The organism is Tabrizicola thermarum (genome assembly GCF_003574395.1).
Classification (GTDB): Bacteria; Pseudomonadota; Alphaproteobacteria; order Rhodobacterales; family Rhodobacteraceae; genus Tabrizicola; species Tabrizicola thermarum.
The window spans coordinates 165,575-278,942 of sequence record NZ_QMJY01000013.1; the positions used below are offsets into that span (position 1 = coordinate 165,575).

Consider the following 113,368-nt stretch of genomic DNA (forward strand, 5'->3'; position numbering starts at 1 on the left):
AGGCCACCGGGAAGATCAGGGTGACCGGGGCTCCCGCTGCGAAGGCGACGGACCAGAGCGGCAGGACCACGACGAAGGGTGCTGCGAAGAGAGCGCGGATCACGGCCATGATCCCGTCGCGCAGATCGGGGGGATACCGGGTGGCGGCAAGACGGGCAAGGGCAAAGACCTGGCCGAAGGTCACGCTGCTGATCGGGATCAGAAATGCGGCGGTCAGGGCGAAAGTCCATCGGGTCGGATGGACCGTCATCAACAGGCAGCCCGTAAGCAGCGCCAGGATGGCGGTCAGCGTGATCCGCTTGCGCCGTGCGGTCTGGTCGGCCCGGATGCCGCCGTAGACCGAGGCCGAGACCGCGACCAGCGAGGCAAGCGCCAGAATGATCGCATAGCCCCGGTCTCCGAAACCGAAGCTGTTGACCGCCAGCGTCGAGACATAGGGGTTGAACGAACAGGCGACTGCGCCTTGCAGGGCAAGAATCAGCCCGGCGGCGCGCAGCACAGGGTCGCTCAGGCAGATGCGGATGGCGGACATTGCGCCTGCCTATCCCGGGGGCGAAAGGGCCGCAAGATCAGGGGATGACCTTGCCGGGGTTCATGATCCCCTGCGGGTCGAGCGCCTGTTTCAGCGTCCGCATGACGTCGAGGGCCACCGGGTCCTTGCGGCGCCGCATCGAGGGAAGTTTGGACAACCCGACCCCGTGCTCCGCCGAAAAGCTGCCGCCCAGTTCCGCCACCACATCCTCGATGGTTTCGAGGACCCTGTCCTTCAGGTCCTCGTCGTCGCGGGTCGGGTAGGCGGTGAAGTGAAGGTTGCCGTCACCAAGATGCGCCACGGTGATGGTCCGCGCGCCGGGGTCGAGGGTCTCAACGCGCTGGATGGCGGTGGTCAGGAAAGTGTCAACCTTGTCGAGGGGCAGGCAGACATCGGTGTCCACCTCGGGGTGGAGACCGACGCCAATCTCGGCGGCGGCCTCGCGCCGGGCCCACATCGCGCGCCGTTGCTTTTCGCTGCGGGCGAGGATGGCGTCGGTGATGAGACCGGCCTGCATCATGTCTGCAAGGATGCCCTCCAGGGTCGCGATGAGGGGTATGTCACCGTTCGCGTCCGGGGTGGCCTCATGCGGGACGGTGGTGGCGGCCTCGATCAGGATGGTGACTTCGGGGATGTGATCGAAGGGCAGGCCAAGGTCGGGCCGGGCTTCGCGCAGGCGTTCGGAGTAGGTGCGGGGCATGAACTCGAAAGCTTCGACCTTGCCGCCGGTGGCTTCCTGCATGCGGTTGAGCAGGGTGAGCGCGTCGGCAACCGAACGGACGGCAAGGGTGGCCGTGGCATGGGCCTTCGGTGCGGGGACCAGTTTCATCACGGCGGCGGTGATGATGCCCAGGGTGCCCTCGGCACCTATGAAAAGATTTTTCAGGTCATAGCCGGAGTTGTCCTTGTGCAGTTCGGACATGAGATTCAGGATGCGGCCGTCGGGCAGGACGACCTCCAGCCCAAGACAGAGGCCGCGGGTGGAGCCATAGCGCAGGACGTTGGAGCCGCCCGCATTGGTGGACAGGACCCCGCCCAGCATGGCCGACCCCCGTGCACCGAACCAGAGCGGGAAATAAAGGCCCTCTGCCTCGGCGGCCTCGTGCAGGCGGGAGAGGATGACCCCGGCCTCGGCGATGACCAGCCGGGCGTCGCGCTTGACCTGACGGATGCGGTTCATCCGTTCGAGAGAGAGGAGGAGGCCGCCCCGCGTCATGGTCCCGCCGACCAGGCCGGTGTTGCCAGAGATGGGCACGACCGGCACGGAATGCTGCGCAGCAATCCTGACGCAGGCCGCGACCTCGGCGCTCGATCCAGGGCGGACGACGGCGACGGGCTGGCCGTGGTAGCGGCCCATCCAGTCGCGGGCATGGCGCGCCGTGTCGGGGCCGGTCAGAACGTTGGCGGGGCCGACGGCGGCGGCAAGGTCGGTCAGCATCTCAGCCCTGCGGATAGGCGATCACCGAGAGATAGCGGGCCGGCAGCTTGACCAGCGTTTCGGGCCCATGTGGCGCATCGGCATCGAAGAACAGGCTGTCGCCGGGTTTCAACGGGTAGACCGCATCGCCGTGGCGGTAATCGACTTCGCCCTCCAGCATGTAGAGAAGTTCCAGCCCGTCGTGCTGGAAGGCGGGGAACGTGTCGGATTCAGTGGTGAGGGTGATGATGTAGGGCTCCACCACGACGCCCGAATTGTTCGACCCGATATGGCCAAGCAGGTGATACTGATGCCCGGCGCGGGTGCCGCGGCGCTCGATCTCGACATGTTCACCCGCCTTCACATGCTGCGCCTCGCGGCGTTCCTCATAGCTGCGGAAGAAGGCGGTGACGGGGACCGAGAAGGCATGGCTGAGGACCTGGAGCGTCGTCAGCGACGGCGAGGTGTTGCCGTTCTCGATCTTCGACAGCATCCCGATCGACAGGCCGGTGACATTGGCCAGATCGGCCACGGTCATCCCCTGCTGACGGCGGAAATTGCGCACCTCGCGGCCGATGGCGGCTTCGAGGTTGCGCTCGCTGATCTCGCGGACGCGGTGGGGGTCCTGGTCAAAGGCCGGTTTGCCGCGCGGAAGGGCTGTGTTGGCGGTGCCATCGGACATGGGGTACTATCCCGGAATGAAACTATTGGGAATGGTTTCATTACAGGAAAAAATCTGTCAAGCAAATGCTACCAGACGGAGTGTGCTGCCGTCTCGATGGCGTGAAGCAGGCTTTCGGCGCTGGAGCGCGGACCGTAGATCCTTGCGGATCCGCGGCCGTGCTTGATGAGGTAGACGCCCAGGTGGTCCATCACCGTGCGGGTGGCGTAACCTTCCGGCTGTGCGGCATAATCCACATTGCAGAGCCGTTCGAGGAGGGGGGCAAGGTCCGGGGCTGTCAGGTCGAAGGCAACCCAGGCGTCGGTCTGTTCGGTGATGCTGGCGGCGTCTCCGAGCGCATGTTTCAGCAGATCGGCGATCAGCTCATGGCTGGCATAGGGGGCCTCGACGAACCACATTTCGGGCGTGATCCAGAAGGCGCTGTAGGGGGTGCCGGGCTGGTGGGTGGCGGGGCCGGGCAGCGGAATGTCTGCCTTTTCTGCGGCCTTGGCGAGGTCCGTGCCGCGACCCTTGCGGACGGCGACTGACGCGAGCGCGACGTCACTGCGTTCGGTGATCGACAGCGGGCCTTGGGTGACGGTGGTCGCCTCGCGGCGGCCGAGGGCGGTGAGGGGTTGCAGGCTAACCACGGAGACGCTCTCCTTCCGGGTCGAACATGTGGGGCGAGACGATCTCGACTTCGGTATCGAGGCCCGAGAGCAGGTTCACGATCCGCATCCTCTGGCCGATCTTCTTGTCGCCTGCCTTCAGATAGCCCAGCGCGATGTCATGGCCGAGGTGCGGCGAGTAGACCTTCGACGTGAGCCAGCCGCCATCGTTCGCCGCAACGGGGGCCGCGCCTTTCTCAAGGAAATGGCTGCCTGCGGTGAGTTTGCCGTTGGGGTCCACGGGCTTGACGCCCACCAGGCGGTAGCCGTTTTCGTCGGTGAGGCCTTCGCGTTGCGACAGGACCATGCCGATGGAGTCCTTCTTCTTCGACACCATCCTGCCCAGTCCCATGTTCAGCGCGGTGGACTGGCCGTTCAACTCGCCCCCGGCGACATGGCCCTTCTCGACGCGCATCACGCCCAGGGCTTCGGTGCCATAGACAACGGGGTCGTATTCCGCCCCCCTCGCCAGCATCTCGCGCAACAGGGCGTCGCCATAGCGGGTGGGCACCGCGATCTCATAGGCCAGTTCGCCCGAGAAGCTGATGCGGAACAGCCGCGCCCGCAGGCCGCCGCAGACGGTGATGTTGCCCGCGCCCATGTAGGGGAAGGCGGCGTCGGAAATGTCCTGATCGACGATTTTCTCCAGTAGTTTGCGCGCGTTGGGCCCGGCGACCGAAAACTGAGCCCAGGCTTCGGTGGTGGAGATGAGCTGGACGTCCATCTCGGGCCAAAGACATTGGCGGCAGAATTCAAGGTGGCGGAACACGGTCACGGCATTGGCCGTGGTGGTGGTCATGACGTATTCATGCTCGCCCATCCGTGCGGTGGTGCCGTCGTCGAAGACGATGCCATCCTCGCGCAGCATCAACCCGTATCGGCACTTGCCGACAGGAAGTGTGGAGAAGGTGTTGGCATAGACGCGGTCGAGAAAAGCGCCCGCGTCGGTGCCCTGGATGTCGATCTTGCCAAGGGTCGTGACGTCGCAGATGCCGACGGACTTGCGGGTGGCGAGGACCTCCCGGTCGACGGACTGGCGCCATTCGGTCTCGCCCGGTTTCGGGATCCATTGGGTGCGCAGCCAGTTTCCGACCTCGACGAAGACCGCACCCTGTTCCCTGGCCCAGTGGTGGCTGGGGGTCAACCTGAAGGGCCTGAATTCGCGGCCCCGCGACCGGCCTGCCAGCGCGCCGAGAGCGACGGGTGTATAGGGCGGGCGGTAGATCGTGGTGCCTGTTTCCGGGATTGACCGCCCTGTGAGTTCGGCCATCACGGCAAGGCCGATCACGTTGCCGGTCTTGCCCTGATCGGTCGCCATGCCAAGGGTGGTGTAACGCTTCAGATGCTCGACGCTGGTGAAGTTCTCCTGATGCGCAAGCTTGACGTCCTTGACGGTGACGTCGTTCTGCTGGTCGATCCAGGCGCGGCCCTTGCCGTGGGCGACGTGCCACAGCGGGGTGATCCGGATGGGCATGTCCTCGGCCTCTGGCAGGTCGGGACTGCGGGAGAGTTCGAGGGCCGCGACGGCAGCGTCCCGCCCGGTCTTCAGCGCGGCATGAGTGGACATCTGGCCAGCCGCTGCCCCGGCGACAAGCAGGCCGGGGGGGCCGTCCGAACCGGGAATGAAGGCGGCAATGCCGGGGTCGTACACGGGACGGGAGCGGTGATGAGAGTGGATGTTCACATTCGGGTTCCAGCCACCCGAGACACCCAGAGCGTCGATGGCGATGTTTTCCGAACGACCGTTCGCTTGGCGGACAGCGATCGAGGCAAGACCCAGCTTGCCTGAGGTGTCGATAACCTCCGCCCCTTGCAGATGGCGGATACCGGGGAGCAGACTTCCGCCTTGACGGCTGTCGATGACCGCCACCACGTCCACTCCCTTGGCCTGCAGATCAAGGGCCGACCGCAACCCGTCATCGTTGTTGGTGAAGATGGCGACCCGCTCACCCACCTTGACGCCCCACCGGTTGGCATAGGCCCGCAGGGCTCCGGCCAGCAGGATCCCGGGGCGGTCGTTGTTCTCGAACGCGATGGGGCGTTCGGTGGCCCCTGCTGCCAGGATCGCGCGGCCCGAGTAGATGCGCCAGAGGCTCTGGCGCGGCTTGCCCTTGGCGGGGGTAGGCAGGTGGTCGGCCACCCTTTCGACGGCACCGTAGATCCCGTGGTCGAAGGCGCCCATGACGGTCGTTCGGGTCATCAGGCGGACGTTGGGCATCGTCGCCAGTTCGGCCACCGAGGCGGCAGCCCAGTCGGCTCCCGGCACATCGCCAACTGCATAGGTCTCGGCATTCAGCCGCCCACCCATGCGGAAATCCTCGTCCGCCAGGATCACGCGTTTTCCCGCCCGACCCGCGGTCAGCGCCGCCATCAGTCCAGCTGGACCGGCCCCGATCACCAGAAGGTCACAATGCAGGAAGCCCTTGTCGTATTCGTCCGGGTCCTCTTCCCGCGTGACAGACCCAAGGCCCGCCGCACGGCGGATGATCGGCTCGTAAAGCTTTTCCCAGAAAGACTTGGGCCACATGAAGGTCTTGTAGTAGAACCCGGCCGCAAAGAAGGCAGACAGCTTGTCGTTGATCCCCATCGCGTCAAAGCGGAGCGACGGCCACCGGTTCTGGCTGTTGGCGGTCAGGCCGTCGAAAAGCTCGACAACGGTCGCACGCGTGTTCGGCTCTTGCCGCGCGCCCGTGCGAAGCTCGACCAAGGCGTTCGGCTCCTCGGATCCCGCCGAGAGCGGCCCGCGCGGGCGGTGATACTTGAAGCTGCGTCCCATCAACCGGACGCCGTTCGCCAACAGAGCGGAGGCCAGCGTGTCGCCGGGATGGCCCTGGTAGGGCAGGCCGTCGAAGGTGAAACGCAGCGTCTTCGTGCGGTCGATCTGGCCCCCACCAAGCTTGGCGTCAATGCGATGCGACTGGGTCATTTCGTGCGCCCCCGTGCCCGTGCGACCTCGCGGGCGAGTTCAACCTTCGTGATCTCGTGCGTCACTGTGTTGCGTGTCACCACCAGCCAGGACCGGTCGCCTTGTTCATGGTACCAAAGCTCCTGATGTTCGCCCGCCGGGTTGGTCCGCTGATAGAGATAGTCGTGGAAAGCCTCCACGCCTGCGGTCATGCCGTCGGGGCGGTCAATCAGCGAGGCATCGCCGAGATAGACGAACTCTTGCGCATCGCGGGGGCCGAGGATCGGATGGTGAATAATCATACGGTTACGCCCTCAGTGCAGGTTCGGGGTCGCGCCTTGCCCCTTTTCGTCGATCATCAGCCCCTTGAGGAACCGGTCGAAGCGGTAGGCCCTGGCGGTAATATGTGACTCATCCTTCGCCAAGAGATGCGCAAAGCACCAGCCACTTGCCGGGGTCGCCTTGAACCCGCCGTAACACCAGCCGCCGTTGAAGTAGAGGCCTTCGATGTGGGTCTTGTCGATGATGGGCGAGCCATCCATCGACATGTCCATGATCCCGCCCCAGGTCCGCAACAGGCGCACGCGTCCGATGGCGGGCATGAGCGCCATGCCTCCCTCGGCCACATCCTCGATCACCGGCAGGTTGCCGCGTTGGGCGTAGGAGTTGTAGCCGTCGATGTCGCCGCCGAAGACGAGGCCGCCCTTGTCGGACTGGCTGACGTAGAAATGCCCGGCGCCGAAGGTCATCACACCGTCGATGAGGGGTTTCAGGCCCTCGGAGACGAAGGCTTGCAGGACGTGGGATTCGATGGGCAGGCGCATCCCGGCATGGGCCATGACCTTCGACGACGACCCGGCCACCGCAACGCCGACCTTCTTAGCGCCGATGTAGCCTCGGGTCGTTTCCACGCCCTTGATGCGGCCGTTTTCGATCCGCATGCCGGTGACTTCGCAGTTCTGGATCAGGTCAACGCCGCGGCTGTCTGCCCCCCGCGCATACCCCCAGGCCACCGCGTCATGCCGCACCGTGCCGCCGCGCGGCTGCATGAGCGCGCCCTTGATCGGAAAGCGGGCGTTGTCGAAGTTGAGCCAGGGATACATCTGGCGGACCTCGTCACGCGACAGCAGCCGCGCGTCCGCACCGTGCAGGATCATCGCATTGCCGCGCCTTGTGGCCGCATCCCTTTGCGCATCGGTGTGGATCAGGTTGATGATCCCGCGCTGGCTGACCATGGCGTTGTAGTTGAAGTCCTGCTCCAGCCCCTCCCAGAGTTTCAGGCTGAACTCATAGAAGGGCTCATTGCCATCAAGCAGGTAGTTCGACCGGATGATCGTGGTGTTCCGGCCCACATTCCCGCCGCCGAGATAGCCTTTCTCAAGCACCGCGATCCGCGCCTGACCGAATTCCTTAGCAAGGTAATAGGCCGTGGCAAGCCCGTGGCCGCCGCCGCCGATGATGATGTAATCGTAGTCGGGCTTGGGGTCGGGGTCGCGCCAGACGGGTTTCCAGCCCTTGTGGCCGGTAAGTGCCTCGGCAATGACCCGAAATCCGGAATAGCGCACGACGGTTCTCCTGCTTTCGGGCTGGTTGTAGGCCCGTTCGGGTGCAGGAAGCCGTTGGTTTTCGCCATGCACACCGCGGTTTTCGCCACGGCGCGAGGAAGTGAGCTCAGTGCCGGAAGGCGGCCTCGATGGCCGCAAATGGCGACCAGGGCGGGGGCATGTTGGCGACTTCTTCCTGCGCCCAGGCGAAGAGGACGAGGATGGTGGTGGCGGAGAGGAGCATCTGCATGTTCAGGCCCTGGATACGGTTTGTTCCCGTACCGTTCTGCCCGATTCTGGTTGCCAAGCGGTTAACCATGCGCCCGCAGCTCATGCGACCAGCGCCTCGGCCTTCTTCAGGTCCACCGAGACCAGCTGGCTGACGCCCTGTTCCTGCATCGTCACGCCGAACAGACGGTCCATCCGGGCCATCGTCACCGCATGGTGGGTGATGATGAGAAAGCGGGTGTCGGTGCGGCGGGTCATCTCGTCCAGCAGGTCGCAGAAGCGGGTGACGTTGGCGTCGTCCAGCGGTGCGTCAACCTCGTCCAGCACGCAGATCGGGGCGGGGTTGGCCAGAAAGACGCCGAAGATGAGAGCAAGCGCGGTCAGGGTCTGTTCGCCGCCCGACAGCAGGCTGAGCGTCGCCAGCTTCTTCCCCGGCGGCTGGCAAAGGATTTCCAGCCCCGCCTCCAGCGGATCGTCGGATTCGACCAGCACAAGGCGCGCCTCGCCGCCGCCGAAGAGGTGGGTGAAGAGGGTCGAGAAGTTCGCGTTGACCTGCTCGAAGGCGGTCAGCAGACGTTCGCGACCTTCCTTGTTCAGGCCCGCGATCCCGGCGCGCAGCTTCTTGATGGCTTCCTCAAGGTCGGCCTTTTCGGTCGCCAGCGCGTCATATTCGGCTTCAACAGCCTTCGCATCCTCTTCGGCGCGCAGGTTGACGGCGCCCAGGGCCTCGCGCTGGCGTTTCAGGCGGCTGACATCGTGGTCCAGCGTCTCGGCGTCGGGCATCTTGTCGGGGTCGGTGCGGAGCGAGGTCAGAAGTTCGTCCGGTGTCCGGTCGTCCTCCTCGGCGATCCGCTCGGCGGCCAGAGCCACGCCTTCGCGGGCGGCATCCAGACGGGCTTCTGCCCGGGCGCGGGCCTCGCGGGCCTCGCCGGCCAGGCGTTCCGCCTCCCGTTCGGCAATCCCCGCTTCGCGCAAGGCGCCCTCTGCCTCGGCCAGGGCATCGGCGGCACGCTTGCGACGCTCCTCCGCCTCGGCGATCGCCTCGACCAGCTCGTCGCGCTTGGCTGCGATCTCCTCCGGCGCCAGCATCGCCTCGGCCAGTTCCTCCTCGGTCTCCGCCTTGCGTTCCGCCAGTTCCTCGGTGCGCTTCGCGGCGGTCTCCAGCCGGTGCTTCCACCCCGACAGCTCCTTCACGGCCTCCTGACGCCGCCGGACCCGGGCTTCGCCCTCGCGGCGCACCTCGTCCTGGGCAGAGCGGCGGGTCATCATGGTGATCCGCGCAGCCTCGACGGTGATCCTGGCGGCCTCCACGGCGCCCCGTGCGGCTTCCAGGTCGCCGAGTTCGGCCACCGCAGCCTCGGCCTCTTTCAGCCGGGCACGAGCGGCCATCGCTTCGTCCTCGAACCGGCTGACGGCAAGCCTCGCGGCTTCCAGCTTGCCCCCGGCGATCGATCGGTCGGCCTCGGCCCGGGCCAGCGCGCGGTTCGCTTCGGCCAGCCGGGCATCGGCGGCCCGGCGCGCGTCGCGGGCGCGTTGATCTGCCGATGCCAGTTCCGCCAGCCGCGCCTGCAACGCCTCATGCGCCTGCCGCGCGCCGTCGGCCCGGGCCGCCACATCCTCCAGGTCGCGCTTCAGTTGCACCAGTCGGTTCAGCTGTTGCAGGCGCAGCGCCGCCGCCGAAGGCGCATCCTCGGCAGCCGCACGGAACCCGTCCCAGCGCCACAGATCGCCCTCGACGCTGACAAGCCGTTGGCCGGGCCGAAGGGCGGGTTGCAGTTGAAAACCCTTTTCACGAGTGACAAGCCCGATCTGGGACAAGCGCCGCGCCAGCACCGCCGGGGCCTTGACCCGGTTGCCCAGCGGCTCGGCGCCCGCAGGCAGGGCCTGGGCATCGTCATATGGCGCAAGCACCGCCCAGCCCGACCGCGCCTGCCCCTCCACCTCGGGCGCGCGCAGGTCATCGGCCAAGGCCGCACCCAGCGCCTTCTCATAGCCCGGCTCCACCTCCAGCCGGTCCAGCAACTGATGCCCGGCCTGCGCCTCGCGGTCCACCAGGCGCGCCAGCGCCGCCACTTCGGCCCGCAGCGCCGACGCTTCGCCCTCTGCCGAGGAACGCGCCGCCCGTGCCTCGGCCTCCTTCCCCTGCGTTTCGGCCCGCGCGGCCTCGGCAGCTTCAAGCGCCGCCTCGGTCGCCTCGCATTCGGCCAGCGCTGCCTCCTGCGCCTCTTCTGCCGCAGCGAAGGCCTCTGCCGCCGCCTCAAGCGCGCCGGAGGCCGAGGCGACCGCCTCGCGGGCAGCAGAGGCCTGCGCCTCCGCCCGCTCCAGCACCGACCGCGTATCTGCCAGCATCCGCTGGGTCGACTGGTGCCGGGCCGCCAGCCGCGCTGCGTCCTCGGTCAGTTCCGCCAGCGCCGCCTCGCGTTCGGCCAGCACCGCCCCGGCCTCGCGCGCGGCCTCGACCGCCTCGGCCAGCTTTTCCTCATGCCCGTCGTGGGCGCGGGCGAGCTGCTCGATCTCCCACTCCAGCCGCTCGATCACCTCTCCCGCGTCGCGGTTCAGACCCGCCTCGCGGTCCATGTCGCGCGAAAGCTGCTCGATCCGGCCCTTCAGCGCGTCGATCTGCGCCAGGGCGCGGGCCTCCTGATCCCCCAGGGCGTCGCGCTGCAAGACCAGCCGTTGCAGGATGGCGCTGGCGATCGCCTCTTCCTCGCGCTTCGGCGGCAGGGCGTCCTCGGCGGCCTCGCGCGCCTTGCCTGCGGCACGCGCCGCCGCCTCGGCCTGATGCTGCGCGATCAGCCGTTCGCGCAGGGCGGCTTCGGCCTGGGATCGCGCCTCGTCCGCCTCGCGCCAGCGCCGCCAGAGAAGCATCCCTTCCGACTTGCGCAGTTCTTCGGAAATCTCGCGGTAGCGCGCCGCCTGCTTGGCCTGCCGGGTCAGGACCGACAGCTGCTGAGCAAGGCTTTCCAGCACGTCATCGACGCGCAACAGGTTCTGCTCGGCCCCCGACAGCTTCAGTTCTGCCTCGTGGCGCCGCGCATAAAGCCCGCTGATCCCGGCGGCTTCCTCCAGCACCCGGCGGCGGGCCTTGGGCTTGGCGTTGATGAGTTCCGAAATCTGCCCCTGCCGCACCAGCGCCGGAGAATGCGACCCGGTCGAAGCGTCGGCAAACAGCATCTGCACGTCGCGCGCGCGAACGTCCTTGGAGTTGCACCGGTAGGCGGAGCCGGCGTCGCGGGTGATCCGGCGGACGATCTCGATCTGGTCGGCGTCGTTGAAACCTGCGGGGGCAAGGCGGTCGGTGTTGTCGATGACCAGCGCCACTTCGGCAAAGTGCCGCGCGCCCCGGGTCGCCGCGCCATTGAAGATCACGTCCTCCATCCCGCCGCCGCGCATGGCCGAGGGGCGGTTTTCGCCCATGACCCAACGCAGCGCCTCCAGCAGGTTGGATTTGCCACAGCCGTTGGGGCCGACCACGCCGGTCAGCCCCTCATGGATCACCAGATCCGTGGGGTCGACAAAGCTCTTGAAGCCGTTGAGGCGCAGGCGGGTCAGGCGCAAGGGGTCACTTCCGAGTCAGGGCTGTGCGATGTTCCCGCCGGGGCACGAAGGAGTCAACCGGGCACCCCGCATCTGGGCGGCTGGCCCCGCCTTATCCCCAAGATGTTGCGGCAGGGCTGCTCAGTCCGCGTTCCTTGGTCGTCCGGTCAAGGGGTTCAACAGCGTCTCGGCTTGAAATTCGGGCGGGATCCGGTTCCGGTCATCCAAAATCAGATCCGCCATGACCTCGGCCACCTTTGGGGCCATGCCGAAGCCGATCTTGAACCCGCCATTGGCGATGAAATGCCCGGGGCGTCCGGGCCATGCGCCCAAGAGCGGCGCGCGGGTTGCGGCGCGGGGGCGGACCCCGGCCCAGCGGGCGACTACCTCGGCCCCGCGCAGCGCGGGAAGGGCCGCAAGCGCCCTGGCGAGAAGCCCGTCCAGCTGCGCATCGGGGCCGTCGACGGTCCAGCTGTTTTCCGAGGTCGAGCCAATGGCGACGGTGCCGTCGGCATGCGGCACGATGTGCAGGCCGTCGACAAACAGCTGCGGTGCCGCACGGGCGTCAAAGCGCAGCGCCAGCGCCTGCCCCTTGACGCCGGACCCGACCTTGACCCCCAGCGCCCGTGTCAGCTCGGCCAGGCCCGCGATGCCGGTCGCGTGCACGACGATCCCCGCTTCGATCCCTTCGCCCATGACGATCTCGGCGCCGCCTGCCCGCAGCGCCTGCATCAGAGCCTCCAGCGCCAGTCGAGGCGAAAGACGGGCCGAGAGCGTGTCCTTCACCAGCCAGCCCGAGGGCGAAATCGGTTCCCAAGCTGTGCCTGTCGCCGGGATCACCCGCCAGTCGGCCTGCCCGCGCCAGAAGGTCTGCGCCTCATCCGCCCGGCGGCGGGCGGCGGCGATGGCTGCCGCATCCGCCAGCGGCTGCAAGCGGCCAAGCCGGGCATAGCCGGGGCTGAGGCCAGAGGCCGCCTCGACCCGCGCCCACCAGTCTTCGGCCATCAGCAGGCTGTCCAGCTGGAAGGCCTTCTTCGGGTTCCAGGCCTCGGGCACATGCGGCGACAGGGCCCCGACCAGACCGCCCGAGGACCCGGCTCCGGGATGGGCGATCTCGATCAGCCGGACCTTCGCGCCCCGTCGCAGGCAGGCCCAGGCGACCGACAGACCGAAGATCCCTGCTCCGCGTACCGTGACGTCGATGCTTGCCATTCCCCCGCCTCAAGCCCATGAACAGGGCAAAGGACTACCCCCGATGACCGCCGCCGAACAGCCCCCCGAAACCGGTCCCGACCTCGACTGGCGTGACGCGCTGATCCCCGTCTCGCGTCGGTTCGACGATCCGTATTTCTCGCTGGCCGGCGGGCTGGACGAAACGCGGCATGTGTTTCTGGCCGGGAACGGGCTGCCCGAACGGTTCCGCGACGGGTTCCATGTCGCCGAACTCGGCTTCGGCACCGGGCTGAACCTGCTGGCGGTGCTGATCGCCCATCGCGGGCCGGGCCATGTCCACTACACCAGTTTCGAGGCCTTCCCGATGTCGGCCGCGGACATGGCGCGGGCGGTCTCGGCCTTCCCTGACCTTGCAGAAATCGCAGGCCCCATGTTGCGGCAATGGGAAACCGGGGCGCGGATCCTGCACTTTCCGAACCTCACGGCCCGGATCATCCTCGGCGATGCACGCAAGACGCTGCCTGCCTGGGACGGTCGCGCCGATGCGTGGTTCCTTGACGGATTCGCTCCGGCCAGGAACCCCGAACTGTGGTCTGCCGAACTGCTGCTCGAGGTCGCGCGCCACACAACGCCCGGCGGGACCTTTGCGACCTATACCGCCGCCGGTCATGTCCGCCGCGCGCTGGCCGAGGCCGGGTTCGTGGTCAGCCGCGTGCCGGGTTATGGCCGCAAGCGCCACATGACGGTCGGGCACTTGCCGGGATCAGAGGCCCAGAGCCGTTAGCCGCGCATCCAGCGCCGACCAGTCGGCGACATGCAGCCGCACGACCAGCGTCAGGACGCGCGACCTCCACGCAGCGGGCAGGCGAGCCGCGTCCTTTTCGGTAGTGACCAGCTGCGCCCCGACTGCCTTGGCCTCGGCCTCCAGCCGCCGCAACAGAGTGTCGGACAGCGTCTGGTGATCGCCCAGCGCCTCGCCCCGGATCAGCTCGGCACCCTCGGCCCGCAGCGTGGCGAAGAACCGCGACGGGTCGGCGATCCCCGCAAAGGCCAGCACCCGTTCCCCTGTCCAGTCCATGCCCATGGCAAGGGGCCGCAACTCTCCGCGCAGAAGGGGCGCAGAGACGGCAGCACGCCAGACCGCGTCGAACTGCGCCTGCGCTGCCCCGTCGCCGATGGCCAGCACCAGATCGGCGCGGGCAAGGCCGGTGACGACGGGTTCACGCAGTGGACCGGCGGGAATGCAGCGGCCATTGCCGAAGCCACGACCCGCATCCACCACGACGAGGCTCATTGAAGACTTGACCGCCGGGCTTTGAAACCCGTCGTCAAGCAGGATGACCTGCGCCCCCGCCGCCTCGGCTGCGCGGACGCCTGCGGCACGGTCCTTCGCTACCCAGACCGGCGCGAAGGCGGACAGGACCAGCGGCTCGTCCCCGACATCCGCCGCCCCGTGTCGCGCCGCGTCGACGCGGACCGGACCGGCCAGATGCCCGCCATAGCCCCGGCTGACCACCTGAACCTCATGCCCCCGCGCCACCAGCCGTTCGACCAGGGCGATCACCGTGGGCGTCTTGCCCGCCCCGCCCGCAGTCAGGTTGCCGACACAGATCACCGGGACACCCGGATGGTAGCCCGGGCGCCGCAACCGCCGCGCCGTGCCTGCCGCATAAAGCCGGCCCAGCGGGGCCAGAAGGCGCGGCAGAAGGCCCGGTCGGTCCGGCGGTCTGAACCAGAAACCGGGGGCGCGCATCACGCCTCGCCGTCCATGATCGCGCGGATGCGCTGCAATACGGCATCGGTGACCTCGGCACCGTCGCTGGCCACGGTCCAGGCGGCCTGTGCCAGGCGGGCGGCACGGTCGGGGGACAGAAGGTCGCCCAGCGCCTCGCCCAGATCCTGGGCCGAGGCGACCGCCCGCGTCGCTCGCGCCGCGCCCAGCCGTCCGAAGACCTGCCCTGACGGCCCCGTCTTCGGGCCATGCATGATCGCCGATCCCAGAACCGCCGCCTCCATCGGGCTGCGCGTCGGGCCTTTGCCCGACAGGGTGCCGCCCAGGAAGGTCACCGGCGCCAGCCGGTACCACAGCCCGTACTCCGCAGGATTGTCGGCGATCAGGATCTCGACCTCGGCTTCGGGCTCCTCATCCGCCGCCCGTTCGGCGACGATCCAGTCCCCGGCCTCGGCCAGCGCCTTGGCCAGCGGCGCAGCGCGCGAGGGCTGCTCGGGCATCAGGATCAGAAGCAGCCGGTGGGAATGCTGCAAGGCCTTGCGATGCGCCTGCAAAACGGCCGCCTCTTCGCTTTCGACCACCCCGGCGGCGAACCAGACCGGCCGCGCCGCCAGAAGCCGCGACAAGGCCGCCCGTTCGGATTCAAGCACGGGCAGAACCGTGGTTTCCTCTTCCATCCGCCCGGTCACCGCAACGGCGGAGAGGCCCGCACCGCCCTTGCGGAAGGCGCGCGCCGCGGCTTCGTCCACCGCCATGATCCCGCGGAACCGGCCAAGGATCTGCCGCATCAGGCCGGGATACCAGGCATCGCGTTCGCGCAGGAAGACGGGGGCCTTGCCGTTCACCATCAGCATCGGGATCTTGCGCTCGGCGGCCTCGTGCATCACCGCAGGGCGCAGCTGGCCACCGGCAAATATCGCGATCTCGGGGCGCCAGTGGTCCAGAAAGGCCCGGGCGTCGGCGGGATTGTCGGGTGGCGGCGCTTGCAACACCACCCCGTCCAGCGCGCCCGCCGGGTCGGGCGCGGTGAGAAGAACCGGCAGCCCGTCCTCTTCGACCAGCCGACGGGCCAGCGCCCGGATCGGGCTGACCAGCGCCTCGCCCGGCGCATGCAGCCAGACCAGGCGTCCGACAGGACGGGCCGGCCGCGCCGATGTCTCGGCCTGGTCGCGCCGCTGACCAAGATTGTACAGCGTCAGACCAAGCGAGGTCGCCATGACTCAGGTGCCCAGTTCCTCGGTTGCCGAGGCCGCAGCGGATTCGTCGCGCAGACGGTGAATATGGGCGATGAAATAGCGCATGTGCGCGTTGTCGACCGTCCGCTGCGCTTCGCCCTTCCAGGCCCGGTAGGCGCTGTCGTAGTCCGGGAACATGCCGACGATATGGATCTGGCTGACATCGCGGAAAACGTTCTTCTGCGGGTCCACCAGCTCGCCACCAAAGACAAGATGCAGGCGTTGGGTCATGATCGGCTCCGTTCCGGTTCAGGCGCGGCGAGACTATCCGCTTCGGGCGGCAGGGGGAAGTGAGGCTCGGGTCTTGCGCAGGGCGTGATCCGGGGTCACATTCCGTCAGCGCCTTTGGCGCGAAGTTGGACCGGAGGATTTGACGTGGACCTTGACTTCCTGATTGGCTGGCCCGGCGTGTATCTGGCCATAGCGCTGTTCATCATCCTGTGCATCTTCCTTGGCGTGCGGATCGTGCCGCAGTCGGAAAAGCATGTCGTGGAACGCTTCGGTCGGCTGCGGGCGGTGCTGGGGCCGGGGATCAACTTCGTGGTGCCGTTCCTCGACCGCATCGCGCACAAGGTATCCGTGCTGGAACGCCAGCTGCCGAACGCCTCGCAGGACGCCATCACGGCGGACAACGTGCTGGTGAAGGTCGAAACCTCGGTCTTCTACCGCGTGACCGAGCCGGAAAAGACTGTGTACCGGATCCGGGACGTGGACGGGGCGATTGCGACGACGGTAGCGGGGATCGTGCGCAGCGAGATCGGCAAGCTGGAGCTGGACCAGGTCCAGTCCAACCGCGCCCAGCTGATCGAGCGCGTGCGCGAGCAGGTCACCGCGATGGTCGATGACTGGGGGGTCGAGGTGACGCGGGCGGAAATCCTGGACGTGAACCTGGATGAGGCGACGCGGGCCGCCATGTTGCAGCAGCTGAACGCCGAACGCGCGCGGCGGGCGCAGGTGATGGAGGCCGAGGGCAAGAAGCGGTCGGTCGAGCTTGCCGCCGACGCCGATCTCTACGCCGCCGAGCAGGCCGCCAAGGCCCGTCGCGTGACAGCCGATGCCGAGGCCTATGCGACGGGGGTGATTGCCGCTGCGATCAAGGAGAACGGGCTGGAGGCCGCGCAGTTCCAGGTCGCGCTGAAACAGGTCGAAGCCTTGCAGGCGGTGGCCGTGGGTCAGGGCAAGCAGACGATCCTGGTGCCCGCCAACGCGCTTGAGGCCTTTGGGGACGCGTTCAAGATGCTGAAAGGGCGGTCGTGATGGCAGCGATCATGGCGACCTGGTGGGCCTGGGTGATCCTCGGCTTCGCTCTGGGCGTGCTGGAGGTCCTTGCGCCCGGGTTCATCTTTCTCGGCTTCGCCATCGGCGCGGTGGTGACCGGGGTGCTGGTCGGGATCGGCATCCCGGCCGGACCTGCGGCTCTGATCCTGATCTTCGCCGTCGTCTCGGTCCTTGCCTGGCTGATCCTGCGCCGGGTGGTGGGGGTCCGCGAAGGGCAGGTCAAGATCTGGGACCGCGATATCAACGACCAGCGCTGAGCATGGACTTCACCGGGGCCAAGGCCGCGCTGTTCTGCGGGTCTTCGGTCCTGACCTGCCTGCGCGACGACCGGCCGGACCTGCGCTGGCCGGGGCTTTGGGACCTGCCGGGCGGCGGGCGCGAGGGGGCGGAAACAGCCGAGGCCTGCCTGCTGCGCGAGCTGCGGGAGGAGTTCGGGCTGACCTTGCCGCCTGACCGGCTGATCTGGCGGCGGGTGTTTCCCTCGATGGTCGAGGCGGGGCGGATGTCGGTCTTCTTCGGCGGCTGGCTGACCCGGGCCGAGGTGGCGGCGATCCGGTTCGGAGACGAGGGCCAGGGCTGGGAGCTGATGCCGGTCGCGGGGTTCCTGGTGCATCGGAAAGCGGTGCCGGAGATGCAGCGGCGGGCGGGGATCGTCTGGGAGGAGCTTGGGGCTGCCCGCGCGTGGCCACTTTTTCCGAGTGAATGAAATCAGTCACTTGGCCGTGGGCGTTTACCTTCGGTTAACCTTTCGGAGACGGATGATGCGCTGTAGCACACCCTGCGACGTGGGCGTGAAGGCCGTCGCGAGGCGCTGCGTCCAGTCTGCGTCCAGTGCGCCCCGCGCGACCAGCAGGCCTGCCAGCCGCAGGGTCGCGCCAAGCGCCGGATAGCAGAGGGAAAGGATGAGGAAGAGTCGTGTCGGGTCCTCATCCGGCAGGGCCATCCACCCGGCAAAATCCCGCAGAGAGATCGCGTCGGCGTCGATCGAGTGGTCGATGTCCTGACGCCTGGCGACGAAATCAGATCATCCGGCTTGCCGGGGAAGGGAAAGCGGCCGCCCGAGGAGAAGCCGTGGAAGCGCAAACCCAAGGCTTGCAAGGCCGCGTCCTGGCCGGCGGGGCCGAGCCGCCGACGTCGACGGCCTCAATCGGGTCCATGGGCGGCAGGACGCGGATCAGGTCACGATCAGATCAGCGGGAAGCGTCACGCCGCAACCCTGGTGCTAGCGCCGGATCGTGTCGCCGGGTTCCAGCGTCGGGAAAAGCTCGATCTTCTCGCCCGGCGTGGCCTTTCCGGCGATGATCTCGGCGGCCTTGCGGCCGATCTCCAGCCGACAGGCGTCCATTGTCGCCAGCTTGCGGGGGAGGCCGTCCAGAAGCTCGACCCCGTTGAACCCGGCAAGGCCGATGCGGCCGGGCACGTCCAGGCCCTGCGCCAGGCAGTAAAGAAGGCCGCCGGCCCCGATCATGTCGTTGGAATAATACAGGAAATCGACGTCCGGCGTCCGGTTCAGCACGGCCGCCGTCATCTCGCGCCCCTTCAGAAGCGCCGAGCCGCCGGAATAGTATTCCCGGTCCACCAGGGACAGCCCGGCCTTGGCCAGCGCCTCTTCAAAGCCTTCCAGCCGCTTCTTGGCGCGGAAGTCGTTCGGCATCTGGGTGCCCAGAAAGGCGATCCTGCGGTAACCGGCGGCGATGATCGCCTCGGCCATCTGCCGCCCGGCGCGGCGGTGCGAGATGCCGACGGCGTGGTCCACCGGATCGCCGTCGATGTCCATGATCTCGACGATGGGAATACCCGCCCGGGCCAGCATGGCGCGGGAGGCGGCGGAATGTTCAAGGCCCGCGACAATCATCCCCGAGGGCCGCCAGGACAGCATCTCGTAGATGACCGATTCCTCGCGGTCGGACAGGTAATTGGTGACGCCGACCACGGGTTGCAGGCCGGTGCCGTCCAGCACTTCGGAAATGCCGGTCATCACTTCCGGAAAGACCATGTTCGAGAGGCTGGGGATCACCACACCCACGAGGTTGACGCGCTGGCTGGCAAGCGCCCCGGCGATCTTGTTCGGGACATAGCCAAGCGCGCGGGCGGCTTCGAGCACCTTTTCGCGCGTGGGCGCCGAGACATCGCCCCGGTTGCGAAGGACCCGGCTGACGGTCATCTCGGAAACGCCCGAGGCTTCGGACACGTCGCGGAGGGTCAGAGTGTGGCGCGGGTCGGGGGAGGGCTTGGTCAAGGCATTGGTCCGAAGGGTAGCAATACCCCTTGTTACCGCCAAAGCCGGGGCTTGTCCAAGGCGCAATCGTCTGCTATTGTTACCGCTAACAGCCACTCGGTCGATCCTGGGGCTGGCGATATCTGGCGCGTCCTGCAAGCTCTCACACTGGACACGACGGACCAAAGGGGGGGTAGTGGGCCAAAACTTGCCTCCCCTTTTCATTTCCGGTGGTTGCTTTTGTTCGGCTTTCGACGCAATGAGGGCGGGCGTGGCCCCGTAGCTCAGGGGATAGAGCGGCCGCCTCCTAAGCGGCAGGTCGATGGTTCGAATCCATCCGGGGTCACCAGTTTCTTCCCTGTTTGAAATCAGTCGGACAGGCTTTCCCCCGGGGGTCCGGCGGAAGGCGGGTGCAGCGGATAGCGGTTCTGGACATCGGCAAGACCAACGCGAAGGTGCTGGTCGTGGACCTGGCCCCGGGGGCCGAGGAGGTGCTGGCGCGGGTGCCCAATGCTGTGGTCCGGGACGGGCCCTATCCGCATCACGATCCGGAGATGCCGTGGGGCTTTGCGCTGTCCGGGCTTAAGCTGGCGGCAGAGCGCGGGGGGGCTGCGGAGGGGTTGCGGAGGGGTTGCTGCCCTCGGTGCTGCCGGGGGAGGTGCCGGCCTGTGCGGTGACGGATTACAACTTCGGTTGGGTCGAACTGTTGGCAGGCTGCGCCACGCATCCGGGGGTTGCAGAGCCGGAGACGGTCTGGCAGCGGCACTGGGGCGTGCTGACGCGGATGCTGGAGCGGATGGCGTCGTTCCGGGGGGCGGACGGCGGATTGGGCAGAGCAGGCGGCGCACCTGGCCACCGCGCTGCGGGGTCACAAGGCAGCGGATGGCTGGAGGGAAAGCCCGGGGGAAGAGGGGGCGAGCCAATTGGCGCTGGCCCTGCTGATCCTGACCGCGATGGTCAAGGGGGACGAAGCCGCGGCGCTGGCCGACCGGATCGTCGCCCGTTCACTGGACCTGCGGGACGGGCCGCTGCCGGGGCAGCCGATGCTCGCCAGCCCCTTCATGCACCACTATCTTTTCCTTGGACTGCAACAGCTTGGCCGTCGCAGGGACATCCACGCCGTCATCGCCGCGCGCTGGGGACGCCGGGTGCGGGAAGGCAGGCCGACGACACCAGAGAACTGGTCGATCGACTTCCCCGACGGATCCGCCTGCCACGGATTTTCGGCACACCCGTTGGGGTGGCTTTAGAAATCCAGATTCTCGACGCTGAGGGCGTTCTGCTGGATGAACTCGCGCCGGGGTTCCACCACATCGCCCATCAGCTTGGAGAAGATGTCGTCCGCCTCGGCCAGATCGTCGACCTTGACCTGCAACAGCGTCCGCGCCTCGGGGTCCAGGGTCGTCTCCCAAAGCTGGTCGGGGTTCATCTCGCCCAGACCCTTGTAGCGTTGCAGGGTCAGGCCCTTTTCGCCCTCGGACAGGATGGATTTCAACAGGTCGATGGGGCCGTGGATCGCCTGTTCGCGGTCCTTGCGCACCAGACGCGCGGGGTCGCGGTAGATGTCGCGGTAGTGGCCCGCAATCTGGGACAACCGGCGCGCCTCGCCGGACCGCAGGACAGCGCCGTCCAGCGTGCGCAGCTCCTCCACCCCCCGCAGGATGCGGCTCAGACGGATGCCGTGATCCTGAGTGATGCGGCCCTGCCAGCCGCGCTCGAACTCGGGCGCGATCAGGTTCAGGCGCCTTGCCACCGTGTCGGCCACGGCCTGAAGGTCGGCATCGGCGCTGCCCGGGTCGAAGGCCCCGGCAAGGGCGGCCTGTTCAAGGATGGGGCGCGGGTAATGCGTCGGGAAGGCGTCGAGCACCCGGCGGAACTGGCGCGCGCCTTCGATCACGCGGGTCAGGTCGTTGCCCGCGATTTCCTGCCCGTCGGTCAGCCGAAGGACCGCGCCCTCGGTGCCCATCTCGATCAGGTAGTCCTCAAGCGCGGCCTGGTCCTTGAGGTAGACCTCGGACTTGCCGCGCGCGACCTTGTACAGCGGCGGCTGGGCGATGTAGAGGTGGCCGCCTTCGATCAGCGCGGGCATCTGGCGGAAGAAGAAGGTCAGAAGCAGCGTGCGGATATGCGCGCCGTCCACGTCGGCGTCGGTCATGATGATGACCTTGTGATAGCGCAGCTTGCCGATGTCGAACTCGTCACGGCCGATCCCGGTGCCAAGGGCGGTGATCAGCGTGCCGATCTCCTGGCTGGACAGCATCCGGTCGAACCGCGCGCGTTCGACGTTCAGGATCTTGCCACGCAGGGGCAGGACGGCCTGGTTGGCGCGGCTGCGGCCCTGCTTTGCGGACCCGCCCGCCGAGTCGCCCTCGACGAGGAACAGTTCCGACTTGGCGGGATCGCGTTCCTGGCAATCGGCCAGCTTTCCGGGCAGCGACGCCACATCCAGCGCCGTCTTGCGGCGGGTCAGCTCTCGCGCCTTGCGGGCGGCCTCGCGCGCCAGCGCGGCTTCGATGATCTTGCCGACGATGATCTTCGCCGGGCCGGGGTTTTCCTCGAACCACTCGGAAAGCTTTTCGTTGACCAGGTTCTCGACCGCCGGGCGGACTTCGGACGAGACCAGCTTGTCCTTGGTCTGGCTGGAGAATTTCGGGTCCGGCACCTTGACCGACAGCACGCAGGTCAGCCCCTCGCGCGCGTCGTCGCCGGTGAAATCCACCTTCTCGCGCCTGGCGATGCCCGAGGACTGCGCATAGGCGGTGATCGTGCGGGTCAGCGCACCCCGGAAACCGGCGAGGTGGGTGCCGCCATCGCGCTGCGGAATGTTGTTTGTGAACGGCAGTACGGTTTCGTGGTAACTGTCGTTCCACCACATCGCAATCTCGACGCCGATGCCGTTCCGTTCGCCGACCATGTAGATCGGCTCGGCCATCACGCTGGATTTGGAACGGTCGATGTACTTGACGAATTCCCGCACGCCACCTTCGTAGAACAGCTCCACCCGCTGCGGTTCGGCGTGGCGTTCATCCTCCAGCACGATGCGCACGCCCGAGTTCAGGAAGGCAAGCTCGCGCAGGCGGTGTTCCAGCGTCTTGAAGCTGTAGTCGAGGTTCGAAAACGTCCCGTCCGGCCGGTTGGTCTTGGCGCTGGCCAGAAAGCGGACCATCGTGCCTTTCATGCCGGGCGCAGGGCCGACCTCATGCACATGGACAGTGCAGTCGCCATCCTCGAACCGGGCACGGTATTCGGTATCGTTGCGCCAGACGGTCAGTTCCAGCCATTCCGACAGGGCGTTGACGACCGACACGCCCACGCCGTGCAACCCGCCCGAGACCTTGTAGGCGTTCCCGCCCTCGTCCGTGTTGTTGAATTTCCCGCCTGCATGCAGCTGGGTCATGATGACCTCGGCCGCCGAGACGCCCTCTTCGGGGTGGATGTCGACAGGGATGCCGCGGCCGTTGTCGCGGACGGAAACGCTGTCGTCGGCGTGGATCTTCACCACGACTTCGGTCGCGTGCCCGGCCAGCGCCTCGTCGATGCCGTTGTCGACGACCTCATAGACCATGTGGTGCAGGCCCGAGCCGTCATCGGTGTCGCCGATATACATGCCAGGGCGTTTGCGAACCGCCTCCAACCCCTTGAGAACCTTGATGGAATCAGCACCGTATGCGGCGGTGTTCTTGGGCTGGTCAGCCATGCGCGGGGAACCCTTGTCGTTGCCCGCGATTTATAGCGGCTTGGTGCGGCAATGTCACCCCTTGGCCACAAGATTTGGTGGTCAGAGGAAGGGGATGACCAGCCCGACGCCGATCAGCAGGATGCCCGAAGTGACGTTCAGCCGCCGCACGCTTTCCGGGCTCGACAACACCTGCCGCGCCCGGTCGAGGAACAGGGCCAGGCCAAGGTTTCCGACCATCGGGATGACCGCCGAGATTGCGATGATCGCGGCCATGTCGAGGGCGGTCAGGCGGTCGAGAGAGAAGAACCCCGGCAGCGCGCCCATGTAGAACAGGATCGCCTTCGGGTTGCCGATGACCGCCGCGACGCCGACCGAAAAGCCCGCCCACATGCCGGGACGGGTCAGGCGGCTTTCGGCATTCAGCCTGGCGGCGGGCTTGCGGATCAGCATCACGCCCATGACCAGGAAGATCACCGCCGCGACCCAGCGCAGGACCTGCAGGAAATCGCCATAGGTGCTTTCGATCCAGGTCAGGCCCAGGATCGCGGCCAGGGGCCAGATCAGGTCTCCCAGCGCGACGCCCACGGCTAGAGGCCAGGCAGAGGCGAAGCCGCCTGACAGCGCGCGGGTGGTCAGCGCGACCCAGACCGGACCGGGCACCGCCCAGAGGCCAGCCATGCCCAGCGCATAAAGAAAAAGCTGTTGGACAGAAACGCTCATCCGGCAGGCTTAGAACAGCCCGCCAAGAAGGTCGAGGGGCCTGGTTCCGTCCCATGGCTTTCCCGTCAAGGCAAGCACTTGCAGGTGATCGCTTGCCTCGGAGACGCACAGCGCCCGCGTGCGCGCTCCGGTCAGGTCAAGATAGGTCAGCGGATTGGCGGCCGGGCGAAAACCGGCTGCGGCGTAAAGTTTCGCGGTCCCGAACAGCAGCGCGAAACCTGCCGGGGAGGTCCGGGTGACAGAAAGGGCCGCTTGCAGAAGCGCGGCGGCGTGACCCTGCCCCCGGTGCGCGGGGTCGGTGGCCACGTCGGCAATTCCGGCAATGGTCAGCAGGTCGTCTCCCAGCCGGACGGCGCGCAGCTGAACCGCAAGATGGGCGACAATCGCGTCGTCGTGCCGGACGACATGGCGCCAGGAATGACGGGTCTGGAAAAAGCTGCGGCCACCGAAATCGGTGCGGAAGCAGCGTGCCAGAAGATCCGCGATCGCCCGACCCTCGGCATTTGTGAGCAGATGTTCGGGAATAAGGTCAGCGGTCATCCTGCCACCTGCGAGGTGCCGTCCCGTTCGGTGATCTTCACAGTCCGGCCCCGGTCGCCCAGGGCGATGAACAGATCGGCCTCGGTGCCGGTCATAAGAGCCTGGGCATCCAGCGCGCAGAGTTCGTCGTAAAGCGCCGCGCGACGGTGTTCGTCAAGATGCGCGGCAACCTCGTCAAGAAGAAGGATCGGCGCGCGGCCGAGGTCCTGTCGCAGCGCACGGGCATTGGCAAGGATCAGACTGATGAGGAGCGCCTTCTGTTCGCCGGTGGAACATTGGTCGGCGGGTATGTCCTTGGCCGCATAGCGGGCCGAGAGATCGGCGCGATGCGGGCCGACCAGGGTGCGCCCGGCAGCGATGTCGCGGCGGCGGCCCTCGGCCAGGGCCAGGGCAAGGTCCTGCGGCTCGTCGGTCCCCTCCGGGCCGGTCAGCGTGAGGTCGGCCGAGGGGAAGGCGCTGGCGGGATCGGCAGCGGCGGCAATGCGCGCGATGGCGGCGCGGCGGTTGCGGGTGACATGCCCGCCGGCCTCGGCCATCTGCGATTCCAGCGCAGCGTACCAATGCGCATCGGTCACCTGATCCTTGATAAGCCGGTTCCGGTCCCGCATCGCCTTGTCGTATATGAGCGTTTGTTCGGCATGGTCGGGGAAGAATGACAAAGTCATCCGATCCAGGAACCTGCGGCGGCCTTCGGCGGCTTCGATCCACAGCCGGTCCATTGCGGGCACCAACCAGAGTACGCGCAGGATACGTCCCAGACTCGCCTGCGTGGCGGCCTTGCCGTCGATGCGCACCTGCCGAGGCTCTCCGGGTTCGGCCCAGGTCTCGACGTCATGCGCTGCGGAAAGGCCGTGGACCGTTGCGGCAATCTTCCAGCCCAGGCCGTCAGGTTTGCGGGCCAGATCCTCGGCGGCGGCGCGACGCAGGCCCCGACCGGGGGACAAGAGCGAGACGGCTTCCAGGATGTTCGTCTTGCCGGCCCCATTGGGACCGACGATGGCGACCGGGCGCCCGTCAAAGGCCAGCCGCGTGGCCCGGTGGCTGCGGAAATGCGCGAGCGTCAGGGTTTCGATCGCCAGACCGCCCACCGGATTTCCCTTTCAGTGCAAAGGGATGTCAGACCCGCATCGGCATGACGACATAGACCGCGGACGTGTCGTTGCCTTCGCGCATCAGGGTCGGATCGGCGGCAGAATTGAACAGGAAGACGGCGTTCTCACGGTCGACCTGGCTGGCGATCTCCAGCAGGTATTTCGCGTTGAAGCCGATCTCCAGCCGGTCGTCGCCGTAGGCCACGGCCAGTTCCTCCTCGGCGGCACCAGAATCGGGCGAGTTGACGGACAGGATCAGCCGGTCTTCCTCAAGCGACAGCTTCACCGCGCGCGAGCGTTCCGAGGACACGGTGGCCACGCGGTCGACCGCCTTGGCGAATTCGCTCGCATCGACCTCCAGCTTGCGGGTGTTGCCGGTGGGGATGACGCGGGTGTAGTCGGGGAAGGTCCCGTCGATGACCTTCGACGTCAGGGTGATGGCCGGGGTCGCAAAGCGAACCTTCGTTTCGGAAACCGAGACGGCGATGGTGGCATCGTCGTCATCCAGCAGTTTGCGCAGCTCTCCCACCGTCTTGCGCGGCACGATCACGCCAGGCATCCCCTCGGCGCCTTCGGGCAGGGGCGCGTCGATGCGGGCCAGACGATGGCCGTCGGTCGCCACACAGCGCAGCACCCGGCCGCCCTCGCCCTGCGCCACGTGCATGTAGACGCCGTTCAGGTAATAGCGCGTCTCTTCGGTGGAGATCGCGAATTTCGCCTTGTCGAACAGCCGCCGCAGCACCGGCGCGGGGGCCGAGAAATTCGACGAATATTCCGACGAGGCCATCACCGGAAAGTCCTCTTTCGGCAGCGTCGCCAGGCTGAAGGTCGACCGGCCCGCAGTGATGGTCAGGCGGCCCGCAGCGGCGTCCTCGGACAGGTTGACCAGCGCGCCATCAGGCAGCTTGCGCACGATCTCGTGCAGCATCACCGCCGAGACGGTCGTGGCCCCGGCGCGTTCGACCATGGCGGGGGCGCGGTCCACAACCTCGATGTCCAGATCGGTCGCGCGGAAGGAAACCTGCGACCCTTCGGCCTCGATCAGCACGTTGGCAAGGATCGGGATCGTGTTGCGGCGTTCGACCACCGACTGCGCCTGCGCCAGCGCCTTCAGAAGCGTCGCGCGTTCGATCGAGAGTTTCATCTGGCTTCCCCCTGCCGACCCGTTGAAGGGACGACGAATTTATCCGGTTTCCACCGGCTCGCAAGTGTTGATGGGACTGTGCGGAGGTTTCCGGGGGCCGTCAAGGCCGCCCGGAGGTCAACCCTGAAGCAAGCGGCGCAGAAGCTGCAGATCGTCGGCCAGCTGGCTGTCGGTCAGCATCAGTTCCTCGATCTTGCGCACGCCGTGCATGATCGTCGTGTGGTCGCGCCCCCCGAAACGGCGGCCGATTTCCGGCAGGGAGCGCGGGGTCAGCTGCTTGGCCAGATACATCGCCACCTGCCGAGGCCGGGCGATGGTGCGCAGCCGTTTCGGGCCGATCATGTCGGACAGGCGGATGTTGTAATGTTCCGCCACCTTGCGCTGGATTTCCTCGATGGTCAGCTTGCGGTCGGACGAACGCAGGATGTCGGCCAGGCAGTCCTGTGCCAGGTCCAGCGTGATCTCGCGCCCGACCAGCGAGGCAAAGGCGAACAGCCGCGTCAGCGCGCCTTCCAGCACACGGACGTTGGTCGTGATGCGATGGGCCAGGAATTCCAGCACGCCATCGGCCAGCACCAGCCCGCGATACTGGCTACGGTAGAATTCGACCTTCTGTTGCAGGATACCCAGCCGCAGTTCGTAATCGGTCGGATGCAGGTCGACGACCAGCCCGCATTGCAGACGCGACTTGATGCGGTCTTCCAGATCCTTGATCTCGCCGGGGGCGCGGTCGGCGGAAATCACGATCTGCTTGTTTGCATCCACCAGGGCGTTGAAGGTGTGGAAGAATTCCTCCTGCGTCGAATCCTTGCCGGCGATGAACTGGACGTCATCGACCATCAGCACGTCGACAGAGCGGAAAAGCTCCTTGAAATCCATCACCTGCCGGTCGCGCAGGGCCTGCACGAAGCGGTACATGAACTGTTCGGCCGACAGATACAGCACGCGCAATTCCGGGCGGCGGGCCTGCAGGTCATGGGCGATGGCATGCATCAGGTGCGTCTTGCCGAGGCCGACGCCGCCATAGAGGAACAGCGGGTTGAAGGTGACCGGCCCGCCCTCGGCCACCCGGCGGGCGGCGGCATGGGCCAGCTCGTTCGGCTTGCCGACCACGAAGGTATCGAAGGTAAAGCGCGCATCCAGCGGCGCGCCGGGCAGCTCTTCCTCGGACACCCGGGCACGGACCGGACGTGCGGCAGATTTCGCCGTCTGCGGAAGCGCCGCGACGGGGGCGGCGGAGCCAACGGCGAATTCGAGGCGGTCGACCGGCTCTCCGGCGCTGGACAGCTGGGTGCGGATATGGTCGCCGTAATTGCGTTGGACCCAGTCGCCGAAGAAGGTCGTCGGCACTTCGAACCTGGCCACGCCGTTTTTCAGCTGCGACAGCTTCAGCGGCTCGATCCAGGTGGCATAGTTGTGCCGACCAACCCGCTTGATCAACTCCTCCCGCACCTGCCCCCAGGTTTCATTCGTCATTCGCAAACCTGCCACTTCCATGAACCCCGAGCCAAAGGCCCCGATCCTGCCCCGTTTCTTTTGAGCGAGTCAGTCCGACCAAGCCGCCAGCAAGCCCCGGACGGGCCGCAGCACAACGGTTTGACAGGGGGACGGAACAACGCAGGCAGCCTGCCGGATGTTCGGCGGCCACAGCGCAAGCAATGGGATGGCTTGAATGCCATCTCCAATCCATTGATCACAAACGAAAAACTCGGATTTCAGCGCATAGGCGCGCCTTGTCCGTGCAGCAGCTTTTCGTTTGCGACCCGTTCATGTCCCCCAAGACGAAGTGAATCGCAGGGTCACGCTAGCAAGCCCGTCGCGGGCTCTGCAACCGAACAACGCGCTTGACAGGGATTCCCCAAAACCGAATCCGAAGGCTCTGGCAAATCGGCAACGGAGCGTCGGAAAGCCCGGTTCGGACGCTGCCAAAGACAAAGGGGCGCGCCCGTTCAGGCACGCCCCTGGTGTTTCGAAGTGTTCCGGAATCGGCCCGGCAGCGCAGCGGGACCGGGGTCGATCAAGCCTTGGTGGTGGCGACGGCCTTCACGCGCGCGGCGAGGCGCGACATCTTGCGGGCCACGGTGTTCTTGTGCAGCACGCCCTTGGTCACGCCGCGGGCGAGTTCCGGCTGGGCGGCCTTCAGCGCGGCCTGGGCGGCGTCGGGATTGCCCGAGGCGATGGCTTCCTCGACCTTGCGCAGGAAGGTGCGGATGCGCGAGCGGCGTGCCTTGTTGATGGCGTAGCGGGCCTCGGACTGGCGGGCGCGTTTCTTGGACTGTTCAGTGTTTGCCATGCTTGGCTTCCTTGCGGTCTGTCGGTTTCATTTCTGTCGCACGAAAGACCAGAAGGCACCGTCCCGAAGGGATGGATCTGATTCTTGCCTAAGCGGGCCCACGCGCATGTGGGGCGGCGTATAGGCGAAGTCGAGGGGAATGGAAAGCCCCCGCTCGTCGATGACGTCGTCACTCCTCGCTGGCGCACCGACGAGAAGCCGGGGGCGGCCCGGTCTAGCGGTCGCGGAACTGCGGCTGGCGTTTTTCCAGGAAGGCGGCCATGCCTTCCTTCTGGTCTTCGGTCGCGAACATCGCGTGGAACATGCGGCGTTCGAACAAGAGGCCCTCGGCCAGCGGCGTCTCTTGCGCGCGGTTCACGCATTCCTTGACCACCATCGCCGTCACCGCCGATTTCTCGACGATCTTCTGCGCGGCCTTCATCGCCTCTTCGATCAGGGATTTCGCGGGCACGACCCGGCTGACCAGACCGCAACGCTCGGCCTCGGCGGCATCCATGAAGCGGCCGGTGAGGTGCATGTCCATCGACTTCGACTTGCCCACCGCGCGGGTCAGGCGCTGGGTGCCGCCCATCCCGGCCACGATGCCGAGGTTGATCTCGGGCTGGCCGAACTTGGCGGTGTCGGCGGCGATGATGAAATCGGCCAGCATCGCCAGCTCGCAGCCGCCGCCCAGGCAATAGCCGCCCACCGCCGCGATGATCGGCTTGCGGGCCTTGGCGATGATCGCCGCCTCGGGCCCGAACAGATCATCGAAATAGACGTCGATGAAGCTTTTCTCGGCCATCTCCTTCACGTCGGCCCCTGCGGCAAAGGCCTTGTCCGACCCGGTGATGACGATGCAGCGCACGCGGTCGTTGGCTTCCGCCGCCGTCACCGCCGCCGCAAGCTCGCGCATCAGCGTCAGGTTCAGGGCATTCATGGCATCGGGGCGGTTCAGCCGGATCAGCGAGACATAGTCCTCGGTCTCGACGATCAGTGTTTCATAGGCCATCGCGGCCTCCTTCATGGCAGACTGGAGGGGACTCCTAGCACCAAACGGCGCATTGGCAAGTCAACTCTGACAGGCGGGGCACCAGAAGGACGACCGGCCCGACTGCACCGTGCGGGTGATCCGGCCGCCGCAGCCTGAGGTCTCGCAAGGCTCGCCTTCGCGGTCATAAACCTGAAAATGCTTGGAAAAATAGCCAAGCTCGCCATTGGTCTGCCGGAAGTCGCGCAGACTGGATCCGCCCGCCTCGATCGCCTCGGCCAGGACCTCGCGGATCACGGGGACAAGACCATGCACCTGCGCTTCCGCAAGGTCACCGGCCAGCCGCAGGGGGCTGATCCGCGCGCGATACAGCGTTTCGGCCACATAGATGTTGCCCAGCCCCGCCACGATCCGCTGGTCCAGAAGCGCGGCCTTGATCGTGGTCCGCCGCCCGCGCAGCCGCCCGGCAAGATAGGGTGCGTTGAAGTCGTTGCCGAAGGGTTCCGGCCCCAGGTCGCGCAGCAGCATGTGCTCTGCGGCGCGGTCCGTCTGCATCAGGTCCATCGCCCCGAAGCGGCGCGCATCGTTGAACGTCACCCGCGCCCCGCCAGCCATATGCAGCACCACATGGTCATGTTTCTGCGGCGCCGGGTGGTCGTGGTAGAACGCCCCCAGCTGCGCGCCAGACACCAGCATCCGCCCGGACATGCCCAGATGCACCAGAAGCGTCTCGCCACTGTCGAGATCGGCGAGCAGGTATTTCGACCGCCGCCGCAGGGCCGTCACCCTCTGCCCGGTCAGCCTTTCCGCCATCCGCGCCGGCAAGGGCCAGCGCAGATCGGGACGGTTGACCTCGGCGCGCGCGATGACTGCGCCCTCCATCACGGGCAGCAGGCCGCGGCGGACGGTTTCGACTTCGGGCAGTTCCGGCATTTCGGCTTTCGGACAGTTGGGCGCATTGCGGGCGCGCGGTGGCGCACTATAAGGAGGGGCTGGACCCAAGGATCGCAAGCCCGATGAGCGAAGAAAAGACCACCCATTTCGGCTTTCAGGACGTGCCCGAGGCCGAAAAGGCCGGGCTGGTGCATGGCGTCTTTTCGCGGGTGGCGTCGAAATACGACATCATGAACGACGCGATGTCGCTGGGCATCCATCGGCTGTGGAAGGACGCGATGATGGACTGGCTGGCGCCCCGGCCCGGCCAGAGGCTCCTGGACGTGGCGGGCGGCACCGGCGACGTGGCCTTCCGCTTCCTGAAGCGCGCGCCGGGGGCCAGCGCGGTCGTCTGCGACATGACCGAGCCGATGCTGATCGAGGGGCGCAAGCGGGCCGAGGCGGAACGCCTGGCCGCCAGCCTCGACTGGGTGGTGGGCGACGCGATGGCCCTGCCCTTCGCCGACAGCAGTTTCGACGTCTACACCATTTCGTTCGGCATCCGGAACGTGACCCGCATCCCGGACGCGCTGTCCGAGGCGTACCGGGTCCTGAAACCCGGCGGGCGGCTGATGGTGCTGGAGTTCAGCCAGATCCCGAACGACCTGATGCAGAAGGTCTATGACCTGTATTCCTTCAACGTGATCCCGGTCATGGGCCAGGTGATCGCGGGAGACCGGGCCTCTTACCAGTATCTCGTCGAATCGATCCGCCGCTTTCCGGATCAGGAGCGTTTCGCCGCCATGATCCGCGATGCGGGGTTCGAGCAGGTGAAATACCGCAACCTGACGATGGGCATCGCCGCGCTGCATTCGGGCTGGAAACTGTGAAAGGCCCCCACAACATCATCCGTCTGATCCGCACTGGCGCCACGCTGGAACGCACCGGGGCGATGGACGTGGTGCTGGAGGCCTTCCGCGCGCCCCCGCGCCTGCGCTTTGCCGCGCGGATGCTGGGCTGGCCGTTCAAGTGGCTGGGCTTGCAGGGCGACCTTTCGTTGCCCCCGGCGACCCGCGCGCTGACTGCTCTGGGCCCCGCCTACATCAAGTTCGGCCAGGTCCTGTCCACCCGCCCGGATGTGGTGGGCGAGGAACTGGCGCAGCAGCTGAAGTATCTTCAGGACAAGCTGCCGCCCTTCCCGGTCGAAACCGCCAAGAAGATGATCGAGGCCGAGCTGGAACAGCCCGTCGCCACCCTGTTCAGCGAATTCTCCGACCCCGTCGCCGCCGCCTCCATCGCCCAGGTTCACCGCGCCCGGCTGGCCGAGACGGGCGAGGAGGTCGCGGTCAAGGTCCTGCGCCCCGGCATCGAACGCGCCTTCCGCAAGGACATCGACGCCTTCTATCTGGCCGCGCGCTGGATCGAACGCCTTGCGCCCTTCTCGCGTCGCCTCCGCCCCGTCGAAGTCATCCGGCACTTCGAAGGCGTGGTGATGGGAGAGCTGGACCTGCGGCTGGAAAGCTCGAACGCGGCGGAGTTCGCCGCGAACACCGCGCAGGATGAAGGGTTCCAGGTGCCGAAGCCGCACTGGTTCCTGTCCAGCCGCAATGTGATGACGCTGGGCTGGGCCGAAGGCATCGGGCTGAACGACATCGCGCTGATCGACGCGGCGGGTTTCGATCGGCGGGTGCTGGGCGCGCGGGTATTGCAGCTGTTCCTGAACCACGCTCTGCGCGACGGGTTCTTTCACGCCGACATGCATCAGGGCAACCTGAAGATCGCGGCGAACGGCGACATCATCGCCTATGACTTCGGCATCATGGGCCGGATCGACGAATACACCCGCCGCGTCTATGCCGAGATCCTGATGGGCTTCATCCGCAAGGATTACCGCCGCGTCGCCGAGGTGCATTTCGAGGCAGGCTATGTGCCGCCCGACCGCGACATCGACGAATTCGCCCGGGCGCTGCGGGCAGTGGGCGAGCCGATCTTCGGCATGGACGCAAGCCGCATCTCGATGGCGCGTCTGCTGGCCTATCTCTTCGAGGTGACCGAACGCTTCGGGATGGAGACGCGGACCGAACTGATCCTTCTGCAACGCACGATGGTCGTTGTCGAAGGCGTGGCGCGCAGCCTCGACCCGCACATCAACATCTGGCAGGTCGCCGGTCCCATTGTCGAACGCTACATCCGCGAGAACGTGGGACCAAAGGCCGTGCTGCGCGATCTGGTCAAGACCGCGCGGGTGCTTGGCCGTTTCGGCCCGAAGCTGCCCGCCCTGGTCGAGGCGCAACTGATCCGCGCCGGAAACCCCGCGACTCAGCCGCCGCGCCCGGAACGGTCGCTTGGCACTTTCCTCTGGCCCGCGCTGGCCGCCCTTGGCTTCGCGGCGGGATGGCTGGCGCGCGCTTACCTGTAGAAACGCCCGGACGACGGGATCACGACACCTGTTGCCAGCGCCCCTCGCGGCTGGACTGGTGGATCGTCTCGACCAGCCGCCGGATGCGCAGTTCCTTGCGGAAGCCGATGGGCTCCGCCCCCTGGCAGAGGATGGTCTGTCCGCCGCCTCAGTAGCCGCCCGGTTCCGCCGTGCCAGCCGTCCCGCCGGTCAGCTTGCGGAAGCCGGCGACAGCGGCCCCGGCGGCGCTGGCCAGGAACTTGGTGTCGCCGCCCACCGTCGTCATGTCGAACCCCCAGCCGATGGCGCGGGCGGCATAGTCGGGCGACCCGCAATGCAAGCCCGCGCGCAGGCCGTTGCGCTTGCAGGCGGCGAGGATCGTCTGCAAGGCGGCCAGGATCTCGGGCTCTTCCCGGTCCATGCCGGGGGCCAGCCTGCCCCCCGAAAGCGAGATCGACAGGTCCGCCGGGCCGACATAGATCCCGTCCAGCCCCGGCGTGGCGGTGATGGCGTCGAGGTTCGCCATGCCCTCGGCGGTCTCGATCATCGCAAAGGCCAGGATATTGGCATTGGCCTGCGCGGCATAATCCCCCCCGGCGGCAAAGGCCGCCCGGGTCGGGCCGAAACTGCGCACGCCCAGCGGCGGATAGCGCAGGTAGCTGACGAAGCGCGCGGCGTCCTCGGCGCTGTTCACCATCGGGCAGATGATGCCCTGCGCGCCCGCATCCAGCGCCTTCATGATGATCCCCGGCTCCAGCCAGGGCACGCGCGCCAGAAGCACCGCGCCCGAGGCGCGCATCGCCTGAAGCATGGGCAAAAGGTCGCTGTAGTCCAGCGCGCCGTGCTGCATGTCCACGGTCAGCGAATCGAAGCCCTGCGCCGCCATGATCTCGGCGGCGAAGGGGCTGGCGATGGACAACCAGCCGTTGATCGCGGGCCGCCCCTCGGCCCAGAGCGCCTTCAGACGGTTGGGAAACATGCGCCCTCCTCAGCCGCCCTTCAGGCGCTGCAACAGATAGACCTCGCTGTCGGGCTTGACCGGAGCCGCGCGGTTGTTGGCGATGACCTCGCCATCCACCGCCACCGACAGCCCCGCCTTGATCGCAGGCGCCAGACCCGGATGCGCCCGTTCCAGCGCATCCAGCATCTGGCCCACGGTCGCGGCCTCGACCTCCACCACCTCCTGCCCGTCGGCAAAGCGCCGCAGGCTGGCCCAGAGATGGACGCGCGCCACGCCTCAGCCCTTCTTCAGCGCCTTGATCGCCGCCAGCACCTTGGGCGGCGAACAGGGCAGGCTGCGGATCCGCGCCCCCGTGGCCCCGGCGATGGCCGAGGCAATCGCAGGCAGGGGCGGAGTGATCCCCGTCTCGCCCACACCGCGCACGCCGTAGGGGTGGCCGGGGTTCGGGACCTCGACGATCACCGTGTCGATCATCGGCAGGTCGGAGGCCACCGGGATCCGGTAGTCGAGGAACACCGGGTTCTGCAACCGACCGTCGGGGCCGTAGACATATTCCTCGTTCAAGGCCCAGCCGATGCCCTGCGCGGCACCGCCCTGATACTGGCCCTCGACATAGGCCGGATGGATCGCGGTGCCCGCGTCCTGCACCACCAGATAGCGCAGGACCGTGGTCCGCCCCGTCTCCGGGTCCACCTCGACATCGACGACATGGGTGCCGAAGCTCGCGCCATAGCCGCCCGCCGTCACCTCGTGGTGGCCAGAGATCGGCCCGCCGGTGGACCCCATCTTCGCCCCGATCTCGCCGATGGACATGGGCGGGAACTTGCCCGCGTTCGGCCCGGCGGGGTGCGCCGCGCCATCGCGCCATTCGACCGCCTCGGCGTCGATGCCCCACTCCGCCGCCGCACGCTTGCACATCTCGCGGATCGCGGCCTCGGCGGCGATCACCGCGGCCTTGCCGCTGGCAAAGGTCGCCCGGCTGCCATGGGTCGGCTCGTTCACCCCAAGCGCCCCGGTTTCGACCACGTTCACCCGCACGTCCTCGTAGGGGATGCCCAGCGTTTCCGCGACCATGAGGCCGATCGAGGCGCGGCTGCCGCCGATGTCGGGCGTGCCGATCGACACGGTGGCCGTCCCGTCCTCGCCGATGGCCAAGCTGACCGAGGTCTCGCCGCCGTGGTTGAACCAGAAGCCCGAGGCCACGCCCCGGCCCTGGTTCGGCCCCAGCGGGATGCTGTAGTTGGGATGCGCCTTCGCCGCCTCCAGCGTTTCCTGAAGGCCGATCACGTCATAGACCGGACCATAGGACGATTTCGACCCGTTCCGCGCCCCGTTCTTCAGCCGCACCTCGATGGGGTCGAGCCCCAGTTCCCGGCACAGCTCGTCGATCATGCTTTCCACCGCGAAGGCCGCCATGGGCGACCCCGGCGCGCGGTAGGCTGCGGCCTTCGGGCGGTTGGTGATGATCTCGATCCCCTCATGCTTCAGCGCGGGGATGTCATAGCAGGCAAAGGCGCAGGGCAGCGCCTCGCCGATGGGCGACATGCCGGGGAAGGCGCCGCCCTGCATGCGGAAATAGACCTGGCCGGCGGTGATCGTGCCGTCCTTCTTCATGCCGATCTTCACGTCCATCGAGGCGCTGGCCGTCGGCCCCGTCGCCCGCAGCACCTCCGACCGGCTCATCACCAGCTTGACCGGGCGCCCGCCCGCCTTCTTCGACAGGGCCAGCGTCAGCGGCTCCATGAAGATCGTGGTCTTGCCCCCGAAGCCGCCGCCGATTTCCGAAGGCGTCACGCGCAGGTTTGCCGCCTCGATGCCAAGGACGGCAGAGCACATCCGGCGGATGTACCAGTGCCCTTGCGTGCAGACCCACATCTCGCCGCGCCCGTCCTCGCCCAGCTGGCCCACGGCGGCATGGGGCTCGATATAGCCCTGATGCGTCGCCTCGGTGCGGTAGGTGTGTTCGCGCACCACATCGGCGGCGGCGAAGCCCGCCTCGACATCGCCATGCCCGAACTCCATGTAGCGCGCGACGTTGCCGTGCATCCCCTCGGGCACCGAGTAATCCGCCACGCCGGGCCGGATCACCGGGGCATCCGGCGCAATGGCCGCATCGACATCGGTCACATGCGGCAGGACCTCATACTCCACCTCGATCAGCCGCGCCGCGTCCTGCGCCAGCAACGGAGTGGTCGCCGCGACCGCCGCCACCGCGTGGCCGTCATACAGAGCCCGATCCCCGGCCAGCGTGTTGTCCTGAAGGTTCAGGTCCTCTCCCGTCAGCCCCGTAGGCAGGTCGGCGCGCGTGACCACGGCCTTCACCCCCTCCAGCGCCAGGGCCTTGGACGCATCGATCCTCACGATCCGCGCGTGGGCATGGGGGCTGCGCACCACGGCGGCATGCAGCATCCCCGGCAGCGAGAAATCCGCGCCATACCGGGCGCGCCCCGTCACCTTGTCCAGCCCATCCGGGCGGTTGGGCCGGGTGCCGACGTACTTGTATCCGGTCTTCACATCATCCCGTGCCATCACGCAGCCCCCCTGTGGTCCTGACGCATTTCCGCCGCCGCGTCCTGCACCGCGCGGACGATCTTGTCGTATCCCGTGCAGCGGCAGAGGTTCCCGGCAAGCCAATAGCGGATCTCGGTCTCGCTCGGGTCCGGGTTCCGCTCCAGAAGGGCCTTCGCCGCGACCAGAATGCCCGGAGTGCAGAAGCCGCACTGCAAGGCCGCATGTTCGATGAACTTGCGCTGCAAGGGGTGCAACCCGTCCCTGGCCATGCCCTCGATGGTTTCCACCCGCTTGCCGTTGGCTTCCGCCGCCAGCATCAGGCAGGAACAGACCAGCGTGCCGTCCACAGTGACCGAACAGGCCCCGCAGTCGCCGGTGCCGCAGCCTTCCTTGGTGCCGGTCAGGTCCAGATGGTTCCGCAGCGCGTCCAGAAGCGTCTCGCGCGGGTCCGCCAGGAACTCCACCGGGTCGCCGTTGACGGTGGCGGTGACGTGAATCTTGCTCATGCTTTCATCCCTTTCGCCCGGTCATAGGCGATCTTCGCCGCCCGGCGAGCCAGCACGCCCGCCACTTCGATGCGGAACTCCTTCGTCCCGCGCTTGTCCGAAATCGGCTTCGCCTCGCCCTCTGCCGCCTTGGCCAGCGCAATCAGCGCCGCATCGTCCAGCGTGGTGCCGATGATCGCCCTTGCACAGGCATCGGACAACAGGACCGTCGGAGCGACCGCCCCCAGCGCGACGCGCGCCTCCACCACCTTGTCCCCGTCCAGCCGCAGGTTCACCGCACAACCCACGACCGCAATGTCCATCTCGGTCCGGGGGATGAAGCGCAGATAGGCGTCGCCCCCATTCTTTCCGCGCGGCGGCAGGGTGATCGCCGAGATCAACTCGCCCCTGGCCAGATTGGTCTTCCCCGGCCCCGCAGGCACCGCCTCGACCGGGATCTCGCGCGATCCGTTCGGCCCCGTCACCGTGACCGTCGCACCCGCAGCGATCAGGCCCGGCACCGAATCGGCGGCAGGCGAGCCATTGCACAGATTCCCCGCCAGGGTTGCCCGGCCCTGCACCTGCGTTGACCCCACAAGGTTCATCCCCTCGACGACCCCCGGCCAGTCCCGCATCAGCTCTGCATGGCCGCCCAGCACGATCCCCGGCACCGCGATGCCGATCTTCCAGCCGCCTTCCGCTGTGCGTTCGATCCTGTCCACGCCCGGAATGTGCTTGAGGTCGATCAGATCGTCCGGCTGCACCATCCCGGCGCGCATCTGCACCAGCACATCGGTCCCCCCCGCCAGAAAGCGCAAGGTCCCGGAAGATGCCGCCGCAATGGCGGCTGCGTCGCTGAAGCTTGTTGGGGTGTGGTATCGCATAGCGCCTCCCTACCATCTGCGGGCGATCGCCTGTCGCCGTTCGCCGCCGACTTTGCGGCACCCGAAGCGCGGCTGCAATGGCAGTCTGCGACGGCTTGGGTCTGTCGCCGACCTTTCGACGCGCAAATGCGGCAACCCGCCAGCGATGCGGGCCTCGCATCGGCAGGTCGGCACGGCGACCCGGCCGGCGACATGAAAAACCCGCGCCGTCCGGCGGACGACGCGGGCCTCTTTCCCGACTGCCGAAGGCTCAGACCTTGTAGTCCGGCAAAGCCTCAAGCTCTTCCTTGGTCATGTCGACCCAGACGCGCACCGCGCCGCCTTCGGTCCTGGCCACCGTCAGACGATCCATCGGCAGAGCCACGGTCTTGACGCCCATCCCGAGAAAACCGCCGACGTCCAGAACCACGCCCGTCACCCGGCCTTCGGGCGAAAGCACCAGATCGGCGACCTCGGCAATCGACGCATCGGTCGCATCGCGGACATCCGCACCGGTCAGGGTCTCGGCGGTCAGGGCGTCAAGGCCAATCGCGGTGTAGCCTTCGGGCAGCGTCATCGTGCCCTTGGCCGGGGCTGCTGCCATGCCGGTCCCGTCCGGGGCAACCATCGCCTCCGGAACAGTCTCCATGCCATTCCTGTCGGCGTCCGAGACGGCAGCGCGATCGCCCATCGCGGGTCGCAGATATGCCGGGGCGGCTTCCAGAGTGGCACGGTCAGTCTGCAACACCAGGAACCAGTCGTCGGCGTCGGTCGCATCGTCCTGCACGAACTTCAGCGCCGCCATGTCGACGGCAACCTGGCGCTCGCCGATCCCGAGGAACCCGCCGATGTCGACCAGCACTGCGTCAACCGTGCCGTCGCGGCCCAGAAGCACGTCGTTCACTTCACCGATGTCGTCCCAGCCCTGCTGAACGCCGGCATAGGCATCCGCGTCCAGAGCGGCTTCGCTGACATAGACGCGCGCGCCGATGATGTCGGACGCATAGGCCGAAGGGCCGACAGGCTCGGCCTGGAACGGCGACATGGGGGCGTCCTGGGCGATGGCAGGCAGCACGAAACCGGCCGCCAGAGCGGTGGAAAGAAGCAGAGCTTTCATGGAAATTCTCCTGATTTGTCTTGCGGTTATGGCGACATCTCCATGACGTCGCCTATGCCGGGACAACGTTCCATGCCGCGGCGGGTTCCGACTTTTTTCGCGGTCAGGTTGCAGGTCCGGCACACTGGCGGAGTCTTGCCGGTCGCAAGGTGCCAGACCGTCTTGTCGGCAACGGACGGGAAGGCGCGGGCGAGGCCATCGCCCGCGGCCAGAACATTCTGCGCCCTGCGCCACAGGTCCGACGGCCAGGCGTTCATCAGCCGACCCGTTGGCGCCGACGATCAGGTCAGCGGTGCAACGTGTCGGTCGAAGAGAAGAACATCGCCTGGCTGACAGCCGAACGGACCTGTTCCTCGGTATAGGGCTTGTTGATCAGGAAGGCCGGTTCCGGTCGCGCGCCGGTCAGCAGTCGTTCGGGGAAGGCGGTGATGAAGATGACCGGGATGTCGCCGAACTGGCCGAGGATGTCTTTCACCGCGTCGATGCCCGAAGAATTGTCCGCCAGCTGGATGTCGGCCAGGATCAGGTCCGGCCGCTCCGATGTCGCCATCCGCACCGCCTCGCGGTGGGTGCGCGCGGTCGCGGTCACGCGATGCCCCATGCCTTCGACGATCGCCGTGATGTCCATCGCGATGATCGCCTCGTCCTCGATCACCAGGACCGACCCGCGCACCGACTGTTCCATCTCGCGCACGGCAATGTCGATCAGCCCGGCTGTCTCGTCGCCGGAAATCCCCATGATCGCCGCCACGTCCGCGGCCCCGAAGCCTTCGATCGTGGTCAGAAGCAACGCCTCGCGCGAATTGGGCGTCAGGGCGGCCAGATGCGCCTGCGCCTTGCCCGACAGATCGTCCTCCGCCTCGGCCACCGGCGCGCCCGAGGTCGTCCAGATCGAATGGAACACCGCAAACAGCGAAACCCGCGGGTCGCCATGCGCCGTCAGCAGGGCCGGATCGGCAACGACGGCCTCCAGCACGGCCAGCGCATACTGGTCGCCGCTGGTCTGGTTTCCGGTCAGCGCCCGCGCATAGCGACGCAGATAGGGCAGCTGGCGCGCTACCGCCGCCGAGTGGTCGACCGCTTCCTGTGCGAGCATGACGACAGTCTCCATGTTTGGTCTGCAGTTTTTGTGTTTGATATCGGGAACCAAACGCCAGGCCCCACGTTCGGTTCCCGACGCGATCTGAAAAAATCGCAAGGGGTGAAAATGTTCGGAACCAGAGGCGCCCAGGGGCGTTGGGGGCCGAAAGAAGCGGGAAGCCAGCAATGACGAAAGACAAGAACGAGGATGGTGTCGACCGCCGGGCCATCCGGGCGCAGATCGACGAAAACCTCAGGCTGGTCTACCGCGAGGCCCTGAGCGAGGAGTTGCCCGACCGCTTTCGCGATCTTCTTGCCCAGCTCAAGGCGAAGGACGGCAGCGGCAAGGGCGGCACGGAATGAGCGGCGGCGGCGTTCCCCCGGCACCCGCCGACCCGCGCGACCGCCTGGCCGGGGCCATTCCCAGGCTGCGCGCCTTCGCAATCAGCCTCACGCGGGATGTGTCGCGGGCCGATGACCTGGTGCAGGAAACCATCCTGAAGGCCTGGACCAACATCGACAAGTTCGACCCGGCGACCAATCTGGACGCCTGGCTGTTCACGATCCTGCGCAACACCTTCTATTCCGGCCTGCGCAAGACCCGGCGCGAGGTGCAGGACAGCGATGGCGTCCACGCGGCCACGCTTTCGGTCAAGCCCGATCACGATGGCCGGTTGGCGCTGAAGGAATTCCAGCGCGCCTTCGACCAGCTTAGCCCCGAGCACCGCGAAGTGCTGATCCTGGTCGGCGCTTCGGGTTTTTCCTGCGAAGAGGCGGCGGCAATGATGGGCGTGGCGGTCGGCACCGTCAAAAGCCGCGCCAGCCGGGCCCGCAGCCGTCTGGCCGAGATGCTGCATCTCAAGGCGGGCGAATCCCTGTTCTCGGGTAGTGATGGGGCGACACAGGCGGTCGTGCTGCGCTCGGCAGCGGCCGGATCTTGATCGGACGCTGGAAATCCTTCCTGTCCAACAGCAGCCTTGGCGTCCGCCTCGGCTCGACCATCATCATCGCGCTCTTGCCGCTGGGAGCCCTGTCGATCCTCCAGACCCGCGATGCGCTGGATCAGATCGACCAGTCGACCCTGAAAGGGGTCGGCGGCGCTGCCCTGCAATCCGTCCGTGAGCAGATCGAGGTCATCAAGGAAGCGCAGGTTTCGGCGCGCGTCCTGGCATCGGTGCTGGCGCGGCCCTCGATCGGCGGCGGCCCATCCTGCATGGATCAGGTCACCGCCATTGCGCGCGACATTCCGCAGGCCACGCTTGTCGCCTATGTGCCGAAAAGCGGCCTTCTGACCTGTTCCTCCGACGGCCGGGTCCATGACCTGTCCGCCGATCCCGCGTTCCGGCAGATGATCTCGCTGCCGGTGCCGGGCCTCGTCTACGACCCGCACAGCAGCATTTCGAACCGTGCGATCCTTGGTGTGCGGCACCCGGTCTTCGACGCGGACGGCGTGCTGACAGGGTTCGTCGTCATCTCGCTGGCCTACAGCACCATCTCGCCGTCCGCCTACGGAGACGGCGATTCGGTCGCCGAGTGGAACCCCGAATACCTTGCAACCCTGACGTCCGGCGGCGAGGTCCTGGTGTCCTCCGCCCCCGATGTCCGGCTGCAACAGGCCGTTCCCGGCATCGGCGAAGCGCCGGAGTTCAAGGGCATGACGGACACCGCGCGCTTTGTCGAGACGCCCGACGGTCGCCGCATCGTCTCGGTCGTGCCGATCGCCCGCGACCTGTTCCTCCTGTCCGTCTGGAAACAGGACAGCGCCAGCTTCTGGACGAACGCCGCCATTCCCTACACCATCCCCGCCCTGACCTGGATGGCAGCTCTCGCCGCCGCCGCCTTCGCCTCCAGCCGTCTCGTGGTTCGGCATGTCCGCGCCCTTGCCCGGTCGATGTCCGACTATGTCACGTCCCGCAAGCGGGTGCTCATTCCCGACATCAGCGGCGCGCCGCACGAGATTCAGCGACTGTACCATGCCTACGAAAGCCTGATCCGGACCATCGAACAGGAAGAGGCCGAACTGCAGAACCTCTTGCTCGACAAGGACACCCTCCTGCGCGAGATCGACCATCGCAGCGGCAACAGCCTGCAGATCATGGCCTCGGTGATGCGGATGTACCGGCGCGAGACGACGGACCCCGAATTGCGCCGGGTGCTGGACGGCCTCATCAACCGGGTGATCGCGCTGTCGTCCACCCATACCAGCCTTTACGCGATGGCGGGCCGGCAGGACATCGCGGTGGACATGGTGCTGAGCAACGTGGTCAAGCGGCTGAAGGAGATCCACGGCGTCGGACTCGGGGTTGCGAACAAGCAGTTCCAGCCGGTGCGGATGGATGCCCAATCCGCCGTGCCGCTTGCGCTTGCCCTGGCCGAGACGGTGGGCTGCTACTTCTCGCGGCCGGGGCTGACGGAACAGGCGGTTCTCGTGTCGCTGTCCGAAGCCGACGGCAAGGTGCATCTGCGCGTCGAAGGGCCGGTGGTGCCAGAGCTTCTGCCCGGCACGACCTCGGGCCTGTCGGCGCTGCCGCAACGGATGCTGCGCCAGTTCGCGGCGCAACTGGGCGGGACGGTGTCCCTGCGGCGGGATGGCGAGGTCATCACCGTCGAACTTGCCTTCCCGCGACAGCCGACCTGACCCCGCAAGGGCTGCCCGGCCCCCCGTGGGCAGCCGGGCAGGACGTCAGTGCGGGCGCGTCGGACGCTCGTCATCGCGGGACGCGGTGAAAAGGCCCGCCGCGCGGCTCAGGTCGCTCTGGAACGCCCGGCTCAGGCTGCGTGCCAGATCGCTGGCCTGCATCACCTCTTGCCGGGCCATCCGGGTCACGTCATCGGCCAGCCGATCCCGCGCCTTGCCGAAGAGGCGGTTCTCGGTTCGGGTCGGCGGCAGCAGGCATGCGACCAGCGCGCCCGCTGCCGCCACGACCGCCCCGACCATCAGCGGCCGCCCCTCGACCGCCTCGCGGCTCTTTTCTGCCACGCCGAACCGCACAGCATGGATCCGCTCGCGGGCCGCGATGGCCTCTGTCCGCGCGGCGTCGTCCAGACTGTCCAGCCCCTTGGCCAAAGCGGCGCGCATGTCGGCGGCAAGGGCTGCCAGAATCTCGGCGCGGTGCCGTGCCAGATCGGCGGCCGGCGCCAGCCCGCGCCGCGCCGCATCGTCGATCCGCGCCAGAAGTGCCTGAGCCCTCGCGCGAAGGCCCGTGGCTTCGACCATCCAGTCCTCGTCGGGCTCCACCGTCTCGGGCGCCGGAGGGCCGCCCTCGTCTTCCCAGCGGGTCAGCGCCTCGAACCTCGTCCCGGCCAGAGCCGGGGCCTCGGGCGCGGGGTCCGCCTCACGGGATGCCGTGCGGCGCCCCACCACAAGGGCCGCGACAGCCAGGCTGGCCACGGCCACCGCCACGGGACGGCTGCGCAGGCTCCGGTCCAGGTCCGCCACAAGCGGCGATGCCTTCGCCTTCACCGCCGCCTTGCCCTCCGAGATGAGGTTGGCCGGCCGCAACCGCTCTCTCAGGGCGGCAACCGATTGCGCCAGGGCCAGCCGGTCGCGTTCCAGCGACCGTTCGATGTCCTGGATGGATTGGCTAGACATCCGGGCTTCCTTCCTGTCTGAAACCGGCCCGCACCGCCTGCGCATCGCGCCGAAGGCCATCGAGGAACCGGCGCGGTTTCCGCCCGCGCAGCTGCACTTCCGACCGCCCCGCCAGCCCCAGCAAAAGCGCGACCAGCGCAAGGACCAACCCGACCGCAAGCGCCGCGCCGACGGCGCCAAGGCCCGCCTCCACCAGCGCCGCGACCGCTGCCCCGGCAAGAAGGTTCAGCGCGACCAGCGCGATCACCCCTGCCGCCGCAAGCTTCGCCAGCCCCGCACCGACCGAGCGCAGGCTGTCGGCCGCCTCGGCCCGGGCAAGCCGAAGCTCGCCCTGCACCAGACGCCCGACAGCCGCCAGGACCTCCGAGAACAGCCCGGCGACGCCCGTGTCGCTTTCAGGCGACTGATCGCGCATCAGAGACCGGGTCCCCGACCCGCTTCCTGCGACGACACACGGCGCGCACGCGCAGCAGACGACCGCACGAAACGCGCGGCGGCAAAGCCCACGACGGCGGCGGCCGCCATGAAGGCACCCGGATGCCGCCTGGCCAGCGTCCTGATGTCGGCGGCCAGATCGCTTACCGACCTGTCGCGCAGCGCATCCGACGCGCTGGTCAGACCCTGTGCCACCGAGGACAGCACCCGCGACCGCAGCGCATCGCCCTCCGCTTCGGCCGAGGCGCGCTCCAGCGTGGCCGCCAGCCGTTCGCCCGCATCCGACAGGCTTTCGCGCGCCGCATCGGCCTTTTCGACGGCCACGTCCTTCACGGTCTCGAAGGTCGACCCCGCGCCTGAAACGATGGCCGCCTTGGCGTCCGCCACCTTGCGCCTGATCGTATCGACACCGGACTCGACCGCATCGGTCGCCGTGTCGGTCATCTCGCGCGCGGTGTCGCCCGCAGTGTCAAGCGCGCGCATCACCTTGTCTTCCGAAGTCTGCTTGTAGATCTGGGTCATGGCCCTTGTCTCCTGATTTCCGCACGGGGATTTGCCTGCGCCCTCACGGCGCGTTCACTGACCTGACAACCCCGCGCAGGCGATCCGGTTCCCGAACCGCTCCAGACGGCGCGGATTAAGCCCGCGATCCCGACGCCGCATCCGCCGGGAACCAAAGCCCGTCGGCCGAGTTGTCGACCAGATACGCAATCCGGCTCCTGACGAGCCACCCCTGACCAAAGGAGACCTCACATGCTCGGCTGGGCTGTTACCTTCCTCATCATCGCGATCATCGCCGGTGTCCTCGGCTTCGGCGGCATCGCCGGCACCTCTGCGGGCATCGCGCAGATCCTCTTCGTCGTGTTCCTCATCCTGTTCGTCATCTCGCTCGTGCGCGGCGCGATGACGCGCTGACACTCTGTCCCCAGGGAAGCGGTCCATCCCTCCCGTCTTCCTGTCCCCTGGGCCGCGACACTGTCGCGGCCCTTTTTCATGCGCGGCCCGCAAGCCGGGCCACTGTCGGACGATCCGTCAGGTCAGTTGGCAACGGCGGTCAAGACCACCAGCCTCACGTCGATGTTCTGGCGGTCCATCGTCGGCTGCATCCGGCGCAGGAACTGACGCAGCGCGCCGACCGAGGCGCCGGGCCGAACGGCAAGGTGGATGCTGCCGCCCGGCGCGCTGCGCAGCGCTGGCACGAAGGCCACGATCACCCGCATCAGCGCAAAGATCGCCGCACTGTCGGCACCGTCCCCTGCAAGCACCAGCCGGTCAAGCCGTCCCATCGCGCGCAGCTTGTCCTCCAGCATGGCCAGCGCCGCGCTTTGACCCGGATCGGCGCAGACCAGCTCGGCCTCGGGAAAGGCTACCTCGGCCAGCGCCATGCGCAGGGGCGAGGTCCCGACAACGACCAGCCGGGTTGCGTCCGGCACCAGGTCCTGCCGGGACAGCAGCGACAGGGCCGCATCATTCGCCAGGGTCAAGGTCGGCGTCACGGTCGGCGTTCCTGTCGGGGTCTTGCCTCTGTCGGCCATGCGTCCTCTCCGGCGGCACCCCACGCGGCGCCTGCAATCCAACGCCTCTGCCGGGCCGCCGGTTCCCGCCCGGGGACAGGGGTCGCCGGTCAGGGAACCGGACCCACCCGCCGTGCGTTGGGCCTTCAGACCAGGGGCCGGGGGACACCATGACCGAGACAGATGCAACCGCCGTTCCCGGGCGGGACCGCTTTGCCGATACGACGGAAAGCGGACATGCCATCGTCTCGCTGACCACCCTGGCCACCATCACCGTCGTCGTCGGCATCCTGTATGTCGCCAAGGACCTGTTCCTGCCGCTGATCCTCGGGATGCTGTTCGCCTTCATCCTGAACCCGGTCGTGAACGCCCTGCGCAAGCGCGGCCTGCGCGACCTGCCTGCGGTCGTTCTGACGGTGATGACCGCCGCAGCGATGATGGCGGCCTTCGTCCTGATCCTGGCCTACCAGGTCAGCGTGATCGGCGCGAACCTGCCCCAGTATCAGGGCAATGTGCTGACCAAGGTCGACACGATCCTCGACGCCGGCACCGACAACAGGATCATCTCGCACCTGCGCGGCATGGTCTCGGACATCTCCGAACGGGTGGCCACCCAGTCCGATTCCCCCGAGACCCGGACAATGAAGGTCGAGGTCGTCGAGGTTGCCGGGCTCAAGGGCTGGCTGAACGACGTGATCCTGCCCGCCCTTGCCCCGGTGGGCATCTTCGGGCTGATCTTCGTCGTCGTCGTCTTCGCGCTGCTGGAACGCGCCACGCTGCGCGACCGGCTGGTCCAGCTGATCGGCGGCTCGAACATCCTCGCCACCTCGCGCCTTCTGGCCGAAGCCGGTTCGCGCGTCTCCACCTACCTGCTGGCCCAGCTGGTGGTGAACATCATCTATGCCGTGCCGATCTGGCTGGGCCTCTGGCTGATCGGCGTGCCGAACGCGCTGTTCTTCGGCCTTGTCACGCTGGTCCTGCGCTTTGTCCCCTATATCGGCTCGGCGATCTCGGCGATCCTGCCGCTCCTCATGGCCTTCGCCGTCTCGCCCGGCTGGTCGCTGGTGCTGTGGACCGCCGCGCTGTTCCTGGTCGTGGAACTTGTCACCTCGAACGTGATCGAGCCCTGGTTCTACGGCCAGCGCACCGGGGTCTCGCCGCTGGCCGTGATCGTCTCGGCCATGTTCTGGACCTGGCTCTGGGGGCCGATGGGGCTCATCATCGCCACGCCGCTGACCGTCTGTCTGGTGGTGATCGGCCATCACGTCCCCAGCCTGCGCCTGTTCCCGATCCTGTTCGGCGACAAGCCCGTCCTGGCCGACTCGGCGCGGCTTTACGACCGTCTGCTCACCGGCCGGTCGTTCGAGTTCACCGAGGCAGCCACCTCCTCGACCGCCAAGAACTATCTTGCCGATTACTACGACAGGACCGCCCTGCCCGCGCTGGCGCTGGCCCAGTCCGACAGCGCGGCGGGGCTTCTGTCCGACCATCAGGTCAACCGCATCGCCAATGCCGCATGGACCCTGACCGAAGAGCTGGAAACCGTCGTCGAGGATGAACTGGCGCTCGCCGCCGCCGGGCCCGATGAAACCGCCGGGCCGGGGGCCGACGCCAGCCTCGTGTCGAACGGCATCCTGGACGGCATCGACCGCCGGATCGTCGTGATCGGGGCGCAGACCCGGCTGGACGAGGCCGCCGCACGGATGGTCGCACAGGCCATGCGTGCCGAAGGGGCCGAAGCGGTGGCCCTGCCGCCCCGCGCCCCTCTGCCCCGCGCCATCGGAGACTTTCAGCCGGAAACCGTGATCGTGGTCACCCTCGACGCGACCGAAGGCACCGCGACCGATCTGTCGATCCGCCAGATCCGCCGCCGCCTGCCCGGTGTCCGCATCGGCAAGGCGACCTGGCATGGCAAGGGAACCGGAGCCCCGGCACCGCGCGGCAAGGCGCTTGCCGATTTCGAGACCGATTCGATGGAGACACTGTTCCGGAACGCCTTCACCCCACCGCCCCGGTCCGCTTCCGCGCGGGCCGGGGAAGGATGATCCACAGGCACTCCAATGCCGGATCGCAGCGCGGTCGTCAGGTAAGGTCGCGGGGCACCACCCGCACACCCTGCAACCGCCGGGCCGTCAGCCGGATGAACAGCGCCCGCACGGGCGGGATCAACAACAGGATGCCTAGCGTATCGGTAAAGAAGCCCGGCAGGATCAACAGGATCGCCGCCACCGCGACCAGCCCCTGCTGCACGATTGGCGACAGCGGGTCCTCGACCATCCGGCCACGGAACCCTTCGACAAGATCGCCTTGCGCCGTGCCCATCCCCGACGCTGCCAGCGACCGCAGGATCAGAACCCCGCCGAAGGCCGTCAAAAGCACCCAGGCCAGGGTCAGCCACAGGCCCAGCCGCGCCCCGAGCGTCACGAAAAGCGCAATCTCCACAAGCGGAAGCGCCAATATGCCAAGGATGATCCACATCGCCGTCCTCCATCCGTCCGTTCTTCCGCCCGCATGGTAGACTTCGGCAGGCCCCCACCCTACATAACGACAAACCGTGTTCAATCCAACGGAACACCCAAGGCTCAGAGGTCACATATGAACGGCTCCTTGATCCAGCTCCTGGTCCTTGCCGGGATCGCGATCTTCCTCATCCTCAAGCTGCGTTCCGTTCTGGGCACCCGCGACGGCTTCGAGAAACCGCCGATTCCGCTGGACGAGGTGCGCCCGCGCCTGCGCCGCGACTTCGAGGTGATCGAGGGAGGGCCCGACCGCGACATTATCGACCATGTCCCCGAAGGCTCCGACGCCGCCCGGGCCCTGGCCGAGATGAAGAAGGCCGAACCCGGCTTTTCCGTCGGCACCTTCCTGCAAGGCGCGCGCGGCGCCTACGAGATGATCCTGACCGCCTTCGAGAAGGGCGAACTTGACCGCATCCGTCCCTTCCTGTCCGATGAAGTCGAAGCCAGCTTTGCCGAGGCGATCAACCGGCGCGAGGCGGACGGCCTGACCATCGAGGCCAATTTCCTGGGTATCAAGGAACTGGCCCTGCACGACGCGACCTACTCCCCGGAAACCCGCTTTGGCGAAATCGCCGTGCGCTTCGTCGCCGACCAGACCTATGTCGTGCGCAACAAGGCGGGCGAGATCGTCGAAGGCTCTCCGCGCGAAGTCAGGAAAACCCGCGACATCTGGACCTTCGCCCGCCAGATGGGGTCGGACGACCCGAACTGGCAGCTGGTCGCCACCGGCGACTGATCCCTTGGGATGCGCGCCTCGCTTGTCCTCCTCTCGGTTGCGGCGGCGCTGATGACCGCAGCGCCCTCCCGCGCCGAGGTGCTGGACTTCGAGGCGCTCGACGGCTGGCTAAAGGACGATCATCTGGCCGCCCTCACCTCGTTCCTGCGGACCTGCGACCTGATCGACCAGCCCGACTGGAAACCGATCTGTGCCCTGGCCGCCGATGTCCCGAAGGACGACGCCTCGGCCCGCAGCTTCTTCGAGCTGTTCTTCAAGCCGGTCGTCGTCGGTAAGCCTCCGGCCCTCTTCACCGGCTATTTCGAGCCAGAGCTTGAAGGCTCGCCGGTCCGCACCTCTCGCTTCAGGTATCCGATCTACCGCCGCCCGCCCGAATTGACCGACGGCGTCGCCTACCACACCCGCGCCGCGATCGAAGGGGGCGCGATTGCGGGCCGCGGGCTGGAGCTTGCCTGGCTGGACGATCCGGTGGATGTCTATTTCCTGCATGTTCAAGGCTCGGGCCGGATCCGGATGACCGACGGCTCGGTGATCCGCGTCGGCTATGCCGGAAAGAACGGCCACAGCTATCGGTCGGTCGGGCAGGAAATGGTCCGGCGTGGCACCCATACGCTGGATCAGGTCTCGGCGCCCGAGATCGCCAACTATGTCCGCAGCAATCCCGGCACCGGGCGCGCGCTTCTGGACACCAACCCCTCCTACGTCTTCTTCCGCAAGATCGGCACCCTCAGGCCCGAGGACGGCCCCATCGGCGCGATGGGCCGGTCGATCACTGCCCTGCGGTCCGTTGCCATCGACCCCAGGTTCACGCCGCTGGGTGCCCCGGTCTGGATCGAAAAGGACGGCCGCCGCCCGATCCGCAGCCTGATGGTCGCTCAGGATACCGGCGGGGCGATCAAGGGGATGCAGCGCGCCGACATCTTCTACGGCACCGGCAAGGACGCGGGCGATGCCGCGGGCAGCGTCAAGGACCCGGGCCGGATGGTCCTCCTGCTGCCCATCGACCGCGCCTTCGCGATGCTGGACGACGAATAGCCGCCATGGCCCGCCGCCGTCACCTCTCGCCCGAGGAAGCCGACCTCTGGCGGTCTGTCGCCCGGACCGCGCGGCCGCTGCACAACCAGCCCCTGCACCTGCCCGACCCGCCCGCAGCACCCGAACCGCCGCCGCTCGCCCATGCCAGGCCCCGCCTGTCGCCGTTCACCCTGGGCGAAAAGCACCGCGCGCCCGAACGCCGCGACCTGGCACCCACGCTGCCGCAGCTTCTGGACCAGGCCCCCCTGCGGATGGATGCCGGCACCCATGCCAGGATGACCCGCGGCAAGCTGCAACCCGAGGCGCGGATCGACCTGCACGGGATGACCCTGGCCGAGGCGCATCCCGAACTGATCCGCTTCATCCTGAACGCCCATTCCGCCGGGTTGCGGCTGGTGCTGGTCATCACCGGCAAGGGCAAGCGGCGCGAGGATACCGGCCCGATCCCGCAGCGCGTCGGCGCACTACGCCACCAGGTGCCGCACTGGCTGCACCTGCCGCCCCTCGGGCCTGTTGTGCTTCAGGTCTCCGAGGCGCATCTGAAACACGGCGGCAGCGGCGCCTACTACGTCTATCTCAGACGCCGCTAGACCCTCCGCCCCCGATCCCGTCTTGCCCTTTTCGAAATACTCCACAGGGGGTCCGGGGGATGTGAAATCCCCCGGGGGTGCGGCTGGGAACGACCTGTCAGGGCGCAGCGCGCCCTTCGGCAATCGCCCCGACGGGCGCCAGCACGATCTCGGTCGCATTGCGCACCGTCAGCACCAGCCCGGGGAGAAGACCCACCCGGCCCCGCGCATCCGCCGTGAACGCATCCGCGATCCCCACCAGCCCGCCGAACAGCTTCAGCAGCGCAGGGTTCTCGCCCAGGTTCAGATGTCCCGTCCCCGTCGTATAGGCTGCCGTGTCCAGATAGATCACGTTCAGGTCGGCGATCTGCGCCACGCTGCCCATGCTGCCCAGCCGCTCACCCGTGCCCGACAGCCTGGCCGAGATGTTCAGGATCCGGTCCTTCGAGCTGCCGAAGATCACGAAGGGCTCCGGCAGCTTGCCGATGTCCTTCGCCTGCGACCGGAACACGTCGAGGTCGAGGTCGGGCGAGATCAGCACCACGCCCTTGATATGGTCCAGCGCCTTCGGCCCGTCCTTCAGCACCATTTGCCGCAGGCCCTCCATCGTCAGGAACGCCCCCATCGAATGCGCGACGATGACGATGTCCTTCGCGCCCGCGTCCTCGACCTCGTCCAGAAGCGTCACAAGTCCCGACCGGGCGAACAGCGCGGAATCGCGGTCATAGACATAGCCCAGCGCCGACCCGCGCGAGGGCCAGGCGTAATGCACCGCCACCCCTGGCACCTGAAGGTCATGGTGCATCTGCGCCACCCGATAGACGCCTTCGGCCATGGTGTTGTTGAAGCCGTGGACATAGACCACCGCATCGGTCTGCCCACGCAGCTTCAGCGCCGCGCGCAGGGCCGCGCTGAAGGCGTCCGCCGAGCCGAAGTCGCGCTGATCCAGCGTCAGGAAATCGCGCCTTCCGTCCGGCTTCCGCGTTCTGGGTGGCCAGTTCACCTTGCCCGGCTCGCGGTCGGGCGGGATGGCGATGTCATAGCGCAGAAAGGACGGCTCGCCCGACCGGCCGAAGCCGTAGGCCTCGCCGTCCTTCATCCGGGTCGTGCCGACGAAGATCGTCTCGGGCGTGCCCCCCGACAATCCGGCGGGCGCCATGGTGAAATCCCCGCGCGCCGCACAGCCCGCCAAAGCCAGAACGATCAGCAACTTGCGCACGCGCATCTCCCTTTTCCCGCACCGTCGCCTGCCCTTTCGGCATCGTCAACACGACCTGCCCGGTGGACAGCGGAGCCCCGCCACCGCTACCCTGCGCCGGTCACGAAAGGAGCCCGGAATGAAACTTGTCGGCAAGACCGCCCTCGTCACCGGCGGCAACCGCGGCATCGGCCTTGCAACCGTCCGCGCTCTGGCCGCAGCGGGGGCGGAGGTCCACTTCACCGCCCGCAGCGCCGCAAACCTTGCCGCCGCCCGGCGCGCGCTTGGCGATATCCAGGCCACCGGCCACCTTGCGAACATGACCGACCGCATCGCCATGGCAACCGTGCTGGACCACGGCTTCGACATCCTGGTGAACAACGCCGCCGTGATCGGCCCCATCGGGCGCATCCTCGACGTCCCGGTCGAAGACTGGGCCCTCAGCATCGACATCAACCTCACCTCGGCATTCCACGCAACCCAACGCGCACTGGCCGGAATGGTTGCAAGGGGCGGCGGCACGATCGTCAACATCTCCTCCGGTGCGGCCCATCGGCCACAGGAGGGTTGGTCGGCCTATTGCGCGGGGAAAGCGGGCCTCGCCATGCTGACCCGTTCGGTGCACCTGGAATATGCCGATCAGGGCATCCGCATCTTCGGCTTCGCGCCGGGGGTCGTTGACACCGACATGCAGGGCGCGATCCGCGCCTCGGGCATCAACCCGGTGTCGAAACTGCCCCGCGAAAGCCTGGCCCCCGCCGAACACCCGGCCCGCGCCATCGCCTGGCTCTGCACCCCGGATGCCGACGCACTGACGGGGCAAGAGCTTGACATCCGCGCCCCCGACCTCCGCGCCGCCGTGGGCCTGCCGCCGCTGGGCTAGTGCGACAGCGCCTGCGCGCCCCACAACTCCCGCACCCGCGCATCCCGCCCGCAGGCCTTGCGGTAGAAGGCATAGGCGTTCGACTGCTTCTTCGGACCCGCGCGGGTCAGGATGATGTCGGTGCCCTTGTAGTAATCCTGATGATAGTCCTCGGCGATCCAGAACCGCCCGGCGTCCAGAACCGGAGTCACGATCTTCCGGCCCAGCACCGCCTCCGCCTCGGCCACCGCCGCCTCGGCCGCCTTCCGCTGCGCCTTGTCCTTCACGAAGATCGCCGTCCGGTAGGCATCGCCCCGGTCGCAGAACTGCCCACCCGCGTCCAGCACGTCGACCGAGCGCAGGAACTTGGCGATCAGCTCGCCATAGCTGATGACGGCAGGATCGAAGGTGATCTCCACCGCCTCGTAGTGGCCCGCGTGGTTCTTGTAGGTCGGGTCCTTCATGTCGCCGCCGGTATAGCCCGAGACGACCTCGCTGACCCCCTTCACCTTCTCGAAATCCGATTCCACGCACCAGAAGCAGCCCCCGGCGACAATCGCCGTCTCGGCCTGCGCTGCCCCCGCAAGGCCCGCCATCAGCGCCAGCACCAGTCTCAGCATGTCCGCCTCCCATGTCCGTGTCGCGATCCGTATCTCGGGCAGGCTTGGCCCTGCACCCGCCTCGGGTCCAATCACCGATCCGTGCATCACCGCATGGTGAAGCGCCTGTAACCGCCTGCGCCCCCTTGGCCAAAGCACGCTGCCGCACTAGCCTGCACCCGCCACCGGCCGCGACCTGCCGCCGAATCCCTGCGCCGACGGAAAGGCCCTCATGCGTCACGCCGTTCTTGCCCTGGGCCTGCTTGCCGGACCCGCCCTCGCCGATGTGTCGCTGCAAGACGCGGTCTCCGGCCTTGACCTCTTTCCCTGCGATGTCAGCAACCTGTCCTGCACTTCGCTGACGGTGCCGCTGGACCACCGCGCCAACGATCCGTCCCGGACCATCGAGATCACCTTCGCCCTCTCCTTCGCCAGCAAGGAAAGCCGGGGAATCCTGTTCTACTTCGTCGGAGGTCCCGGCGGCTCGGGCATCGCCTCGGCGGATTCCTACCTCTCCGCCTTCGACCCCAGCCTGGTCGAGAACATGGACATCGTCTTCGTCGACCAGCGCGGCATCGGCTCGGCGCATGGCCTCTCCTGCCCGGCGGCGCAGGCCCGGTTCGACACCGCCCCGGCCTCGCTGGACGACCCCGACGCGATCATCGCCACCGCCCGGACCTATGTCACGGCCTGCACCGAAGAGCTTGACGCCGACGCCCTGCTGCCTGTGGTGACCACCGATCAGGCAATCCGCGATTCCGAGCTTTTCCGCCAGGCCATCGGCGCGCCCAAGGTCTGGCTTTACGGCGAAAGCTACGGCACGCAACTGGTGCAGGCCTATGCCACCCGGTTTCCGCAGGCGGTGCGCGGGGTGATCCTTGACGGCGTGGTCGACCTGACCCTGTCGGCCGAAGGCTTCTACCGCCGCTACACCCTCGCCGCCGAGGCGCTGCTGGCGGAAACCTTCACGCTCTGCGACGCGATGCCTGCCTGCGCGCAGGACTTCCCCGGCGGCGCGGCGGCGGCCTACGACGACCTCGCCGCCCGCGTGGCCCAGGCGCCGGTGCCCGTCGCCTATCCGCTGGCCGACGGGACCACGGTCACCCGCCTCCTGACCTCGGGCCTGCTGGAGACGAACGCCTTCTATGCGCTCTACTCGCCCGAGGGCCGGGCCGCGTTCCTGCGCACCCTCGCCGCTGCACGGCAGGGCAATCTCGTGCCGATCCTGCAACTGGGCTATGTGAACGCCTACATCGACCCGGAAACCGAGGTCGGCATCGAAGACCCCGGCTGGTTCGGCGCGGCCTATTACGCGATCACCTGCACCGATTACGACAGCGGAGAGGGCACACCCGACGAACGGGCAAGGCGGATCATCGACGAAGCCCGCGCCTTCGCGCCCCAGGCACCGCGGCTCCTCCGGGCCTATTACCTCGAACGCGTCGCCTGCGCGCTCTGGCCGCAACAGGGCGAACATGAACGTCCGGCGCCCTATGCCGGGGGGCCCTGGCCGACCCTGGTGCTGAACGGCGACCACGATCCGATCACGCCGATCTCGATGGCCTATTCCGTCCTGGACAATGCCGCCAACGCCTACGGCGTGTTCATGCGCGGCGGACCGCATGTGATCTGGGGGCGCGGTCTTGCCTGCCCCGACACCATCGTGCAGGCGCTGCTTTACGACGGCACCCTGCCTGCGGCCCGCGAACAGCTGTGCGAACAGGACCCGATCGCCCCTTACCAGCCGCTGACCCTCACCGATCCTGTCCAGGCGACCGATCCCCTGACTGTCGCCCGCGCGGTGGAAACCGAACTGTCCAACCACATCCCGCTGACCGGCTGGGACGGCCAGCACCCGACGACCTATGGCTGCCCCTTCGGCGGCACGCTGTCGGCCTCGCCGGGGGACGAGGGCACCGATTACCAGTTCGCCGCCTGCGCCTTCTGGCCCGCGCTCCGGGTCGATGGCAGCGGGGCCGATGTCGCAACCGAGGATGGGCCGGACCGGCTGACGCTGGACATCACCGTCTCGGGCAGCCAGAGCGGGCAGCTGAACTACCGCCACAGCCGCGCTGACGAGGCGTTCAGCCTGACCGGCACCTGGAACGGCCAGCCCGCCCACCTGCCGCGCAGCGCACTATAGGCGCCGGACCCAGTCGACGGGGGACACCTCCTCGTGCGCCTTCGGCTTCTCGTCGGTGGGGCCGAAGCGAGGCGTGACGAAGTCCTAGACGAGCGGTTTTTCGCACTGCGCCAAAAGTAAAGGGCGCGTAAATACGCGCCCTCAACCCCTTGATTTTGCGTGGTCCGAAGAACCCGCCGCGCGCGGCGCCCTATTTCGCCACCCGCGCATTCCGGGCCGCGATCAGCCGCAGCCGCAGCGCGTTCAGCCGGATGAAGCCCTCGGCGTCCTTCTGGTCGTAGGCCCCGGCATCCTCCTCGAAGGTGACATGCTTTTCCGAATACAGGCTGTGATCCGACCACCGCGCCACCGTCCGGGCCGACCCCTTGTACAGCTTGACCCGCACCGTCCCGGTGACATGCTCCTGCGTCTTGTCGATCAGCGCCTGCAACGCCTCCCGCTCGGGGCTGAACCAGAAGCCGTTGTAGATCAGTTCGGCATAGCGCGGCATGATACTGTCCTTCAGATGCCCGGCGCCCGCGTCCAGCGTGATCTGCTCGATCCCCCGGTGCGCCTCCAGAAGGATCGTCCCGCCCGGAGTCTCATAGACCCCGCGGCTCTTCATCCCCACGAACCGGTTCTCCACCAGGTCCAGCACGCCCACCCCATGCTTGCCCCCCAGCTCGTTCAGCCGGGTCAGGATCGTCGCCGGGCTCATCGCCTCGCCATTGATGGCAACCGCATCGCCCTTCTCGAAGGTGATCTCCACCATCTCCGCCTGGTCGGGCGCCTGCTCCACCGGCACCACCCGCTGCAGGACATATTCCGGGAACTCCTCCGCCGGGTTTTCCAGCACGCGGCCCTCCGACGAGGTGTGCAGCAGGTTCGCATCGACCGAGAACGGCGCTTCTCCGCGCTTGTCCTTGGCAATCGGGATCTGGTTCGCCTCGGCGAATTCCAGCAGCCTGGTCCGCGACGTCAGGTCCCACAGCCGCCACGGCGCGATCACCTTGATCGCGGGATCCAGCGCCGCAGCCGACAGCTCGAACCGCACCTGGTCGTTGCCCTTGCCCGTCGCGCCATGCGCCACCGCATCCGCGCCGGTCTCATGCGCGATCCGCACCAGATGCTGCGAGATCAGCGGCCTGGCGATGGAGGTGCCCAGCAGATACAGCCCCTCATACAGCGCATTTGCCCGGAACATCGGGAACACGAAGTCACGGACGAATTCCTCGCGCACATCGACGATGTGGATGTTCTCGGGCTTGATCCCCATCAGAAGGGCCTTCTGCCGAGCCGGTTCCAGCTCTTCGCCCTGGCCCAGATCGGCGGTGAAGGTCACCACTTCACAGCCATATTCCGTCTGCAGCCACTTCAGGATGATCGAGGTATCGAGGCCGCCCGAATAGGCAAGGACGACTTTCTTGGGCTTCAGCATAGGTCAGGCTCCCCAGCGGTTTTGCTGGCGCTTAGAACGAAAACTCCCCAAGGGCAAGGACAGCCCCTGTGCGGGGCACAATTCGGCATGCGAAGGCATTCCTTGCCATGGGCCCGCCCTTCCGGCATGTGAAGCGGATGACCGACTTTCCCGCCCTTGCCCGCGCCGCCACGACCGCCCTTCGGGACCTGTTCCCCGAAACGCCCTTGCAGCGCAACGACTTCCTGTCCGCCCGCCATGACGCCGAGATCTGGCTCAAGCGCGAGGATCTGACCCCGGTCCGCAGCTACAAGCTGCGCGGCGCCTTCAACGCGATGCGCAAGATCCGTGCCAAGAACCCCGACCAGCACCAGTTCGTCTGCGCCAGTGCCGGGAACCACGCACAGGGTGTTGCCTTCGCCTGCCGCCATTTCGGCGTGCGGGGGGTGATCTTCATGCCCGTCACCACGCCGCAGCAGAAGATCGACAAGACCCGCGTCTTCGGCGGGGACTGCATCGAGATCGTGCTGACGGGCGACTATTTCGACCAGACCCTCGCCGCCGCCCAGGCCTATTGCGCCGAACGGCAGGCGCATTTCCTGTCGCCCTTCGACGATCCCGACGTGATCGAGGGTCAGGCCTCGGTCGCCGTCGAGCTTCTGGAACAGCTGGGCCGCGCGCCTGATCTTGTCGTCCTGCCGGTGGGCGGAGGAGGACTGGCCTCGGGCGTCACGGGCTATCTGCGCGAGGTCGCGCCGCAGACCGACTACCGCTTTGTCGAACCCCTGGGCGGGGCCAGCCTTGCCGCCGCGCTGCAGGAAGGCGCGCCGACAAAGCTCAAGCAGATCAACAGCTTTGTCGACGGGGCCGCCGTGGCGCGTCTGGGCGACATCACATTCCGGATGCTGTCCTGGATCGACCGCAACGATGTGCTGCTGGCGCCCGAGGACCGGATCTGCGTCACCATGCTCGAAATGCTGAACCACGAAGGCATCGTGCTGGAACCCGCAGGCGCCCTTTCCATCGACGTCCTGCCCGAACTGGCCGAAGAGATTCGCGGCAAGACCGTGGTCTGCGTCACCTCGGGCGGGAACTTCGATTTCGAACGCCTGCCCGAAGTCAAGGAACGCGCCCAGCGCCATGCAGGTCTGAAAAAGTATTTCATCCTGCGCATGCCGCAGCGCCCCGGCGCCCTGCGCGAATTTCTGAACCTGCTTGGGCCGGATGACGACATCACCCGGTTCGAATACCTGAAGAAATCGGCCCGCAACTTCGGCTCGGTGCTGATCGGGATCGAAACCCGGTCCGCCGAGGGTTTTCCGGGCCTCACCGCCCGCATGGACGCCGCCGGCCTGGCCTTCCGCGACATCACCGCAGACGAGGCGCTGTCCGAGTTCCTGATCTGATCAGGTCTGCTGCGGCGCGACCGCGCCCGGGTCTGCCCCGCCCCAGGTCTGCCCCGCGCCCGGGTCTGCCCCGCCCCAGGCCTGCCCGCGTCAGGCCGCGCCGGCCCTGTCCGTGGCCAACCCGCCCAGAAGGCTTGCACGCGAGGCCCGCCAGACCGAGGCGACCAGCGTCACATCGACCAGCGCGCCCTCGCCCGCTGCGGCCATCCGTTCGCCGTCCTGGCAGATCGCCGCCAGTTCCGACAGGCCAAGGTTCAGCGCGCTGCCCTTCAGAAAGTGCAATTGTCCTTCCACCTCTTCCGCCGGAATCCCGCGCAGAAGCGCCTTCACGGCCCCTTCCGCCTCATCCAGGAACATGTCGGCCACCTCGGCAAAACCGTCGGCCCCGATCTCGTCCCTCAATTCGTCAACCCGTTTCCAGTCGATCATCGCACACCACCCGCAGGCAAGTCCCACCGGCCGAGTGTCGCGCGCAGAATGTTAACAAATGGTCGCCAGGTCCCTTTGAAATCCCGCGCATTTTAGCATTCACCGGGCGTTAAGGGCCGTCGCGCAGGGTGCCGTGCAAAGCGGGAAAGGTGCCCATTGTTTGCCGGTGCGATAAAGGTAGAGACAGCGATGCAGGCGGGGGAAGAACCGCGGCATGTGCTGGTTGTCGATGACAGCCGGGCACAGCGCCAACTGGTTTCGATGCAGCTCAAACGCTGGGGCTATCGGGTCAGCGAATGCGATTCGGGTCAGGCGGCGCTGGATCTCTGCCGGGCGCAGAACTTTGACATCATCCTCAGCGACTGGATGATGCCCGGCATGACGGGGCTGGATTTCTGTCGGGAATTCCGGGCCTTGGGGCGTGAGGCCTATGGATATTTCATCCTGCTCACCTCCAAGTCCGAAAAGACCGAGATCGCCGACGGGCTGGAGGCCGGGGCCGATGACTTCCTGACCAAGCCGGTCGCCTCGAACGAACTGCGTGCCCGGTTGCGGGCCGGGGAACGCATGCTCGCCATGCAGGCCGAGGTGCTGGCCAAGAACAAGGTCATCGTGGCGACCCTGGTCGAATTGCAGAAACTTTACGATTCGCTCGACCGCGACCTGATCGAGGCGCGAAAGCTGCAGCAGACGCTGGTGCGCGACCGGGTGCGCGATTGCGGCTGGGCCAGGGTGTCGCTGCTCTTGCGCAACTCGGGCCGCGTGGGCGGCGATCTGGTCGGCAGCTTCCGCGTCGACGAAGACCGCTTTGTCGCTTATTCGATCGACGTCTCGGGTCACGGCGTCGCCTCGGCGATGATGACCGCGCGGCTTGCGGGGTTCCTGACCGGATCGGCGCCCGAACAGAATCTGGCCTTCGGCAAGGGACCGGACGGCAGCCATGTCCTTCTGCCGCCCGAAGTCGTCGTCGAACGCTTCAACCGGCTCATGCTGGATGAAATCCAGGCCGAACAATACTTTACCATGGCCTTCGCGGTGGTTGACCGGGTGCGGGGCCGTCTGTGGCTGGTCCAGGCCGGGCATCCTCACCCGATCCTCATCCGCGCCGATGGCCGGATCGAACAGCTGGGGCAGGGCGGGCTGCCTGTCGGCCTCTTGCCCGAAGCCACCTTCGAACGGCAGGAATTCGCCATCGGCCCGGGCGACCGGCTCCTGCTCTTCTCGGACGGTTTCACCGAATGTCCCCTGCCCTCGGGTCAGGATTTCGGTCAGGAGGGGTTGATCGAAAGCCTGCGCCGGTCTGCGCATCTCTCGGGTGCCGACCTCTTGGAGGCGCTGGTCTGGGATCTGGCCCGGCAGGCGGGCAGCGATTCGTTTCCCGATGACGTCTCGGGCGTGGTCATCGACCTTCTACCGCAAGAGGCTGGCCAGCATCCCCCGGTCCCCCTCGTTGCCCAGAAGGCTCAGCCCTTCCTCGACGGGTAGCCACGCCGCAGTGTGCCCCGCCTCGCTCGGCGGACCCAGCCGCCGCACCGGGCGCGCGAGGTAGACCGAGCAGACCTTCTCGGCCCAGAGGTCGTATTCCGGCATGTAGGTGAACCGCCTGAAGGCCCCCAGCCGCCGGATCACCGCGATCTTCCAGCCCGTTTCCTCGAACACCTCGCGGTGGAGCGCGGCAATCGGCTGCTCGCCCTTGTCGATTCCGCCGCCGGGCAGCTGGAACTCGGGGGTGGGCGCGGCCTGGTGGGTGACAAGGATATGGTCGCCCTGCAACAGCACCGCATAAACCCCTGCGCGACGGGTGTATCGTTGCCCCCGCTTCACCGGCTCGCCATAGCGTCGGATCATCTTGCCCCCTTGGACCTGCGGTTGCCCTGCCTATATAGGCGCGGTATGCCAGCACTGGCACCATCGGGAAACCCCCCAGGAACTTCCACATGACCACCGGTTCGCAAATCGCCTGGGACGATACCGTCCTGCCGTTTCAACTTGACGCCTCGGGCATCCGCGGCCGCGTCGCACGTCTTGACGGCGTCCTGGATCAGGTGCTGAAGCAGCACGCCTACCCGTCCGTGATCGAGGCGCTGGTGGCCGAGACCGCGCTTCTCACCGCGCTGATCGGCCAGGCGATCAAGCTGCGCTGGAAGCTGTCGCTTCAGGTCCGCGGCAAGGGCCCCGCCCGGCTGATCGCAACCGACTACTACGGTCCGACGGCCGAGGGCGAACCCGCCCGCATCCGCGCCTATGCCAGCTATGACGCCGAAAGGCTGGACCTGAACGCCGACCCCTTCAGCCAGATCGGCGAGGGGTATTTCGCCGTGATGATCGACCAGGGCGAAGGCATGCTGCCCTACCAGGGCTTCACCCCCATCGCCGGGAAAAGCCTGTCCGACTGCGCGCAGACCTACTTCGCCCAGTCCGAACAGATCCCTACCCGCTTTCAGCTGGCTTACGGCGAAAGCACCGAACCCGGCCGCCCGCTGCACTGGCGCGCGGGGGGCATCATGCTGCAACACATGCCGACCTCGGGCGGGGTCGCCGCCGAGCAGGGCTCGGGCGAGGGCGGGCTTCTGACCCATGCCGACATCCTTGGCGGGGCGGAATCGGAAAACTGGAACCGCGCCAACCTTCTTCTCGACACTGTCGAGACGCTGGAGATGATCGGCCCTTCGGTCCCCCCGACCGACCTTCTCGTCCGCCTCTTCCACGAGGAAGGCCCCCGCGTGTTCGACGCCCAGCCCGTGCGCTTCGGCTGTTCCTGCTCCGAGGAAAAGGTGCGCAACACCATGTCGATCTACAGTCAGAAGGACATCGCGCGGATGACCACCGAAGCCGGGGTCGTCACCGCCGACTGCCAGTTCTGCGGCGCGCATTACGAGCTGGACCCAAAGACCCTCGGCTTCGAAGCGGTCAAGCCGGAATGATGGATGCCGAGACGGCCCTGCGCGCGGCGCTTGCCCGCCCCGCCGGGCCGTCCTCGGATTTCGACCTCAACCCCGGCCTCCGCCCGCCCGCCGACAAGCCCCTGCGCCCGGCCGCCGTGCTGGTCCCCGTCTGGCTGCGCGAGGATGGCCCGCGTCTGATCCTGACCAAACGCTCCTCGCACCTGAAGCACCACCCCGGCCAGATCGCCTTCCCGGGGGGCAAGGTCGATGCCACCGACGCCAGCGCGCAGGCCGCCGCGCTGCGCGAGACGCGCGAGGAAATCGGCCTTCCCGAAACCCGCGTGGAAATCCTCGGCACGCTGCCCCTCCACGAAACCGTCACCGGCTTCGCCATCACCCCCTTCGTCGGCCTGATCCGCGGCGCCTTCGCGCCCGTCCCCGAGGCGGGCGAGGTGGAAGAGATTTTCACCGTCCCGCTCTCCCATGTCCTGTCCCCCGCCCGCTTTGCCATCGAACGGCGGCGCTGGATGGGCGTCTGGCGCCGCTACTACGCCGTCCCCTACGGCCCCTATTACATCTGGGGCGCCACCGCGCGTATCCTGCGGGGGTTGGCGGACCGGGTGGGGCAATGAACGTGGCAGGCGACTGGCTGGACCATCCGGGCACCCAGGCCCTGATGCAGGCGCTGGAGGCCGCCGGCCATCAGGCCCTGCTGGTCGGCGGCTGTGTCCGAAATGCGCTCTTGCGCGAACCCGTCAGCGACATCGACCTTGCCACCGACGCGACGCCGCAAACGGTGTCGGACCTCGCCGAGGCCGCAGGCTTCAAGGTGGTCCCCACCGGCATCGACCACGGCACCGTCACCGTGATTGCCCGGGGCAAGCCGCACGAAGTCACAACCTTCCGCCGCGACGTTGAAACCGACGGTCGCCGTGCCGTGGTGGCCTATTCCACTGACATCGCCGAGGACGCCCGACGCCGCGACTTCACGATGAACGCGCTTTACGCCGACCGCCACGGAACCGTCATCGACCCGCTGGGCGGCCTGCCCGACCTGCAAGCCCGCCGCGTCCGCTTTGTCGGCGACCCCGAGACCCGCATCCGCGAGGACTACCTCCGCATCCTGCGCTTCTTCCGCTTTCACGCCGCCTATGGCGACCCGGAGCAGGGCATCGACCCCGACGGCCTCGCCGCCTGCGCCGCTCTGGCCGAAGGCCTCGACGGCATCTCCCGCGAACGGATCCATGCCGAACTCCGCAAGCTCCTTTCCGCCCGTGACCCCGCCCCCGCCGTCGCCGCCATGTCCCGGGCGGGTGTGCTTGCGCGCGTCCTGCCCGGCGCCGACCCGTGCGCCCTTGCCCCGCTCGTCCATCTCGAAGGGGCGCACCTCGACGCCGGCCACCCTCCCCGCTGGCTCCGCCGCCTTGCCGTCCTCGGCGGCGACACGTCCGACCTCCGCCTGTCCAGGGCCGAGGCGCGGGACCTCGCCGCCCTCCACGCCGCCATCGGTTCCACCGATACCCCCGCCGCGCTTGGCTGGCGGCTGGGTGAAGACCTCGCCACCGACGCCATCCTGGCCCGCGCCGCCAGCTTTGGCACACCACCCCCGCAGGACTGGCGGGCCGAGGCCCGTCGCGGCGCAACCGCCCGCTTCCCCGTGACCGCCGCCGACCTGATGCCCGGGCTGCAAGGCGAGATCCTGGGCGCGCGGCTGCAAGCACTCGAAGCACGCTGGCTCGCCTCCGACCTCACCCTCTCGCGCGAGGCGCTCTTGAAAGGGGCGTGACAATCCGCCGCGACTCGGCTACGAACGGCGCACCCAAGAAGGAGACCAGCATGGAAAACGGGATCTCGTTTCGACTCGCCTGAGTTGACCGGTCCCGTCGTGGCGGTCGCTTGCAGGCACCGCTTCACCCCATCGCTGCACTTCTTTCGGGCCTTCCCATCATGTTCCGTTTCCTCGAAAACCTCGTCGATCCCTATCAGCCCTATGCTGAACAGGACGCCCCGCCCCGCAGGCTCTGGCCCTTCCTGAAGGATTACATCCGCCCGTTCCGCGCGGTCTTTGCAGTCACGGCCGTCTTCTCGGTCGGCAACGCGGTGCTGGATGTCGGCATGATCTGGTATCTCAGCCGCCTGGTCGATCTGATGACCGGCCAGACGCCGCAGGCCTTTCTGGAAAACCACTGGACCGAGATCATGATCGCCGCCCTGGTGATCCTGATCGTCCGGCCTCTGGTCGCCGGGGGGGCCGTGGGCCTTCTGCACAACACGATCCTCACGAACTTCGGCACGATGATGCGGTGGCGGGCGCACCGCCATGTCCTGCGCCAGCCCGTCGGCTGGTTCGAAAGCGATTTCGCGGGCCGGATCGCGAACCGCATCATGCAGGCCCCGCCCGCCGCCGGCGACGCGGTGTTCCAGGTCTTCGACATGGCCGCCTTCGCCGCCGCCACCTTCCTTGGCGCACTGCTGATGCTGGCCAACTCCGACCCGCGCCTGATGGTGCCGCTTCTGCTCTGGCTGGTCGCCTACCTTGCGCTCATGCGCTGGACGATCCGCCGGGCGGGGCCTGCCGCTACCGCCTCATCGGACGCGCGCAGCGCCGTCACGGGCCGGGTGGTGGACAGCTACACCAATATCCATTCGGTCAAGCTCTTCGCCCACCAGTCCAGCGAAGAGAACTACGCCCGCGAAGCCATCGAACACGCCCGCACCATGTTCCAGAAGGAAATGCGGATCGTGACCAGGATGGACATGGCGCTGACCTTCATCAACGGGCTGATGATCCTTGGCGTCTCCAGCCTCGCCATGTGGCTCTGGACCCATGATCTTGCCACCGTCGGCGTCGTCGCCGGGGCCGTTGCGCTGGTCCTCAGGCTGCATTCGATGACCTACTGGATCATGTGGGCATCGACCCAGCTGGTGCAGAACCTCGGCACCCTCGCCGAAGGGATGGAGACGATCGCCCAGCCCGTCACCCTGGTGGACAAACCCGGCGCCAGGCCTCTGGACTTCCGGCAAGGCCTCCTTGAACTGAAAAACGTCTCGCACCACTACGGCCGCGGCTTCGGGGGCCTCAGGAACGTCAGCCTGACCATCCGCCCGGGCGAGAAGATCGGCGTCGTCGGCCGTTCCGGCGCGGGGAAATCCACGCTGGTCAAGCTGATCCTGCGCTTCTACGACACCGAATCGGGCGAGATCCTGATCGACGGTCAGAACATCGCCGACGTCACGCAGGAAAGCCTGCGCCGCCAGATCGGCATGGTGCAGCAGGACTCGTCGCTCCTCCACCGTTCCGTTCGTGACAACATCCTCTACGGCCGCCCCGACGCCAGCGAGGAGGAGATGATCGCCGCCGCGAAGAAGGCCGAGGCGCATGATTTCATCCTCACGCTCGAGGACCCGCAGGGCCGCAAGGGCTATGACGCCCATGTCGGCGAACGCGGGGTGAAGCTGTCGGGAGGCCAGCGCCAGCGCGTCGCCATCGCGCGGGTGATCCTGAAGGACGCGCCGATCCTGATCCTGGACGAAGCCACCAGCGCCCTGGACTCCGAGGCCGAAGCCGCCATCCAGGGCGCGCTTTACGGCGTGATGGAGGGGAAAACCGTGATCGCCATCGCCCACCGCCTCTCCACCATCGCCGCGATGGACCGGATCGTGGTGCTGGAGGACGGCGAAGTGGTCGAGGACGGCCCCCACGCCGAGCTTTTGCGCAAGGGCGGCCTCTACGCCCGCTTCTGGGCGCGGCAGTCGGGCGGCTTCATCGGGCTGGACGAGGAAGCCGCCGAATAGAGACCCTGCCCCGGACTTGATCCGGGGCCTCCCGAAACCCGGGGAGGTCCCGGATCAAGTCCGGGACGGGAATTCACGGCACTCACAAAGGGAACTGAGCACCCCCGCACAGCGTAATCCCTTGCTTCCCCCCAAGGACCGGCCTACCTCTGCCGCATGAGCGCGCTTCAAAGCCTCGGCTCCCTCATCGACGCCTTCCGCCCCGCCGACGGCCCCCCGCCGCAAAGGCTCGGCCCCTTCATGCGCTGGTCGCTGGCCGGGTCCTGGCCGATGCTTGTCATCGCCGGGCTCCTCTCCTCCCTCGCCGGCGTCACGGAAGTGGTCAGCGCCCTCATCCTCGGCTGGGTGATCGACGCCGCCGTGAACTCCGGCCCGACCGACTTCTTCACCGCCCACTGGTCCCTCGTCCTCTGGTTCATCGGCTTCTACCTCGTCCTCCGCCCGCTCGCCTTCGCCGTCTCCTCGGCATCGAACAGCATCATCATCGGCCCCAACGTGATGCCGCTGGTGCTCTCGCGCCTCCATCGCTGGACGCTGGGCCAGGCCGTCACCTTCTTCGACAACGACTTCGCCGGGCGCATCGCGCAGAAACAGATGCAGGCCGCCCGCGCCGTCACCGATGTGGCGACCGAAGTCATCAACACCGTCTGCTTCGCGCTGGCCTCCGTCATCGGCTCCGTCGCCTTCCTGATCGCCGTCGACTACCGCGCCGCCATCGCGCTTGCGGTCTGGCTGGTCGCCTACGCCTTCCTGATCCGCTTCTTCCTGCCGCTGATCCGCGTGAACTCCGCCGCCCGCGCCTCCTCTCGCGCCATGGTCTCGGGCCAGGTCGTGGACACGATCACCAACATCAAGACGGTGAAGCTCTTCGCCCATGCCGCCTTCGAGGACCGCGTCGCCATCGACGCGATGGAGGTGTTCCGCGACCGCTCCCTCGAATTCGGCGTCATCTCCACCTGGTTCCGCCTTGCCCTGATGCTCCTGGCCGGGGTCCTCCCCGTCCTCCTGATCGGCGGGACGGTGATGCTCTGGCAACAGGGCGCCGCCACCGCAGGCGACATCGCCGCCGCCGGGGCCATCGCCCTTCGCATCGCGCAGATGTCCGGCTGGGTCAGCTTCACCCTCATGTCGATCTACACCAGCGTCGGTGAAGTCGAGGATGGGATGCGCACCCTCTCCGTCCCCCACACCCTCGCCGACGCGCCCGACGCCAGGCCCCTGCCCCGCGTCAAGGGCGAGATCAGGTTCGACAACGTCACCTTCGCCTATGGCCGCGAACGGGGCGGGGTCCGTGACATCGACCTGACCATCCGCGCCGGGGAAAAGCTGGGCATCGTCGGCGCCAGCGGGGCAGGGAAATCCTCGCTCGTCTCGCTCCTCCTGCGGCTCTACGACCCCGAACAGGGCCGCATCACCATCGACGGCACCGACGTGCGGGCGGTCACGCAGGAATCCCTGCGCCGCCAGATCGGCATGGTCACGCAGGAAACCGCGATGTTCAACCGATCCGCCCGCGACAACATCGCCTATGGCCGGCCCGAGGCGACCGAGGCCGAAATCATCGCCGCAGCGAAGGCCGCCGAAGCCGATGAGTTCATCGCCAACATGCTCGACCACCAGGGCCGCCGCGGCTATGACGCCTTCCTTGGCGAACGCGGGGTGAAACTGTCCGGCGGCCAGCGCCAGCGCATCGCGCTTGCCCGCGCCTTCCTGAAGGACGCGCCGATCCTGGTGCTGGACGAGGCGACCAGCGCCCTCGATTCGGAAGTCGAAGCCTCGATCCAGGAAGCCCTTGGCCGGGTCATGGAAGGCAAGACCGTGCTGGCCATCGCGCATCGGCTGTCCACCATCGCCGCGATGGACCGGATCATCGTCCTCGACCGTGGCCGGATCGTCGAGGTCGGCAGCCATGACGAGCTTCTGGCCAGGAACGGGCTTTACGCGCGCTACTGGAAACGGCAATCAGGCGGCTTCATCGGCACCGAAGACGAACAGGAAGCGGCTGAGTGATCGTCACCATCGAACGGCTTGGGCACCTTGGGCACGGCATAGCCCCCGGGCCAGTCTATGTGCCCGGCGCCCTGCCCGGAGAGGTCGTCGAAGGCACCCCCGACGGCGACCGCCTGACCGATCCGAAGATCGTCACCCCCTCGCCCGACCGCGTCAGACCGCCCTGCCGCCACGCCCGCGCCTGCGGCGGCTGCCAGCTGCAACACGCCTCCGACAGCTTCGTGGCCGGGTGGAAGCAAGAGGTCGTGGCAAATGCCCTTGCGGCCCAGGGCCTGAGCGCCGACTTCCTGCCGCTGGTGACATCTCCCCCGAACTCCCGTCGCCGCGCCACCCTGTCCGCCCGACGCACCAGGGGCGGAGCCCTCATCGGTTTCCACGCCCGCGCCTCCGACACGATCGTGGAGATCCCCGACTGCCGGCTTCTCCACCCCGGCATCCTTGCGGCCTGGCCCGGCCTCCGGGCGCTGGTGATGGCCGGCGGCTCGCGGACCACGGAGCTTTCGCTGCAAGTTACCCTCACCAAAGGCGGCCCCGATGTCGTCGTCACCGGCGGCAAACCGCTGGACAGCGCGCTGCGGATGGATCTGGCCCGCCTCGTCGAGGCCCACGCCTTCTCCCGCCTGACCTGGGACGGCGAAACCGTCGCCCTCCGCGACCGCCCCGCGCTCACCATGGGCCAGGCCACAGTCGTCCCCCCGCCCGGCGCCTTCCTCCAGGCGACCCGGGAAGGCGAAGCCGCCCTCCTTGCGGCCGTCAGACAAGCCCTCGGCCCGCAAAGGCGCATCGCCGACCTCTTCTCCGGCGTTGGCACCTTCACCCTGCCCCTGGCCGAAGCCATGGAGGTTCACGCTGTCGAAGGCGACTCAGCGATGACCAGGGCCCTCGACCTCGCCGCCCGGAACACCCCCAACCTCCACCGGATCAGCGTGGAAACCCGCGACCTTTTCCGCCGCCCGCTGGAACCGGACGAACTGGACAGCTTCACCGGTGCCGTCATCGACCCTCCGCGCGCCGGGGCCGAGGCGCAGACCGACCGCCTTGCCGCGAGCCGGATCCCGGTCATCGCCGCCGTCTCCTGCAACCCCGTCACCTTCGCCCGCGACGCCAGGGTGCTGACTGCCGCGGGCTACCGGCTCGACTGGCTTCAGGTCGTCGACCAGTTCCGCTGGTCCACCCATATCGAGCTTGTCGCCCGGTTCAGCCGCTCTGCCAGCCCCGCGACCTGACGGTTCCGTGATCCCGACACGGGACTGATTGGCTAGGCAGCGTCCGCCCTTTTCGGTAGACTGATCGAAAAAAGGGGCAGCGGGCAACGACATGCGCGGTTTCGGACTTATTCTTTTCCTGGTGGTCGCACTGGGTCTGGCGGCCTGCGCGCCGAAGACCAAGTTTCTCAAATACCGCGGGCCCGAGGTGACGCAGATCCAGGTCCACAAGTCCGCCCGGAAGATGTATCTTCTGCACAACGAAAAGGTCCTGAAAGCCTACGACGTCTCGCTCGGCTTCGCGCCGGAAGGCCACAAGCAGTTCGAAGGCGACGGCAAGACCCCCGAAGGCGCCTACACGATCAGCCACAAGAACCCCAACTCGCGCTTTCACCTGTCGCTGCGGATCGACTACCCGAACGCCAACGACATCGCCTTTGCCGAGGCGCAGGGCAAGCAGCCGGGCGGCGACATCTTCATCCATGGCGGTCCCAGGCGGCCGATGTCGGTGCGCGACTGGACGGAAGGCTGCATCGCGCTCACCGACAAGGAGATGGAGGTCGTCTACTCCATGGTGAACCCCGGAACGCCGATCTACATCCTGCCATGAAGAAGGGGGCCCGCAGGCCCCCGATCTCTCTGATCCGTCCGCCCTCAGGCCCCGGTCAGCATGGTCCACCAGATCTTGCCGCTCGGCTCCTGAAACCAGGCGAACCCCAGCCGCGTCGCAAGCGGGTCCATGATGACGGCCCGCGTGTCGGGCTGCGCCATCCAGGACGACAGCGTCTCCAGCTCGGTCTCATAGGTCTCCGAGATGTTCTCGCCCAGGAAGCGCCCGGCATAGCCGCTGCGCTGCACCCGGACCAGCGGCGACGACCCATCCGACCCGAAATGCCAGGGCCGGTTCTGCACCGCCATGTCGCGCGAATGCGTCTCGGCCGCGGCGTTCAGGCTGGCGTCAAAGCTCACCTGCGGCAGACCCTTGGCCGCCCGCAGCGTGTTCATCGCATCCAGAAACCGGTACGACACTTCCCGCGCGTCGGTGATCCTGTAGACCTTCGGCAACGGCCTCCCGTCCGCGCCCAGTTGCGGTGCGCTTGCGGTGCTGCATGCAGCCAAGGTCAAGCCGGCGCCAGCCAGCAGGAAAATACGTCTGTTCATTCGGTCCACCAGAAATCTGCCGCGTCGCGCGGCGGTTCGGCTCTCCTTAGCGGAAGCGCGCGTCAGGTTCAAACGGGCTTGTTCATTTCGGCGGAGGGCGACCACCCGCGCCATCCGCCGCCGCTGACAGGTCTTTGATTTGCGGCCCTGTCACAAAGCGGCTATATGCGCACCGAATGCAGTCTTTCAGGAGTATCGACCATGGCAAACGGTAAAGTCAGCCGTCGCGCAGTTCTGGGCGGGGCTGTCGGCATGGCCGGTCTTGCGGCGCTCCCGGCTTTCGCGCAGGACGGCAGCACCGAGTTCTCGCAGCCTGCCTCGGCCTCGATCCGGCACAATATCTCCAGCTTCCGGATGCTGAAGTGGCAGGACTATTTCGACAACACCCGCAACGGGGTGATCCTCGCCGACACCACCTCGCGCGCGCTGCACTTCTGGTCCGAGGATGAATCCATCTATCGCCTCTACCCGACCTCGGTTCCCCTGACCGAGGAACTGACCCGCCGCGGCATGACCTCGGTCATCCAGAAGGTCGTGAACCCGACCTGGCGCCCGACCGCCAGCATGTTGCAGCGTCACCCCGAATGGCCTCCCGTCGTCGAAGGCGGTGCCCCGGACAATCCGCTCGGCACCCGCGCCCTCTATCTGGGCTGGCCTGCCTACCGCATCCACGGCACGCACGACACCCGCAAGATCGGCCGCCGCTCGTCCTCGGGATGCATCGGCCTTTACAACGAACACATCGAAGAGCTGTTCGAGTTGGCAAAGGTCGGGACGCAGGTCCGCCTGATCTGACGCATCGGCACCGCTGACAGGATCGGACCGCGCGGCTGAAATGCCCCGCGGTCCTTTCCTTCTGACCTCAACCCTCCCGGCACCAGGCGGGCAAGGTCCTGTCCATCCGGCCCGTGCAGGCGGCATCGACGCAGGCGGCAAGGCTGGCGAAATGAAACGCCTTGCCCACTGCGGCCGGCCCGTAATGCGCGTATTTCCCTGAATTGGTGGCCATGTTGCGCACCGACGCAGGCACCACCGGCGCGCCGATGAAGCACCAGCAGGTGTCGTTCAGCACCTCGCCCCCGAAGGCCCGGACCTTGTCGATGAAGCCCTCCGCCCTGGCCCGCGCAAAGACATCCCGCCCGCAGGTGACGACCAGCCGCACCCCCTCGGCCTTGCGCCGCCCCTCGCACAGCCGCGCCAGCGCCGCCATCTCGGTCAGCGAGAAATGCGGATTGCCCAGGGCCACCATGTCCACATCGGCGGTCTGCGCGATGTTCAACTCCCGCCATGTCGCGGCCAGCTCGGCCCGCGTCACCCGCACGACCCGGACATCTTCACCGCTTGCCAGGTCAGCGGTCGTCGCTTCCGGCGTCACCCCCAGCATGTGAAACATCGGCGCGGCCGAGGTCGTGGCAAAGGCCGCCCCGAACGCCTTCAGGTCGTCATGGCTGACCGCACGTCCCTCCAGCCCGCAGATCAGGGGGATCCCGTTCGGGACGATCTTGCCGATATGATAGCCCAGAAGCGGGAAGAACAAATCGTCCACTTCGCCCAGATGCGGCAGCTCGACCCGGACCGAGGCCCGCCGCCCCTCTGCCAGATAGCAATCCGCCGCCGGGGCGCGGCCGGTCAGGGCCACCAGAATGTCCAGATAATCCGGGTATTTCAGCGTCCGCGCGCCCAGGACCGAATTGGCAAAGACCACCGCGTTCGATTCCCCCCAGGCGATCATCTGCCCGGCCTTCGGGGGGCGCTCCAGCAGATACGGCGCGCAGGTATAGGTCGGCTGCGCCCCCATCTCGACATAGGCCTCGGCCAGCGCGTCCGAGGCCTCGCCAAGCCCCCGATCCACGCCCAAGGCCCGCCATTGCCGCCGATCCACACAGATCGCGTTCATCGTCGTCGGCACCCGGACCCTGGCCCCCAGATCGCACAGCTTGCGCGCAAACCTCAGCCCCGCCGGACCCTGGTAGAAGACCCCGTCCAGATGCGCCATGTCCACATCGACCAGCCCCGTCGCGCCCTCGATCCGCGCGGTCTGAAGGACGATCCGCATGGCGATCCTGGCAGCCTCGCCGAACTCTCCGGCCAGGAGGCGGCGGTCAAGGTCGGTCAGCGTGAAGTCCGCCGGGTCGGGCGTCGGCAGCACGAAAGTCGGGGCCGGATCGACCGGTCCCTCCACCGCCTCAACCCGGTTCCCGTCGATCCGCGCATGGCCTGCCCCCGCCAGCGCCGCAAACCCCGCCTCGTCCAGTTGCAGCACCGGAATGCCGCGCTGGAACAGCTCGCCGGCGATCAGCACGCCCAAGGTCAGGATCGTCTCCTTGTGCCGGAAGACCAGGGCCGCCGGGGCATGGCCGTTCATCAGCAGCTCGAAGATCACCAGACTGCCGGAACAGGACCCCCGCCCGCTGGGGAGGCACAACACCTTCCCCGCAACCGACTGCCCGCACAGCGGATGGTGCACGTCGATGACCCGCCCCGTCGCGGCATCGACCCCGCCCATGAAGCTTAGCCCGGTGTCCGCATGCAGCACCGCGCCGCTTGCCTGCCCGGCGATCACCGCTTTCCCGTGCAGGACGCGTGCCATCATCCGATCGCCCCCATGCCCCGCCGGGGGCTCCTGCCAAAGGTTAAGTCCACACTAACGAGGCATGGCAAGTTGTTGAAATCATTGATACCGAACATCGCGCCGCGCGCGGCGCCCTACCCCTTCCGGGGCAGCCACCCGCCCAGGTTCTCCTCGATCACCGCGACCAGCGCCTCGATATGGGCGGGCTCGTCGTTCAGGCAGGGGATATAGGTGAACTCCTCTCCCCCCGCATGTTCGAAGGCCTCCCGGATCTCCCCGTTGATCTCTTCCAGCGTCTCGATGCAGTCGGCACTGAAGGCCGGGGCCATCACCGCGATCCGCTTCTTGCCCTGCTTCGCCAGCTCCGCCACATGCTCGACCGTATAGGGCCGCAGCCACTCTTCCCGCCCGAAGACGGACTGGAAGGTCGTGTCGATCGACCCCTTCTCCCACCCCAGCCTTTCCCGCAGCAGGCGCGAGGTTTTCTGGCACTGACAGTGGTAGGGGTCGCCCTCCATCAGATAGCGTTTCGGCATGCCGTGATAGCTGGCCACCAGCACGTCGGGCCGGTGATCAAGGGCCGCATAGGCCGTCTCCACCGACTTCGCCAGCGCGTCGATATACAAGGGGTGGTCGAAATACTCCGCCACGGTCCGCACCGCAGGCTGCCGCTTCTCCTTCATCAGGGCACGGAAGAACTGGTCGTTCGCGGTGGCCGAGGTCGCCCCGGCGTAGTGGGGATACAGCGGGAAGAACAGCACCTTTTCGCACCCCGCCGCCACCATCGCCTTGACCTTCGCCTCGGTCGAGGGGTTGCCGTAGCGCATGCAGAAGTCGACCATTATGTCGGCCCCGTGCCGGTCCGCGATCGTCTTCGCAATCGCGGCGGTCTGCGCCTTGGTGATGGTCAGAAGCGGGCTTTCGTTCAGCTCTTCGTTCCAGATCAGCTTGTAGTTCGCGCCCGATGTGAAGGGCCGTTTCGACAGGATGATAAGCTGCAGCAGCGGCTGCCACTTCCACGACGGGATATCGACCACCCGCTTGTCGGACAGAAACTCGTTCAGATAGCGGCGCATCGACCAGTAGTCGTAGGCGTCGGGCGTGCCGAGGTTGGCCAGAAGCACCCCGATCCGCGCCTTGCGGACGGTGGGGTGGTCGGCGGGGGCGTGGGCAAGGCGCCCTTCGCCGGGTGGCACGTCGGTCCCTGTCGCTGCTCCGGTCCGGGCATCCAGCATGTCGGTTCTTCCCAAAGGTTCACGGTGGGACATAAGGGATGGGCGGGCAGGGTCAACCGTCTTCGGGCAAGGGCGACTCGGGCACGCCCAGCGCATCGGCGAGCCTTGCCTTGGCCGACCCGGGGCGCAAGGGCTGCTGCTGGCTGTCATGCGGAGCCCAGCCGGTGAGGAACACAAGCTCTGCTGTCGCGGGCAGACGCCCCTCCGGCGTGCCGAAACTTTCCGCATAGATCGCCCCTGCCGTTGCCAGCACATCCCGCCCTGTGGGGCGACGCAGACGGGCAGCCAGCGCGTTCGTCTCTCCCGCAGCCCGCAGGTCGGCCAGCAGCGCCGGAAAGCTCTGATACTCGACGGTCTGCTGCCAGCTGTCCGCCACCGGCAGGGCAAAGCCTGCCCGCTGCATCAGCCCGCCCAGGTCGCGGATTTCCGCCATGGGCAGGACGCGGGGCGACAGTCCGCCGGTGACCCGCGTCTCGGCCTCGGCCAGCGCGGTCCGCAGCTGATGCAGACTGCGCCCGCCCGGCAGGACCGCGATCATCAGCCCATCGGGCCGCAGCGCCCTTCGGCACTGGACAAGCTGTCCCAAGGGATCGTTCGCCCAATGCAGGGCCATGGCGTGCACGACCAGATCATGCGCGCCGGGTTCCAGCGCCAGAACGTCCTCATCCGGGACCAGCACCGCACCGGGCCGCAGATCCTGCCACAAATCGGGAAAACCGCTGACGACGGCGGGCGCCGTAAAGGTTCTGTTAACCTCGGTGAGTCTTTCCTGAATGTCGGTCATGGCAAGGCGATGCAGGAACATCGCTGCGTCGTGACCGGGCAGTCTGCGGGCGCGGTCCCGGTGTCGGATCAGCGCGTTTCGGTCGGTCAGGATCGGGGTTTCGGCCATGGCCGGACATTAGGAGGACGGAATGGGATTGCAAGGCGCGCTGCAACTGCTTTACCCGCCGCAGTGCATTTCCTGCTCGGCCCCGGTGCAATCCGACTTCGGCCTCTGCGCAGACTGCTGGCGCGAGACGCCCTTCGTCTCGGGTCTGGTCTGCGATCAGTGCGGCGTGCCCCTGCCGGGATCGGACCCGACGGAACGGGCCTTGTGCGACGACTGCATGACCATCGCCCGCCCCTGGGACCGGGGACGGGCCGCTCTCCTCTATCAGGGCAATGCCCGCAACCTGGTGCTGGCGTTGAAGCACGGCGACCGGATGGATCTGGCCCGACCGGCCTCGGCCTGGATGGCCAGGGCGGCCGCACCGATCCTGACGCCGGGGATGATGGTGGTGCCGGTGCCGCTGCACTGGATGCGGCTGTTCCGGCGGCGCTACAATCAGGCGGCACTTCTGTCGCGCGCCATCGCGGCCCTGGCACGGCTGGAGCATTGCCCGGACGCGATCCTGCGCAAACGATCCACCGGCAATCAGGACGGCAAGACCCGCGACGCGCGGTTCGCCAATCTGGTTGGCGCCTTCACCGTCCCGAAAAGCCGCGAGGCGCGGGTGCGCGACCGCGACATCCTGCTGGTGGATGACGTGATGACCTCGGGCGCGACCTTTGCGGCGGCGACCGAGGCGCTTTTTTCGGCAGGGGCGCGATCCGTCTCGGTGCTGGCGCTGGCGCGCGTTGCGAAGGACGGCTGAATCCTTATATTCGGGCGCGAAAGAGGTGCCCCGATGCGTCCCGTCGAAATCTACACCACCCCCATCTGCCCCTACTGCCACGCCGCCAAGCGGCTGTTGCAGAAGAAGGGCGTCGCCTTTGCCGAGATCGACGTCAGCCGCGACCCCGCCTTGCGAGAGGCGATGATCCAGCGCGCCAAGGGCCGGCGCACCGTGCCGCAGATCTTTGTCGGTGACACCCATGTCGGCGGCTGCGACGACCTTTATGCGCTGGAGGATGCGGGCAAACTTGATCTGCTTCTGGCAGCGTGATGCGGGCCGCGCTGGTTCAGCTGACCGTTTCCGACGATCCGGCGGCGAACCTGCCCGTCACGCTGGGCCATGTCCGCGATGCGGTGGCGCAGGGGGCCGGGTTTGTCCTGACGCCCGAGCTGACGAACGGGTTGTCCTCCAGCCGCGCACATCAGCGCAGCGTGTTCCGGCATGAGGAGGACGACCCGACGCTGGCCGCCCTGCGGGCCGAGGCGAAGGCGGCGGGCATCTGGCTGCTGATCGGCTCATTGGGTCTTCTCACCCATGACGCCGACGGGCGCTTTGCCAACCGCAGCTTCCTGATCGCGCCGGACGGCGGTATCGCGGCGCGCTATGACAAGATCCACATGTTCGACGTGAACGTCTCGGCGACCGAGGTCTACCGGGAAAGCGAAGGCTATCGGCCCGGGGCGCGGGCGGTGGTCGCGGACACGCCCTTTGCCAGGGTGGGGATGACGGTCTGCTATGACGTGCGGTTTCCGGCCCTTTATCGGCGGCTGGCGCAGGGCGGCGCGCAGATCATCACGGTGCCCGCGGCCTTCAACCACATCACCGGCGCGGCGCATTGGGAGACGCTGCTGCGCGCCCGCGCGATCGAGACGGGATGCTTCATCCTGGCCCCGGCGCAGACCGGCTTTCATCCCGAAACCAACGGCAAGGGACGCCGCACGCATGGCCATTCGCTGGCCATTGCCCCCTGGGGCGAGGTGCTGGCCGACGCAGGCACCGAGCCGGGGGTGACGCTGGTCGATCTGGACCTGGCCGAGGTGGATCGGGCCCGCAGCCGGGTACCCTCGCTGTCGCATGACCGGGGCTTTGACGGGCCATGAGCAGCGAAAAGGCGGACGACATCGCGGTGGCCTTGTTCAGCGAGCTGTTCATGGCCGACCAGCTGGCGCGCAACCGGATCTCCAAGGTCCTGCCCAAGGGGATGGAGCTGTCGCATTTCAGCGTGCTGAACCACCTGGCGCGGGTGGGCGACGAACGCACCCCGGCGCAGCTGGCGCGGTCGTTCCATGTGACGCGCGGCGCGATGACGAACACCCTGACCAAGCTGGAATGGGCCGGTCACGTCCATATCCGCCCCGACTGGGAGGACGCTCGGCAGAAGTTCGTGGCCATCAGCCCCAGCGGCCGGGCGGCGCGCGACAGCGCCGTGGCCAGCGTGGTGCCCCTGATTGCCGAAGTGGTGCAGTCCATCGGGCACGATAGGGTCAGGGCTCTGTTGTCCGTGCTGCGCGAACTGCGCATCAGCCTGGAGGGCGATGGCGGCTGACACAGCCGGGCCGTGGCGTCCATTCGGCCACAAGCGGTGGATAGCAGGCGCTCCCATGCCCAAAGCCTCTTGCCCTGCGCGGGTTATCTCCTCATAGACTGTGACGACACCTCGGGCCCGGTCAAAATGCACAGTTCGTCTCGTTTCCTGCTTGCGTTCCTTGCTGCCTCGACGGCCCTGTCCGTGGCCCCGGCCTTTGCCGAGAGCACCGGCACGCTGAACATCAACGGTGCGACCGGCCTGATCGACATGCCCTCGGGCGAGGCGCAGAAGGATGCGACGTTTTCGTTCAGCACTTCGGTCGTGGGTCCGATCAGCCGCACCACGCTCAGCTTCCAGATGAGCGAGCGGCTGTCGGGGTCGTTCCGGTTCCAGACCTGGCGCGACTGGGACACGATCATTCCGGGCGATGCCAAGGAATCCGACCGCAGCATCGACCTGCGCTATCAGGTTCTGAAGGAAGGCAGGATCCGCCCGGCCCTGACCATCGGCCTGCAGGACATGACCGGCCAGGGCCTTTTTGCGTCGGAATACATTGCGGCCACCAAGAGCTTCGGCGACCGGCTGAAGGTGACGGCGGGTCTGGGCTGGGGCCGTCTGGGCAGCTACGGCAGCATCGGCGCGCCGTTCGGCAACCGCCCGGCGGTCAGCCCCAAGGGCACACCCAACGTCGACCAGTGGTTCCGGGGCGACGCGGCCCCCTTCGCCGGGGTCGAATACAGGATCAGCGACACCTGGACCTTCAAGGGCGAATATTCCTCGGACGCCTATGTTCTTGAGGACGACACCCGCGGCCTGATCGAACGGGACAGCCCGTTCAACTTCGGCTTCGAATACCAGAAGAACCCGAACATGCGATTCGGGGTCTACTCGCTGTACGGGTCCGAAGTCGGGCTGACCTTCCACCTGATCCTCGATCCGAAGAACCGGCTTGCGGGCGGGGTGACCGGCCCGGCCCCGGCGCCCGTGAAGGCGCGCCCGGCTCGGTCGGTCGACCCCGAGGCCTATGATGCCGGCTGGGTGACGCAACCCGACGCGGGCCCGATCCTGCGCAAGAACCTGGCCAAGCGGCTTGCCGCCGACGGGATCGCCATCGAGGACCTCGCCTATACCGCGACGACGGTGCAGATCCGCATCCGCAACGGCCGCATCGACGCCGGATCGCAGGCCATCGGCCGGACGGCCCGCGCGCTCAGCCATGTGATGCCCGCCTCGGTCGAGGTGTTCGAGATCGTGCCCGTGGTCAACGGCATCGGCGCATCGAAGATCACCATCCGCCGCAGCGACCTTGAGGGGCTGGAATATTCCGCCGACAACGCCACGCTGCTGCGCCAACGCATCACCGTGACGGATGCCGGGCCGACCCCGGCCTATTCGCTGGGCGACGAGGGCCTGTATCCGAAGTTCACCTGGAGCCTGCGCCCCACCTTGCGCCTTTCCGAGCCGAGCAAGGGCGACATCGGCCTGCGTCTTTCGGCAAACTACGACATCGCCCCGGGCTTTGTGCTGAGCGGCTCGATCTACAAGCAGCTGGCCAGCAACACGGATCTTGGCAGTCCGTCGACCTCGCCGTTGCAGCATGTCCGCACCGACGGGTCGCGCTATACGGAATTCGGCGACCCGGCGCTGGAGCGCCTGACGCTGGCCTGGTACGCCCGCCCGGCGCCGGACGTCTATTCCCGCGTGACCGTGGGCTATCTGGAACGGATGCACGCCGGTGTCTCGGGCGAGCTGTTGTGGAAGCCGGTCGACAGCCAGCTCGCCCTTGGCGCGGAACTGAACTACACCCGCCAGCGCGATACCGACGGTGGCCTGGGGTTCAACGAATACGACTATGACGTCGTGACAGGATACCTGTCCGCCTACTACGATTTCGGCAACGGTTTCCTGGGCCAGCTGGATGTCGGCAAGTATCTGGCGGGCGATGTCGGGGCGACCATCTCGGTCGACCGGGTCTTTGCGAACGGCTGGAAGGTGGGCGCCTTCGCCACCGTCACCGACGTCAGCGCCGCAGACTTCGGCGAATCGGGCTTTGACAAGGGCATCCGCTTTACCATCCCGTTCACCTGGGCGCTTGGCACCGAAACCCGCAGGGGTTTCAGCATGACGCTGCGGCCGGGCTCTGGCGACGGCGGGGCGCGGGTCGATGTGGCCGGACGGCTCTACGAATCCATCCGGGACTACCATACCGATGGCCTTGATCCCGATTGGGGAAGGGTCTGGCGGTGAGGATTTCGGCACGTCTGGTCGCGGTCGCCGCCGCAGTGTCGCTGCTTGCGGCCTGCGGCAACGACAAGGGCGGCGCCAATCCTGTCGTCGCCGCCGTGGGCCAGATGGCCAAGGCAGCCCTGCCCAAGGGCAAGAAGGGCGGCACCGCACCGACAGCCGAGCCGGCAGCACCCGTGGGGCGCGCCGAGCTTGAGGCCTATGGCAAGCCGGTCCTGCGAATCAGGGCCAAGGCCCTTGGTCAGGATGCCTTCCTGACGATCCTCGACACCAAGGACAACGTCGTGACCTGGACCGCCCAGCGGCAGGCCAACTTCTCGTTGCGCGATGGCGTGCTGATCCAGACCCGCGGCGTCGGCGCCGACCTCATGTCGGCCCAGGTGCCGACGCTCGCCCAGCTCAAAGGTGGGGCAAGCTACGGGCGCATCTACTACTTCCTCGGCGCCGACGACGTCGGGACCCGGCGGACCTACGACTGCACCGCGGCAACCGTGGGGCAAGAAACGATCGAGATCGTCGGCAAGTCGCACGCCACCACGCATGTCACAGAGACCTGCACCCGCCCCAATGGCAAGGTGACGAACGACTACTGGATCGAAGGCAACATGATTCGGAAATCGCGGCAATGGGCCAGCAACCTGGCCGGTTACCTGGAGTTCGAGAAGGTCATCGACTGACCTGCCGGACGTTTTGCGGCCAAGACCGGCCCGAAGACCCTCTGACCGCGCGAATCTGATGCGGAATCTGCTCGGGTGCGGGTAGACTGGTCCCGTGGGTGTCCCGATGACTACGGTGCGCCCGCTGTCGGCCAGAACTGGACGAAGGACGCCCCCGTCTGCGAGGTTTCCGTGAAACAGCTGTTGGCCAGTCTGCTGTGTGCCGCCTGCCTTGCGTCATCGACGCAGGCCGGGGGTCCCATCGTGGTGGTCGAGGACCCGGAGCCCGAAGTCACGGAGAGGTCGCCGTCCAGCAAGGGCTGGCTGCCCTGGCTGGTGATTCCGTTGTTCCTTTGCGTGGTGATGTGCGGCCCGGAGGACAAGTGACCCGGCCCCGACGCCCCGGGCGCGGTCAGTAGTCCCTTTGCAGATAGACGCCGATCCCGGTCTGACCATCCGCGCCCAGGCGGCCCTTGACCGTCAGCCCCTTGCGCAGGTCGAGGTTCAGGTTGATGCGGCTCTTGCCCTCCTGGTCGACCTCGACCTCGGTGTAGACGTTCTCGGCGATGTATTTCCCGGCTTTCAGCGCTGCCGAACCGTCCTCGGCGGTGGTGACGTCCAGATCATCCAGACCGAAATTTCGGCGGAGGTTGCCGACCAGGCCCAGACCGCCGCGCCCGGCCAGAACCGCGACCGCATTGGCCAGTTGCGCCGCCTGGAGGGCCGAGATCCTGTCGAGACCCCGCCCGAACAGGAGCCGCGCCAGCACTTCCTCCTGCGGCAGGTCGGGCGAAGAGCGGAAGGTCACCGCCGGATCGTCCGCCGGCCCCTCGACAACGACCGTGCTGGTGATTCCGTCGCTTTCGCTGTCCGCCGCGATGCTGATCTGCGGGACAAGGCTGCCCTCCAGCACCAGATCGGCGCGCGACAGGGTCAGGCGGCGACCCAGGATGTCGATGCGTCCCCGGATCAGGCTGAAGCCCCCCGATGGGCGGACAGCCGCCGTGGTCCCCAGAAGCCGCAGCTCGCCGCCCAGTTCCGCGTCGATGCCGCGCCCGCGGACAAAGACGCGCGACGGTGCCGAGATCGTCACATCCAGACCGATGTCCCGGCCTGACCCCTTGACCCCGGCCGCTCCTGCCAAGGCGGCCAGCAACCCGGCCTTGCGCCGGGTATCGCGCACCGTGGCTGTGTCGCGGACGTGGCGGATGTCCAGCAGAGCGTCCGCCGAACTGAGGCCCGAGGCAGGCACCCGCACTTCGGTTTCGCCCAGTTGCAGCCTGCCCGAGATCAGCGCCCCGCCTGCCAACGGCCCGCGCAGGGCCAGAGAGCCGCTGATCCTCGTCTCGTAAAGTTCGGGATCGTAAAGCCGCAGGTTGTCCAGCGTGATCGCAAGGTCGGCGTCCCGGCCACCGTCCAGCCGGATCGGCCCGTCCACCCGCAGCCTGCCCCCCGAGGACAGGCCCGAGGTGGCCGACAGTTGCAGGCTCCCGTTGCTCAGCTGGCCGATGGCCTGCACGTCCTGCAAGGACAGGCCGAGGTCAGGATCGGCGATGCGGCCGTTCGACAGGGTGACCCGGCCCGAAAGCGACCGCAGCGCGAACGGGCCGGACAGTTGCAGGTCATAGCCGACGTTTCCCGAAACCGACCGGGGCGAGATGAACAGGTTGGCCAGCCCCGCTTCGCCCGAGCCGGTGATTCCAAGGTCGCCCCGGCGAAAATCACTCGCCACGCTGCCCTCGACCCGCGCGGCAACCTGCCCCGGCCCGCTGGCGCTCAGCGCCAGCTGATATCCGGCACCGTCCTGCACCGCCTTGCCGGTGACGGTCAGCGGACCGGACACTTCGGGGACGATCAGGCCCAGGTTGGCCAGCCGGGCGTCCAGGTCGATCGACCGGATGTCCTCTGCGATCTGGCCGGTGGCACTGGCCGTCAGCTGCGGGTTCTGCACCCGGGCCGAGCGGATCTCGACCACGCCGTCGCGCAGCCCAAGCTCAAGGTCCACCTCGCTTTGCCCCGCCAGCAGCCGATCCGCCTCGCGGTTGCCGATCCGCAGCGACTGACCCCGGCCGGTCAGCCGGATCGCGCCCGTCTCGGGCGTTCCGGTGAAGGCGCCGTCCAGCGCCACCGCGCCGCCGTAGCCCGCGCCAAGCACCGACAGGTCGTCAAGCCGGATCGTCCCGGTCAGGTCAGAACCGCCGGTGGCTATCCTGCCGCTGGCCTGCGCCGTCAGACTGTCCGCCGCGACGTCCAGTCGGCGCAGGAGGGTGCCGGTCTCGTCGCGCCGGACCGAGGCCTTCAGGGTAGACCGCCCCGCAAGCAGCCGGTCCGCCTCGGCCTGTCCGATGGCAAGCCCGGACCCCTCAAAGCTGATGTCGGCATCGAACACCCCCGACAGCCGGCTGGCCGAGCCGCTGATCTCCAGCCGCCCCGCCCCACCCAGATCGCGCCCGGCAAGCCGCGAAAAGCGGGCGAAGTCGGAGGCCTCGACCAACAGCCTGCCGCTGGTCAACAGGGCGGCGTCCAGGCCCTCGATCTGCACCGCCCCGGTTCCGGTCATCCCGGCCCCTTCAAGCCGGATGTCCGTCACCCGCAGGGCACCCGACCCTTCCTGCGCGTAGAACTTCAGGGCTGCGCTGATCTCGCGGCCAAGCGCATCGGCCAGAGCCGGGTCTGTCGGGGCAAGTCCCGTCGCCCTGGCCGTGAGCGTGCCTCCAAGGCTCTTCCCCGCCGCGCTGCGCCCGATCCGGCCCGAGCCGTTCAGCGCCAGTTGCGCGATCTTCACGTCAGCGCGGTCCAGCCCGGCGACCGACACCGACCCCGACCAGCCGTTCTCTTGTTTCTGAATCGATGTCAGCTGGAAGTCTGCCCTGGTCACGCGCGTGCCTTCGACGAAGGGCAGCGCCAGCGGCTGACCATCGGGCGCGGCCAGAGTGCCGGTGACATCGACCCGTTCCGGCAATCCGTCCGCCGCAATCTCGGCCGAGCCGGACAGTGCCAGCGACCGGGCGGACAGATCGAAATGGTCCACGACCACCCGCCCGACCGCAGTGCGCCGGGCATCAAGTTTCAGCCCCACTTCGGTGCCGAAGAAATCCACCATGTCCGGGACCAGCACGGGGGCCAGATCGCCCGCAAGCTGTGCCGCGAACCTCTGGCCATCGTCATCAGCCTTGACGGTCACAACGCCCTGCAACCGTTCGGCCCCGTCGGTCGCAAGCCGGATGTCGGCCTGAAAGTCGTCAATCGGCCCCTCGCCCACCACCTCCAGCCGCGCCGAAGGGGCCCCCGGAACCGAGAGAGCCTGCACGACCAGCCCCCCTGCGTCTTCTTCCGCGATCAGCGAAAGTTTCAGGTCGCGCGTCACGTTGGCATAGGATGCCTCCAGCCGGATATCCCCGGCAGGTCCCTCCCCGGTACGGATCAGGTCCAGCACCGCCTGCCCCTCGCCCCCCGCCAGTTGCAGCGAGGCCTCCAGCGTCCCCGTCACCTCCTGCCCCAGCACCTCCGGCGCCAGTTCGATGCGTTCCGCCGCGACCCGGTCGATATTGATCGACACCGGCAGTTCAGGCAGGCTGAAGCCCTGCGCCTCGGGCGAGGGAGTGGAGCCTTCGGCCGCCACCGGGGTCCGCGCCACGATGATTTCCTTGGCCGAAAGTTCGCTGACCTCGACGGCACCGGACAGAAGGGCGGAACGGCTCCAGTCCAGGACGACGCCGTTCAGCGTGATCCAGACGCCCTGATCGTCGGCAATCGTCAGCTGTTCGATCGTGGCCTGCGACGACAGGGCACCCGAAAAGCCCGTCACCGTCACCTGACGCCCGGCGTCGGACAGCGTGTCCTCAAGGAACGCGGTCAGATAGTCGCGGTCGTCGGTCTGCGCCCAGGCCGCGCCCGCCACGAGACATCCGGCAATGACCCAGGCGCGCCGCATCAGAAGGACTGCCCCAGGCCGACGTAGAACTGCACCCCGTCCCCGGTCGTGCCGCTGATCGGGGCGGCGACGTCGACGCGGATCGGCCCCAGCCCGGTGTCATAGCGCAGACCAAGGCCCGCCCCGGCATGAGAGTTGGCAAGGTCACCGCCGAAGCCGTCGATGCCGATGCTGCCCCAGTCCACAAAGCCCACAACCCCGATCCGGTCGCTGACCTTGGCGCGCAGCTCCAGCGATCCGGCCAGGAAATATTTGCCACCGATCAGGAACTGAGGCCCGAACCCCCGCGCCACGGCGACCCCCAGCGAGCGGTAGGGCTGACCGCGCACCGTGCCTCCACCGCCCGAGAAGAACAGGTCGCTTCGCGGCGTCTCGAGCAGCGTCGAGCCGAACACTGCCCCGGCCTGGGCCCGCGCGGCGATCACCAGGCGCCCGGGCGCCCCGAGCGAGCGATAGACCCGCCCGTCAACCGTAGCGCGCAGTCCCGACCCCGTGGTGCCGAAGCCAAGAAAGGGCTTGGCGGTCGCATCCAGGTAGAACCCCCGTGTCGGATCCTTCGCCTCGTCGCGCCTGTCCCAGGTCAGGCCCGCAGGCAGGGACATGTTGCGGAAATCGAACCGCCCCCCGGGATCGCGCCCGCGCATCGTGTCGTAGGTCAGCCCCAGCCGCGCCGTCAGCCTGTCGGAAAAGACATGGCTGAACCGCAGACCGAAGCTGAGGGCATCCAGATTGTAGTCGATCTCGTCTTCATGCGCATAGCTCAGCAGCAGCCCCGCCGTCGTGTCGGGCGACAGGGTGGCGGGGCGGTCCAGCGTCACCTCCAGCCCGTAGTCGATGCCGCTGAGGCTGGCACCGATATTGGTCATCTCGCCCTTCAGACCCAGCCGCTCTCCCCCGCCCAGCAGGTTGCGATGCAGCCATGAGGCCTGCAGCGCGACGCCGTCCAGGCTTGCGACCTCTACCCCCAGCGCATAGCGGCGGGGTTTCTGTTCGACCACGGTCGCGGTGACGCCCAGAAGGTCGGGCGCGGTGATCCGCTCGTCTTCGGTCAGCGCGACCGAGGCGAAGATGCCGGTCCGCCGCAGCCGGTTCTCCGCCCGGCGCAGTTCGGTTTCGCTGAAGGTCTCGCCTTCGGGCAGACCGGCGATCTTGCGGATACGCGCCTCGCGCATCCGTTGCTCGCCGGTGATCTCCAGCCGGCCAAATCGCAAGCGCGGGCCGGGGTCCAGCCGGATATCTGCGTCGATCCTTCGGGCGGCATGGTCGGCGACCACCTCGTCCGCCGTGACGAAGGCCTTGGCATGGCCCGCCTCGCGCCAGGCGCCGATCGCCGCATCGACCGCCGCCGTGACCGCACCGCTTTCGGCAACCGCGTCGCGCTGGAACCCCTTGGGCAGGTCGGCGCCCGGGGCCACTGGCGCCACGCGGGCCAGGCCGAAACGGAAGGGCTGGCCGGGGTCGACCTGAACCCGGATGGTCGAGATCGACCGCGGCGCCTCCAGCGCGGGAATATCGGCGGCCTCGCGCCCGTCGATCAGGATGCGGATGGCGACAGAATAGTGCCCCCTGGCATAAAGCGCGGCCAGGATGCGGGCATAGTCGGACCTCGCCGCCGCCAGCAGGTCCTGCGGATCGGTCAGCCCCTGCGCGTGCAGGGACCGCAGCATCGAGGCCTCCCCGACGGCCCTGGACAGATCCGCCGACCCGCCGGACACGACGAAATCCAGCCGGTCCAGGGCTTGGGCCTGGCTCGTTGCAAGGCTCAGCATGGCCGCAAGAACGACCATCCGGGCTCGCCTTGCACTGCGACCGGCCCTCATGAACACATACCCCTTCCGGCAACACTTCAAGGGACTATTGCAGCTTGTGCAGCACCCTTCAATGCAGGGGAAACCGATTGGGCAAGGTTGAGTTCCCGACCTTGCACGGGACGGGACGATTTCCGTCATCGGATTGTGACACCGGGCTGGCATGGCATCGCCAAACAACCGGGGACTGCCATGGACGACGCTGCCTACGACCTTGACGAAGCCTATCAGATCAACGGCCCCGACGACGCCCGCCGCATGTATGGCGACTGGGCGCCCACCTACGACGAGAGTTTTGGCGCGGCCTGGGGCTACATCGCCCCGCGCGAGATTGCGGCGATCCTGAAGGGCGAGATCGCGCCCGGGGCCGAGATCCTCGACATCGGTGCCGGCACTGGCCTCGTGGCCGAACATCTGCGCGGGCTGACCGTCGATGCGCTGGACATCACGCCCGAGATGCTGGAGATCGCCCGGCCGAAGGGCCTGTATCGCAAGCTCATGCTGGGCGATCTGACCAAGGCGCTGGACATCCCGGACGCCAGCTATGACGCGGTCATCAGCTGCGGCACCTTCACCCATGGCCATGTCGGGCCGGAATGTTTCCCGGAACTGCTCCGCATCACCCGCCCCGGTGCCGTGTTCGCCTGCGGCACCATAGGCCCGGTGCTGGATGGCGCGGGCTTCGGGTCGGAACTGGCGCGGATGGTGGCCCACGGCAGGATCAGTCCGGTCACCTGGCGTGACATTCCCATCTACGAAGGCGCGGATCATCCGCACAAGGACGACCGGGGCCTCGTGATGGTGTTCCGCAAGCTCTGAACGCCGCTCGTCAAGCCCCGCGGGCACTTCTGGCCGGACCCGCGAAAAGGGCCGACGAAGTCGATGAGCATTCTGCTTGCAGACTCGAGCCAAGGCGCCTATATCCCCATCAACAGCTGCTTCCGGGTCCAAACTGGAAGCTACCGAAAGTCACGGGCGGGCCGCTGGGTCCGCCTTTTTGTTTCTGGAATGACATGTCCGATCTGATCGCGAAAACCGCCATCGACCGCCGCTTGGCTGACATCGTTCAGCCGGTGATCGAGGGTCTGGGCTTCGAACTGATCCGCTTGCGGCTGATGGGCGGCAAGACGCGCGTGTTGCAGATCATGGCCGACCGCCCCGAGGGCGGGATCGGCGTGGACGAATGCGGCGACATCTCTACCGCCGTCTCGGCCGTGCTGGACGTGGAGGATCCACTTGAGGACAACTACATCCTTGAAGTCTCCTCACCCGGCATCGACCGGCCGCTGACCCGGCTGAAGGACTTCGAGACCTGGAAGGGCTGGGAAGCCCGGATCGAGACGACCGAGCTGATCGACGGCCGCCGCCGCTTCAAGGGCGATCTGGCCGGGGTGGAAGGGGACGAGGTTCTCATCACCATTCCCGAAAGCGGCGAGGACGTGACCATCGGGCTGAAGTTCGACTGGCTGTCCGATGCCAAGCTGATCCTGTCGGACGCGCTGATCGCGGAAATGCTGCGCCAGAAGAAGGTGGCCGAGCCCGCCGAGGGCCAGTTCGACGCGATCGAGGAAATGGACGGGGACGAGGACGACGCGCCCGCCCCCGAGACGAAACACTAGGGAGAGAAACCCATGGCAATCACCTCTGCCAACCAGCTGGAGCTTCTGCAGACCGCCGAAGCCGTGGCGCGCGAAAAGATGATCGACCCGGATCTGGTGATCCAGGCGATGGAGGACAGCCTCGCCCGCGCCGCCAAGTCGCGCTACGGCGCGGAAATGGACATCCGCGTGAAGATCGACCGCAAGACCGGCCGGGCGACCTTTACCCGCGTCCGCACCGTGGTCGAGGACGACGCTGTGGAAAACCACCACGCCCAGCTGACGGTGAAGCAGGCGAAAGCCTACCTTGCCGACCCCAAGGTCGGCGACGAGATCGTGGACGAGGTTCCGCCCGTCGATCTGGGCCGGATTGCGGCGCAGTCGGCCAAGCAGGTCATCCTGCAAAAGGTGCGCGAGGCCGAGCGCGACCGGCAATATGAAGAGTTCAAGGACCGCAAGGGCACGATCATCAACGGTGCCGTCAAGCGCGAGGAATACGGCAACATCATCGTCGACATCGGCCGCGGCGAAGGCATCCTGCGCCGGAACGAGAAGATCGGGCGCGAAGCCTACCGCATCGGCGACCGCATCCGCTGCTACATCAAGGACGTGCGCCGCGAACCTCGGGGCCCGCAGGTCTTCCTGTCGCGCACCGATCCGCAGTTCATGGCCGAGCTCTTCAAGATGGAAGTGCCGGAAATCTATGACGGCATCATCGAGATCAAGGCCGTCGCCCGCGACCCGGGCAGCCGCGCCAAGATCGCCGTGATCTCCTACGACAACTCCATCGACCCCGTCGGCGCCTGCGTCGGCATGCGCGGCAGCCGCGTTCAGGCCGTGGTGAACGAGCTGCAGGGCGAAAAGATCGACATCATCCCGTGGAACCAGGACACCGCGACCTTCCTTGTGAACGCGCTGCAACCGGCCGAGGTCTCCAAGGTCGTGTTCGACGAAGAGGCCGGGAAGATCGAGGTCGTCGTCCCCGATGAACAGCTTTCGCTTGCCATCGGTCGTCGCGGCCAGAACGTCCGCCTCGCCAGCCAGCTGACCGGCCTCGACATCGACATCCTGACCGAGGCCGAGGAATCGCAGCGCCGTCAGGCCGAATTCGCCGAACGCACCAAGCTGTTCATGGATGCGCTGGACGTCGACGAGATGATGGCCCAGCTTCTGGTCGCCGAAGGCTTCACCAATCTGGAAGAAGTCGCCTATGTCGAGCTTGACGAACTTCTGTCCATCGACGGCTTCGACGAGGACACCGCCGCAGAACTTCAGGCCCGCGCCCGCGACTATCTGGAAGCCGCCAACGCCAAGGCAATGGAAAACGCCCGTGCGCTTGGCGTCGAGGACAGCCTGGTGAACTTCGAGGGCCTGACGCCGCAGATGCTCGAGGCGCTGGCCAAGGACGGGATCAAGACCCTGGAGGACTTCGCCACCTGCGCCGACTGGGAACTGGCTGGCGGCTGGACGACCGAGAATGGTCAGCGCAAGAAGGACGAAGGGGTTCTGGAAAAGTTCGACATGTCGCTGGAAGAGGCGCAGAACCTCATCATGACCGCGCGGGTCATGCTGGGCTGGGTCGATCCGACGGAACTGGAGCAGCCCGCCGACGAGGCTGCCGACGACGAGGAGGCCGAGGCCTGATCTCAGGCCTCGGGGACACGCGTTGACGCGCGGCGGCCGGGAAAAGGAACGGATCGAGCCGGAACGCAAGTGCATTGCGACCGGGGAAAGCCAGCCGAAGGCGGGGCTGATCCGCTTTTGCGTCGGGCCTGATGGGCAGATCGTCCCGGACGTGCTAGGGAAGCTGCCGGGCCGGGGCATCTATGTCTCGGCAACCCGCGCGGCATTGGAAAAGGCTGCGAAGAAGAACCTCTTCTCTCGCGCTGCTCGCCAGCCCGTCAAGGTGCCCGAGGGGCTTGCCGATCTGGTCGAGTCTCTGGTGCTGCAACGGACCATCGACATGCTGTCGATGGCGCGCAAGGCAGGTGAGGCTGTCACCGGCTACGAGAAGGTGAAGGACTGGCTGGTCAAGGGCACGGCGGCGACGCTGATCCAGGCCAGCGACGGGTCGGAACGGGGCAAGACCAAGCTGCACGCGCCGGAGGGCGCAAAAGGCTTTATCGGCTGCCTTTCGGCTGGGGAAATCGGTTTGGCATTCGGGCGCGAACGTGCGATACACGCCGCGCTTGCCGCTGGTGGACTCAGGTCCCGTGTTGTAGAGGAAGCGGCAAAACTCGCCGGACTGCGTGGGCATCTGCCAACCCAGTCTGACGGGGATGACGGCGGCGAGACCGCCATGAAGGATACGAAGAACGCATGAGCGATACTGACGGCAAGAAACCTCTTGGCCTTGGGGGCGCCCCCCGTTCCGGACAGGTGAAGCAAAGCTTCAGCCATGGCCGGACCAAGAGCGTCGTGGTCGAAACCAAGCGCAAGCGCGTTGTGGTGCCCACTCCGGCGAAACCGGGGGCGCCAGCCGCCGGCACGACCTCGGCTGCGACCAACCTTGGCGACCCGTCGAAGCGTCCTGCCGGAATCTCGGATGCCGAGATGGAACGTCGTCTCGCCGCCCTGCGTGCCGCCAAGGCGCGCGAGGCCGAGGATGCCGCCCGCCGCGCCGCAGAGGACCGCGCCCGCGAGGAAGACCGCGCCCGCCGCCGTGAAGAGATCGAGGCGAAGGAACGCGAGGAGCGCGAGCGCGCCGAGGCGCTGCGCCTTAAGGCCGAGGAAGAGGAACGTGCCGCCAAGGCCGAGGCTGCGGCCAGGATCGCCGCTGCCGAAGCCCGCAAGGCCGAAGTTCTGGGCACCCGCGCCCGCTCGACGACGCCAGCGCCGGCTGCGACCAAGCCCGCAGAGCGCGCTGCGCCTGCCTCGCCCGCCACGGCAGAAGATGCGCGCGGCCCCGCTTCGGCCAAGCCGGGCCTTTCGCCCCGCAAGACCGACCGCGAAAAGGATGACCGTTCCGACCGCGGCGCCAAGCGCGGGGGCGAAGAAGGCCGTCGCTCGGGCAAGCTGACGCTGTCCGATGCGATCTCGGACGAAGGCGGCCGCCAGCGCAGCCTGGCCGCGATCAAGCGAAAGCAGGAAAAGGCGCGGGCCAAGGCTCTGGGTCTGGGTCACAAGGCCGAAAAGCAGGTGCGCGAGGTGCAGCTGCCGGAAACCATCGTCGTCAGCGAACTGGCCAACCGGATGGCCGAACGGGCCGCCGACGTGGTCAAGGTGCTGATGAAGATGGGCATGATGGTCACGATGAACCAGCCCATCGACGCCGACACCGCCGAGCTTGTCATCGAGGAATTCGGCCACAAGGCCGTCCGCGTCTCGGACGCCGATGTCGAACAGGTCATCGACACCGTGAAGGACCGGCCCGAGGACCTGCGCCCGCGCCCGCCGATCGTCACGATCATGGGCCATGTCGACCACGGCAAGACCTCGCTTCTGGACGCGATCCGCAAGACCAATGTCGCCACCGGCGAGGCGGGCGGGATCACCCAGCACATCGGCGCCTATCAGGTGAAGACGCCCAACGGCCAGCTGATCACCTTCCTCGACACGCCGGGCCACGCGGCCTTCACCTCCATGCGCTCGCGCGGGGCTCAGGTGACGGACATCGTGGTCCTGGTGGTCGCGGCCGATGACGCCGTGATGCCGCAGACGGTCGAGGCGATCAACCACGCCAAGGCGGCCAAGGTGCCGATGATCGTGGCGATCAACAAGATCGACAAGCACGAAGCGAATCCGACGAAGGTCCGCACCGACCTGTTGCAGCACGAGGTCGTGGTCGAAGCCATGTCCGGCGACGTGCAGGATGTGGAAGTGTCGGCCAAGACGGGCCAGGGGCTGGACGACCTCCTTGAAGCCATCGCCTTGCAGGCCGAGCTGCTGGAACTGAAGGCCAACCCGAACCGGGCGGCCTCGGGCGCGGTGATCGAGGCCAAGCTGGACGTGGGTCGCGGCCCGGTGGCGACGGTTCTGGTCCAGAACGGCACGCTGAGGAAGGGCGACATCTTCGTCGTCGGCGAACAGTGGGGCAAGGTCCGTGCGCTGATCAACGACAAGGGCGAGACGATCCCCGAGGCAGGGCCGTCGGTTCCGGTCGAGGTGCTGGGTCTGTCGGGCACGCCCTCTGCCGGCGACACGCTGAACGTGGTCGAAACCGAAGCCCAGGCGCGCGAGATCGCCGACTACCGGATCAAGACCGCCAAGGACAAGCGGGCTGCCGCCGGGGCTGCGACGACGCTGGAACAGCTGATGGCCAAGGCCAAGGCCGACCAGTCGGTCGCGGAACTGCCGATCCTGATCAAGGCCGATGTGCAAGGCTCGGCCGAGGCGATCGTCCAGGCGATGGAGAAGATCGGCAACGACGAGGTGCGCGTCCGCGTGCTGCATTCGGGCGTGGGGGCGATCACCGACACCGACGTGGCCCTGGCCGAGGCCTCGAAGGCGCCGATCATCGGCTTCAACGTCCGCGCCAACGCGACGGCGCGGGCCTCGGCCACGCAGAAGGGGGTCGAGATCCGCTATTACTCGATCATCTATGACCTGGTGGACGACATCAAGGCCGCCGCCTCGGGCCTGCTCAAGGCCGAGGTGCGCGAGACCTTCATCGGCTATGCGAAGATCCTGGAGGTCTTCAAGGTCTCGGGCGTCGGCAAGGTCGCGGGCTGTCTGGTCACCGAGGGCGTTGCCCGGCGGTCGGCTGGCGTGCGCCTGCTGCGCGACAACGTGGTGATCCACGAGGGCACGCTGAAGACGCTGAAGCGGTTCAAGGACGAGGTGAAGGAAGTCATCTCGGGCCAGGAATGCGGGATGGCCTTCGAGAACTACGAGGACATCCGGCAGGGCGATGTCATCGAGATCTTCGAGCGGGAGGAAGTCCAGCGCACGCTGGCGTGACCGGGCCGCCGCGCGCGGCGCGTTTTTCAGAGCCAATCTTTTCAAAGGGTTGGCTGTGGGCGTTCAGGAAAACTTAACGAATGCGCCGGGCCTTCGGGTTCGGCGCTTTCCGTTTGGGGCGACTTGTCGTGCGCCTTCGGCGTCAACGCGCGGCGGTCAGAGCCAGTCGCGCAGGATCGGGATCAGCGGCAGGTCGGCCGGCGGCATCGGATAATCGCGCAGGGCGTTCGGCCTGACCCAGGCCAGCTGCTGGCCTTCGGTCGCGCGCACCGTGCCCTGCCAGCGGCGGCAGGCGAACAAGGGCATCAGAAGGTGGAAGTCGTCGTAGGAATGACTCGCGAAGCTCAGCGGCGCAAGGCAGGAGGCCCAGGTGTCGATGTCGAGCTCTTCCTTCAGCTCGCGGATCAGGGCGGCTTCGGGCGTCTCGCCGGGTTCGACCTTGCCGCCGGGAAATTCCCACAGCCCTGCAAGCGACTTGCCCTCGGGCCGCTGGGCCAGAAGCACGCGACCGTCGGGGTCGATCAGGGCGACGGCAGAGACGAGGACGATCTTCATATGTGGTCCTTTGCGGACGCCCCGGGGGGTTTCACACCCCCCGGACCCCCCGTGGGATATTTGCGGACAGATGAAATCAGGAGCGGTAGTCGGCGTTGATCTCGATGTAGCGCGCGGTGAGATCGCAGGTCCAGACCGTGCGTCGGCCCTTGCCGAGGCCGAGATCGACGGCAAAGACCAGTTCCTGGCCTTGCATGTAAGCAGCGCCGTCCTCTTCCCGGTAATCGGGGTTCCGCCAGCCGTCGCGGGCGACGAGGATGTCGCCGAAGCGGATGGTCAGACGGTCGCGGTCGGCCTGGGCGCCCGACTTGCCCACGGCGGCGACGATCCGGCCCCAGTTCGGGTCCTGTCCGGCCACGGCGGTCTTGACGAGGGGCGAGTTGGCGATGGCGAAGGCGACCTTCGTGGCATCCTCATCCGAGGCCGCGCCGGTGACGCGCACCTCGACCAGCTTGGTCGCGCCCTCGCCATCGCGCACCACTTGCAACGCAAGGTCGCGCATCACGCCATGGAGCGCGGTCTCGAAGGCCTTCAGCGTCGGGCCTTTCAGGTCCGCCGCGGGGGACTGCCCGGTGGCGGCGATCAGCAGCGTGTCGGAGGTCGAGGTGTCGCTGTCCACCGTGATCGAGTTGAAGGTCGCATCCACATGGCGCGACAGCATCTTCTGGAGCTGGTTCGCCCCGATCTTCGCATCGGTGAAGATGTAGACCAGCATCGTCGCCATGTCGGGCGCGATCATGCCCGAGCCCTTGGCGATGCCGGAAATGTGGATCATGCCGCCGTCGCCCTGCACCGTGGCGGCGGCGCCTTTCGGGAAGGTGTCGGTGGTCATGATCGCCCGGGCGGCCATTTCGACCGCGTCCTCGGTCAGCCCGGCCACCAGGTCGGGCACTCTGGCGGTGATCTTCTGATACGGCAGCGGCTCGCCGATCACCCCGGTCGAGGAGGAGAAGACGCGGCTGGGCGGGATCCCCAGCGCCTCGGCCACGGCGCCGGTGACGGCGGCGACGGCCTCGTCGCCCGCCTTGCCGGTGAAGGCGTTGGAATTGCCCGAGTTCACGATGATCGCAGCCCCCGCATCGGCGGGCACCTTCATCGCCAGTTTCGCCTGACAGTCACGCACGCAGCCCGAGCGGGTCGAGGACCGGGTGAAGACCCCGGCGATGGTCGTGCCGGGCGCGAGGCGGACCAGCATCACGTCCTTGCGGTTCTGGTAGCGCACCCCGGCCTCGACCGCTGCGAACTCGGCCCCCTTGATGGCGGGGAGCGCGGGGAAGCTGGCGGGGGCCAGGGGCGAGACCGGCTTCATCGCCTTTCTCGCCGCCGCCACCGCATCGCCCACGGCCTCTTGCACCGCATCGGCCACCGGACCGGCGGCGGCGGTCAGGCTGTCCTTCAGCTTGCGGACCTTCTTCTTCAGCGCCTTCGCTTCGGCCTTCCAGTCGGTCTTTGCCATGTCCGTCCCCCGGTTCCGCGTGTCAGTCGATCAGCTCCGCTTTCTTCAGAAGCGCGGGATCCAGTGCCTCGCCTTCGCGAGTGACGGTTGCGCCCTTGGTCAGTTCCTCGACCCTGGCACTGATCGCCTTGTTTTCCACCTCGGCGGCCAGTTCATCCCGCATCTGGTCCAGCGTCGGCTTTTCGGCAACGCGGGTTTCCTTGACCAGGATCAGGTGCCAGCCGAATTCGCTTTGCACCGGACCCGTGACTTCGCCGACCTTGGCGGCAACGACCGCATCCTCGAACGGCTTGACCATCATGCCAAGACCGAACCAGCCCAGGTTGCCGCCATTGGCACCCGAGCCGGTATCGGTGGACTTGGCCTTGGCCAGTTCGGCGAAATCGGCGCCGGCATCGAGTTCGGCCTTGATCGCCTTGGCCTCTTCCTCGGTTTCCACAAGGATATGGGCCGCATTGTATTCGGTCTGCGGCTTGGCGTCCTTGAAGCGGGCGTCATAGGCCGCTTGCAGGGCAGCGTCGGTCACCGCCTCCTTGACGATGCCGTCGATCGCGATGCCCGAGACGAGGCCGCGCCGGTCGTTCTCGATCGTGGCCTTGGCGCGGGGGGTGAGGTCCTTGACCGACTGGGCCAGGACTTCCTGCTGGATCAGCTGTTCGTAGATGCCCTTGAACAGCACATCGTCGGGCAGTTGCTGGTATTCGGGCGGCAGGGATTCACGCAGCGCGATCATGTGGCCGAGCGTGATCTTCGTGCCGTTCACCGTGGCGACCACGGTGTCGGCGGTTTCGCCTTCGGCAAGGGCGGGGCCTGCAAGCGCGGCCGTCAGCGCCAGAACCGGCCAGAAGCCTGAACGTTTCGTCATTTTCACCATCTCCTGATCCGGGCGACGGGCCGCCCAAGTTGACTATCCCGGCCTTCCCCCTTACATCGCGACAGTCGCGTGGAGCGGGGCCGACCGGTCATGCTCTGGCCCTTCTAGGGAAGGTGTCGGGGCCGGGCAAGCCCAAGGGACACACGATGCTGTCAGAAGCCGCCCCTCGGGAGATGAAATGCTGGGACTTGGATCGCTCGCGCGGAAGATGTTCGGGACACCGAACGACCGCAAGGTAAAGTCCGTCCGCCCCGTGGTGGCGCAGATCAACGCGCTGGAGCCGGAGTTCCAGGCGCTGAGCGATGAGGGGATCATTGCCAGGACGCGCGCGTTCCAGAAGCGGGTGCAGGAAGACGGCGAAAGCCTGGATGCGATCCTGCCGGAAGCCTTTGCCAACTGCCGCGAGGCGGCGCGGCGGGCGCTGGGGCTGCGGGCCTTCGATGTGCAGCTGAAGGGCGCGATCTTCCTGCACCAGGGCAACATCAGCGAGATGAAGACCGGCGAGGGCAAGACGCTGGTCGCGGCCTTCGCGGCCTATCTGAATGCCCTGACCGGCCGGGGCGTGCATGTCGTCACGGTAAACGACTACCTGGCAAAGCGCGACGCGGAATGGATGGGCAAGGTCTATGCCCAGCTGGGGATGACGACGGGGGTCGTCTATTCGCACCAGCCCGACGACGAGAAGAAGGCCGCCTACAAGGCCGACATCACCTATGCGACCAACAACGAGCTGGGCTTCGACTACCTGCGCGACAACATGAAATCCTCGCTGGAGGACATGGCGCAGCGCGGGCATTACTATGCCATCGTCGACGAGGTGGACAGCATCCTGATCGACGAGGCGCGGACGCCGCTGATCATCTCGGGGCCGAGCCAGGACCGCAGTCCGCTGTATCAGGCGGTCGACAAGGTCATTCCGCACCTTCAGCCGGAACACTATGCGGTGGACGAAAAGACCCGCGGCGTGACCCTGACGGAAGAGGGCAACGACGTCATCGAGGACCTGTTGCGCCAGGCGGGGATCCTGCCCGAGAGGCAGAGCCTCTATGCGGCCGAAAGCACCAGCATCGTCCATCACGTCAACCAGGCGCTGCGGGCGCACAAGCTGTTCCACAAGGACCAGCAATATGTGGTGATGAACGGCGAGGTGTTGCTGATCGACGAATTCACCGGCCGGATGATGAAGGGCCGGCGCCTGTCGGACGGGCTGCACCAGGCCATCGAGGCCAAGGAAGGCGTCAGGATCCAGCCCGAGAACGTCACCTATGCCAGCGTCACCTTCCAGAACTATTTCCGGCTTTATGAAAAGCTGGGCGGCATGACCGGCACCGCCGCGACCGAGGCCGAGGAATTCCGCGAGATCTACGGGCTTGGCGTGGTCGAGGTGCCGACGAACCGCCCCGTGGCCCGGATCGACGAAAACGACCAGGTCTTCCGCACCGCGCGCGAGAAATACGATGGCATCCTGAAGGCCATCAAGGAAGCGCACGAGAAACGCCAGCCGATCCTGGTCGGCACCACCTCGATCGAGAAGTCGGAACAGCTTTCGGCGATGTTGAAGAAGGAGGGCATCCCGCACAACGTGCTGAACGCCCGCCAGCATGAACAGGAAGCGAAGATCGTCGCCGACGCGGGCAAGCTGGGCGCGGTGACGATTGCCACGAACATGGCCGGCCGCGGCACCGACATCAAGCTGGGCGGCAATGTCGAGTTCAAGATCATGGAGGCCATCGCCGCCGATCCGCATGGCGACCACGTCGCCATCCGCGCCCGGATCGAGGCCGAACACAAGGACGAGGAAGAGGCGGTCAAGCAGGCCGGGGGTCTGTTCGTCCTGGGCACCGAACGCCATGAAAGCCGCCGGATCGACAACCAGCTGCGCGGCCGTTCGGGACGTCAGGGCGACCCTGGCCGGTCGGCCTTCTTCCTGAGCCTCGAAGACGACCTGATGCGCATCTTCGGCTCGGAACGGCTGGACAAGATCCTGTCGACGCTGGGCATGTCGGAAGGCGAATCCATCGTCCACCCCTGGGTGAACAAGTCGCTGGAAAAGGCGCAGGCCAAGGTCGAGGCGCGCAACTTCGACATCCGCAAGCAGCTTTTGAAGTTCGACGACGTGATGAACGACCAGCGCAAGGCGATCTTCAGCCAGCGGATGGAGATCATGCAGGCCGACCACGTCGCCGATGTGGCCGCCGACATGCGTCATCAGGTGATCGAGGACCTCGTCAATCTGAACATGCCGCCCAAGTCCTACCCGGACGCCTGGGATACCGAAGGCCTGGCCGCGGCCTGCCGCGAGATGCTGAACCTTGATCTGCCCATCGCCGACTGGGCCGCCGAGGAAGGCGTCGATCAGGCCGTGGTGCGCGATCGGATCATCGAAGCCTCTGACAGGATGATGGCCGAAAAGACCGAGGCCTTCGGGGTCAGCACGATGCAGAGCATCGAGAAGCAGGTCCTGTTGCAGGCCATCGACAGCAAGTGGCGCGAACATCTGATGCGGCTTGAGCATCTGCGATCGGTCGTCAACTTCCGCGGCTACGCGCAGCGCGACCCGCTGAACGAATACAAGACCGAGGCCTTCCAGTTGTTCGAGGGACTGCTGAATTCGCTGCGCGAGCAGACGACGCAGCAGTTGTCGCGCATCCGTCCCGTGACGAAGGAAGAGCAGGAAGCGATGATGCGGCAGATGCTGGCCGCGCAGCAGGCTGCCGAGGGACAGGACAGCCCAGCCCAGCCCGCCGCGGCCCCGCCCGCGGGGGTGAAGCTGGTCGCAATCCCGATGGGGGCAGCGGCTGGCACGCAGCGCGCGGGCTTTGACGAGGCCGATCCGTCCACCTGGGGCAATCCCGGTCGCAATGACCCCTGCCCCTGCGGCTCGGGCGAGAAGTTCAAGCACTGTCACGGCCGTCTCGCCTGACCGGTAACGGATCGGCCAAGACTCAGGCGCCGCGTCGATGGACGCGGCGCTTCTGTGTCTTTTTCCAAGCAGATCCTTAGCCTACCCCATTAATGCCATTTCTCCGCCCCGATTGACCTCTAGGCGTAAACGGTGCGATTCTCGTGCCGGGGCACTGCCATGCTTTGGGGTAAAAAGGTTCTGCGGATAACCGCCGCTGTCGCGGTCGCTTTTGCGGCGGCGCACACGGCCGAGACCCAGAAGGGGCACTCTGCCCCGCCATCCCTGGTGGTTGCCGCAACCGAACGCGCCGACGCGGGCGCCTCGACCGTTGTCTTGGCGGGCGCGGAAGCGGTGCCGCGATCCGCCTCTCTGACCGGACCATCGGCAAGCAGGCTGGGCGAGCTTGTCAGCATCACTCCGGTTGCCGGGACAACGGCAGCCTCGGGCGCGGAGCATTGCCGCCCGCAGATGGACCTGTCGGCGGCCTCGGGTGCGATGATCCTGTTGTCGATGAGTGCGCCGTGCAATCGGAACGAACGGATCATTATCCGCCATTCCGGCCTGTCCTTTACCGCCCGGACCGAGCCGAACGGCAGCCTCCGGGTTCTGCTTCCGGCGCTGAAGCCCGAAGCGATGGTGGCGGTCTACCTCGCGGACGCGCATCTGGTTCTGGGGAAGGTCGAGGTCCCCGAGGCGGCGTCCTATGCGCGTTATGCGGTGTCCTGGGAATGGCCGGCCGAGCTGGAACTGCGGGCCAGTGACGGCGACAGGCTTCTGGTGGGCACGCCCGCATCCCTGGGCGCGCAGGCACAGCGGATCATCTCGCTGGGCACGAAGGATGTGCAGGCTCCGGTGATGGCGCATGTCTATTCGGTCCCGGGCAGCGACCTGGGATCGGCCGACCTGACCGGAGAGTTGCGGATCACTCCGGCCTCTTGCGGCAGGACCCTGCGGCTGGACACGGTCTATGCCGCCGGGGGCGAGGTTTCGATGCGGGAACAGGAGGTCGCCGTTCCGCTGTGCGGCACGGCGGGCGACATTCTGCTGTTGAAGAATCTTGGCGCAGACCTGAAACTCTCTGCCCCGAAGTAAGGTGCGGATTGGCAGTCGATGGGTGTGAAGGCAGGGCTGGCGGCGCTGTGCGTTGCGGCGTTCGTGAGTGTCCCTGCTGCCGCGCAGGATGTGACCCTGGTCGCCCGCGAAGGCGGCATCGTGCTGACGGGGACGTTGCAGGGCTATGACGGCGAATTCTACCGGATCGACACCAGCTATGGCCTGCTGACCGTCGATGGTCAGGGCGTGATCTGCGAGGGTCCGGCCTGCCCGGAACTGGTCGCGCCCAAGGCGGTGATCCGGGTGGTGGGCGCGCCGGATGCGGCGGCGCTGGTGCCCGCGCTGGTGCAGGCCTTTGCCGGGTCGCGTGGCCTGATCCACGAAGCCGCCCAGGGCGAGACCTATGCCGCGCGCATCCTTGACCCCACCACGCGCAAGGTCCTGGCCGAGGTCTCGTTCACGCCGATGGGCCCCGAGGCTGCAACGGCTGCGGTCCTGTCCGGGGCGGCAGAGCTGAAGCTGTCCTTCCGCGCGGAACCGGGGCTTGGTGCGCATTCCGTGGCGATGGAGGGGATGGTGGTGCTGGTCGCGCCGGACAACCCGACGCCGGAAATCTCGACCGTCGATCTGGCCCGGGTGCTGGCGGGAGAGGTCGAGAACTGGGCCGAGATCGGCGGGCCGGACATGCCGCTGGTCGTCCATGCGCTGTCGCCGGACACCGACCTGCAAAAGGCCCTGGCCGACCGGCTGGGCCAGACAGCGGCGGCGGATGTGGTGCATCCCGACCTGGCCAGCCTGGCCGAGGCGGTGGCCAGGGACCCCTGGGCCATCGCGCTGAGCGGGCGGTCGGCCATCGTTCCCGCGCGCAGATTGCCGCTGACCGACAGCTGCGGCTTTCCGCTGTTGCCGACGACGCTGGCGATCAAGGCGGGGGATTACCCGCTGGCGCTGCCGGTGTCGCTCTTGTCGGCCAAGCGCCGCCTGCCCTTGCTGGCGCGCGAGTTCATCGGTTTCCTGCGCAGTCCGGCTTCGGGCGAGGCGGTGGCGGCGGCGGGGTTCATCGACCGCTCGGTGACGCGCCAGCCGATGACGGCAGACGGGCTGCGGCTGATCAACGCGATCCAGGGCGCGGGCGAGGATGTGACGCTGGAGGACCTGAAACGGCTGGCGGGGATCATGGACGGGGCCGACCGGCTGTCCTTCACCTTCCGGTTCGAGGATGGCTCGTCCACGCTGGATGCGGTGTCGCAGGACAGTCTGGCCGACCTCGCGCAGCTGATCGCGGCGGGGCAGTTCCGCAACCAGAAGCTGGTGCTTGCCGGGTTCTCGGACGGGTCGGGCGCGGCCGAGGCCAACCTGGCGCTGTCGGTGGAACGCGCGGCCAAGGTGGCGCAGGAACTGGCGGTCATCGCCCCCGACCTGTCGCCCGCGCAGATGCCGGTGGTCGAGGGCTTTGGCGAGGCCTTGCCGATGGCCTGCGACGAAACCGCCATCGGCCGCCAGCTGAACCGCCGGGTCGAGCTGTGGGTGGTGCCGGACTTTGCGCCGCCCGGGACCCCGCCCCTTGTCGCGCCCACGCCTTAGGCCAGGTAGTCGGCCAGAGTCTGTCGGGTGCCAACAGCCCAGAGCCGGTTCAGCTGCCGCTCGAAGGCCGCGGCAAACCGGGCGTCCTGCCCCAGATCGCCATAGACCGCCGTCATCTCCAGCCAGGCCGCCGGACGCGCCTTTGCGGCCTTCGACCGGGCGACCAGCGCGTCCCAGTCGGGATCGTTCGGCGGGATCGGCGTGCCGCTGTCGGTTTCGCCGTAACAGTAGCGGCACCACATCGCGCTGACCAAGGCCAGCCCCTCGACCGACCCGCCCGCCGCGAGCGCGTCACGGATCGAGGGGACGATGAACTTCGGCTGACGGTTGGACCCGTCCAGGCAGAGGCGGCGTTCGGTGTCGGCGACCTCCGGGTTGCTGAACCGTTCCACGATCAGGCGGTAGTAGTCGCCGAGGTTGGTGTCCGGGACGGGCGGGATGTAGGGGATGATCTCGTTCACCTCGACCTTGTCCAGAAGGCCCCGGATCAGCGGGTTCGCCATCGCCTCGTGGACATATTCGATGTCCATCAGGCCCCCCGGATAGGCGATGGTCGCATGGCCGCCGTTCAGGATGCGGATCTTCATCAGCTCGAAATTGTGGACATGCGGGGTGAGGGTTACGCCGACCTTCTCCCACGCCGGGCGGCCGGCGGGGAAGTTGTCCTCCAGCACCCATTGCCGGAACGGCTCGCAGGTGACGGGCGCGGGGTCGTCGGCCAGCCCGAAGGCCGCCGCCATCGCCCTTTCGCGCGGGCCGGTGGCCGGGGTGATCCGGTCCACCATGCCGTTCGGGAAGGCGACGTTCGACGCGATCCAGTCGGCGAAGGCGGGATCGGACAGCCGCGCAAGGCCCGTCACCGCGTCGCGCGTCACATGGCCGTTGCCGGGAAGGTTGTCGCAACTCATCACCGTGAACGGCATCACTCCCGCCGCCTTGCGCGCCTTCAGGGCCGCGATGATCGCGCCGAAGGCCGTGCGGTGCGGGTTGGCGGCATCCGCGACGATCTCGGGGTTGGTCGGGTCGAAGGCGCCGGTTGCCGGGTTGATGAAATAGCCGCCCTCGGTGACGGTCAGGCTGACGATGCGGATCCCGGGGCGGGACATGGCCGCGATGAGCGCCGCGTTGTCGGGTTCCACCGGCAGGAAGTCGATCATCGCCCCCACCCGCCGCGCGGATTTGCCCCTGGGATCCAGCTCGATCACCGTGGACAGGCAATCCTGCGCCTTCAGCGCCTCGCGCATCCGCGCATCGCCCTCGCGCACCCCGGCGCCCAGGATCGCCCAGTCGTGGTTCAGACCCTTGTTGAACAGGTCGTCCAGATAGACGGCCATATGCGCCCGGTGAAAGTTTCCGAGGCCGATATGGACGATCCCCGGGGTCAGCTTCGAACGGTCGTAGGCGGGAAGTTGCACGGTCATCGGTCAGCTCATCCAGTTGCCGCCATCGACGTTCAGCGTCTGGGCGACGATGTAATCGGCCTCGGCCGAGGCGAGGAAAACGGCCGCGCCCGTCATGTCCTCGGGGCGGCCCATGCGCCCGTAGGGCACCGCCGCGCCCACCTCGCGCTTCTTCTGGCCGAGGGGCTTGTTCTCGTATTTGGCAAACAGCGCATCGACCTGATCCCACATCGGCGTGTCCACCACGCCCGGCGCGATGCCGTTCACGTTGATCCCGTGCCTGATGAGGTCGAGGCCGGCGGATTGCGTCAGGCTGATGACCGCAGCCTTCGAGGCGCAATAGACCGCCACCAGCGCCTCACCGCGCCGCCCGGCCTGCGACGCCATGTTGATGATCTTGCCGCCGCGACCTTGCGCAATCATCAGCCGGGCCACCGCCTGCAAGGGAAACAGGGTCCCCGCGACGTTCACGGCGAAGATGCGGTCATAGCTTTCGCGTGTGATCTCCACGATGGGGGCGAGGTCGAACACGGCGGCGTTGTTGAGAAGGATGTCGATGCCCCCGCCCCAATCCGCCGCCGCCTTTACGCCCGCGTCGATCGAGGCCTGATCGGTCACGTCCATCGTGAGGCCGATGGTGCGGTCGCCCAGCCGCGCCGCCGCCTCTTGCGCGCCGGTCAGGTCGGCAATCGCCACCTTTGCGCCTTCGCGCAGATAGGCCTCGACGAAGGCCAGTCCGATGCCCCGCGCGCCCCCGGTGATGAGGGCGGTCTTGCCTGCAAGTCTCATAGTGCCAGTCCATTCTTGTCAAAGCGGTGGATCTTTCCGGCCGGGGCCAGCCGGATGCGGTCGCCGTGGCGGGCGTGAACCTCTCCCGGCGCGCGGACGGTCAGAGGGCCGATGCCCTCGACCGCGACCTTCAGGAAGCTGTCCGAGCCGAGGTGTTCCGACAGGCCGACGACCCCCTCCCACGGGCCCTCGCCCACGGCGATATGCTCGGGCCGGATGCCGATGGTGTGGGCGTCGTGCTTCGCGGCCTCGGCGCCTTCGATGAAATTCATGCGCGGCGAGCCGATGAAGCCCGCGACGAAGAGGTTCTTCGGGTGGTTGTAAAGCTCCAGCGGCGCGCCGACCTGTTCGATGCGGCCGGCGTTCAGGACGACGATCTTGTCGGCCATGGTCATGGCTTCGACCTGGTCGTGGGTGACGTAGATCATCGTGGTTTTCAGGCTCTGGTGCAGTTCGCTGATCTCCTGCCGCATGCCGACCCGCAGGGCGGCGTCGAGGTTCGACAGCGGTTCGTCGAACAGGAAGGCCGCGGGTTCGCGCACGATGGCCCGCCCGATGGCGACGCGCTGGCGCTGGCCGCCGGACAGCTGGCCGGGGCGGCGGTCAAGGTAGTTGGTCAGGTTCAGCACCTTGGCGGCGCGTTCGACGCGGGCGTCCTGTTCGGCCTTGTCCATCCCGGCCATCTTCAGCGGGAAGGCAATGTTCTTGCGCACCGTCATGTGGGGGTAAAGCGCGTAGGACTGGAACACCATGGCGAGGCCCCGCCTTGCTGGCGGCAGGTTGGTGGCATCCCTGCCGTCGATCTCGATGCTGCCCGAGGTGGTATCCTCCAGCCCCGCGATCAGCCGCAGGAGCGTGGACTTGCCGCAGCCGGACGGGCCGACGAAGACGACGAATTCTCCGTCCTCGATGGTCAGGTCGATGCCGGGGATGACGTCCACCTCGCCGAAGGACTTGCGCACCCTGGTCAGTTGGATCTTGCCCATGTTACCTCACTTCACCGCGCCGAAGGTCAGGCCGCGCACGAGTTGCTTCTGGCTGAACCAGCCAAGGATCAGGATCGGCAGGATGGCCATGGCCGAGGCCGCCGAGAGTTTCGCGTAGAACAGGCCCTGCGGCGCCGAGAAGCTGGCGATGAAGGCCGAGAGCGGCGCCGCCCTGGTGGTTGTCAGGACGATGGTCCAGAACGCCTCGTTCCAGGCGAGGATGATGTTCAGGAGCATGGTCGAGGCGATGCCCGGCAGGGCCATGGGCGTCAGGACATGGATGATCTCGCCCCAGAGGGTGGCCCCGTCCATGCGGGCGGCTTCGAGGATCTCGCCGGGGATTTCCTTGAAGTATGTGTAGAGCATCCAGATGATGATCGGCAGGTTCATCAGCATCAGGACCAGGACAAGGCCGATCCGGGTGTCCATCAGCCCCAGCCGCTGGAAGATGAGATACAGCGGGATCATCACCGCGACGGCGGGCATCATCTTGGTGGACAGCATCCACATCAGGAGGTCCTTCGTTTTCCGCCCCGGCACGAAGGCCATCGCCCAAGCGGCAGGGATCGCGACGGCCAGACCCAGAACGGTGGATCCCACGGCGATGACAACCGAATTCCAGAAGAACCGGGGATAGTCCGACCGCGCCCAGACCTCGGCGTAGTTTTCCAGCGTCCAGTCGGCCGACAGGAACTGCGGCGGCATGGCGACGGCCGAGGGTTCGGTCTTGAAGCTGGTCAGGATCATCCAGAGGACGGGGAAGAAGATGACAAGGGCCACGAACCAGGCGGCGGCGGTGGTCAGCCACATGCGACGGGGGGAATGGGCGCGGGCCATGTCAGATCCTTTCAACCCCGTCCCGGGCCTGACCCGGGACCTCTTGGTATGAGGCGGTGCGGCGGTGCCGAAGGAGTCCCCGGGTCAGGCCCGGGGCAGGCTCCCGGGTCAGGCCCGGGGCGGGCTCCCGGGTCAGGCCCGGGGCGGGCTCCCGGGTCAGGCCCGGGGCGGGCTCCCGGGTCAGGCCCGGGGCGGGTGTCCTGCAGTCACGCATCGAGGTTTCTCCCAAGGCCGCGCATCAGGAAGTAGGCCACGATGTTCGCAAGGATCACCGCGATGATCCCGCCCGCCGCCGCGCGGCCGATGTCCTTGGCGGCGATGGCCTGCTTGAAGATCATGTAGGGCAGCGTGGTCGAGGCCGAGCCGGGGCCGCCTTGCGTGGTGGTGAAGATCTCGCCGAAGATGCCCAGCAGGAAGATCGTCTGGATCAGGATGACCACGGTGATCGCCCGGGTCAGGTGCGGCAGGATGATATGGCGGAACCGGGCGAAGGGTCCGGCCCCGTCCATCTCGGCGGCTTCCAGCTGTTCCGAGGACAGGGATTGCAGCGCCGTGAGCAGGATCAGCGTGGCGAAGGGGAGCCACTCCCACGAGACGATGCCGATGACCGACCACATCGGATACTGCTCGAGAAACAGGATCGGCTGCGCGCCGAAACCCCGGGCGATGGCCGAGAAGAGCCCGTTCTGCGGGTGCATGAACAGGTTCTCCCAGATCGAGGCGGCGACGGGGGGCATGACGAAGAACGGTGCGATGACCAGGATGCGCAAGGCTCCCTGACCCTTGACCGGCTGGTCGATGAGAAGCGCGATCAGGATGCCGAGGACGACGGTGATGACCAGAACCCCGCCCACCAGCGCCAGTGTGTTGAACAGCGCGAGCCAGAAGTCGGGCGAGTCGAAGAACCAGACATAGTTGGTGAACCCGGTCCATCCGGTCCGGTCCGGCGACAGAAGCCGGTAGAAGCGGAACGAGTAATACAGCGTCATCGCCAGAGGCACGATCATCCAGATCAGAAGCAGAACCACCGAGGGCGCCACCATCATGCGGGCGGCCAGGCGGCTGGACTGCGTGGACATGGGCGGTCTCCCGACACTCGATTGACGGATGGGGAAAGGGTGCTGCCGGACGTCGGGTCGGGCAAGCGGGCTGCGGGGGGCGATCCGAAGGACGGCTTGCAGGCGAGGGGTCCGCAAGCCGAAGGTGATCCCGGGGGGCGTTGGAGCTTTCCCCCGGGGCCTGTGGTTACTTGATGTAGCCGGCGGCCTTCATCTCTTCGGTGACAAGGGCCTGCGCTTCGGACAGCGCCTGATCGGCGGTCTTCTGTCCGGCCAGCGCCGCCGAGAGGATCTCGCCCACGCTGGTGCCGATCCCCTGGAATTCCGGGATGGCGACGAACTGGACGCCGACGTAGGGCACCGGCTTCACGGTCGGGTTGTTCGGGTCAGCCGAGTTGATGCTGTCGATCGTCATCTTGGCGAAGGGCACCTTGGCGTATTCCTCGTTGGAATAAAGCGAGGTCCGCGTGCCCGGAGGCACGTTCGCCCAGCCTTCCTTGGAGGCGACAAGCGCCAGATAGTCCTTGTTGGTCGCCCAGTTGATGAAGGTCTTGGCCGCGTCCTTGGCATCCGACGAGGCCGGAACCGCCAGGCTCCAGGCCCAGAGCCAGTTGCTGCGCTTGCCCAGGCCATTGTCCGGGGCCAGCGCGAAACCGACCTTGTCGGCCACGGTCGATTCCTTCGGATTGGTCACGAAGGAGGCCGCCACCGTGGCGTCGATCCACATGCCGCACTTGCCCTGGTTGAACAGGGTCAGGTTCTCGTTGAAGCCGTTGTTCGAGGCGCCTGCGGGACCGTAGTTGTTCATCAGGTTCAGATAGAAGTCGAGCGTCGCCTTCCACTCGGGCTGGTCGAACTGGGGCATCCAGTTTTCATCGAACCAGCGCGCGCCAAAGCTGTTGGACATGGCGGTCAGGAAGGCCATGTTCTCGCCCCAGCCCGCCTTGCCGCGCAGGCAGATGCCGTTGATGCCGGCGTCGCGGTTGGTCATCGCCTTGGCCGCAGCCTCGATGTCGGCCCAGGTCGGCGCGTCGGGCATGGTCATCCCGGCGGCTTCCATCAGATCCTTGCGGTACATCACCATCGACGACTCGCCGTAGAAGGGCGAGGCGTAAAGGTTGCCGTCCACCGTCAGACCGCCGCGGATCGCGGGCAGAAGGTCATCGACGTCGTATTCCGCCGGCAGGTCGTTCAGGCTTTCGAGCCAGCCCTGCTTGCCCCAGATCGGAACCTCGTAGGTGCCGATGGTGATCACGTCATACTGACCGCCGCCGGTGGCGATGTCGGTGGTCACGTTCTGGCGCAGGACGTTCTCCTCCAGCGTCACCCATTCGACCTTGATGTCCGGGTGCTTGGCATAGAAGTCGTCCATCAGGCCCTGCATGCGGACCATGTCACCGTTGTTCACGGTGGCAACGGTGATGGTGGTTTCGGCAAGCGCAGCACCCGCAAGGGTGAACGCAACCGACGCCCCGAGAAGGGCGCGGAGAGTCACTGTCATCTTAATCCTCCCTGGATGGCGAGTTGAGCAAATCATCGCCTGTTGAGCATTTACTCACACCCGGGCCGGAGTCGTCAAGCCCCCTCTTTCGCTGCAACTGCGAAGGTCTTCGGGCCTAGTCCCGCTGCAAGATCGCGGTGGCGGTGCTTTCGTCGGTGACGAGGCCGTTGATGATCCGCCCCCGCAGCGCGGCATGGATGGCGCTGACCTTGTTCGGACCTGCCGCAACGCCGATGACCGGCTGGCCCTGGCCGGGCTCGACCCGGACGCCGCCGACCAGCGCATTGCGCGGGGTGTCGATGTAGCGTCCCTCGGCGTCGAAGATCCAGCTTCCGATCTCGCCCACGGCACCCAGCGCCTGCAACTCGCGCAGGGCTTCGGGGGTGACGAAGCCGTCGAGGGCCAGCGGCGCGTCCGGTCCCATCTGGCCGACGCCGACAAAGGTCACATCGGCCTGCCGCGCCAGGTTGAAAACGGTGCGGACCGGGCGCAGATGCATGAAGAACGCGCGCTCCTCGGGCGTGTCCGAGATCACCGGCACCGGCATCGGATAATAGGTTGCGTTCAGCTTTTCCGCGACCCGGCTGATCACATCGTAAAGCGTTGCCGATCCGTCCGGCGCGATGTTGCCCAGAAGCGAGACGATGCGGTGCTGCACCGGATCCGCGAAGCTGAACTGTTCGGCCATCGCGCGCAGCGCCCGTCCCGTCCCGAAGGCGATCACCAGCGGCCTGGTGCTGCGCAGCACCCGCTCCAGCTCTCCGGCGGCGGCCGGGGCGATCGCGCGGGCCGGGTCCATGCCGGGGCCAAGGGAAGGCGCGACGCGGCAACGGGTCAGGCCGAAACGGTCGCGGAGCGCGGCCTCCAGGTCCAGACAGGCGCCGATCCGGTGGTTCAGGCGGACATGGATCAGCCCCTCGGCCATCGCCCGGCTGACCAGCCGCTGCGCGCGCTGGCGGCTGACCCCGAGTTCGGCGGCGATCTGGTCCTGGGTCATGCCCGCGACGTAATACAGCCACCCGGCGCGGGCGGCTTCGTCCTGAAGGGATGGTTCGCTGCTCATGCCGCCTGCCTGCCCAAATCGGGCGCAATCTGGAAGAACTCGGCAAAGCTCGCAAGCCTGCGGTGCGGGCGGGCGCCCTCGGGTTCTTCGGGCGTCTGCGGGCCGAGGTGACTGCCGCCGACAAAACGCCAGACGGTCATCCCGGCGGCAAGGCCCGCGCGGAGGCCGGTCAGGCTGTCCTCGATCACCAGGGTCCGGGCCGGGGCAGCGCCCATCCGCTCGGCGGCGTGCAGGAAGAGGTCCGGCGCGGGCTTGCCGCGCGCGACCATGGTCGAGGTGAAGACCCGGTCGCCCACCAGATCGCTGAGGCCGACCAGCTTCAGCGACATCTCGACCCGGCGGGGAGAGGAGGAGGTGGCAACGCAGAAGGGCACGGCGATCCGGGTCAGGACGTCGTGGACATGCGGGACGACCTTCAGCTCGCTCTGGAAGGCGGCCAGCAGCGCCTCGCGGTATTGCGTCTCGAAGTCGGGGGGCAGGTCGAGGCCGAATTCCCGGCGGATCGTCTCCATCACCACGGGGTAGCTGCGGCCGAGGAAGTGGCGTTCGACGTAAGGCAGGTCGATTGTCAGGCCAAGCCGTGCCAACTCTGCCACCAGCATCCGCGCGCTGATGATCTCGCTGTCGATCAGCACGCCGTCGCAGTCGAAGATGACAAGGTCGAACTCGCTCATGCGCCCATGCGTAGCGCAAGAGCCGCGCTAAAGGTAGCCCTGCGAGCGGAAGCTCAACTCGCGGCTCTTGCCGATGATGAGATGGTCGTGGAGCGTCAGGCCCAGCACGTCGCAGGCGTCCTTGACCTGATGGGTCATCGACAGGTCCGCGTCCGAGGGCGTCGGGTCGCCCGAGGGGTGGTTGTGGACGAGGATCAGCGCGCTGGCGTTCAGTTCCAGCGCCCGCTTGACGATCTCGCGCGGGTAGACTGGGACGTGATCGACGGTGCCCTTCGCCTGTTCCTCGTCCGCGATCAGCACGTTCTTGCGGTCAAGGAAAAGGACGCGGAACTGTTCGGTTTCCCGGTGCGCCATCGCGGTATGGCAGTAGTCGAGCAGCGCGTCCCAGGAGGACAGGACCGGCTTCTGGATCACCCGCGCCCGCATCATCCGCTGGGCGGCGGCTTCGACGAGTTTCAGCTCCAGCACCACGGCGGGACCGGCGCCCTTGACCATCTGGAGGCGGGCGGGAGAGGCGGTGATGACCCGGTTGAAATCCCCGAACGTGTCGAGGAGGAGACGGGCAAGGGGCTTCACGTCCTGTCGCGGAATGGCGCGGAAGAGGATGAGTTCGAGGAGTTCGTAGTCCGGCAGCGCCGCCCCGCCCGCCTGCATGAAGCGGTCGCGCAGGCGCTGGCGGTGGTCGGCGATGTAGGAGGGCAGCCGCCCGGTGAGCGCGGACGGCTGCGCCTCATCCTCATCGCCAGCGGGGGCGACGAGAGGCAGGAAGGGTTCGTTGAAGGACCTGACCATGCGGCCCAGACTGCCGCAGCATGGTTGAGAAACGATTAACGGGTGAGGATGATGGTAGGGTGGGCAATACTGCCCACCCTACGGAGGGTCAGCCCTTCATCCCGTCCCAGAAGCCCTTGACCTTCGAAAAGAAGCTGGAGCTTTCGGGGTTGTTCTCCTCGCTCAGCTTCTCGAACTCGCGCAAGAGTTCCCGCTGGCGCGATGTCAGGTTCACCGGCGTCTCGACGGCCAGTTCGATCACCATGTCGCCGGTGTTCGACGACCGCAGCGCCGGCATCCCCTTCTGGCGCAGCCGCATCTGCTTGCCCGACTGCGCCCCGGCCGGGATCTTCACCCGCACCTTGCCGCCGTCGATCGTCGGCACCTCGATCTCGCCGCCCAGCGCCGCCGTCGGCATGCTGACCGGCACCCGGCAGAAGAGATGCACGCCGTCGCGCTGGAAGAGCGGATGCTCCTTCACCTCGATGAAGATGTAGAGATCGCCGTTCGGCCCGCCGCGCAGACCCGCCTCGCCCTCGCCGGCCAGCCGGATCCGGGTGCCGGTCTCTACCCCTGGCGGGATGTTCACCGACAGCTGCTTTTCCTTCTGGATCCGGCCCTGGCCGCCGCAGGTCCGGCAGGGGTTCTTGATGATCTGGCCCATGCCGTTGCACTGCGGGCAGGTGCGTTCGATGGTGAAGAAGCCCTGCTGCGCCCGGACCTTGCCCATGCCGTTGCAGGTCGGGCAGGTGACGGGTTCCGCGCCCCCTTCGGCACCGGACCCGTGACAGGTGTCACAGGTGACCGAGGTGGGCACGCTGATCGTCTTCTGGACGCCGGTATAGGCCTCTTCCAGGCTGACGCGCATGTTGTAGCGCAGGTCCGAGCCCCTTTGCGCCCGGCTTCGACCACCACCGCCGCCGCCACGGCCCATGAAATCGCCGAACAGGTCCTCGAACACGTCCGAGAAGGCAGAGGCGAAGTCGCCCTGCTGGCCATAGCCGCCGGGACGCGGACCACCGCCCATGCCGCCTTCGAAGGCCGCATGGCCAAAGCGGTCATAGGCCGCCTTCTTCTGTTCGTCCTTCAGGACATCCCAGGCTTCGTTCACTTCCTTGAACTGGGCCTCGGCCTGCGGATTGTCGGCGTTGCGGTCGGGATGCAGCTCCTTGGCCTTCGTCCGGTAAGCCTTTTTCAGCTCTTCGGCCGAAGCGCCCCTCTTGACCCCGAGCACTTCGTAATAGTCACGCTTTGCCACGGCAAAATCCCCATCTGGAACCGAGGAGGGGCGGCCCGTTGCCAGACCGCCCCTTTCCCGTGTTCCTGCGGCTTACTTCCGCTTGTTGTTGCCCAGGTCCTCGAAGTCGGCGTCGACGATGTTGTCGTCATCCACCGGCCGCGGCTCATCCTCGCCCGAGCTGCCCTCGGCCTGGCTGGCCTTGTAGATCGCCTCGCCCAGCTTCATCGCCGCTTCGGTCAGGTTCTGGATCGCCGACTTGATCTTGCCGGCATCCTCGCCCTTCAGCGCGTCTTCCAGCGGGCTCATCGCCAGCTCGATCGCCTCGACGGTCGCAGGATCGACCTTGTCGCCATGTTCGGCCAGCGACTTCCGGGTCGAGTGCAGCAGGCTTTCGCCCTGGTTCCTGGTCTCGACCAGTTCCTTGCGGGCGCGGTCGGCCTCGGCATTGGCCTCGGCGTCCTTGATCATCTTCTCGATGTCCTCATCGCTGAGGCCACCCGAAGCCTGGATGGTGATCTGCTGCGCCCGGCCGGTGCCCTTGTCCTTGGCCGAGACCGACACGATGCCGTTGGCGTCGATGTCGAAGGTCACCTCGATCTGCGGCACGCCGCGGGGCGCGGGCGGGATCTGTTCCAGATTGAACTGGCCCAAGAGCTTGTTGTCGGCCGCCATCTCGCGTTCGCCCTGGAACACGCGGATCGTCACCGCGTTCTGGTTGTCCTCGGCGGTCGAGAAGACCTGGCTCTTCTTGGTCGGGATCGTCGTGTTGCGGTCGATCAGGCGGGTGAACACGCCACCCAGCGTCTCGATGCCCAGGGACAGCGGGGTCACGTCCAGAAGAACCACGTCCTTGACGTCGCCTTGCAGAACGCCGGCCTGGATGGCGGCGCCCAAGGCCACGACTTCATCGGGGTTCACGCCCTTGTGGGGTTCCTTGCCGAAGAACTTGGTCACTTCCTCCACGACGCGCGGCATGCGGGTCATGCCGCCGACGAGCACGACCTCGTCGATGTCGTCCTTGGAGATGCCCGCATCCTTCAGCGCGGCCACGCAGGGCTTGATCGACTTCTTGATCAGGTCCTCGACCAGGCTTTCCAGCTTGGCGCGCGTCAGCTTCATCACCAGGTGCAGGGGCTGCCCGGTGTTCTTGTCCATGCTGATGAAGGGCTGGTTGATCTCGGTCTGCTGGGACGACGACAGCTCGATCTTCGCCTTTTCCGCCGCTTCCTTCAGACGTTGCAGCGCCATCTTGTCCAGAGTCAGGTCGACGCCATGCTCTTTCTTGAACTCGTCGGCCAGATACTGGACGATGCGCATGTCGAAGTCTTCGCCGCCCAGGAAGGTGTCGCCGTTGGTGGACTTCACCTCGAACAACCCGTCGTCGATCTCCAGGATGGTGATGTCGAAGGTGCCGCCGCCAAGGTCATAGACCGCGATGGTCTTCGATTCCTTCTTGTCCAGACCATAGGCCAGCGCGGCCGCGGTCGGCTCGTTGATGATGCGCAGGACTTCAAGACCGGCGATCTTGCCGGCGTCCTTGGTGGCCTGACGCTGGGCATCGTTGAAATAGGCGGGAACCGTGATGACGGCCTGCGTCACCGGTTCGCCCAGGTAGGATTCGGCGGTTTCCTTCATCTTCTGAAGGATGAAGGCCGAGACCTGGCTGGGAGAATACTTCTCGCCGCGCACCTCGACCCAGGCGTCGCCGTTGCCGCCGTCGACGATCTTGTAGGGGACGAGCTTCTTGTCCTTCTCGACCTCCGGGTCGCCCAGACGGCGGCCGATCAGGCGCTTGACCGCGAAGATGGTGTTGGCGGGGTTGGTCACGGCCTGCCGCTTGGCGGGCTGGCCGACGAGGCGTTCAGTTTCCGTGAAACCGACGATGGAGGGCGTCGTGCGCGCGCCTTCCGAGTTTTCGATGACCCGGGGTTGCGAACCATCCATGATGGCAACGCAGGAGTTGGTCGTCCCGAGGTCAATACCGATGACTTTGGCCATGTGTGTATCCCTTTACTTCAGGCGATGTTCCGGCAAGGACCCTTGTTCAGCAGGCATCCCCACCTTGTGAGAAGGCGTCAGATCTGGCGGCCCGGCGCCCGTGTGAGGCGTATATAGGCAGGGGTTTTCCGGCCTGCAACGGTTGCGTCACCGGCAGTCCTTCGAATCTTCCGTATTTCCGCGCCACGGCAACGCCAAGGCATCGACCGACCCGGGGTATCCGCCCGCCCGCTGGAGGACGCGGACTGCGCGGCACGGGCGGGCGAGCTGCATGCGCTTCCGGGGGAAGACGGCGCGGGCATGTCCGCTCTCATCAAGATCCCGACCGGGGCCTGTCAGCCCGATGCGGGCGAGCTTTTGCCGGATGACCGAAGGTCTGGCCGTATGACCCGGGCGTTGCGGGCGCATCAGGCCCGCAAACCGCCGGTCAATTCCGCTTGTTCCAGCTGACCGAGGCATGTTGCCGGGTGAAATACTCTGCCATCAGCCCGATCATCACGCAGGTCAGCGAAAAATAGATCGCGTAATCGTAGTGCGTGTAGCGCGGCGTGTAGTTCAGGAAGATGAACCCGCGCGCCTGGTCGATGGTGTGAAACAGCGGATTCCAGTCGAACCAGTCACGCCGGTTTGCAGCCAGGTTGTTCGCCAGGACCATCTTGCCCGAGGCGATGACATTGGCGCGCTGATACAGCGTCTTGAGGATCCCCACCGTCTCGGGCTGCCAGGGCATGGCGGACAGGAAGATCATCCCGATCCCGACGCCCGTGAACCAGGACAACAGATACATCCCCAACATGCCCACCGGCTGATCGATGCTGATCGGAGTCCAGATCGAATGATAGACGAACAGGATGACGCCCGCCGCCAGCGTCTGCTGATACAGGGACCCCAGCGCAGACCCCATGATCGAGATGATCGGGTTCATGGGCGCGTGCATCATCATCGGCGAGGTCGGACCTTCGGCCGAGGCGACCGCACCGATCGCCTTGATATGCGTCATGAACATGAAGACGCCCGACATGACATACAGCATGAAATCGCCGCGCACCGCGATCCGGCGCATGCCGAAGAGGCTCATCATGAAATACATGACCAGCAGCATCACCAGCGCCTGGACGATGGCCATGACCAGCCCCAGCACCGCGTTGTG

The 113,368-nt window shown here is 67.1% G+C and carries 104 protein-coding genes and 1 tRNA gene (2 of these 105 cut by a window edge); 43 read left to right on the top strand and 62 right to left on the bottom strand.

What is annotated here, in order from left to right:
• The 10 genes from D5084_RS05640 to D5084_RS05680 form a co-directional block, all read right to left on the bottom strand.
• A protein-coding gene (locus D5084_RS05640) for an MFS transporter (protein WP_128514538.1) crosses the window boundary here: on the bottom strand, positions 1-532 show its start. It extends 659 nt beyond the left edge of the window; the window shows 532 of its 1,191 coding nt (coding positions 1-532); it begins with the start codon at positions 530-532; the stop codon falls past the left edge of the window.
• Between the two features lie 37 nt (positions 533-569).
• The gene (locus D5084_RS05645) at positions 570-1,970 is read right to left on the bottom strand and encodes an FAD-binding oxidoreductase (protein WP_128514539.1); all 1,401 of its coding nucleotides are present in this window, start codon (positions 1,968-1,970) and stop codon (positions 570-572) included.
• Between the two features lies 1 nt (position 1,971).
• Positions 1,972-2,631, bottom strand: coding sequence for a helix-turn-helix domain-containing protein (locus D5084_RS05650; RefSeq protein ID WP_128514540.1), 660 nt, complete (start codon positions 2,629-2,631; stop codon positions 1,972-1,974).
• 68 nt (positions 2,632-2,699) lie between these two features.
• Positions 2,700-3,260 carry a sarcosine oxidase subunit gamma gene (locus D5084_RS05655; RefSeq protein ID WP_162302385.1) on the bottom strand — a complete coding sequence of 187 codons (561 nt, stop codon included), beginning with the start codon at positions 3,258-3,260 and terminating at the stop codon, positions 2,700-2,702.
• Entirely contained in the window at positions 3,253-6,204 is a 2,952-nt protein-coding gene (locus tag D5084_RS05660; RefSeq protein WP_128514542.1) for a sarcosine oxidase subunit alpha family protein, read from the bottom strand. The genes D5084_RS05655 and D5084_RS05660 overlap by 8 nt, the downstream gene beginning before the upstream one ends.
• A complete protein-coding gene (locus D5084_RS05665) occupies positions 6,201-6,485 on the bottom strand; it encodes a sarcosine oxidase subunit delta (RefSeq protein WP_128514543.1) in 285 nt (94 codons plus the stop codon). The genes D5084_RS05660 and D5084_RS05665 overlap by 4 nt, the downstream gene beginning before the upstream one ends.
• Before the next feature lie 12 nt (positions 6,486-6,497).
• Positions 6,498-7,748, bottom strand: coding sequence for a sarcosine oxidase subunit beta family protein (locus D5084_RS05670; RefSeq protein WP_128514544.1), 1,251 nt, complete (start codon positions 7,746-7,748; stop codon positions 6,498-6,500).
• Between the two features lie 106 nt (positions 7,749-7,854).
• Positions 7,855-8,034 carry a hypothetical protein gene (locus D5084_RS18310; RefSeq protein ID WP_155523101.1) on the bottom strand — a complete coding sequence of 60 codons (180 nt, stop codon included), beginning with the start codon at positions 8,032-8,034 and terminating at the stop codon, positions 7,855-7,857.
• Between the two features lie 23 nt (positions 8,035-8,057).
• Positions 8,058-11,513, bottom strand: coding sequence for a chromosome segregation protein SMC (gene smc / locus D5084_RS05675; RefSeq protein ID WP_128514545.1), 3,456 nt, complete (start codon positions 11,511-11,513; stop codon positions 8,058-8,060).
• A gap of 120 nt (positions 11,514-11,633) precedes the next feature.
• Entirely contained in the window at positions 11,634-12,704 is a 1,071-nt protein-coding gene (locus D5084_RS05680) for an NAD(P)/FAD-dependent oxidoreductase (protein WP_128514546.1), read from the bottom strand.
• Between the two features lie 43 nt (positions 12,705-12,747).
• Between D5084_RS05680 and mnmC2 the strand changes: the two genes are divergently transcribed.
• Positions 12,748-13,449: a tRNA (5-methylaminomethyl-2-thiouridine)(34)-methyltransferase MnmC2 gene (gene mnmC2, locus D5084_RS05685; RefSeq protein ID WP_128514547.1), complete on the top strand. Its 702-nt coding sequence runs from the start codon at positions 12,748-12,750 to the stop codon at positions 13,447-13,449.
• On the opposite strand, the gene lpxK is transcribed toward mnmC2, so the two are convergent.
• Genes lpxK through D5084_RS05700 form a run of 3 tightly spaced genes read right to left on the bottom strand, consistent with a single transcriptional unit; the run spans position 13,429 to position 15,863 of the window.
• Positions 13,429-14,418 carry a tetraacyldisaccharide 4'-kinase gene (gene lpxK, locus D5084_RS05690; protein ID WP_128514548.1) on the bottom strand — a complete coding sequence of 330 codons (990 nt, stop codon included), beginning with the start codon at positions 14,416-14,418 and terminating at the stop codon, positions 13,429-13,431. The genes mnmC2 and lpxK overlap by 21 nt on opposite strands.
• Positions 14,418-15,614, bottom strand: a complete 1,197-nt coding sequence (locus tag D5084_RS05695) for a 3-deoxy-D-manno-octulosonic acid transferase (protein ID WP_128514549.1) — start codon at positions 15,612-15,614, stop codon at positions 14,418-14,420. The genes lpxK and D5084_RS05695 overlap by 1 nt, the downstream gene beginning before the upstream one ends.
• A 3-nt stretch (positions 15,615-15,617) precedes the next feature.
• Complete coding sequence (locus tag D5084_RS05700) at positions 15,618-15,863, bottom strand: DUF4170 domain-containing protein (protein WP_128514550.1); 246 nt, start codon at positions 15,861-15,863, stop codon at positions 15,618-15,620.
• 144 nt (positions 15,864-16,007) lie between these two features.
• Here D5084_RS05700 and D5084_RS05705 point away from each other — a divergent pair, with 144 nt between their 5' ends.
• Genes D5084_RS05705 through D5084_RS05715 form a run of 3 tightly spaced genes read left to right on the top strand, consistent with a single transcriptional unit; the run spans position 16,008 to position 17,616 of the window.
• Complete coding sequence (locus tag D5084_RS05705; protein ID WP_128514551.1) at positions 16,008-16,889, top strand: SPFH domain-containing protein; 882 nt, start codon at positions 16,008-16,010, stop codon at positions 16,887-16,889.
• The gene (locus D5084_RS05710) at positions 16,889-17,167 is read left to right on the top strand and encodes an NfeD family protein (RefSeq protein WP_128514552.1); all 279 of its coding nucleotides are present in this window, start codon (positions 16,889-16,891) and stop codon (positions 17,165-17,167) included. The genes D5084_RS05705 and D5084_RS05710 overlap by 1 nt, the downstream gene beginning before the upstream one ends.
• Positions 17,168-17,169: 2 nt before the next feature.
• The gene (locus D5084_RS05715; protein WP_128514553.1) at positions 17,170-17,616 is read left to right on the top strand and encodes an NUDIX hydrolase; all 447 of its coding nucleotides are present in this window, start codon (positions 17,170-17,172) and stop codon (positions 17,614-17,616) included.
• A gap of 516 nt (positions 17,617-18,132) precedes the next feature.
• Here the strand turns inward: D5084_RS05715 and D5084_RS05720 are convergent.
• Positions 18,133-19,149 carry a LacI family DNA-binding transcriptional regulator gene (locus D5084_RS05720; protein ID WP_162302387.1) on the bottom strand — a complete coding sequence of 339 codons (1,017 nt, stop codon included), beginning with the start codon at positions 19,147-19,149 and terminating at the stop codon, positions 18,133-18,135.
• Between the two features lie 252 nt (positions 19,150-19,401).
• On the opposite strand from D5084_RS05720, the gene D5084_RS05725 reads away from it, so the two are divergent.
• A tRNA-Arg gene (locus D5084_RS05725) sits at positions 19,402-19,477 on the top strand.
• Between the two features lie 574 nt (positions 19,478-20,051).
• Positions 20,052-20,378 carry a hypothetical protein gene (locus D5084_RS05735; RefSeq protein WP_128514555.1) on the top strand — a complete coding sequence of 109 codons (327 nt, stop codon included), beginning with the start codon at positions 20,052-20,054 and terminating at the stop codon, positions 20,376-20,378.
• On the opposite strand, the gene gyrB is transcribed toward D5084_RS05735, so the two are convergent.
• From gyrB to mutM, 9 genes are all read right to left on the bottom strand, one after another.
• Positions 20,375-22,825, bottom strand: coding sequence for a DNA topoisomerase (ATP-hydrolyzing) subunit B (gyrB, locus tag D5084_RS05740; RefSeq protein WP_128514556.1), 2,451 nt, complete (start codon positions 22,823-22,825; stop codon positions 20,375-20,377). The genes D5084_RS05735 and gyrB overlap by 4 nt on opposite strands.
• An 81-nt stretch (positions 22,826-22,906) precedes the next feature.
• Positions 22,907-23,527: a LysE family translocator gene (locus tag D5084_RS05745; protein WP_128514557.1), complete on the bottom strand. Its 621-nt coding sequence runs from the start codon at positions 23,525-23,527 to the stop codon at positions 22,907-22,909.
• A gap of 9 nt (positions 23,528-23,536) precedes the next feature.
• Positions 23,537-24,067: a GNAT family N-acetyltransferase gene (locus tag D5084_RS05750; RefSeq protein ID WP_128514558.1), complete on the bottom strand. Its 531-nt coding sequence runs from the start codon at positions 24,065-24,067 to the stop codon at positions 23,537-23,539.
• Positions 24,064-25,155: a DNA replication/repair protein RecF gene (gene recF, locus D5084_RS05755; protein WP_128514559.1), complete on the bottom strand. Its 1,092-nt coding sequence runs from the start codon at positions 25,153-25,155 to the stop codon at positions 24,064-24,066. Before recF ends, D5084_RS05750 begins: the two co-directional genes overlap by 4 nt.
• 28 nt (positions 25,156-25,183) lie before the next feature.
• A complete protein-coding gene (dnaN, locus tag D5084_RS05760) occupies positions 25,184-26,302 on the bottom strand; it encodes a DNA polymerase III subunit beta (protein WP_128514560.1) in 1,119 nt (372 codons plus the stop codon).
• Positions 26,303-26,419: 117 nt separating this feature from the next.
• Positions 26,420-27,778, bottom strand: coding sequence for a chromosomal replication initiator protein DnaA (dnaA, locus tag D5084_RS05765; protein ID WP_128514561.1), 1,359 nt, complete (start codon positions 27,776-27,778; stop codon positions 26,420-26,422).
• A 541-nt stretch (positions 27,779-28,319) separates the two neighbouring features.
• Positions 28,320-28,595, bottom strand: coding sequence for a 30S ribosomal protein S20 (gene rpsT / locus D5084_RS05770; protein ID WP_128514562.1), 276 nt, complete (start codon positions 28,593-28,595; stop codon positions 28,320-28,322).
• Between the two features lie 214 nt (positions 28,596-28,809).
• A complete protein-coding gene (locus tag D5084_RS05775) occupies positions 28,810-29,586 on the bottom strand; it encodes an enoyl-CoA hydratase (RefSeq protein WP_128514563.1) in 777 nt (258 codons plus the stop codon).
• A 60-nt stretch (positions 29,587-29,646) separates the two neighbouring features.
• Positions 29,647-30,498 carry a bifunctional DNA-formamidopyrimidine glycosylase/DNA-(apurinic or apyrimidinic site) lyase gene (gene mutM, locus D5084_RS05780; RefSeq protein ID WP_128514564.1) on the bottom strand — a complete coding sequence of 284 codons (852 nt, stop codon included), beginning with the start codon at positions 30,496-30,498 and terminating at the stop codon, positions 29,647-29,649.
• Between the two features lie 83 nt (positions 30,499-30,581).
• Here mutM and ubiE point away from each other — a divergent pair, with 83 nt between their 5' ends.
• Together ubiE and ubiB are read left to right on the top strand one after the other, a co-directional pair.
• Entirely contained in the window at positions 30,582-31,328 is a 747-nt protein-coding gene (gene ubiE / locus D5084_RS05785) for a bifunctional demethylmenaquinone methyltransferase/2-methoxy-6-polyprenyl-1,4-benzoquinol methylase UbiE (RefSeq protein ID WP_128514565.1), read from the top strand.
• Positions 31,325-32,857 carry a 2-polyprenylphenol 6-hydroxylase gene (gene ubiB / locus D5084_RS05790; protein WP_128514566.1) on the top strand — a complete coding sequence of 511 codons (1,533 nt, stop codon included), beginning with the start codon at positions 31,325-31,327 and terminating at the stop codon, positions 32,855-32,857. Before ubiE ends, ubiB begins: the two co-directional genes overlap by 4 nt.
• A 148-nt stretch (positions 32,858-33,005) precedes the next feature.
• Here ubiB and D5084_RS05795 read toward each other — a convergent pair whose 3' ends face one another.
• From D5084_RS05795 to D5084_RS05830, 8 genes are all read right to left on the bottom strand, one after another.
• Entirely contained in the window at positions 33,006-33,815 is an 810-nt protein-coding gene (locus tag D5084_RS05795; protein ID WP_128514567.1) for an HpcH/HpaI aldolase family protein, read from the bottom strand.
• A 9-nt stretch (positions 33,816-33,824) separates the two neighbouring features.
• On the bottom strand, positions 33,825-34,070 hold the full coding sequence (locus D5084_RS05800; protein ID WP_128514568.1) for a MoaD/ThiS family protein: 246 nt from the start codon (positions 34,068-34,070) through the stop codon (positions 33,825-33,827).
• Positions 34,071-34,073: 3 nt separating this feature from the next.
• A complete protein-coding gene (locus tag D5084_RS05805) occupies positions 34,074-36,326 on the bottom strand; it encodes a xanthine dehydrogenase family protein molybdopterin-binding subunit (RefSeq protein WP_128514569.1) in 2,253 nt (750 codons plus the stop codon).
• Positions 36,326-36,814 (bottom strand): (2Fe-2S)-binding protein, encoded by a 489-nt coding sequence (locus tag D5084_RS05810; RefSeq protein ID WP_128514570.1) that lies wholly within the window; start codon positions 36,812-36,814, stop codon positions 36,326-36,328. The genes D5084_RS05805 and D5084_RS05810 overlap by 1 nt, the downstream gene beginning before the upstream one ends.
• Complete coding sequence (locus tag D5084_RS05815) at positions 36,811-37,677, bottom strand: FAD binding domain-containing protein (RefSeq protein ID WP_128514571.1); 867 nt, start codon at positions 37,675-37,677, stop codon at positions 36,811-36,813. The genes D5084_RS05810 and D5084_RS05815 overlap by 4 nt, the downstream gene beginning before the upstream one ends.
• A 250-nt stretch (positions 37,678-37,927) precedes the next feature.
• Positions 37,928-38,773: a PRC-barrel domain-containing protein gene (locus tag D5084_RS05820; protein WP_128514572.1), complete on the bottom strand. Its 846-nt coding sequence runs from the start codon at positions 38,771-38,773 to the stop codon at positions 37,928-37,930.
• A 26-nt stretch (positions 38,774-38,799) separates the two neighbouring features.
• Complete coding sequence (locus D5084_RS05825) at positions 38,800-39,030, bottom strand: hypothetical protein (RefSeq protein WP_128514573.1); 231 nt, start codon at positions 39,028-39,030, stop codon at positions 38,800-38,802.
• Between the two features lie 29 nt (positions 39,031-39,059).
• A complete protein-coding gene (locus D5084_RS05830; RefSeq protein ID WP_128514913.1) occupies positions 39,060-39,869 on the bottom strand; it encodes a response regulator in 810 nt (269 codons plus the stop codon).
• Between the two features lie 170 nt (positions 39,870-40,039).
• Between D5084_RS05830 and D5084_RS18430 the strand changes: the two genes are divergently transcribed.
• The 3 genes from D5084_RS18430 to D5084_RS05840 are packed head-to-tail and all read left to right on the top strand — an operon-like array spanning position 40,040 to position 42,491.
• Positions 40,040-40,216, top strand: coding sequence for a NepR family anti-sigma factor (locus tag D5084_RS18430; protein WP_162302388.1), 177 nt, complete (start codon positions 40,040-40,042; stop codon positions 40,214-40,216).
• On the top strand, positions 40,213-40,794 hold the full coding sequence (locus D5084_RS05835; protein ID WP_128514574.1) for an RNA polymerase sigma factor: 582 nt from the start codon (positions 40,213-40,215) through the stop codon (positions 40,792-40,794). The genes D5084_RS18430 and D5084_RS05835 overlap by 4 nt, the downstream gene beginning before the upstream one ends.
• Entirely contained in the window at positions 40,791-42,491 is a 1,701-nt protein-coding gene (locus tag D5084_RS05840; RefSeq protein ID WP_128514575.1) for a sensor histidine kinase, read from the top strand. Before D5084_RS05835 ends, D5084_RS05840 begins: the two co-directional genes overlap by 4 nt.
• Before the next feature lie 45 nt (positions 42,492-42,536).
• Here D5084_RS05840 and D5084_RS05845 read toward each other — a convergent pair whose 3' ends face one another.
• Genes D5084_RS05845 through D5084_RS05855 form a run of 3 tightly spaced genes read right to left on the bottom strand, consistent with a single transcriptional unit; the run spans position 42,537 to position 44,402 of the window.
• The gene (locus tag D5084_RS05845; protein ID WP_162302389.1) at positions 42,537-43,445 is read right to left on the bottom strand and encodes a DUF3618 domain-containing protein; all 909 of its coding nucleotides are present in this window, start codon (positions 43,443-43,445) and stop codon (positions 42,537-42,539) included.
• Positions 43,438-43,860 (bottom strand): phage holin family protein, encoded by a 423-nt coding sequence (locus tag D5084_RS05850; protein WP_128514577.1) that lies wholly within the window; start codon positions 43,858-43,860, stop codon positions 43,438-43,440. Before D5084_RS05850 ends, D5084_RS05845 begins: the two co-directional genes overlap by 8 nt.
• Positions 43,860-44,402 (bottom strand): hypothetical protein, encoded by a 543-nt coding sequence (locus tag D5084_RS05855; RefSeq protein WP_128514578.1) that lies wholly within the window; start codon positions 44,400-44,402, stop codon positions 43,860-43,862. Before D5084_RS05855 ends, D5084_RS05850 begins: the two co-directional genes overlap by 1 nt.
• Positions 44,403-44,633: 231 nt before the next feature.
• Between D5084_RS05855 and D5084_RS05860 the strand changes: the two genes are divergently transcribed.
• On the top strand, positions 44,634-44,795 hold the full coding sequence (locus D5084_RS05860) for a DUF1328 domain-containing protein (protein ID WP_128514579.1): 162 nt from the start codon (positions 44,634-44,636) through the stop codon (positions 44,793-44,795).
• 122 nt (positions 44,796-44,917) lie between these two features.
• Here D5084_RS05860 and D5084_RS05865 read toward each other — a convergent pair whose 3' ends face one another.
• Complete coding sequence (locus tag D5084_RS05865) at positions 44,918-45,415, bottom strand: hypothetical protein (RefSeq protein WP_128514580.1); 498 nt, start codon at positions 45,413-45,415, stop codon at positions 44,918-44,920.
• A 149-nt stretch (positions 45,416-45,564) separates the two neighbouring features.
• Here D5084_RS05865 and D5084_RS05870 point away from each other — a divergent pair, with 149 nt between their 5' ends.
• On the top strand, positions 45,565-47,439 hold the full coding sequence (locus D5084_RS05870) for an AI-2E family transporter (protein WP_128514581.1): 1,875 nt from the start codon (positions 45,565-45,567) through the stop codon (positions 47,437-47,439).
• Positions 47,440-47,476: 37 nt separating this feature from the next.
• On the opposite strand, the gene D5084_RS05875 is transcribed toward D5084_RS05870, so the two are convergent.
• Positions 47,477-47,872, bottom strand: a complete 396-nt coding sequence (locus tag D5084_RS05875) for an FxsA family protein (protein WP_128514582.1) — start codon at positions 47,870-47,872, stop codon at positions 47,477-47,479.
• Positions 47,873-47,989: 117 nt separating this feature from the next.
• Here D5084_RS05875 and D5084_RS05880 point away from each other — a divergent pair, with 117 nt between their 5' ends.
• Genes D5084_RS05880 through D5084_RS05890 form a run of 3 tightly spaced genes read left to right on the top strand, consistent with a single transcriptional unit; the run spans position 47,990 to position 50,274 of the window.
• Positions 47,990-48,649, top strand: coding sequence for a Tim44/TimA family putative adaptor protein (locus D5084_RS05880; RefSeq protein WP_128514583.1), 660 nt, complete (start codon positions 47,990-47,992; stop codon positions 48,647-48,649).
• Positions 48,650-48,658: 9 nt separating this feature from the next.
• Positions 48,659-49,684 (top strand): murein transglycosylase A, encoded by a 1,026-nt coding sequence (mltA, locus tag D5084_RS05885; RefSeq protein ID WP_128514584.1) that lies wholly within the window; start codon positions 48,659-48,661, stop codon positions 49,682-49,684.
• 5 nt (positions 49,685-49,689) lie between these two features.
• Positions 49,690-50,274, top strand: coding sequence for a Smr/MutS family protein (locus D5084_RS05890; protein WP_128514585.1), 585 nt, complete (start codon positions 49,690-49,692; stop codon positions 50,272-50,274).
• Between the two features lie 97 nt (positions 50,275-50,371).
• On the opposite strand, the gene D5084_RS05895 is transcribed toward D5084_RS05890, so the two are convergent.
• Positions 50,372-51,472 (bottom strand): alpha/beta hydrolase, encoded by a 1,101-nt coding sequence (locus D5084_RS05895; protein WP_162302390.1) that lies wholly within the window; start codon positions 51,470-51,472, stop codon positions 50,372-50,374.
• Between the two features lie 118 nt (positions 51,473-51,590).
• On the opposite strand from D5084_RS05895, the gene D5084_RS05900 reads away from it, so the two are divergent.
• Positions 51,591-52,334: an SDR family NAD(P)-dependent oxidoreductase gene (locus tag D5084_RS05900; protein ID WP_162302391.1), complete on the top strand. Its 744-nt coding sequence runs from the start codon at positions 51,591-51,593 to the stop codon at positions 52,332-52,334.
• On the opposite strand, the gene msrA is transcribed toward D5084_RS05900, so the two are convergent.
• On the bottom strand, positions 52,331-52,933 hold the full coding sequence (gene msrA, locus D5084_RS05905; RefSeq protein ID WP_128514588.1) for a peptide-methionine (S)-S-oxide reductase MsrA: 603 nt from the start codon (positions 52,931-52,933) through the stop codon (positions 52,331-52,333). The genes D5084_RS05900 and msrA overlap by 4 nt on opposite strands.
• Positions 52,934-53,144: 211 nt before the next feature.
• On the opposite strand from msrA, the gene D5084_RS05910 reads away from it, so the two are divergent.
• Positions 53,145-55,055, top strand: a complete 1,911-nt coding sequence (locus D5084_RS05910; protein WP_128514589.1) for an alpha/beta fold hydrolase — start codon at positions 53,145-53,147, stop codon at positions 55,053-55,055.
• A 190-nt stretch (positions 55,056-55,245) separates the two neighbouring features.
• Here D5084_RS05910 and D5084_RS05915 read toward each other — a convergent pair whose 3' ends face one another.
• Entirely contained in the window at positions 55,246-56,472 is a 1,227-nt protein-coding gene (locus D5084_RS05915) for an argininosuccinate synthase (protein ID WP_128514590.1), read from the bottom strand.
• A 137-nt stretch (positions 56,473-56,609) separates the two neighbouring features.
• Between D5084_RS05915 and ilvA the strand changes: the two genes are divergently transcribed.
• A complete protein-coding gene (gene ilvA, locus D5084_RS05920) occupies positions 56,610-57,857 on the top strand; it encodes a threonine ammonia-lyase IlvA (RefSeq protein WP_128514591.1) in 1,248 nt (415 codons plus the stop codon).
• Between the two features lie 90 nt (positions 57,858-57,947).
• Here the strand turns inward: ilvA and D5084_RS05925 are convergent, their stop codons facing one another.
• A complete protein-coding gene (locus D5084_RS05925; RefSeq protein ID WP_128514592.1) occupies positions 57,948-58,286 on the bottom strand; it encodes an Hpt domain-containing protein in 339 nt (112 codons plus the stop codon).
• A 189-nt stretch (positions 58,287-58,475) separates the two neighbouring features.
• Here D5084_RS05925 and D5084_RS05930 point away from each other — a divergent pair, with 189 nt between their 5' ends.
• Positions 58,476-59,771 carry a PP2C family protein-serine/threonine phosphatase gene (locus D5084_RS05930; RefSeq protein WP_128514593.1) on the top strand — a complete coding sequence of 432 codons (1,296 nt, stop codon included), beginning with the start codon at positions 58,476-58,478 and terminating at the stop codon, positions 59,769-59,771.
• Here the strand turns inward: D5084_RS05930 and D5084_RS05935 are convergent.
• Entirely contained in the window at positions 59,697-60,134 is a 438-nt protein-coding gene (locus tag D5084_RS05935) for an NUDIX domain-containing protein (protein ID WP_128514594.1), read from the bottom strand. The genes D5084_RS05930 and D5084_RS05935 overlap by 75 nt on opposite strands.
• Positions 60,135-60,223: 89 nt before the next feature.
• Between D5084_RS05935 and hslO the strand changes: the two genes are divergently transcribed.
• From hslO to D5084_RS05970, 7 genes are all read left to right on the top strand, one after another.
• Positions 60,224-61,210, top strand: coding sequence for an Hsp33 family molecular chaperone HslO (hslO, locus tag D5084_RS05940; protein ID WP_128514595.1), 987 nt, complete (start codon positions 60,224-60,226; stop codon positions 61,208-61,210).
• Complete coding sequence (locus D5084_RS05945; RefSeq protein ID WP_238382539.1) at positions 61,207-61,803, top strand: CoA pyrophosphatase; 597 nt, start codon at positions 61,207-61,209, stop codon at positions 61,801-61,803. Before hslO ends, D5084_RS05945 begins: the two co-directional genes overlap by 4 nt.
• Entirely contained in the window at positions 61,800-62,957 is a 1,158-nt protein-coding gene (locus tag D5084_RS05950) for a CCA tRNA nucleotidyltransferase (protein WP_128514596.1), read from the top strand. Before D5084_RS05945 ends, D5084_RS05950 begins: the two co-directional genes overlap by 4 nt.
• Positions 62,958-63,118: 161 nt before the next feature.
• Positions 63,119-64,966: an ABC transporter ATP-binding protein gene (locus D5084_RS05955; RefSeq protein WP_128514597.1), complete on the top strand. Its 1,848-nt coding sequence runs from the start codon at positions 63,119-63,121 to the stop codon at positions 64,964-64,966.
• A 156-nt stretch (positions 64,967-65,122) separates the two neighbouring features.
• Complete coding sequence (locus tag D5084_RS05960) at positions 65,123-66,976, top strand: ABC transporter ATP-binding protein (RefSeq protein WP_128514598.1); 1,854 nt, start codon at positions 65,123-65,125, stop codon at positions 66,974-66,976.
• The gene (locus D5084_RS05965) at positions 66,973-68,202 is read left to right on the top strand and encodes a class I SAM-dependent RNA methyltransferase (protein ID WP_128514599.1); all 1,230 of its coding nucleotides are present in this window, start codon (positions 66,973-66,975) and stop codon (positions 68,200-68,202) included. Before D5084_RS05960 ends, D5084_RS05965 begins: the two co-directional genes overlap by 4 nt.
• 91 nt (positions 68,203-68,293) lie before the next feature.
• The gene (locus D5084_RS05970) at positions 68,294-68,791 is read left to right on the top strand and encodes a L,D-transpeptidase family protein (protein WP_128514600.1); all 498 of its coding nucleotides are present in this window, start codon (positions 68,294-68,296) and stop codon (positions 68,789-68,791) included.
• Positions 68,792-68,835: 44 nt separating this feature from the next.
• Here the strand turns inward: D5084_RS05970 and dalA are convergent, their stop codons facing one another.
• The gene (gene dalA, locus D5084_RS05975) at positions 68,836-69,342 is read right to left on the bottom strand and encodes a divisome-associated lipoprotein DalA (RefSeq protein WP_128514601.1); all 507 of its coding nucleotides are present in this window, start codon (positions 69,340-69,342) and stop codon (positions 68,836-68,838) included.
• A gap of 201 nt (positions 69,343-69,543) precedes the next feature.
• Here dalA and D5084_RS05980 point away from each other — a divergent pair, with 201 nt between their 5' ends.
• Positions 69,544-70,137 (top strand): L,D-transpeptidase, encoded by a 594-nt coding sequence (locus D5084_RS05980; RefSeq protein WP_128514602.1) that lies wholly within the window; start codon positions 69,544-69,546, stop codon positions 70,135-70,137.
• 67 nt (positions 70,138-70,204) lie between these two features.
• On the opposite strand, the gene lhpI is transcribed toward D5084_RS05980, so the two are convergent.
• From lhpI to D5084_RS05995, 3 genes are all read right to left on the bottom strand, one after another.
• Positions 70,205-71,935, bottom strand: coding sequence for a cis-3-hydroxy-L-proline dehydratase (gene lhpI, locus D5084_RS05985; RefSeq protein ID WP_238382540.1), 1,731 nt, complete (start codon positions 71,933-71,935; stop codon positions 70,205-70,207).
• Between the two features lie 113 nt (positions 71,936-72,048).
• The gene (gene hemH, locus D5084_RS05990; RefSeq protein ID WP_128514603.1) at positions 72,049-73,149 is read right to left on the bottom strand and encodes a ferrochelatase; all 1,101 of its coding nucleotides are present in this window, start codon (positions 73,147-73,149) and stop codon (positions 72,049-72,051) included.
• 52 nt (positions 73,150-73,201) lie between these two features.
• Positions 73,202-74,041 carry a methyltransferase domain-containing protein gene (locus tag D5084_RS05995; RefSeq protein WP_128514604.1) on the bottom strand — a complete coding sequence of 280 codons (840 nt, stop codon included), beginning with the start codon at positions 74,039-74,041 and terminating at the stop codon, positions 73,202-73,204.
• A 22-nt stretch (positions 74,042-74,063) separates the two neighbouring features.
• Here D5084_RS05995 and D5084_RS06000 point away from each other — a divergent pair, with 22 nt between their 5' ends.
• From D5084_RS06000 to D5084_RS06030, 7 genes are all read left to right on the top strand, one after another.
• Entirely contained in the window at positions 74,064-74,786 is a 723-nt protein-coding gene (locus D5084_RS06000; protein WP_128514605.1) for a ComF family protein, read from the top strand.
• A gap of 33 nt (positions 74,787-74,819) precedes the next feature.
• Positions 74,820-75,077 (top strand): glutaredoxin 3, encoded by a 258-nt coding sequence (gene grxC / locus D5084_RS06005; RefSeq protein WP_128514606.1) that lies wholly within the window; start codon positions 74,820-74,822, stop codon positions 75,075-75,077.
• Positions 75,077-75,907, top strand: coding sequence for a carbon-nitrogen hydrolase family protein (locus D5084_RS06010; RefSeq protein WP_128514607.1), 831 nt, complete (start codon positions 75,077-75,079; stop codon positions 75,905-75,907). Before grxC ends, D5084_RS06010 begins: the two co-directional genes overlap by 1 nt.
• Positions 75,904-76,353: a MarR family winged helix-turn-helix transcriptional regulator gene (locus D5084_RS06015; protein WP_128514608.1), complete on the top strand. Its 450-nt coding sequence runs from the start codon at positions 75,904-75,906 to the stop codon at positions 76,351-76,353. The genes D5084_RS06010 and D5084_RS06015 overlap by 4 nt, the downstream gene beginning before the upstream one ends.
• A gap of 126 nt (positions 76,354-76,479) precedes the next feature.
• A complete protein-coding gene (locus tag D5084_RS06020) occupies positions 76,480-78,582 on the top strand; it encodes a YjbH domain-containing protein (protein ID WP_128514609.1) in 2,103 nt (700 codons plus the stop codon).
• Entirely contained in the window at positions 78,579-79,256 is a 678-nt protein-coding gene (locus tag D5084_RS06025; protein WP_162302392.1) for a YjbF family lipoprotein, read from the top strand. The genes D5084_RS06020 and D5084_RS06025 overlap by 4 nt, the downstream gene beginning before the upstream one ends.
• A 171-nt stretch (positions 79,257-79,427) precedes the next feature.
• Positions 79,428-79,622, top strand: coding sequence for a hypothetical protein (locus D5084_RS06030; protein ID WP_128514611.1), 195 nt, complete (start codon positions 79,428-79,430; stop codon positions 79,620-79,622).
• A gap of 25 nt (positions 79,623-79,647) precedes the next feature.
• On the opposite strand, the gene D5084_RS06035 is transcribed toward D5084_RS06030, so the two are convergent.
• Positions 79,648-83,169, bottom strand: a complete 3,522-nt coding sequence (locus D5084_RS06035; RefSeq protein ID WP_128514612.1) for a translocation/assembly module TamB domain-containing protein — start codon at positions 83,167-83,169, stop codon at positions 79,648-79,650.
• On the bottom strand, positions 83,169-84,956 hold the full coding sequence (locus D5084_RS06040) for an autotransporter assembly complex protein TamA (RefSeq protein ID WP_238382541.1): 1,788 nt from the start codon (positions 84,954-84,956) through the stop codon (positions 83,169-83,171). The genes D5084_RS06035 and D5084_RS06040 overlap by 1 nt, the downstream gene beginning before the upstream one ends.
• A 213-nt stretch (positions 84,957-85,169) precedes the next feature.
• Here D5084_RS06040 and D5084_RS06045 point away from each other — a divergent pair, with 213 nt between their 5' ends.
• The 5 genes from D5084_RS06045 to infB all read left to right on the top strand — a co-directional run bounded on the left by D5084_RS06045 (position 85,170) and on the right by infB (position 91,474).
• Positions 85,170-85,796, top strand: coding sequence for a class I SAM-dependent DNA methyltransferase (locus D5084_RS06045; protein ID WP_128514614.1), 627 nt, complete (start codon positions 85,170-85,172; stop codon positions 85,794-85,796).
• Between the two features lie 194 nt (positions 85,797-85,990).
• Complete coding sequence (gene rimP, locus D5084_RS06050) at positions 85,991-86,596, top strand: ribosome maturation factor RimP (protein WP_128514615.1); 606 nt, start codon at positions 85,991-85,993, stop codon at positions 86,594-86,596.
• Positions 86,597-86,608: 12 nt separating this feature from the next.
• Positions 86,609-88,219, top strand: coding sequence for a transcription termination factor NusA (gene nusA, locus D5084_RS06055; RefSeq protein ID WP_128514616.1), 1,611 nt, complete (start codon positions 86,609-86,611; stop codon positions 88,217-88,219).
• A 22-nt stretch (positions 88,220-88,241) separates the two neighbouring features.
• Positions 88,242-88,898, top strand: a complete 657-nt coding sequence (locus tag D5084_RS06060; RefSeq protein ID WP_128514617.1) for an RNA-binding protein — start codon at positions 88,242-88,244, stop codon at positions 88,896-88,898.
• Positions 88,895-91,474 carry a translation initiation factor IF-2 gene (gene infB / locus D5084_RS06065; protein ID WP_128514618.1) on the top strand — a complete coding sequence of 860 codons (2,580 nt, stop codon included), beginning with the start codon at positions 88,895-88,897 and terminating at the stop codon, positions 91,472-91,474. The genes D5084_RS06060 and infB overlap by 4 nt, the downstream gene beginning before the upstream one ends.
• Positions 91,475-91,630: 156 nt before the next feature.
• Here infB and D5084_RS06070 read toward each other — a convergent pair whose 3' ends face one another.
• The 3 genes from D5084_RS06070 to D5084_RS06080 form a co-directional block, all read right to left on the bottom strand.
• Positions 91,631-92,029 carry a (deoxy)nucleoside triphosphate pyrophosphohydrolase gene (locus D5084_RS06070; RefSeq protein WP_128514619.1) on the bottom strand — a complete coding sequence of 133 codons (399 nt, stop codon included), beginning with the start codon at positions 92,027-92,029 and terminating at the stop codon, positions 91,631-91,633.
• 76 nt (positions 92,030-92,105) lie between these two features.
• Positions 92,106-93,338 (bottom strand): bifunctional glutamate N-acetyltransferase/amino-acid acetyltransferase ArgJ, encoded by a 1,233-nt coding sequence (gene argJ, locus D5084_RS06075; protein WP_435532665.1) that lies wholly within the window; start codon positions 93,336-93,338, stop codon positions 92,106-92,108.
• A 169-nt stretch (positions 93,339-93,507) separates the two neighbouring features.
• Positions 93,508-94,350 (bottom strand): peptidylprolyl isomerase, encoded by an 843-nt coding sequence (locus tag D5084_RS06080; RefSeq protein WP_128514621.1) that lies wholly within the window; start codon positions 94,348-94,350, stop codon positions 93,508-93,510.
• A gap of 187 nt (positions 94,351-94,537) precedes the next feature.
• Here D5084_RS06080 and secA point away from each other — a divergent pair, with 187 nt between their 5' ends.
• The 3 genes from secA (at position 94,538) to D5084_RS06095 (ending at position 99,901) form a co-directional block, all read left to right on the top strand.
• Complete coding sequence (gene secA / locus D5084_RS06085; RefSeq protein WP_128514622.1) at positions 94,538-97,282, top strand: preprotein translocase subunit SecA; 2,745 nt, start codon at positions 94,538-94,540, stop codon at positions 97,280-97,282.
• A gap of 267 nt (positions 97,283-97,549) precedes the next feature.
• Positions 97,550-98,356: a hypothetical protein gene (locus D5084_RS06090; RefSeq protein WP_128514623.1), complete on the top strand. Its 807-nt coding sequence runs from the start codon at positions 97,550-97,552 to the stop codon at positions 98,354-98,356.
• Between the two features lie 18 nt (positions 98,357-98,374).
• Positions 98,375-99,901 carry a phosphate ABC transporter substrate-binding/OmpA family protein gene (locus D5084_RS06095; RefSeq protein WP_128514624.1) on the top strand — a complete coding sequence of 509 codons (1,527 nt, stop codon included), beginning with the start codon at positions 98,375-98,377 and terminating at the stop codon, positions 99,899-99,901.
• Here the strand turns inward: D5084_RS06095 and D5084_RS06100 are convergent.
• From D5084_RS06100 to D5084_RS06160, 12 genes are all read right to left on the bottom strand, one after another.
• Positions 99,898-101,322: a mannitol dehydrogenase family protein gene (locus D5084_RS06100; RefSeq protein WP_128514625.1), complete on the bottom strand. Its 1,425-nt coding sequence runs from the start codon at positions 101,320-101,322 to the stop codon at positions 99,898-99,900. The genes D5084_RS06095 and D5084_RS06100 overlap by 4 nt on opposite strands.
• Before the next feature lie 3 nt (positions 101,323-101,325).
• Positions 101,326-102,090 carry an L-iditol 2-dehydrogenase gene (locus D5084_RS06105; RefSeq protein ID WP_128514626.1) on the bottom strand — a complete coding sequence of 255 codons (765 nt, stop codon included), beginning with the start codon at positions 102,088-102,090 and terminating at the stop codon, positions 101,326-101,328.
• Positions 102,087-103,076: an ABC transporter ATP-binding protein gene (locus D5084_RS06110; RefSeq protein WP_128514627.1), complete on the bottom strand. Its 990-nt coding sequence runs from the start codon at positions 103,074-103,076 to the stop codon at positions 102,087-102,089. The genes D5084_RS06105 and D5084_RS06110 overlap by 4 nt, the downstream gene beginning before the upstream one ends.
• A 6-nt stretch (positions 103,077-103,082) precedes the next feature.
• Entirely contained in the window at positions 103,083-103,913 is an 831-nt protein-coding gene (locus tag D5084_RS06115) for a carbohydrate ABC transporter permease (RefSeq protein WP_128514628.1), read from the bottom strand.
• A gap of 206 nt (positions 103,914-104,119) precedes the next feature.
• Positions 104,120-104,992, bottom strand: a complete 873-nt coding sequence (locus D5084_RS06125; RefSeq protein ID WP_128514630.1) for a carbohydrate ABC transporter permease — start codon at positions 104,990-104,992, stop codon at positions 104,120-104,122.
• A 166-nt stretch (positions 104,993-105,158) separates the two neighbouring features.
• The gene (locus D5084_RS06130) at positions 105,159-106,472 is read right to left on the bottom strand and encodes an ABC transporter substrate-binding protein (RefSeq protein WP_128514631.1); all 1,314 of its coding nucleotides are present in this window, start codon (positions 106,470-106,472) and stop codon (positions 105,159-105,161) included.
• Positions 106,473-106,587: 115 nt separating this feature from the next.
• Positions 106,588-107,535, bottom strand: coding sequence for a sugar-binding transcriptional regulator (locus D5084_RS06135; protein ID WP_128514632.1), 948 nt, complete (start codon positions 107,533-107,535; stop codon positions 106,588-106,590).
• The gene (locus D5084_RS06140) at positions 107,532-108,209 is read right to left on the bottom strand and encodes an HAD family hydrolase (RefSeq protein ID WP_128514633.1); all 678 of its coding nucleotides are present in this window, start codon (positions 108,207-108,209) and stop codon (positions 107,532-107,534) included. The genes D5084_RS06135 and D5084_RS06140 overlap by 4 nt, the downstream gene beginning before the upstream one ends.
• A gap of 27 nt (positions 108,210-108,236) precedes the next feature.
• Positions 108,237-109,001 carry a RadC family protein gene (radC, locus tag D5084_RS06145; protein WP_128514634.1) on the bottom strand — a complete coding sequence of 255 codons (765 nt, stop codon included), beginning with the start codon at positions 108,999-109,001 and terminating at the stop codon, positions 108,237-108,239.
• 88 nt (positions 109,002-109,089) lie between these two features.
• Entirely contained in the window at positions 109,090-110,238 is a 1,149-nt protein-coding gene (dnaJ, locus tag D5084_RS06150) for a molecular chaperone DnaJ (RefSeq protein ID WP_128514635.1), read from the bottom strand.
• Positions 110,239-110,310: 72 nt separating this feature from the next.
• Positions 110,311-112,218: a molecular chaperone DnaK gene (gene dnaK, locus D5084_RS06155; protein WP_128514636.1), complete on the bottom strand. Its 1,908-nt coding sequence runs from the start codon at positions 112,216-112,218 to the stop codon at positions 110,311-110,313.
• 427 nt (positions 112,219-112,645) lie between these two features.
• On the bottom strand, positions 112,646-113,368 hold the 3' portion of the coding sequence (locus tag D5084_RS06160; RefSeq protein ID WP_128514637.1) for an ABC transporter permease. Its footprint extends 102 nt past the window's final position; only the last 723 of its 825 coding nucleotides appear in the window; its start codon lies off the right edge, out of view; it ends in the stop codon at positions 112,646-112,648.

Excerpts from the sequence above, each read along its gene's own strand:
- D5084_RS06035 (WP_128514612.1), bottom strand. The coding sequence starts at position 83,169 with ATGCGGCGCGCCTGGGTCATTGCCGGATGTCTCGTGGCGGGCGCGGCC.
- dalA (WP_128514601.1), bottom strand. The coding sequence starts at position 69,342 with ATGAACAGACGTATTTTCCTGCTGGCTGGCGCCGGCTTGACCTTGGCT.
- D5084_RS05750 (WP_128514558.1), bottom strand. The coding sequence starts at position 24,067 with ATGACCGCTGACCTTATTCCCGAACATCTGCTCACAAATGCCGAGGGT.
- D5084_RS05960 (WP_128514598.1), top strand. The coding sequence starts at position 65,123 with ATGAGCGCGCTTCAAAGCCTCGGCTCCCTCATCGACGCCTTCCGCCCC.
- D5084_RS05995 (WP_128514604.1), bottom strand. The coding sequence starts at position 74,041 with ATGGCCGAAACCCCGATCCTGACCGACCGAAACGCGCTGATCCGACAC.
- D5084_RS05870 (WP_128514581.1), top strand. The coding sequence starts at position 45,565 with ATGACCGAGACAGATGCAACCGCCGTTCCCGGGCGGGACCGCTTTGCC.
- infB (WP_128514618.1), top strand. The coding sequence starts at position 88,895 with ATGAGCGATACTGACGGCAAGAAACCTCTTGGCCTTGGGGGCGCCCCC.
- D5084_RS06080 (WP_128514621.1), bottom strand. The coding sequence starts at position 94,350 with ATGACGAAACGTTCAGGCTTCTGGCCGGTTCTGGCGCTGACGGCCGCG.
- D5084_RS05900 (WP_162302391.1), top strand. The coding sequence starts at position 51,591 with ATGAAACTTGTCGGCAAGACCGCCCTCGTCACCGGCGGCAACCGCGGC.
- D5084_RS18430 (WP_162302388.1), top strand. The coding sequence starts at position 40,040 with ATGACGAAAGACAAGAACGAGGATGGTGTCGACCGCCGGGCCATCCGG.
- D5084_RS05925 (WP_128514592.1), bottom strand. The coding sequence starts at position 58,286 with ATGATCGACTGGAAACGGGTTGACGAATTGAGGGACGAGATCGGGGCC.
- secA (WP_128514622.1), top strand. The coding sequence starts at position 94,538 with ATGCTGGGACTTGGATCGCTCGCGCGGAAGATGTTCGGGACACCGAAC.
- D5084_RS05695 (WP_128514549.1), bottom strand. The coding sequence starts at position 15,614 with ATGGCGACCTCGCTTGGTCTGACGCTGTACAATCTTGGTCAGCGGCGC.
- D5084_RS05810 (WP_128514570.1), bottom strand. The coding sequence starts at position 36,814 with ATGAGCAAGATTCACGTCACCGCCACCGTCAACGGCGACCCGGTGGAG.
- D5084_RS06010 (WP_128514607.1), top strand. The coding sequence starts at position 75,077 with ATGCGGGCCGCGCTGGTTCAGCTGACCGTTTCCGACGATCCGGCGGCG.
- D5084_RS05875 (WP_128514582.1), bottom strand. The coding sequence starts at position 47,872 with ATGTGGATCATCCTTGGCATATTGGCGCTTCCGCTTGTGGAGATTGCG.
- D5084_RS06095 (WP_128514624.1), top strand. The coding sequence starts at position 98,375 with ATGGGTGTGAAGGCAGGGCTGGCGGCGCTGTGCGTTGCGGCGTTCGTG.
- D5084_RS05850 (WP_128514577.1), bottom strand. The coding sequence starts at position 43,860 with ATGCGCGATCAGTCGCCTGAAAGCGACACGGGCGTCGCCGGGCTGTTC.
- rpsT (WP_128514562.1), bottom strand. The coding sequence starts at position 28,595 with ATGGCAAACACTGAACAGTCCAAGAAACGCGCCCGCCAGTCCGAGGCC.
- D5084_RS05855 (WP_128514578.1), bottom strand. The coding sequence starts at position 44,402 with ATGACCCAGATCTACAAGCAGACTTCGGAAGACAAGGTGATGCGCGCG.
- lhpI (WP_238382540.1), bottom strand. The coding sequence starts at position 71,935 with ATGATGGCACGCGTCCTGCACGGGAAAGCGGTGATCGCCGGGCAGGCA.
- ilvA (WP_128514591.1), top strand. The coding sequence starts at position 56,610 with ATGACCGACTTTCCCGCCCTTGCCCGCGCCGCCACGACCGCCCTTCGG.
- D5084_RS06020 (WP_128514609.1), top strand. The coding sequence starts at position 76,480 with ATGCACAGTTCGTCTCGTTTCCTGCTTGCGTTCCTTGCTGCCTCGACG.
- D5084_RS05890 (WP_128514585.1), top strand. The coding sequence starts at position 49,690 with ATGGCCCGCCGCCGTCACCTCTCGCCCGAGGAAGCCGACCTCTGGCGG.
- D5084_RS05645 (WP_128514539.1), bottom strand. The coding sequence starts at position 1,970 with ATGCTGACCGACCTTGCCGCCGCCGTCGGCCCCGCCAACGTTCTGACC.
- nusA (WP_128514616.1), top strand. The coding sequence starts at position 86,609 with ATGGCAATCACCTCTGCCAACCAGCTGGAGCTTCTGCAGACCGCCGAA.
- D5084_RS05910 (WP_128514589.1), top strand. The coding sequence starts at position 53,145 with ATGCGTCACGCCGTTCTTGCCCTGGGCCTGCTTGCCGGACCCGCCCTC.
- D5084_RS05830 (WP_128514913.1), bottom strand. The coding sequence starts at position 39,869 with ATGCTCGCACAGGAAGCGGTCGACCACTCGGCGGCGGTAGCGCGCCAG.
- D5084_RS06130 (WP_128514631.1), bottom strand. The coding sequence starts at position 106,472 with ATGACAGTGACTCTCCGCGCCCTTCTCGGGGCGTCGGTTGCGTTCACC.
- D5084_RS06040 (WP_238382541.1), bottom strand. The coding sequence starts at position 84,956 with ATGGTCGTTCTTGCGGCCATGCTGAGCCTTGCAACGAGCCAGGCCCAA.
- gyrB (WP_128514556.1), bottom strand. The coding sequence starts at position 22,825 with ATGGCTGACCAGCCCAAGAACACCGCCGCATACGGTGCTGATTCCATC.
- mnmC2 (WP_128514547.1), top strand. The coding sequence starts at position 12,748 with ATGACCGCCGCCGAACAGCCCCCCGAAACCGGTCCCGACCTCGACTGG.
- D5084_RS05935 (WP_128514594.1), bottom strand. The coding sequence starts at position 60,134 with ATGATCCGACGCTATGGCGAGCCGGTGAAGCGGGGGCAACGATACACC.
- D5084_RS05680 (WP_128514546.1), bottom strand. The coding sequence starts at position 12,704 with ATGGCAAGCATCGACGTCACGGTACGCGGAGCAGGGATCTTCGGTCTG.
- D5084_RS05930 (WP_128514593.1), top strand. The coding sequence starts at position 58,476 with ATGCAGGCGGGGGAAGAACCGCGGCATGTGCTGGTTGTCGATGACAGC.
- hslO (WP_128514595.1), top strand. The coding sequence starts at position 60,224 with ATGACCACCGGTTCGCAAATCGCCTGGGACGATACCGTCCTGCCGTTT.
- D5084_RS06100 (WP_128514625.1), bottom strand. The coding sequence starts at position 101,322 with ATGACCGTGCAACTTCCCGCCTACGACCGTTCGAAGCTGACCCCGGGG.
- ubiE (WP_128514565.1), top strand. The coding sequence starts at position 30,582 with ATGAGCGAAGAAAAGACCACCCATTTCGGCTTTCAGGACGTGCCCGAG.
- D5084_RS05700 (WP_128514550.1), bottom strand. The coding sequence starts at position 15,863 with ATGACCCAACGCCTGCATCTTGTCTTTGGTGGCGAGCTGGTGGACCCG.
- argJ (WP_435532665.1), bottom strand. The coding sequence starts at position 93,338 with ATGAAGCCGGTCTCGCCCCTGGCCCCCGCCAGCTTCCCCGCGCTCCCC.
- D5084_RS05710 (WP_128514552.1), top strand. The coding sequence starts at position 16,889 with ATGGCAGCGATCATGGCGACCTGGTGGGCCTGGGTGATCCTCGGCTTC.
- msrA (WP_128514588.1), bottom strand. The coding sequence starts at position 52,933 with ATGCTGAGACTGGTGCTGGCGCTGATGGCGGGCCTTGCGGGGGCAGCG.
- D5084_RS05825 (WP_128514573.1), bottom strand. The coding sequence starts at position 39,030 with ATGAACGCCTGGCCGTCGGACCTGTGGCGCAGGGCGCAGAATGTTCTG.
- D5084_RS05845 (WP_162302389.1), bottom strand. The coding sequence starts at position 43,445 with ATGTCTAGCCAATCCATCCAGGACATCGAACGGTCGCTGGAACGCGAC.
- D5084_RS06125 (WP_128514630.1), bottom strand. The coding sequence starts at position 104,992 with ATGTCCACGCAGTCCAGCCGCCTGGCCGCCCGCATGATGGTGGCGCCC.
- D5084_RS06140 (WP_128514633.1), bottom strand. The coding sequence starts at position 108,209 with ATGAGCGAGTTCGACCTTGTCATCTTCGACTGCGACGGCGTGCTGATC.
- D5084_RS05665 (WP_128514543.1), bottom strand. The coding sequence starts at position 6,485 with ATGATTATTCACCATCCGATCCTCGGCCCCCGCGATGCGCAAGAGTTC.
- D5084_RS05805 (WP_128514569.1), bottom strand. The coding sequence starts at position 36,326 with ATGGCACGGGATGATGTGAAGACCGGATACAAGTACGTCGGCACCCGG.
- D5084_RS05950 (WP_128514596.1), top strand. The coding sequence starts at position 61,800 with ATGAACGTGGCAGGCGACTGGCTGGACCATCCGGGCACCCAGGCCCTG.
- D5084_RS06070 (WP_128514619.1), bottom strand. The coding sequence starts at position 92,029 with ATGAAGATCGTCCTCGTCTCTGCCGTCGCCCTGATCGACCCCGACGGT.
- hemH (WP_128514603.1), bottom strand. The coding sequence starts at position 73,149 with ATGCTGGATGCCCGGACCGGAGCAGCGACAGGGACCGACGTGCCACCC.
- dnaN (WP_128514560.1), bottom strand. The coding sequence starts at position 26,302 with ATGAAACTCTCGATCGAACGCGCGACGCTTCTGAAGGCGCTGGCGCAG.
- D5084_RS05745 (WP_128514557.1), bottom strand. The coding sequence starts at position 23,527 with ATGAGCGTTTCTGTCCAACAGCTTTTTCTTTATGCGCTGGGCATGGCT.
- D5084_RS05715 (WP_128514553.1), top strand. The coding sequence starts at position 17,170 with ATGGACTTCACCGGGGCCAAGGCCGCGCTGTTCTGCGGGTCTTCGGTC.
- radC (WP_128514634.1), bottom strand. The coding sequence starts at position 109,001 with ATGGTCAGGTCCTTCAACGAACCCTTCCTGCCTCTCGTCGCCCCCGCT.
- D5084_RS05650 (WP_128514540.1), bottom strand. The coding sequence starts at position 2,631 with ATGTCCGATGGCACCGCCAACACAGCCCTTCCGCGCGGCAAACCGGCC.
- D5084_RS06115 (WP_128514628.1), bottom strand. The coding sequence starts at position 103,913 with ATGGCCCGCGCCCATTCCCCCCGTCGCATGTGGCTGACCACCGCCGCC.
- D5084_RS05880 (WP_128514583.1), top strand. The coding sequence starts at position 47,990 with ATGAACGGCTCCTTGATCCAGCTCCTGGTCCTTGCCGGGATCGCGATC.
- D5084_RS06105 (WP_128514626.1), bottom strand. The coding sequence starts at position 102,090 with ATGAGACTTGCAGGCAAGACCGCCCTCATCACCGGGGGCGCGCGGGGC.
- D5084_RS05815 (WP_128514571.1), bottom strand. The coding sequence starts at position 37,677 with ATGCGATACCACACCCCAACAAGCTTCAGCGACGCAGCCGCCATTGCG.
- D5084_RS05980 (WP_128514602.1), top strand. The coding sequence starts at position 69,544 with ATGGCAAACGGTAAAGTCAGCCGTCGCGCAGTTCTGGGCGGGGCTGTC.
- rimP (WP_128514615.1), top strand. The coding sequence starts at position 85,991 with ATGTCCGATCTGATCGCGAAAACCGCCATCGACCGCCGCTTGGCTGAC.
- lpxK (WP_128514548.1), bottom strand. The coding sequence starts at position 14,418 with ATGCGCGCCCCCGGTTTCTGGTTCAGACCGCCGGACCGACCGGGCCTT.
- D5084_RS06135 (WP_128514632.1), bottom strand. The coding sequence starts at position 107,535 with ATGAGCAGCGAACCATCCCTTCAGGACGAAGCCGCCCGCGCCGGGTGG.
- D5084_RS05660 (WP_128514542.1), bottom strand. The coding sequence starts at position 6,204 with ATGACCCAGTCGCATCGCATTGACGCCAAGCTTGGTGGGGGCCAGATC.
- D5084_RS05820 (WP_128514572.1), bottom strand. The coding sequence starts at position 38,773 with ATGAAAGCTCTGCTTCTTTCCACCGCTCTGGCGGCCGGTTTCGTGCTG.
- dnaK (WP_128514636.1), bottom strand. The coding sequence starts at position 112,218 with ATGGCCAAAGTCATCGGTATTGACCTCGGGACGACCAACTCCTGCGTT.
- mltA (WP_128514584.1), top strand. The coding sequence starts at position 48,659 with ATGCGCGCCTCGCTTGTCCTCCTCTCGGTTGCGGCGGCGCTGATGACC.
- D5084_RS05835 (WP_128514574.1), top strand. The coding sequence starts at position 40,213 with ATGAGCGGCGGCGGCGTTCCCCCGGCACCCGCCGACCCGCGCGACCGC.
- D5084_RS06110 (WP_128514627.1), bottom strand. The coding sequence starts at position 103,076 with ATGGGCAAGATCCAACTGACCAGGGTGCGCAAGTCCTTCGGCGAGGTG.
- D5084_RS05970 (WP_128514600.1), top strand. The coding sequence starts at position 68,294 with ATGCGCGGTTTCGGACTTATTCTTTTCCTGGTGGTCGCACTGGGTCTG.
- D5084_RS06045 (WP_128514614.1), top strand. The coding sequence starts at position 85,170 with ATGGACGACGCTGCCTACGACCTTGACGAAGCCTATCAGATCAACGGC.
- D5084_RS05915 (WP_128514590.1), bottom strand. The coding sequence starts at position 56,472 with ATGCTGAAGCCCAAGAAAGTCGTCCTTGCCTATTCGGGCGGCCTCGAT.
- D5084_RS05795 (WP_128514567.1), bottom strand. The coding sequence starts at position 33,815 with ATGTTTCCCAACCGTCTGAAGGCGCTCTGGGCCGAGGGGCGGCCCGCG.
- D5084_RS06000 (WP_128514605.1), top strand. The coding sequence starts at position 74,064 with ATGGGATTGCAAGGCGCGCTGCAACTGCTTTACCCGCCGCAGTGCATT.
- D5084_RS05775 (WP_128514563.1), bottom strand. The coding sequence starts at position 29,586 with ATGGCCTATGAAACACTGATCGTCGAGACCGAGGACTATGTCTCGCTG.
- D5084_RS05860 (WP_128514579.1), top strand. The coding sequence starts at position 44,634 with ATGCTCGGCTGGGCTGTTACCTTCCTCATCATCGCGATCATCGCCGGT.
- grxC (WP_128514606.1), top strand. The coding sequence starts at position 74,820 with ATGCGTCCCGTCGAAATCTACACCACCCCCATCTGCCCCTACTGCCAC.
- D5084_RS06015 (WP_128514608.1), top strand. The coding sequence starts at position 75,904 with ATGAGCAGCGAAAAGGCGGACGACATCGCGGTGGCCTTGTTCAGCGAG.
- mutM (WP_128514564.1), bottom strand. The coding sequence starts at position 30,498 with ATGCCGGAACTGCCCGAAGTCGAAACCGTCCGCCGCGGCCTGCTGCCC.
- dnaA (WP_128514561.1), bottom strand. The coding sequence starts at position 27,778 with ATGACGAATGAAACCTGGGGGCAGGTGCGGGAGGAGTTGATCAAGCGG.
- D5084_RS05865 (WP_128514580.1), bottom strand. The coding sequence starts at position 45,415 with ATGGCCGACAGAGGCAAGACCCCGACAGGAACGCCGACCGTGACGCCG.
- D5084_RS05955 (WP_128514597.1), top strand. The coding sequence starts at position 63,119 with ATGTTCCGTTTCCTCGAAAACCTCGTCGATCCCTATCAGCCCTATGCT.
- D5084_RS05945 (WP_238382539.1), top strand. The coding sequence starts at position 61,207 with ATGATGGATGCCGAGACGGCCCTGCGCGCGGCGCTTGCCCGCCCCGCC.